We start from the raw sequence: 115,343 nt of genomic DNA on the forward strand, positions 1-115,343 counted from the left end.
CTCATCAAGCGTGAAAAATATTACCGTCGTAAATTTACTAGTCGTTCTTCTTTGATTGATATGATTCACAACTATATGGAATATTACAATAATAGACGCATTCAAAGGAAGCTGCATATCATGACTCCAATGGAGTTTCATGATCAGTATTTCGAGGCAGCCTAATGAACCCTCACGTTTTATGAGTGAAGCGTTTTGTGCTTCGCTCATAAAACGTGTGGGCCGCCAAGCGTAAGCGCGGCAGGGTTAAAAACGAAAAAAACTGCCCCCACATTACGGGGAGCAGTCTGTAAAACTGTTTAAATATTTTACTGTCCTATTGACGGGTGGCATACCATACAGAGACGGCCCCTTCTTTTTCGCTTAGCCCAGAATTTTTGGACAGAATCTCCGCCAAATCCGCTCTCTGGCGCAAATAATAAATCAGGAATGCCTCTTCTTTTGTTTTCACAAACCAATCCTCTATAATAAAAGTATCAAATACGAATCCAGGAGGCTTTAATATGGTCAAATCAGACAGCGAGTTGCATGCACGAGCGGTGGCTTTGATGAAAGAACGCGGCGTAAGCGTCGAAGATATCGCCGACCTCGTTTTGCATCTCCAAAAATCCTATGTCGACAATCTGACTATGGAGGAATGCATCGAGAACGTTACGGCTGTGTTCCTGAAACGGGAAGTCCAAAACACAATCATAACCGGCATTGAATTGGATAAGCTCGCCGAATCTGGGAATCTGTCCCAGCCACTCGCGGACATTATCCTGAACGACGAAGGCCTCTACGGCATCGATGAAATCCTTGCTCTTTCCATCGTCAACGTATACGGGTCGATCGGCTTCACGAACTACGGATACATCGATAAAGTCAAACCAGGCATTCTCCAGAAACTGAACGACAAATCCGATTCGGAGTGCCACACCTTCCTCGATGACATCGTAGGCGCCATCGCCGCAGCCGCAGCCAGCCGTATCGCCCACGACAACCCAAACAAAAGCGACATAATGAAATAGAGTGTGATGATTCGCGGGAGGGGATGAGCACTAAGAGGCTATTACGAGAACGGACGCTTTTTGTCCGTGTGTGTTAGTCAGCTTAGGCGGAGATTTCTGGGATTCAGAACACGTTTTAGAGATTTTGTTAGGATGCACTGTGGTCGCAAGCGCCCAAGTGTATCATGTCTCTAAGCGATTAAAAATCGCAAGAGCCATGACAAAATCGAGCACCCAGTCAAAACAAAAACCAGCTTGAGCTGCCATCAAACAAGATGGCAGCTCAAGCTGGTTTATTTTATGTTGTTTTCACTTTCCTGCGTACCCAAAAGTACAACAGCACAAGCGCTAGTTCAAGCAGCACGAAGACCAGCACAAAGCAGTGCATGAAGAAATCCTGCGGCAACGCCAAAATGATCGGATCTGTCCGTGCATCAAAGATCCAGGCATCATTATTGAAGAAGACACCGTGGAACGCGACAAACAAACGGTCGAAGTTCATGAATATCACAGTCAAAGCCACCAATGGAGCAGCGATCATCAGCCGCAACGGATTCAACATGCGCCAGTAGCCCTGCTCTTTTTTCACCATCCGCAAAAACAATACGGTTGCGGCGGCCGACACACCCAAGACGGCGTAATCCAACAGGAACAATCTTTTCACCTCATGAAAATGGAACAGGCCGCTTTCGGATGCCGGGAAATCAGGCATTTTCAATTCCGCAATCCATGGCAAATTCAGATACTGCATCAGGATGCGGTAATTATCCAGTATGACGTCTTTCGAAAATCCGGTCATCTGTTCAATGTTCAGGTAATCGATATCGAAGCTGTAGAGCGGGGTGAAGTTGATCGTAAAAGCGATGCTTGCACTCAGCACCAGAAAAAAAATTGCTGTGTATCCGAAAAAATATTTCAGCTTTTGCACCATCACTACACTTCCCACTCGGACAGATCATTGATGATGTAGGTTGGTTGCTCATCCTTGCCTTCGATGTCCACCAACTGGGAGAATCCTGTCAAGACCATCAACGTGTCCACACCATAATGGACACCGGCCAGGATATCTGTATTATAGTTATCCCCGACCATGATGACATCTTCTTTCTCCAACTGCATCCTTTTGATGGCGCCTGCCATTATAGTTGGATACGGCTTTCCGATGATCAACGGTTCTTTCTGGGTGCAAGCCTTCAGAAAGGCAGTCAAAGCACCGGCTCCTGGAATAAAGCCTCGTTCGGTCGGCAAATTGGTATCCGGGTTCGTCGCAACAAACTTAGCTCCTTTTTGGATGGCCAAACAAGCAGTCTCCAATTGCTGATACGTAACCCCGCGATCCAACGCCTGCAGGACAAAATCAGGATCTTCATCCACCATCTCAAAACCGGCTGACTGCACCTCCTCCTTCAAAGAGGCTTCACCGACGACAAGAACCTTTTTGCCGATGTTCAATTCATTCAGGTGATCCAATGCCGCCATGGCGCTGGTGTAGATATGATCTTCCGTCACATCGATCTGGAAGTTTTGCAAAAGGTTCTCTTTTACCTCTGCGGCAGTCTTGGTTGCATTGTTTGTGACGAACAGGAACGGTATGTTTTTATCCTGAAGTTCTTTGACGAAGATTTCCGCTGTCGGGATGCGCTCAGCACCTTTATACACGGTTCCGTCAAGATCGATTAAATAACCTTTGTACTTTTTGATGATATTCTCCTCCTGATCACTGCTCTATCTTTTTGATTTGGAAACTTTTCTTCTCGCCCTTAGCAGGTCGGGTTGTTGTCGTTTTAGGTTTATCCTTTGGCTGGGAGTCCTTCGCGTTCACATCTTTGATCACAAACCCTTTTTTCTTCGCTTGGCTTTTTGGTCTTTCGGCATTTTTTGTTTCTTTATTTTTGTTTGGTTGAATCGGAGCAGGGATTGGCTGGGCAACCGTTCGGGCAGCTGTATCGGCTGGCAATTCTTCTCTGTTTGCTTCACGATTTTTCCGCTTGCGATTGCGCTTGGTTTTTGTGATTTTTTCTTTCTCCGCTCGCGTTTTTTCGATCACGAAATAGGCACAACCAAAATTACAGTATTCATAGAGATAATCCTCCAGGAAGCTGATTTTCTTATCTTGGGATACCTTGCTGTTGTTGTTTCTGTAAAAGCCCTTGAGACGTAACTGATCATAGCCCCAATCCCCGACGATGTAATCGTACTTACTCAAAATGGACGTATATCTCCCGGCTAACGCTTCAGCATCAAAGCCTTCACGGTGATTGATACTCAATTCGTATTCTTGAGTACCCACCAAAAGACGGTTATCGTCCAATAACTTAACCATTTCTTCCTCTTCTTTACGGTCTATTGTTTCCGACCCACTATCATCCGCAATAGTTTCCAGTAAGGAGTCAACTTGTGTTTTCAATGACTCATCCACAAATTCCTTTTTATCCACGATAGCACCTCACTTTTCTCTCATTATAGGAAATTTATCTTCTAAATGCAGACCGAACACGTCCCTAAGGAAATACGGGAACAGCAGACGGCTGCGGCCTTCGTTTTCAATTGTCGGGAAATAGCTGATGTAGCGGAAATGGTCCACCGTCACAAAGGTGATGTCTTCCTCATCGGAAAGCTCCCGGCCTTCCAACATCACGCGGTTCGTAATCGGTTCGACTTCGAACCCCCGGTAGCAGAGCTCCCCGAATACCCTTCCCCGGAAACCCATGCCGGTTATTTCCTTCGCCATCAGTTCTTCGCGCTGCGATTCCATTTCATCAATCATGACTTTAAAATCCCGCCCCGTCAGCGTGCATTCCAGCAGGCGCATCGGATGCGGCAGGATTTGGTGGAGATGATTCTTGGTGATGATACCTTGAGGCAAATCTTCCAGGAACAGTCCGGAGTTCAGTATGCCGAATGGCGTACCGGCATATTCGGTCACAGCGTCCAATCCCAACAGCAACAAATCACTGATGTGGCCTTCGTCCGCATTGAGCCGGTTCGGGTTGTCCGCGATCGGAATCGCAGACAGCAGTTCCTCTCCGCGCTGTTGCAGTTCCTCGACTTCCGCTCGATCGCCAGGTTCTTCCGGCAGATCCGCCGCTTCAATCAATTCGGCCTTGCGATCCAGAATCCTGTCGGAATCATAGCTGACCGTTACATGACCGATGTATTTTCCGAACTTGCCCGCTCCCAGCAACAAGGAATCATCCACATGCTTGCCTTCCGGCAGTACATGGTGAGTATGCGCTCCGATGATGATCGGAATAGAACGGTACATTTCGCCGATATGGATGTCCTCGATGATGCCGACGTGCGACAAAAGGATGATCAAATCGACGGACGGCGCTACTTTCAACAAAATTTTCGGCAGAACTTCATCCGATTCCTTAGGGTCCCAACCGTTCGGGACATAACTGAGGTAGAGCGGTGCCGTCAGACCGATGATGCCGACCTTCAATCCGCTGGACAAGGTCTTGATCAGATAAGGCTGCGCCCAAGTCGGCAGAGCATCCGTCTCCGGATCGTAGAGATTCGCCAACACAACCGGAAATTCGGCATTATCATAAAGTTCGTCCAGTTGGCGTTTGTCGTTGCCTATTCCTTCATTGTTCCCAATCGTCACCGCATCAAACGGAATTTGGTTCAACAACTCGATGTTCGCTTTACCGTTGGTGGCCTCCGTCAAAGGGTGCACCCGATCGCACGCGTCGCCGATGTCGAAAAGAAGCACCTCTTCTCCATTTTTTTCATGGAAGGTTTTCTTTTCCAACAAAAAGCGCCTGATCTTCGGCCAATTATCAAAATGTGAATGCAGATCATTGATATGATAAATGTGCAATTTTTTCATGATACGTTCTCCTTTTCCGTTGACAAAGAGGAACGTGCTTCATTCATCTTTCTCTTGTGTTATCTTTTCAACTTTAGCGTGCGCAACGGCAATCAGATCGGCCGGGCTGATTTCGATCTGCGTTCCGCGTTTGCCTCCGGATACGAGCACGCTCTTTTCATCAAGGATGTGATGCGAAAAATAGGTAGGGAAAGCTTTCTTCATCCCGACCGGCGAGCAGCCGCCCCGGATGTAGCCGGTCGTCGCTTCCAGATCCTTCAACGGCAGCATTTCGATCCGTTTATTGCCGCTGACTTTCGCAAAAGCCTTCAGGTCCAGCTCGTTCTGCGCCGGGATGACCCCAACAACGACACCGGTCTTATCGCCGACCGCTACGATGGTTTTGTATACCGCTCCGGCATCCTGACTCATTTTCTCAAGGACGGATAGCGCATCAAGGTGGTCCTCCGACCAAGCGTATTCGTGGATTGTATAAGCGCGCTTCTGCTTATCCAGCATGCGCATCGCATTTGTTTTGGTGATTTTCTTATTTTTCACTGTCATCTTTCCTTTTTATCTGATACTGCTTATTTTACCATATGTATAGGGATTGCATCCGGAAAAAGTGATTTATCGGGCATAAAAAAGCGCAAAAAAAGTGACTCCCCAGCCAGATGCTGTGGCAGTCACTTTTTTGTTATGCTGAATTGTGGTCAATGCTCCAAATTTTCGGCATGGACCCCGACTCTTTTGGCCAAGTCGATGAACGTTTCAACTTCTTTATCTGAAAGGACAGAAAAAATTTCTGCGATATACGCAGCATGCAATGGGAAAATGCGGTCCATCAATTTGCGTCCTTCTTCAGTAATGGCTGTGAATATAACGCGGCGATCAGTTGCACATGGGATGCGTTGCACCAGCCCTTTGCTCTCTAATTTATCGACAACGTACGTCAAACTGCTGCTGGCAAGCAAGACTTTCTTTCCGATGTTTTGGATCGGTTGTTCCCCTTTATGGTACAACAATTCCATCACGGCGAATTCGGAGAAATTCAAACCTTGTTTCATCATATCTTTCTTCAGTTTGTCCTGTACATGTTGGGATGATTTAAATAACACAGTAAGGGCCTTTAAAGTATCGCGATCTGTTGCAGACATCGTAACACCACCTCCCTTTAATATTTCGATTTCGAAAGAATAATATCACGAATAATAAGGTTTGTCAAAATATACAAACGCTTGCACGATGGGAATAATAGCAATCGCTGCAAAAAAAAAAGCGTACGGCTGGACATCGAAAAGCCCAACGTACGGTTTTTATAAAGAATCATGAGAGCTGATCATTCCACCTGAAATACAAAACAATCAGGTAAAGGATCAACGTCAACAACATGGCTACGGCAACATAATACCCGTAGAGCACGACGTCGAGGAATATCAGACCGTCGGATATCAGCGGCGACAGGATGATTCCTGCCAAAAAAATCAGTTCCGCTGCGAGCAAGAGCAATACTTTAGATTGCCTGAACCTGAACAGCAGAAAATACGTAAGCAAAATCAGGATACATAAAAATAGCACGGAGTAGTTTTGTGAATAAAACCGATAGCCTGAAGTCGGGTCCAACGCGAACGTCGCATAGTTCGGAAGCAGGATCCAAGGCATAAACAGACTGATTCCAAAAACGGCAAACAGTAAACCCAAAATTACAAGAGATGTATTTTTCATAATAGCTCCTTCTCGGTAATGAATCAGGACTTCCCTAATACACGCGCTCCGCCAAATGTACTATACTATCCGAATAGTATATCACAAACAATCTTCATTACGACGATATTGTTAACTATAAGCAACAAAAATCATCTGGTTTTCGCCAGACTTGAAGGAGACTATCCATTTGAAAAAGTATCTATATATCGCATTAGGGTCATTAACATTCGGACTCGGGACTGTCGGGATATTCCTGCCATTCCTGCCTACAACTGTCTTCTATCTGCTGACCGGCTTCTTCTGGGTCCACAGTTCGGACCGTCTGCATCAGCAATTCGTCGAATCGGAAAAATACAAACAATACATCGAGGAGCCGTTAGTAAAGAAAAACATCACGAACCCAGGAATGGTCCGGATGTTCGCGATGTTGCTCTTCGTCTTTGCAATCCCTTTTGCGCTGACCGACAGCGCGTTGTTGCGCATCCTACTGATAATCGTATACTTGGCCCACCTGATCGGTTTGACCTGGCATCTGCGGTTCAGGAAATAGCAACGATTACGTCAATCTCCAACGTCAGATCACAGTTTCCCCAAACTTCCGGATAATCGCTTGCCATTTTCCGCATGGTCCTCCTCGCGGGATAGATTCGAAATGACTTCCCGGATCAGTTGGGGCAGGACTTCATAGGAATAGGGCTTGTGGATCCTTTCCTTCCAAGTGTGCGCCCCTTTTCCGAACACACCCAGATTAACCGCAGGGATCGAAAGTTCCTGAATATCATCGGTCGGCAGCGGGTAAATGCTTTCCATGCCCGGAAAATTTTGGATCAATGTCAGGATTTCCGCTTTTGTTTCGCTCATGGACAGGTAGCTGCTGTCGGAAAGGAACGGAAAGAAGCGCCGTTTTTTGAATGTCTGGCCGTGCTCTTCACCGATTTTTCCCATCGCGGCTGAAATGGCACGGTCGACCGAAGAATCCGGTTCGATGCCATTATGCGGACAAAACGGCGGTGCCAGGAACAGGATGACTTTGGCGCTGTCGTCCCCTGTCGCATGCTCCAATGCCTCGACCAGCCGGAAGCCGAATGCGCGTTTGTCCTCGCTGCCGTATTTATTTAACGCGTCCGCAATTATCGCAGCCGTATCGACGCCCTTTTGCGAACACTCCCGCAAATACTCTTCGAAAAGCAGCACCTTCACCTCGTGCTCGACCGTACCGATCGGAACGCCGACTCTGGCACGGTATTCGGCAAGTCGGGCGTCCAATTTATCCGTCACTTCCCGTACGGCTTCCTCGGCTGCACCGCGCAATACCGTCAGCACCTCCGTAACGGAGCATTCGTAGAGGAAAGTATTGAAATACAGATGAGCCACTTTCGCTGTTTGGACATTGTAGAAGTCTTTGCAGTCCCGCTGCTGGAGAGCGGATGACGGCAGGACCTCTTCGTCGTCGATCAGCTCGCACAAATCAGGGTTCGTGTTGATCGCCAAATTGATGGCACTGGAAAGCAGTGTCGGATCGATGCCCTGCAAGGTGCTGCCCACATGCGTTTCGCGACCTTTGATGTAAAAACAAGGGAGGATTTTCCCGGCAGCGCCCGTATACAGATAGCGCGTGCTGTCCCCCTCATACAACGGCGAGACAAAATCGGTGTTGACCGCAATGACGAATTCATAGCCCTTCCGCTTGAATGCCAGCAGCTCCGGCAAAGAAGCGATGACGCCGGTATGATCGTTCTCCTCCACGGGGTTCCCCATCAACAACAGGTTGAAAGGCAGTTGTTCCGGATGTAACGAATAATGCAGCAGGTTCGCCAGATGCACAGCCATCCCGCTTTTCATGTCCAACATGCCGCGCCCGAATGCCCACGCCCCGGACAAGGCATCCCTTTGAAGCTCGGCATCCGCTTCGTAATTCTCAAAAAAGCGCAACAGACGCTCCGGCGAAAAAGCATCTGCTTTCTGCTTTCCGAAGTCCTCGACACCGACCGTATCGATATGGGCATGCATCAGGACGATCTTCTTCGAATCAGCTTTGGGGAGAAAAGCGAACACATTTCTCCGCTGCAAAGGGTCATTTTCCAACGGCGTCTCCCAGACCAGCTCGGTGTGCTCCTGAAAATAAGGGAAACTCGACAGGATTTCAAAAACCCGTCTGCTGAGCTCCGCTTCGCCATGAGCGGAACTGTTCACGCTCGGGATTTGGACGAGTTCTTTTGCCAATGCTTCAATTTGCTGCGGTTGCGGCAGATTTTTGATTCTCTCGTACATATCGTTACCCCCTATGCGTTCATTCTTCTAAGAGGAAAGGTCATACAATGGATGCCTCCCCCTAATTTCAGCAGCTCAGTCAACTCGATTTCATGGACGGTGAGTCCTTTCTTGCGCATCTTTTCATTGATGCGCCGATTCTGGGCCAGGGAAATCACTTCGTCACAACCGATCGCCTGGACATTGTAGCCATGCCGGAAAATCGCGGGTTCGTCATCGGTGATCAATTCGATCTCCATTCGCTTCAACAACGCGACGAAAGCTTCAGGCAAATCTGCATAGCCGATCGCCACTTTTGGAGCAACCAGGTTAAAGCACATATCCAAATGGAGATACCTGGGATCCATCTCAACGGAATGCACTTCATAACCCAAAGGCTTCAGGATATCCGTAATCTGGCCGAATCCCTCCGCATTCGTCCGATCCAGCATACCGATCGCCACCGTGCGTCCGTCAAGGAAGGCAAAATCCCCGCCCTCAAAGACGCCCGTCCCTGAGACTTCCCCCAATAACGGAACCCCCAGCTCGGCCATTTTCTCTTCGTAGGCTGCCGTTTCCGGCAAGCGGATCCCATTTTTGAATTTCCCGAGTATGTAGCCTTCGTTTACGCAGCCCCCGAAGTCCCGGGCGAACACGGCATGCGGTAGGATTTCATCCTTATCCATCAGTTCGACGGAAATGCCCAAACTTTCATATAATGTACGGAGATCTTGGAATTCCTTTAGAACACGACCTTCATCTATATGTTGCATGTTCCAATTTTTTGAAATTTCATTGATTTGTTCTGCCTGATGGACATGATTGGGTTTTGAAAGCAAAACCTTCTCCAACCTGCCTGTTCCGTTTGCGACATACATAAGCTCCCTCCGTTCACTTGATGCTTTTGCAGATCCGGATGAACGGCCACCTATTGCTGCCATTCAGAACGGATCCTTGCTTTTTTCTTATCTGATTCAAAGTATAAGCAACATTTTCAAGGCCGGCTACTCGGTGTAAATTGCTGAAAACGGTGCCTTCCCGTTCCCACAAGCATTGGAAAGGACATTGGAATAGTTGCGGCTTTTCCTATTTGTGTGATATTTCCTAACAGGATTCACGACTTTCTTACATACCCAACCTTTTTTCATAACTACTGGTTATACTGGGTGGTAAATAAGCTGACACGGAGGGATTGCAATGGGTTTAACACAGCTACGGACTTTCCATTATTGCGCTACTTTTTTAAGTTTCTCAAAAACCGCCCAACATTTCGAACTGAGCCAACCGGCAATCACCAAACAAATCAAAAAGTTGGAATCGGACCTTGAGCAGGAGTTGTTCATCCGTGCCGGCAGGAAACTGTTCCTGACAGCGGCCGGGGAAGCCTTGTTCGAGTATTCCTCACAAATATTCAGTCTTTATGAAGAGGCACTGGATAAGATGCGTAATCTGTCCGAAAAAAAGCGGCGGCTACGGATTGTAGGGGATCTTAATTATATGAAGATGAACCTGTCGGCATTTTTCGCGAAAGCATACGAGCAGTTTCCTGACATCGAAATCGAGATCGATACCGCTGAGAACGCCAAATTGATATTTTCAGGCGTACGCGACAAACTATACGACATCGGCATCCTCAGTGCCAATTACACAACGATCGGCGTGCGCGACCGGTTGCTCCGGGAAGACAACATCTGCTTGGTCGCTTCAACCGTTTTGGCCAGCCGCATGAGACGCGAACCCAATCTGCAGCCGCCCTTGCTATTCTACAAATCGGAATCCTCCTACAGCAGCTTCCTTCAGGAATTCATGCACAGAAACAGCCTGTCAGACCAGAATCGGATGACCTTCAACAGTCTCGAGATGATCCGCCAAGCCTTGTTGATGGACGCGGGTGTCGCCATCCTGTCGGAAGATGTCATCAAGGAAGACCTCCTGGCCGGGCGCGTCACCATTTTATCGACTCCGACTGAGTCATTGAAGATCAAGACAAGAGTAATCTATCGGACGGACAACCCGATGCTGCGCAGCATCGAGGAATGCCTGAAATTGATCATTGATGAAACGAGCAAATCCTGAAAATACAACGCTTTTATAATACAAAATGGATCAGCAAATCCTCCTTCCGGGGAATTGCTGGTCCATTAATTTCTTTCACTTTGATAAATATTCAATCGCCTTGCGGTATTTCTCTGCCCGCTCCCTGTCCTTTTGGGTGATCTTCTCCAGACGGCTCAAATCCGAATTGTGCTTCAGATCCGCCAGCTTTACGGCAGTGGCCAACCGGTTCTTTTTAACGCCAGCCAAATATGCGGCATAGTTTTGGTTATGCTTTTTGGTCAATGCTTCAACAGCTTCGACAACATTGTCCGGCAAACCCTTCGCCAGCAACTCATTTGCCGTCACATCCGTATCCTCGATGATATCATGCAGCAGCGCGACAGCCTTCTCTTCATCCGTCGTCATCTCTGCAGCCACTTGCAACGGATGCAGGATATAATCAAGACCGGCTTTATCCGTCTGTCCGGCATGCGCTGCTTTCGCAATTTCAAACGCCAACTCTTCCAACATGATTGCACCACCCTTCTCATCCATTATAATTGACTTTATAACAAAATGAAAAAAGGATCAGCGTGAACTGATCCAAATTTTTATTTATATTTCAATTTGGCAACCAGAATGACCAAGGCCAAGCAGAAAGTGATGAGATTGGCGATCAACAGTGCCATGTCCCCCATTATATACCCATGCGTCATCCATAAGAAGATGCCTATCACTGACATGAGGTACATCCCCAACGAAATGGCCTTCGTGTCCTTTGTCTGTAAAACTTTGATAACCTGCGGTACGAATGACAATGTCGTCAATATTCCTGCGATCGTTCCAATCATATTCTTTTCCCCCTGATTTGTATTATTATTTTAGTCTGTAAAGCAAGTAGTCCAAACAGTCGATCGCCTTTTGGTCCTCATGGATCTTATCCAATAAAATGTGCCTGTGTTTCTTCAGCAAATCCATCTGTTTTACCTGTTCGTTCGTTTGGCGGTAGTGCAGGAAAGCAGCGATGGTTTCATTCGTGCAGCCTGCATCATTAAGATTTGTGATCATCATTTCTTCACTTATGTCCACTCATCTCCCTCCTTATGTGAACAGAATATATCGAATCAAGGTGAATTTCAAATACCTATATCAGATAACTTGATATACTTGAAAGGCATAGCAAGAAACGCTAAAATGGTGGCGAAGGAGTTGAGGTCATGGAAATCAGAGTGCTGCAGTATTTTTTGACGATCGCAAGGGAACAGAGCATTTCGGGTGCAGCGGAATTTTTGCATATCACGCAGCCTACCCTTTCCAGACAAATGAAGGAACTGGAGGAGGAACTCGGAAAGCAACTTTTCATCAGAGGCAACCGCAAGATCACTTTGACGGATGACGGCATGCTGCTCAGAAAAAGGGCGGAGGAAATCATCCAACTCGTTGATAAGACCGAGTCTGAAATGCGAGCGGACGATACTGAATTCAGCGGGGACATCTATATCGGCGGTGGCGAATCCGAAGGGATGCGGATCATAGCGCGCGCAATCAGCAGAGCCCAAACGGAGCACCCGCTGCTCAAATTCCATCTGTTCAGCGGCAATGCCGAGGACGTTACGGACCGATTGGACAATGGTTTGCTTGATTTCGGCGTACTGGTCGAGCCGACGAACATGACCAAATATGATTTCATCAAGTTGCCGACAAAGAACGTCTGGGGCGTGCTGATGAGGAAAGACAGTCCACTGGCTGATTTGGAAAGCATCGCACCGAAGGATCTGAGGGGTAAACCGGTCATCTGCTCGAACCAGATGCTGGTCAAAAACGAACTTGCTGGTTGGCTCGGTGGCAATGAGCGCAGCCTGAACATCGTCACAACCTATAATCTACTTTACAATGCCTCCCTGCTCGTGGAAGAAAACAGCCATTATGCGCTGTGCTTGGATGGCATCATCCATACCGGCGAAGGCAGCGACTTATGCTTCCGTCCGTTGGAACCAAGGCTTGAGGTCGGACTCCACTTTGTCTGGAAGAAATATCAAGTGTTTTCGAAAGCCTCGGATTATTTCCTGGGATTGGTGCAGGAAGAAGCACGATCCCAAAGCAAGTAATGAATGATCCGATACGAATTTCGAAATACCTTATGAACGGCTGCGCGATAGCGAAAAAGAAGCATTACACCCTCATCAGATTTGGGCGTAATGCTTCTTTTGTTTACAAACATTCATTTCTTCTCTTTCGTGTGCGAGCGGATATTGGCGATGATCTGGATAATGAACAAGCCCAACAGAATTCCGCCTTGCAGCTTCGAATGTTTCCACGTCATTACGATGAAACCGTAATTCATCGACCAATACAGCATCAGATAAGGCGTCAATAACTTCCAATTTTCACGGAAAGATACCTTCAGAACGAAGTCGTAGATGCCTTCCAGCATAAGGAAAGCCAGGAAGATTCCCAGGAATATCGTGTATTGGGTCGGCTTCTGCTGCTGTTGCGCCAGGACGATTCCGATGACAGCCGGGATCGCCAACGCCAAATAGACTTTCCCCGTGACCGCTACCTGCGCGGTTTTGGTATACCGCACAAGAAAAAATATCGTAATCAAAAGTAAACTGTTCACTATCCCGAGCAAAAAATAAAAAGTCTCGAACATGCGTATCCCGCCTCCCTGATTGCAACACACTGCTTATCTGCGTACTTTCTTGGTTTCCGGCTGCGCCTTTGCTTTATAAAAATAATACTTGGCGATTTCCGTGACGATGACGTACAGGCCGAGGATGAGGAACAGAGACAGCAACAGCATTGGCTTGATTGGTTCCATGCCAAGGTATTGACGAAACGGCAAGTATGGGATCAGCATAGTGATAATGCCCACCAAGATGGATGAATATAGCAAGATTGGGGCGGGTTTGCTTCTGTAGAAACGCTTCTGCGTACGCATGACCAATAATACCAGCAATTCCGTGAGCACTGAAAAAGTGAACCAGCTGCTCTGAAATAATCCGTGTTTGGCATCAAAACCGATGAACAGGAGGGCAAAAGTCAGATAGTCAAAAACCGAACTGACAAGCCCAAAAACAAACATAAAATCACGGATGAAATGGATATCCCATCTGAGCGGCTTTTCCACTGTTTCCTTATCCACACTGTCATTGGCGATGGTGATCGCAGGGAAATCGCTCAAAAAATTGATCAAGAGTATTTGTTTGGGGAGCAGCGGCAGGAACGGCAGGAATAATGATGCCCCCGCCATACTGAACATATTGCCGAAATTGGCGCTGGTAGTGACTTGGATGTATTTGAGCGTGTTGGCAAAGGTTGTCCTTCCCATCACAATACCGCGGCTCAGTACTTCCAGATTTTTTTCCATCAATACGAAATCAGCCGATTCCTTGGCCACATCAACGGCATTGTCCACTGATAGGCTGACGTCTGCCGCATGCAGCGCTGGCACATCGTTGATGCCATCGCCCATGTAGCCCACCACATGATTTTTCTTTTTCAGGGCGAGAATAATCCGCTCCTTCTGGTTGGGATCCACTTCTGCAAAGACCGTATTGGCTTCGATTTTAGCCCACAAAGCTTCATCACTCAGCTTCATCAGTTCCGATCCGGTAAGAACCCCAGTGACTTTCAGACCTACCGCCTCGGCAGTGTGCAAAGCGATCAACTTATTGTCCCCAGTGATTATCCGCAGACTGACCCCTTTACGCGCCAAGTCTAAAATGGTCTGCGAAACATCCGCTTTCGGATGGTCAAACAGGAGCAGAAAGCCCATCAGGACCATTTCCTTTTCGTCTTCAACTGCATATTTCCCCTGCATGGGCACCATTTTTTGGGCGACTGCAATGATGCGGATTCCTTGACTGCTCCACTCCTCGTAGTGCTGTTGGATGCCGGACCGGATTTCTTCATCCATTGCGCTTTCGGCGCCAGCGATTTCAACCCGCGTGCAGATGGCGAGGATGCTGTTCAAGGCCCCTTTCACGATCATCATGCACTTTCCATCCTCCTGAACAATGACACTCAGTCGTTCCCGGTTGAAATCAAAAGGGATTTCCCCTTGTTTTTTGACGGCACTGATGTCCACATCTTTGGATGCACTGATTGCCTCGTCCAGCGTATTCACCATCCCTGTCTGAAGGCGCGCATTCAAGTACGCAAGCCGAAACACTTCATCTGAGGGCTGCCCGGAAACATCAGCCGCACCATCAAGACGGATGGCGCCCTCCGTCAAGGTTCCGGTTTTATCGGTGCAGAGGATATCCATGCTGCCGAAATTTTCGATTGCGGTCAACCGGCGGACGATGACCCCTTCCTTCGCCATAATGCGGGATCCTTTCGAGAGGGTGATGCTGATGATTGCCGGCAGAAGCTGCGGCGTGATCCCAACAGCAAGAGCAACCGAGAAAAGCAAGGCTTCGATGGCTGGCCGGTTCATGATGACGTTGATCGCGAAAACGACCAAGGTGAGAACCAGCATGATTTCAGTCAATAAATAGCCGAATCGCCGCACGCCGCGTTCAAATTCCGTTTCCGGCGGGCGTAAAGAAAGCTTATCGGCGATTTGCCCGAATTCAGTGTTTGCTCCCGTTTCCACCACCAACACCGTGGCGTTTCCACTTTGCACACTTGTACCCGTGTAAACACAGTTGGTACGTTCTTCCAAGCTGGCATCCTCACCGACTTTGCCCGGTTTCTTTTCGGACGGTTGGGATTCTCCCGTGAGGATGGACTGGTTGACGAATAAATTCGAGCTATCCAGAATCAACCCGTCCGCAACAATGAGGCTGCCGGTAGAAAGTTTGATGATATCGCCCGGAACTACCTCTTTTGATGCAATCTCGATCGGCTTACCATCGCGAAGGACGACGGACTTTGCTTGCACTTTCGCCCGGAGTTCCGCTATGACATTGCCCGCGGTATATTCCTGATAAAAGCTGAGCGTCGCGCTCGCCAAGACGATGGCCAGGATGATCATCGCATCAATCCACTCCCCTGTTGCAGCCGATATTCCGGTTGCAACAATCAGTATGAGGATGATTGGATTTTTGAACTGGCTGAGGAAGGCCCTGAGTTGCGTATCTTTTTTCTGTTTTCTTAGCGTGTTTTGACCGTGCTGCTTCAACCTTACTGCCGCTTCCTCAGCAGCCAGACCGTTTACGTTGGAATGAACAGCTTCCAACATCTCTTCCGGAGTCACACTCCAATAGTTGATTCTCACTTTTTCTTGCATAAAACGACCTTCTTTCACAAACCGTCACACCGCATTCGCTGTCTGAAATGTTGCCCAACTGCACTCTTCATCAAGCAGCTTCCGTTGACCCTATTATAACGCAATCGCGGCTGCATACAGAAAATTTAACCGCGCGGAATAGCGGATTCCATCTTGAAAATGTCATCAGCTGCTTTTCCTCCAACACTTTTCCCGCAAATTTTCGTCTTTTTTTCGGGGAATCGCAATTCTTAGAGGCATACAATGAATGCATGAGAAAGAAAATACAAAAGAATAGGTGATTCCATGCAGATTTCGTTTCAAGCTTTCGGTACCTACAACCAGATCATGGCGGAGGTGGATTGCCTGCCGCTGTTGGAAGAATGCCGGTCATTGTGCGAAGCTATCGAAGCCAAATTTTCCGCCTTCCAGCCCACAAGCGCGATTGCCGAAATTTCAGCGCAAGCAGGCATCCGCCCCATCGCAATCGATGAAGAAACGTTTTTTATGTTAAAAAAAGCACAAGATTTTTCGAATCTTTCCAAAGGAGCGTTTGACATCACCATACGCCCTGCTACCGCGCTTTGGGGGATCGGCAAGAAGGGAAATTACGTACCTGTCAGCCAGGATCTCGAGCAGCTCAATGAACTTGTCGATTACACAGGACTCGTCCTGGACCAGAAAAACGGCACAGCCATGCTGCAGAAAGCCGGCCAGCAGATCGACCTGGGCGGCATCGCGAAAGGCTATGCCGCCGACCGGGCCAGGGGCCACCTCGCTGAGAACGGTTGCAGCTCAGCCCTGATCAATTTCGGAGGCAACATCGCAACGATTGGGAAAAAACAAAACGGAGAACGTTGGCAGATCGGCGTCCAGAATCCCTTGGCGAAGCGCGGCGCGTTCATCGGGACAATTGCTCTGACTGATCAGACGATGGTCACGTCAGGAGTGAACGAGTGCTTTTTCATCCGCGATGGGAAAAGATACCATCATATTTTGGATCCGCGGACTTGCCGCCCGGCCGATTCTTCCTTGTTAAGCGTAACGGTCGTCGGCAACCGATCCATCGATATGGACGCCCTGTCGACCGCTCTGTTCGTGCTCGGACCCGATGAAGGCGCCAAATTGGCTAATCAAACGGGCTGCCACGCCCTGTTCATCTTGACTAACCGGGAAATTTTTGCCACGGACGGTTTCACTAAAATGCTGAAAAGGAAGGTATGATACCATGGATCAGAAAACAAAAAATAAACTGAAACGAAAAATGCGCCAGTTCAAAAAAATCAACTTCGTCAGGAGGATTGTTCAGCTCATCTGCTTCCTCTTGTTGCCCGGATTCTTTACCCAGATCTATTCGAGCACAAAAGCCCTTGTGGTGGCAATCCTCGCCGGCAACTTTTCCTTGCAGGCGAACAGCGTCGACCTCGTTGTCGTACTGTCCGTCTATCCCCTCACACTGTTGTTCGGTCGCTTCTTTTGCGGTTGGATCTGTGCGATGGGCAGCCTAGGAGACCTGCTGACCTCCATCCGCAACGGACTGAAAATCAAGGAACATCAAATCGGGGAGTCCACAGACAGCAACCTGAAGCTGGTCAAATACATTCTCCTACTTTTCTCCATCATTTTCATTTGGGTTCTCCAAATTGTCGCGATTCCGCAAGGACTCAATCCGTTGGATGCTTTCGGGGTTTTGGTTTCCCTGGAAAACCTGGATCTGTTGTTCACCACTTTCCTGATTGCGACAATCCTGTTGATCGGCATTTTGATTGCTTCCTTCTTCGTGCCGCGGTTCTTCTGCCGCTACTTGTGCCCGACCGGCGCCATCCTCAGCCTGGTATCCCTGCCGCGCATGCTGACAATCAAGAAACCAAGAGAGAATTGCCGCAACTGCAACCTTTGCACGCAAAACTGCCCCATGTCCATCCCGCTTTACAAAACGGATAAATCCCGCTCCGGCGAATGCATCGAGTGCGGTCAATGCGTGATAGGCTGCCCAAAGAAAAACTGCAACATGCAATTCTTGGGGAGGGATTTGAACAGCAAGACTCTGGGAGCCGTTACAGCGACAAGCATCGTCGGGCTGAATTATCTTGGGACGATTACGGTCAGCGCGATGGACTTCGAATCCGCTCAAACGATAACGACGATTGCCGAAGCTGCCACACAGCCCTCCACTGGAACAAGCACCGGCCAGTATCAGGATGGCACTTACGAAGGCAGCGCGCGCGGGTTCAAAGGTCTGATCACGGTTTCGGTCACTGTCGAAAATGGCCTGATAACCGACATCGAGGACGTTTCCAACAACGATACCCCTTCATTCTTCGAGAGATGTTGGAGCGTGGTCACGGGCGACATCATCGAAGCGCAAAGTACCGATGTGGATGCCGTTACGGGCGCAACCTACAGCAGCGTAGGGATCATGGATGCGGTCGCCGATGCCCTTTCCGGACAAACAGCCACCGCATCCACAGCAAGCGACTCAACTAAAATTGAATCTGATACCAACGAGGAAGCAGCTTCATCCAGTTCAGAGGAGAGCGCATCAAGCAGTGTTTCTGCAGGGCAATATGCAGATGGCGTATATACAGGCAGCGGAACCGGCTTTCGCGGTGAAACGATTGTGGAAGTGACCGTCCAGAACGGACTGATAACCGACATCACAGAAACATCAAAACAAGACGATGACCAATTTTTCTACCGCGCTTGGACCACCGTCATCGAAGAAATCATCACCGCCCAAGCAGTCGAAGTCGATGCCGTATCGGGCGCGACCTTCAGCAGCAACAGCATCATGGAAGCCGTCTCCGATGCATTGGGTTTAGCTTTCGAAAATCCGAACAGCTCGCTCCCAAGCGGACACGGCGGACATTAAGTTTCTGCATTATCGCTTGAGAGATCAAAAAAAACAAGTGCCCCGATCGATGCAAATTGCGCATCGGTCGGGGCACTTTTCCGTTTAATTTGTCTAAATGATAGTGGTATCAAAGCTGATGCTGGCAGGATTGATCAAGGTATCGCCGACTGGGCAATGCGATTCCACAAACTCCACGAAATGGCTGATTTCCGCTTCGGTATTATCAGCTTTGATGTGGTAGACCGCATGAATGTCAGTAAAACCGATTTTGACATTCTCATCGCCCAAAAATCCGTCTGTGTTCAGGTTTCCGCTCACTTCAATCTCAAGTTCATGGAGTTTGATGCCGAGCTTCGCGGCAAACATCCGCCCGGCGATGGCTTTACAGCTGCCCAATCCGGCAAGCAATGCCTCCACCGGGCTCAAGCCGATGTCCGTACCTCCGAATGCTTCCGGTTCATCCAGCACGATGGATTTGCCTCTGGCTTTGTTAATCACCTGGTAATTTTCGTGCAAACTGGTCGATGTCACTTTGAATAATTGATTTGGCATATCTGTTCCCCCTTAGTTGAAATTTGGTAAGCAAAGAATACCATCTTATCAACCGTTTGGATAACATGCGAAATCGAACACGTTTGATAGCTATAACAGAACAGACTTCGGGAAGGTGAGTCATCTGAACGCGCAAGGTTTTTGTTTCTTTTTGACCCAGAATCGGATATGATAACAACGGCAGGAACAAACGTTCTCGCTTATTTCAATTTCGAAAGGATTCAACATGACTGGAAAAACACACGTAGCGGTAGGGACTGCGGCCAGCCTGCTGGTTACGCAACCCTCCACGCTGAAAGAATTATTCATCTGTCTAGGCGTAGCGATCGTCGGGTCTGTCATCAGCGACATCGATGTCACTACATCTGAATCCCATCAGACACTGGACTGGATTCTCGGTTTGATTCTGGCGGTATCGGTCCTGCTGGCATTCGCAGAGTCCAGGTGGTCGCTCGGCATCTTCTCCGCCATCCTGAACCACAGCTCCTACTCCCGGATTTTTTTCGGGACCGTCATCTTCTTGGGTATCTGCATCTTCGGAAAGGAACAACCGCATAGGTCGTTTCTTCATTCCATACTCGGACTGGCCTTATTGAGCATGGCGGTCTATATTCTGTCGCCGCTTCTGGTTCCTTATTTCGCAGTTGCGATGGCATCACATATCGCGATTGACATGCTGAACCACAAGCGCGTGAAGCTTTTTTACCCGCTGCCCGGCGGCATCCGCCTCGGATTGTGCAGCGCTAACGGCATCGTGAACGGCTGGTTGTTCAAAATCGGCAGCCTGGTGGTCATCATCAAAATGATGCAGCTGATCGGCAGAATGGGATTGGCCTTCTTTTCATAGACGGTAAAACAAAAACACAAGTTTTCTGGCAATAATACTTTGCCAGGATGCTTGTGTTTTTTGTTCATGATTGGCTGAGTTACCCTATTCTCCGGCGAGAGCAGCCTTGGCCGGAGGTGAGATATCGAGTATATCGTTCTTCTCCGGCCAAGCACTCTTCGCAGGAGTTGCGCCCGCGTATTTCAACTGTCCTCCGGTGACAGACCCTTCACCGGAGATCCGGACTCGTTCGCGTTCCCCGCTATCCTCCGCTCAGCCACCCATCACCAACTAACATCAGCCAAACTGATTCGAGCTATCTTTCGTATACAGCATCATCAGCTTATTGTTCAGCATCGGATCGGTGTTGAAGCGTCCGCGCAGCGTGGTCGTAATGGTTTTCGCGCCTGGCTTCTGGATGCCACGGGTGGTCATGCAGCCGTGCTCGCCTTGGATGATGACGGCTACGTCCTCCGATTCGGTGATCTTCTCCAGAATCTCCGCGATGTCGCTGCCGATCCTTTCCTGCAACTGCAGCCTGCGACCCGCCATATCGGCAATCCGGGCTATTTTGCTCAAGCCGATGACCTTTTGTTTGGGGATATACGCCACCGCAACCTTCATGTTGTACATCAACGCCAGATGATGCTCGCAGTGGCTGAATATCTCAATGTCCTTCATGAAGACAAGATCATTTTCGGCATTGCCAAAGGCCAGGTCATCCTCGAAAGTGGTGTTCAGCATTTCCGCGATTTCATCGTTCGTGTAGCACATCCCTTTGTAGATGTCCTCATACATTTTGGCCACCCGTTTCGGAGTATCCTTGAGTCCCTCTCTTTCGGGATCGTCGCCCAAGGCAATCAGGATACCCCTTATATGCTCTTCGATTGCTTGTACATCAATTGCCATAGTTACACTCCTCTCTCGTTCGGATCCCAGATGATTTTGTGGAGCTGCACCTGCATGTTGACCCCATTCATCTGGTTGTCCTTCATGAAATCGACGATGCTTTCCAGCTCGATATCCCCGAACACCGGACTGATGAAGACACTGGCTTTTTCAGTAAGTTTGTATGCATTAATCAATTCCCGGGCTTTCTCCAAATCCGCCATGCTTCCCGATACAAATTTTACCGCATCTTTTTCAGTCAGATGATCGAAATTTTCCAACGCCATCATCCGCTCCATCCCGCTGGAAGGAAGCTTGTAGTCCATCGTGAAGCTCGGCGGGTTTTCCAGATCCGAGAATTTGCTCAACAACACGCTGCCGTTCGTCTCGATTTCGACATAGAGTTCCGAATCCTGCGAAAGCAACTCCAGAAGTTCTCCCATATCTTGCTGCAGCAACGGTTCGCCCCCAGTCAGGGTGACATTGGTGACCTGAGTGTCCTTGATGTAGGCATAGACCTCCTCGGCAGTCATCGGATCAAACGCGACTTTCCTGTCGTTGGCCCAAGCGGTATCGCAATAGCCGCAGTTCAGATTGCATCCCGCGAACCGGATGAAGGTCGCCAATTGCCCGCACCTGCGGCCTTCCCCATTGATGCTGACGAATTTTTCAACTACCTGCAATACCATTTATCTTACCCCACTTTCTTCATAAACTGCGCTGTTTGTTGGTGTTTCATAAACGGTCGCCCGCTTCACCTCATAGCCCAAGCCAGCCATCGTTCTGTAGAAATGTGCGGCGAAATTTTCGGCTGTCGGACGGAACGGGAATTCGATGACGGCAAAGCCGTCTTCCTTGATGCATTGCAGCGTTTGTTCCCGCATGGTCCCCTGCTCGATAATCAGCGCGTGATCCAAGTGATCCACGGCGGTCTTGAGGTCCCTTTTCAGATCCCCGAAATCCACTACCATTCCGTCCAGTTGGCCGGATGCGACCAATGCTTCCGCTTGCACCTCGATTTCGACCCGCCATCTGTGGCCGTGGATGTTTGCGCATTTGCCTGCATAGCCAGCCAGAAAGTGAGCGCTGTCGAAGCTGTGTTCTGTTTTTAAAATATACATTTTTTTATTTCTCCCCCTAAAGTTGTTCGCAGCACCGAAATTTTCCAGGCGCTGCTGCCGTTCTGCCGATCCGTCTTCCCAGAACTTTCCTTGTCTTTGATGGCTTCGAAATATGCAGATCACTACTATTTTTTTGCACAAAAAAAGGGCACACTATGCCCATCAACAATCGACCGCTTCAAATAAGCAGCAGTCAGGTCCTAGTTTTGATTTGAGACAGGATGGTTTCGAACTGTCTTATTCTGTTTTTTGACACTAATACAGACTACTACAGGAAAAATAGATAGTCAAGTTGCCCCCGCAACAAAATAAGGCGAAGGCAGCTCAAATTCGTTCAAATTGTCTGAACCATTTTCTTTTGTACGTCAGCCTGCCGTAATCGCCAATCACATACTTGCGGTACACCCCTCTGCCGACACGGAAGGTGATGCGTTCGCCACCGTCGACTTCGAAGGTCATCACGTAGCTAGTTGTCGTCATCAAAGAGTCCCCGTTCATGTGACTCGCACTCTCCGTATCTTTCCCGATCAATTTGGCGTTTTCGGTAACCTCCACAGCAGTCAGATTCAAAACCCAATTAAAAACCAGATACCCAAATACACTGATGATTCCGATGCTCGCCAGAATCATAATCAACTCAAAATCCTCACTCATACCCATGCCCCATCACACTCCTTGTTAAAATAATAACACTTTTTGATGGAATATTATAATGAATCACCGTCTAATATAAGAGGCGAATTGCCGAATATCGGACTATCATTCGATTATTTTATTCCAGTTTTGGGCGAAATTGCCGAATGCTGACTTGCATTCAACAATTTGACTCCTGTGCAGGCCAAATTTGTCGAATACAGCACGCCTATTCGACAATTCGCTCCACAAAATCAACCACACCCACGAAAAAGCTCTCCCACCAATTGATGGAAGAGCTCCTTTATGTTCAGTAATTATAGTTCACTGCCGTTTGAAGCAATCACCGATTTGTACCAGTAGAATGAATCTTTCTTGATCCGGTTGAATGTCCCTTTGCCGGCATCGTCAAGATCGACATAGACAAAGCCGTAACGCTTCTTCATTTCGCCTGTGCCTGCCGAAACGAGGTCGATGCAGCCCCATGGCATGTATCCGATCAGATCGACGCCATCGTTCGTCACTGCATCCCGCATCGCTGCTATGTGGTCGCGCAAGTATGCGATTCGGTAGTCGTCATGGATTTTCCCGTCTTCGATTGTGTCGATGTTGCCCATCCCGTTTTCGACGCACATCAATGGTTTTTGGTAGCGGTCATACAGTTCGTTCAGGACAAAACGGAAACCTTTGGCATCGATCGGCCAGCCCCACGGCGTTTTTTCCAGGTACGGATTCGCTTGTCCTTGCTGGCCGCCGGTTGTCGTGGTGATGTCGGAATTTCTGTCGTATACCGTTGTGCGGTAGTAACTGAAGGCAAGGTAGTCGGACGGGTGATTTTTCAATATTTCTTCGTCACCATCCTCCATTTTCAGTTCAAAATCGTATTCATCAAAAATACTCTTCGCATAGGCCGGGTAATAGCCGCGCATCATCACATCCGAGAACAACAACGCTCTCCGTCTGAACAGATAGGCTCCGAAAACATCGTCCGGATGGCATGTATTCGGGTAAATGCCGGACAGGGCCAGCATGGTGCCGATTTTGACATCAGGAATCATTTCATGGGCCAGCTTGTTCGCATAGCTGCAGGCTACCATCAGATGATGCAACGCCTGGTATTTGCCCGCTGCTTCTTCCGGCAAATATTTGGTCGGAAGGATCGGACCCTTGTTCTCCGTTTTAGCGTCATCTTTTTTATAGGTTCCCAAGGTCCAGAAACCGCCCAGAACATTGATTTCGTTGACTGTAATCCAATATTTCACCTTGGATTTGTATCGGGTGAATAGCACTTCACTGTAGCGAAGATAGAAATCGATCATTTTCCGGTTTGCCCAGCCGCCGTATTTCTTGGCTAACCCCACTGGCATATCGAAGTGAAGAATGGTGACGATCGGCTCGATGCCATGCTTCAGGCATTCGTCGAACACATCATCATAGAATTGCAGCCCTTCTTCGTTCGGCTCCTCCTCGTCCCCGTTCGGAAATATTCTCGTCCAGGAAATCGCTAACCGATAACTATTGAACCCCATCTCCGCCATCAGTCCGATGTCTTCTTTGTAATGATGGTAGAAATCGGTGGCGTTGTGGCTTGGATAATACTCGCCCTCTTTCAGGATCGGCTCCGCGCCAAGCGGCAAAGATTCGCCTAAAGTAATATGATCCATTTTCCCATTGGCATCGGTAAAGTATATTTTTCTGGAAGAAGTATAGCTTCCAGCTGTGATCATATCCGAAGCGGCCAATCCTCTGCCGCCTTCAGCATAACCGCCTTCGTATTGGTTCGCGGCGGTTGCGCCACCCCATAAAAATGTTTCCGGAAATGCTTTGTTCACTGTCATTACCACCTTTGTCATTTGTGTCTGAACACTTATATCTGCTTCCATTATTGATTTTCCGACAAAAAAAGTAAATGTTTTCGACAGCTATTGGCACGCCGTTGCAGGATTTCTTTTTGGGCGCTCATTTGTTGAAACATAATTTCATCATTTGGCTCTGTTTTTGTTTAACTTTTGATTTAGGGTATAATATAAGCATATATAGTTGCGGAGGTTTGATACGTGAGGAAAAATATGGAATTTAATAGTAACGATTTAAAATGGATAAGAGAACCTAAAAACTATAGTATTACTGACAGTAAAATAGAAATTATTACAGAACCTCATACTGATTTATGGCAAAGAACATATTATAATTTTAGGAATGATAATGCTCCTGTTTTGCAAATTAATACTGATGAAAAATACTTTTCTTTTATAGTAAAAACTGAATTTGAAAGCAATCATCGTTTTGACCAATGTGGAGTAGTTATGTATTTAGATAGTGACAATTGGTTTAAATGTTCTATTGAATATGAAAATGAAGATTTTCAACATTTAGGAAGCGTTGTTACGAATAATGGCTATTCTGATTGGGCTACTACAGTTATTGATGCATCTATTAAATCTATGTGGTATAGATTTAGTCGAAGAGAGGATGATTATTGTATAGAATCATCGATTGATGGAATTAATTATAGTCAGATGCGTATATTTCATATGTGGAAAGGTAATAGCACTATTCAATTTGGTATCTATGCTTGTAGTCCAGAAAATTCATCGTTTAAAGCAAGATTTACAAATATGGAGATAACAGATTGTAAATGGCTAGCTCATGATGGGCAAGCTTCAGATGGAAATGTATAGGGAGAAATTTCAATTTGATTGTTAGATTATTATGAACAGTTTTAATATATTATGAACTAAAGACCAGCGAAATTTCACTGGTCTTTTAAATTTATCATATGTCATCAACATTATTTTAAAACTGAGCCCATCATTTAAATCGACAAATGGTATAATTGGGGCAAAACGGGGGTGCTATTTCTGAACATAATCAGCAGGATGAACCAAAGCCACTTTTTTTCGAACGCGGAGAACAGCATCATCCATTTTTTGCTTGAAAACCCGGATGATTTAAAAAATGCCACAACCAAAGACCTAGCCACGAAAACCTTCACGAGCCCATCCACCATCGTGCGGCTTGCCCAAAAACTGGGCTTCCAAGGCTACAATGATTTCAAAATCGAATTCCTGGCCGCTGTCCAACAGATCGACAGTCCACTGGTTTCGATCGATGCCAATTTCCCGTTCAAAAAAGCAGATGGCATCACCGAAATATCCTCAAATCTATCTCAGCTTTTCGTGGATGCAGTCAAGGAAACCAATTCCCTAGTGGATGAAGACACATACAATCAAGCCATCAATCTGCTTGACCAAGCGACCTTCATCGACATTTATGGCGTCGGCTCAAACCAGCACTTGGCCTATAATTTCACGCTTGATATGCGGCGCATCAACAAAGAAGTCACGACATCCACCAGCCAGCAGGAGCAACTCATCAAGGCTGCCACATCGAACAAAGACCGTGTCGCTTTGATCATTTCCTACACTGGCGAAACAAAAGACATCCTTGAAATCTGTCAACTGCTGAAGGCTTCGGAAACGCCGATGATCTGCATCTCCAGTGTCGGAAACAACAGCATCAGCGATTTGTGCGACATCACCTTGAACATCGTCACATGGGAAAAAATGTTCTCGAAAATCAGCACCTTCTCTTCCAGTGTGTCCACTCTTTTGGTGCTGGATATTCTGTATGCCGGCCTGTTCGCGCGGAACTATGATCAGAATAAGGAACGCTTGCTTCAGGTGAAGGCGAACACCACCGGTTTCCGCTCCAGAATCCAGCCTCTGATAGAGGATGTTTGAGGCGCAACAATCTTTCAAAAAGAGAGGCTCTCCCATCAAATTGATGGGAGAGCCTCTCTATGAGTAAATATCTACCTGGCTGTTTTTTGGAACTGCGCAAATGTCAAAAACGGTTCCACTTTTTTCTTGAAATAGTTGATCAAGGGACCGGTGAAAAAAGCCGTGATGATTGTTCCGATACCGATTTGGGCACCCAAGATGAAGCCGACCGCGACACAACTGAGGTCCGTCATGATCCTGATTTCCCGGTAAGTTAATCGGAGAGGCAACTTTTCCAGCAGAATGATTCCCAATGCGTCATACGGAGCAAGACCCATATCGGCAGTCATATAGACGGCTACTCCGAAGCAACATGCGATAAGCCCGAGGAGCAATCCCAGCATGCGCATCGTCAGCGTGTCAGGCAGATTCTGCAACATTCCCAAAAGAAAGTCCGAAAAATAGCCAACGAAAAAAATTCCCAATAGCGTCCCTAAATGGATCAGCTTCGGCCGGAACCAAAGCATCACCAACAGAACCGTAATATTTGCCAGCATCTGTATCGTTCCGAAGTCCATTCCTATAGATTCACTGATCCCGATATTCATCGTCACAAACGGATCGGTTCCCATTCCGCTGAAACGCATCCAAGCTATGCCACAACTGATGAGACTTGTTCCGAGAAACGTGGTGACACCCCGGAACAGTATGTTACCCTTTTTTTCTGTAGATGGTACTTTCAATGTGATAACCCCTCTCGTTGTCGGTTCGCGCTTAATCCGTTCTTATTATAGGTTGCTGGAAACACATTCTATAGATTATAATGTTTTCAAATACAGTCAAAATGTTAGGAGGTAATGATGGAAACTTCTTATTTCAAATCTTACTTTTTCAATAATCAAAAAGACCTCAAGATTCTTTTCTCCGGAAAAGCGGTCTGCGATTCGCTTTACAGTTTCGGGCCGGCAGTCCGGCCCAATTACATCATCCATATCGTGACGAAAGGCAAAGGCCGCTATCAGCTGGATAATGAGTCCTATGAAGTGACGGCAGGCCAAGGTTTCATTATTCCGCCGGATACCAGGACTTTTTATCAAGCCGACAAAGAAGACCCATGGAGTTACTATTGGATCGGGTTCGAGGGTGATCTCGCCGGGTTCTACCTGGATGCACTGGGGTGTTCGGGCCACCATCCGGTTTTCCAAACCGAAAATACGGAACGCATCATCCAAATCATAGAAGAATCCTTTTCCGAGGATCAAGTTTCTCTTTTTTCCGAATTGATGCTTTCGGCCCGACTGTATGAATTTTTGGCCTTGTTTAAACAGGCAACGGAACACTCCATCACCAGAGGTCAGCTACGGAACCCGCACATCCGGGAAGCGATCGCCTACATCAGGAGCTATTATGCCACACCGATGACCATTCAGAGTCTTGCGGAAGCATTGTGTTTGAACCGTAGCTATCTTTCCAGCATTTTCAAGCAGGAGATGGGCGTGACGCTACAGCAATATTTGACGGATCATCGTCTGACTCGGGCGGCGGAACTCTTAGGTTTGAAGAACTTTTCGATCGATGAAATCGCAGAATACAGCGGCTATCGCGATACCTTGGTCTTTTCCAAAGCTTTCAAAAGAAAGTACTCAGTCACGCCGACCGCCTACAGAAAGGCGGAATACGAAAAGCGGGAGCAATACAACGAGAAAACGGTGCATCGCTTTTGACGATGCACCATTTTTTTTATTTTGCCTCGAATATGTAAATTTTTGAATCGAAGTCACAAGAAGGTTTTCTTCCATCGAGAACCTGACCGCAGGAAGTGTCACTTGTCACCAAGCCGATATGCATCAGTTCATCTCCGTAATAGCCCTTCCCATCGGAAATGTCGACGTACTCGATCGAAGGATCCAATCCGATCAAATGCAGTCTTCTGAAAGGGGCATTGACCTCATTCAGAATTTTATATTGGCCCACCAGCACCGTCCGTTTATCTTCGGAAACGACCATCCATGCACAATAATTCCCGTCGAATGGGCTCATGAGACGGTAGAAAGTGCCGCTGTGGATGATTTTGCGGTACTTCTTGATGAACATGATCTGTTCCTTGACGATTGCCCTCTCCTGTTCCGTCAGCTTGTTCAGATCCAATTCATACCCGAATGAGCCGAATGCCGAAACATTCCCGCGTGTCTCCAACGGTGTGTAACGGTGAAGCTGTTCGTTAGGAGCTGCGGAAACATGCGCTCCCATTGAGCTCAAGGGGTAAACAAAAGACGTGCCGTATTGGATTTTCAATCGTTCAACTGCATCCGTATCGTCACTGGTCCATCCCTGCGGAGAGTAGTAGATCATCCCAGGATCAAAGCGACCTCCCCCGGAAGCGCAAAATTCAAAAAGAATTTCCGGAAACTCGGATGTCAGACGTTCATACAGGTCATAGACGCCCAGCATGTAGCGATGGAATACCTCACCCTGTCTCTCGGCGGGAAGGCTAGGCGAATATGCCTCAGTGATGCAGCGGTTCATATCCCATTTCACATAAGAAATTTTGGCTTCGCGCAATATCTTGGAAATCATGGTGTAAATATGATCGACTACTTCAGAGCGGGCGAAATCAAGGACATATTGGTGGCGCCCATGAGAAACCGGTCGTTCCGGTGTATGGATAATCCAATCCGGATGGGCCCGGAAAAGATCACTATCCGCATTCACCATTTCCGGCTCGAACCATAGCCCGAACCGCAATCCGATCGCTTCAATTTTTTCAGCCAATCCGTCAATCCCCTCCGGCAACAGTTCCCTGTTGACGAACCAATCTCCCAGCCCAGCTTGCTCATTGCGTCGACCACCGAACCAGCCATCATCAAGAACGAAGAGTTCAACCCCGTCTTGATAAGCCGTTTCGGCAAAATCCAACAATTGCTGTTCGGTGAAATCCATCCCGGTCGCTTCCCAGTTATTGATCAAAATCGGACGCTCCTTATCGCGCCACGTCCCTCTGGACAACCGTTGGCGGTAGAGACTATGGAAAGTTTGGCTCATGCCGTTCAAACCATTTCCGCTGTGCACCATCACAACTTCCGGTGCCTGGAAGGTTTGTCCTGGTTCAAGCAACCAGCCGAAACCGAACGGATTGATCCCCATACTGACGCGCGCAACATTGTAGGTATCCACCTCCACTTGCGCCAAGAAATTACCGGAATAAACGAAACTGAATCCCAAGACCTCTCCGGTTTGTTCGGTGGCATCCGGCCTTTTCAAAGCAATGAACGGATTTTGGTAGTGGCTGGATGATCCTCTTGCGCTTTCGACACTTTGGATACCCGGAATCAATCGGCGGAAGTACGGATGGCGTTCCCGTCCCCAAGCGCCCGACAACTGCAACAGTTCGTATTCTGCATCGGGCAGATCCAGGTTCATGCTCAGCAAACGTTCCAGCTTCACATTTTTCTGGCCATCATTCCGCACACGCACGGATCTCGTCACGACAGGACGGTCCTCATAGAGCGTATAGTTCAGCATGACGACCACCCCTGCCAGAGAATCTTCCAAAGTGATTTCCAAAGTGGTCGCCTCTTCCGGAGATTCGACATAAGTGGACGGCAATCCAGCGAGTTTTCTCTTACCCGAATGGACAGCGTGTTCTTTCACTTGGAAGGCGGACACCCGGCTGCCGTTCTCATACAGCACACTGATGGCCGGGTGGCGGAAATCAGTCGTCCCGTAGACCGGAAATTCCTGGCGCATATGCTCCCTCGAAAAAGAGTAGTCCTCCTGGCTGGCGTAAGCTGTGTTCGGACGATACGCCGATTCGATCAGATGGCTGAAATCCGTCCTGTCGGCTACCTTTTTTCCGAAATAAAGATTCCCCAGACTGCCATCCTCCAATACTTGCATGATGTAGCTGATTTTCTGATTGGTCAGATGAAAGAATTTCCCTTGTTGATGAATATGAATTGGCATGGAATCGCCTCCTTTATAATGTAACTGGATTGTAACCCCTTTTCCGGAAGATCCGGAGGGGTCGGCGTCTGTTAAATCAGTCAAAATGTTAGGAACCGGACCAAATTATTGCAAACGCTACCTTATGCCATGCGTTTTCTGTACCAAGCATGTTAGAATAGAGATGAAGTAGCGTTTGGAATGGATCATGCTGAAAAAAGGAGTGTTCAAAACTATGATGCAAGCAAACAAAAATGCTTTTCCGAAGGATTTCCTGTGGGGCAGCGCATCAGCAGCCTATCAGGTGGAAGGCGCGTGGGACGAGGACGGCAAAGGCCCTTCGATCTGGGATGAATTCGTGAAAGTGCCCGGCACCACCTACAAAAACACAAACGGTGATGTTGCGGTCGACCATTACCATCGCGTGGAGGAAGATGTCCGTTTGATGGCGGAAATGGGGTTGAAAACCTATCGTTTCTCGATCGCTTGGGCACGGATTTTCCCAACTTCCATGGATGAAGTGAACCAGAAAGGCTTGGATTTCTACCACAAGCTGATCGACCTGTGCCTGGAAAACAACGTCGAGCCGATGGTGACGATCTATCACTGGGATCTGCCGCTGTTCCTTCAGGAAAAATACCGCGGTTGGGAAAGCCGGGAAATCATCGCCGACTTCAAGAAATACGCGGTCACCTTGTTCGAGGCTTACGGCAGCAAAGTGAAATACTGGATCACGATCAACGAGCAGAACATTTTCACACGGATGGGCTGGATGACGGCGCAGCATCCGCCGAAAATGAGCGGCGAAGAAAAACTCTACTACCAAGTCAACCATAACGTCTTCCTGGCGCATGCCGAGGCCGTGCTTGCCTTCCAGGATCTGGTTCCGGACGGCATGATCGGTGCGAGCTTCGCCCTGCATCCGAGCTACGCGATCGACTGCAAGCCGGAAAATGTCGTCGCCAAGATGGATTACGACGACCTGAAAAACTATTGGTGGATGGATGTTTACGCGTATGGGCGCTATCCGAAAGCGGCCATGAAATACTTGCAGACTAAAGGCGTAGCGCCTGAATTTGAATCGGGTGATGCGGAATTGTTGGCGGAAGCGGCCAAGCACGTTGACTTCATGGGCGTCAATTATTACCGCAGTGACACGGTCGAATACAATCCGATGGACGGCATCGACAGCAGCGGTGTGTTCAACACGACCGGTGAAAAAGGTTCGATGACCATTCCGGGCGTTCCGGGCTTGTACAAGAATCCGCTGAATCCGAATCTGCCGACGACTGATTGGGATTGGACCATCGATCCGATCGGCATCCGCGTTGGTTGCCGCGACATCACTAGCCGCTATGACCTGCCGATCATCATTTCCGAAAACGGACTCGGCGCTTTCGACACGCTTGAAGAGGACGGAAGCATCCATGACCCTTATCGGATCGCCTATCTGTCGGAACACCTTAAGGAGATCAAACTGGCGATCGAAGAAGGCTCGGAAGTGCTCGCATACTGCACATGGTCGTTCACCGATCTGCTCAGCTGGCTGAACGGCTACCAAAAACGCTACGGCTTCGTCTATGTCGATCAGTACGAAGAAGCCGTCGAACCTTCCCTGAAGCGCTACAAGAAAGACAGTTTCTATTGGTACAAGGACGTCATAGCCAGCGACGGAAAAACGCTGTTCGACGAAGCATAAGAAAAGCTGAACGGGTTCGTTCAGCCCTGAAAGAAATTTAGGAAATCTGGCCCTGAATGAGCATCGTAGAGCGCAATGGGTCAGATTTATCTAATTTCCGAAGGGCTAACCCGTGCAGCTGGACATCATTTTAGGTGCATGAAACATTTTGCAAACTTGTGAAACACCTCCGGTGATGCACTTTTCACTCTGGAAAATTTTATAAATTCCTATAAGTTAACAAAGAATCCCCGACCAAGCTCATAATGCAGCTCGGTCGGGGATTTTTTCGGTATATGAATCACTGGTATTCTGTCTTTTTTAGCATTCCCGTCTTTTTCGAATCTTTCAAACTATTCAGACTGATGCCTATCAAAATTAATATAACACCCGTCCACTTTACAGGTGGGACTGGCTCTGATAATACGACTGAGGACATCAGTATCGCTACGGGAAGTTCGGACGATGTCAAAATCGTTCCTAGGCTGGGTCCGACATGCGGCATTCCGATCGAATAAAGCAACGGAGGCAGCACTACACCGAAAAGACCAAGAAGCAGGCCGTATGGAGCAAGGCTAAAGAACGTCGTGCCCTCAAGGATGAAGACCGGCGGATAACAAATGGACACGAGTATGCTCGCGCCTGTAGCCAGCAAGGCACTTTTTTGAACGGGCGGGAGATGACTCCCGACAGCACTGCTCAAAAAAAGGAAAGTCGCAAAACTGACTGCTGCCATAATCCCCCACATCAAGCCGCTCAATGTGAACGATGAGGTACTTTTCGAAAAAACGTCAGCCACCAATAAAGAGCCGAACAAAAGCACGGCGATCGACACTAGCTTCGTTTTATCCGGAACACGTCTGTAAGCAAGCCACTCGATCACTGATCCGATCCAAACAAATTGAAAAAGGAATACAATCGCTAATGAGGCACTCAATGATTGCAGCGCTTGATAATAAAAGATTCCGGTCAAACCGAAAGGGATGCCTGATGACAAAAGTTTCACCGACTCCTTTACGGAAAGCTTTTCCTTTTTTGTAAACTGTAAAACAAGCCACAACATCATCGTACCGAACAAGTACTGCGCACCCGTCACGGCAGCAGAACTAAATCCGTTCGCATATGCTATTTTCACAAAAGTCGAAAGGATGCCGTAACAGCATCCCCCTAAAAAAACAAGTCCTGCATAGTACATATTTTTCATAATTATACACTCCGATCCATTTGCCGGAGTCAATCCCCCTTTGGATGCTAAAATGATTTCAACCATGTTTGCATAGAATTTCCCAGCGTTCCCGCTATCCCCATGCTTGTGTTGAAAATTAATGGATTTCATCTATACTAAAGATAGAAACTTCAGGAGGTGCAGCATGATTCTCGATAAGGTCAACGACATACTGAATACAAGAAATCAGAATGATTCCATTTATGCCATCGCTGGCTACATCAAATCCCATATTGACGAAATCCCCTTCTTGACGATAGATGCTGTTGCTGCCGGATGCTTTGTTTCGAAAGGTCAAATCTCCAAAACTATCCGAACTCTAGGATACGAAAACTACGCAAGCTTCAAGGATGCTTGCCGGAATTATGTAGATTCCCTGGAGAGAAAATCCTTTCTGTTCAATAAAGCGTACGGTTTTCCTGAGAATGTCGCCCTTTTCAACCAGAAATTAAGCGAGACATTCCAGTACGTTACAAACCATCTCGATTATGCCACTCTGGAAAAACTAGTGAACGTCATAGGCAGGCAAAAACGTGTCTATTTATTTGCCCAAGGTGATATCCGCTCCGTTTGCCACACCATCCAGATTGAGTTGAGTCGTCTTTCCATTTCGACTGTCATTTGCGATGCTGATTTTGACGTCGATTTCCCGCTCAATCAAGATGGTTTTCTTCTCGTTCTCAGCGTTAACGACAACACTTTCAGATACAGCAAGCGGATCACTCGAAGGATCAAGAGCCTGCAGAGCACAACTTGGCTCATCACCTGCAATGACCAACTCGAATTTCCCAACAAATGCGTCGTTCCTTCAAACGAAACTACCCTGAACGATTTTGCTTTAAAATATGTCGTGGATGTTTTGCTTGCTGGCATCATCATGCAAAAAAGTTGATAGATCCTCCTTCGAATATCCTGAAGTCCGTTAAATCACAAACATTCCCCATTCGAAGCGATCACCTTTTTGTACCATTCAAACGAATCTTTTTTGAGCCTTTTCCTAGTCCCGGCCCCTTCATTGTCGAGATCAACGTAAACGAAACCATAACGCTTCTCCATTTCCCCGGAAGTATTCGACACAAGGTCAATGCATCCCCAGGTCGTATAGCCGATCAGATCGATGCCGTCTTCACTTACTGCGTCACGCATAGCCAGGATATGTTCCTGCAAATAATTGATACGATAATCATCTTGGATTTTGCCATTGTCCTCAACCCTGTCCTTAGCACCCAGGCCGTTTTCCACGATGAACAACGGTTTTCGATACCGATCACTCAGTAAATTCAAAGTGATCCTAAGCCCGAGCGGATCGATTTGCCATCCCCACTCACTCGATTTCAAATGTGGGTTCACTATCGATTGGAATACATTCCCGGGTGTAACGTCGGTTCTGTTCTCCTCTGAAGTGCTGACATGTGAGGAATAGTAGGAAAAGCTGACAAAATCAACCGGATGATTGCGCAACAATTCTCGGTCCCCATCGATAAAAGGTATCTCAGCATTTCTTTTCGCTACCCAATTCAGCGCGTATTGCGGATAATACCCCCAACTTTGGACGTCAATAAACATATAATTTTCTCTATCATCTTCCATAGCCTTCCAATAATCCCGGGGTTTGCAGGTTTCTGGATAGTGCGGCCCCGCAGCCATCATGCATCCGATCTGATTATCCGGATCGATTTCATGCGCTAGTTTGGTGGCCAACGCGCTCGCCACCAATTGGTGATGGACAGCGGTAATCATGACCTGATTCCTATTCTCCCCTTCATCGAAGCGAATTCCTGCCGCCACAAAAGGCAAATGAAGAACCATATTTATTTCATTGAAGGTAATCCAATATTTCACTGATCCTTGGAATTCTTCAAAGAGCGTTTTTGCGTATTTGGCATATTCTTCAACCATCCGCCGGTCCCGCCAGCCTCCAAATTTTTCAACCAAACCCATCGGACATTCAAAGTGGCTGATTGTGACAAGAGGCTCGATGCCATATTTCCCGCATTCCTTGATGATATTCTTGTAAAATTGAAGGCCTTCCTGATTGGGTTCTTTTTCATCGCCATTCGGGAAAATCCTTGTCCATGATATGGAAAATCTGTAGACCTTAAAGCCCATTTCTCCTAGAAGGGCGATATCCTCCTCGTAGTTATGATACAGATCAATTGCCGACTTTGTTGGGTAGAATGCCTGTGGATCAAAATCATTTGCATGCAAATCCCCGCTGCCTACAGCGTATCTGTCTTGACCCACGGGTACCAGATCCACATTAGCCAATCCTCTTCCTCCTTTATCGTAACCTCCTTCACATTGTACAGCCGATGTGGCCCCACCCCATAAAAAATTTTCTGGAAACTTCATACGCTTCTCCCTCTCTGAATAAGACTTTAATCTAAAATAAAGTATTTGCTTGCAGGACACAATGAAGTTTCCATTTTCGAAACAACTTGACTTTTCACGTATCGACTTATCTATATAGTTTTTCTTGAAATCACCCCTTACAAAAACAGTCAAAATTTGGTATAATATTTATACAACGTGTTGTTTTGACGAACGTAAGTCCTGTTGTCAAAATTCTGCACGCTTTTTTGTTGCTTTTGGAAGAGATATGGAGGATTACATGTACAAAGTTAATGATTTGATAGTGTATGGAAACGAAGGGGTCTGCCGAGTTGAAGCGATCGAAGTTATGAATGTCACTGCTGTCGCAAATGATCGTCTCTATTATGTTCTGAAGCCCCTGTATCGGAACGGAACAGTATTCACACCCGTTGATACGAAAGTATTTATGCGTCCCGTTATTTCGGCCGATGACGCACAAGAAATAATCGAACAGATTCCGACAATAGAAACGGATATCCTATACAGCAGCGCGAATCTGCTTTCCGAACATTATGATAAAGCCATGGAACGCCATGATTGCAAATACCTGATCCAAGTGATCAAAACAGTCTACCTCAAGAACCAGATTGCCGCCACAAAAAATAAAAAGGTTTCCGAAACCGACAGACGCTATATGAAGAAAGCCGAAGAAATGCTTTACGGCGAATTCGCTGTCGTGCTGGAGATGCCCAAAAATGAAGTAAAGACTTACGTCGAAGAAAAAGTTTCAGCAATTGAATTGAGAAAATAAAATTCTGCAAATAAAAACAGAAATCCCTTATCCGGATTTCTGTTTTTTTGTGCTCTCGCATTTACCTCTTTGTACATGCACGCGCCCTATTCCATTTGTTTTTCCCAAAAACGGACCGCCTCATCGATCCAGCCTTCCGCCTTCGTGCCGGTGCCGAGCCCGAAACCATGCCCCAAACTTGCAACCACATTGAAAGTGACCGGGATCCCCAACCCTTTCATTTTCTGCGCTCTTCTGCGCATGACTTCCGGGTCGGCAATGTAGTCGTTCGCACCGACGATGCTGAAAGTCGGCGCATCATTATCCGAATAGCCCGAATGCCCGGTGTAGGCCATAACGACTGCACAAGGCCTTACGCCCGATTTCCCTCCATATGCTTTCACTCCATTCGCACTGATATTGGCAACTACGCGGGCTCCGGCTGAACCGCCCCAGAGCGAATAGTTCTGTCTATTGATGCCCAATTCGGCCGCATGCTCTTCGATGAAATCGATGGCTGCAGCCATGTCTTCGGTTGCCTTCCGGTTCCCCAGACGGTAGCGGAGCACAAACGCATGATAACCATGCTCGGCGATTTTCGCGGCAAACGGGAAACCTTCATGGACGGACCCGACATAAGCAAAGCCGCCTCCGGGAGCGATCACTGCAAAAGGCGATCCGGCTTTGCCGCGAAACCGGAACAAGCAGGTCTGCCTTTTTTCAGGATCTTTTGCTTTCTCTTCTTCCGAATAAATATCAAAGAAAATAGGTTCGCCCGCATCCGCGGCACCAATCATCCGATTGAGCGCGTGAACGACTGTATCTACATCCACCTGGCTGTGATACGGCAAAAGCCTGGCGATACTCGATAACGGCAGATCAAAATCCGCCCTGTCGTTCCACGGCAGCAGCAAGTGGCCGAATCCACGGAAAGCCGGGTTAGCAACCATTGTTCCGAGCGTATCGTTTCTGGTGAGGTATGAAGTTCCTTTTGTCATCGCTGGTCTTCCTTTCTGCCTTGAAATGTGCTCCCTATTGAACAAGAAAAGCGGCTAAATTGAATCAGCCGCTTCCACATGTGTATGCTTTTATGTTTACAAATGGCGTTGCCTTCTGATTTCCTTTTAAACGCCCATTTTTCTTTCCGCCAACCATTTGATGATCTTAGGATCGGCATGCGAGAAGAATTGGCTTTCGCCCTCATCAAGAGTCGCGATCTGCGCTTTGTCTTCATCCGTCAAAGCGAAGTCGAACACATCCAGGTTTTCAGCCATTCGTTCCGGTTTGGTCGATTTTGCCAAGACAACGATGTCCTGCTCCACCAACCAGCGGGTGATGACTTGCGCCACTGATTTGTTGTATTTTTTCCCGATAGCGACCAGTACTTCGTTGTTGAAGATGTCATTTTTGCCTTCCGCAAAAGGCGCCCAAGCTTCCGGCATGATGCCTTCCTCTTTCAACGCTGCAATGACCTCGATGCGTTGGTGGAACGGATTGATTTCAATCTGGTTCATCTGCGGTACGACTTTATTGAAGGTCGCCAAATCCACCGCACGGTCAACGGCGAAGTTGGAAACACCGATTGCGCGCACAATGCCTTGTTCCTGCAATTCCTCCATGGCTCTCCAAGCTCCATGGACATCGCTGTATGGCTGGTGGATCAACAGCATATCGAGGTAATCCAAGCCCAGACGGTTGAGCGAGCGCTCGATCGAAGCTTTCACACCTTCATAGGAAACATTTTCCACCCAAACTTTGGTCGTCACAAAAAGCTCTTCGCGCGGCACGCCGGAATTTGCGATGCCGCGTCCGACCGCTTCTTCGTTCATGTACGACTGGGCTGTATCGATATGGCGGTAGCCCGCTTTGATTGCTGCAATGACGGATTGTTCTGCCTCAACAGGATCGGTAATCTGAAAAGTACCGAAGCCCAAAACTGGAATCTCAACACCGTTGTTTAATTTTACTGTTTGCATATCATAACCTCCAATTGGAATATTTACTACAATGCTTACTCTATACTATGGAGTTTACTCCACAGCAAGCGGTATTTCCTGTTTTTTGAAATGTTTCATTGTCCAGAGCTCTTCAACCTCGTCATCACTCAGTTCACCGGCATTGATTTTAGCGACATGATCATCAAACGTCACGATCTTGTACTCCAGCAGATCCCTTGCATGCATCATCTCCTCCAGCTTGGAATTGATTTCCGTCAACTGATCCTGCAGAATCTGTTTTTGGGCTGCCCGAACATTACCCTCTTTCGATTGCGCCAAGGTTGCGAACTCGATCAGCGACTCGATCGACAAGCCCGCTTTGCGCAAACTCTTTGCCAGAAAAATCCAATTGAGGTCCCGTTTGGCATAGATGCGGTAGCCATTTTTGTCGCGCGTTATCGGCGGAATCACACCCACCCGTTCATAATATCTGATCGTATCGATCGGCAGGTCGAACATCAGCGCTACTTCTTTACTGTTCATCATCTTCACTTCTCTCTTGTGCTTTGTCTATGCATCCATTATAAACCATGGAGTGCACTTCAGGTCAAATCAGGTGCGTTTCGAAGCTGTATTTTGATTTCTTTGGTGTCCGATGCCCTCTACCTCAAACACACATAAACCGCTCATGACCCCTGCGTCTCTGCACGGATCATGAGCGGTTTGTATTTTTGGATTTGATTGCAGGATGAATGAATACATTACCTGCTTACGATGCGTGTTTTTCAGACGTTCACTGCCATCTCCTCATCCGCATTCAGCAACAACTGGTACAGCGCCCCCAACAGATTCGCATCATTCAGGAAGCGGCAGCTGTCGATCTCAACTTCAGTCAAGGTGTTCGCCAGGAAAGGCAATTCTGCGCGGATGGCGCGGTATTGTTTCCGGATTTCTTCGGTAACGATCGGCTGGGCGCTGATCCCGCCGCCGATGACGATCTTTTCGAGATCAAGGATTGCCTGGACGTTGCAGATCATATAAGCGATTTCCCTGGCAAAGGCTTCGAAAATCGGATAGACGCTCGGGTCTTTTTGATTGATCGCTTCGAAGGCAGCAGCGCCGTCCTTCGTGTCCTCGGTCCCCAATTCCAGGTTCACCTTCTTGACGAGTCCAACAGCCGAACCGGTCATGCCGTACATATCTTCAAAGTTTGGCTTACCTGACTGCTTCATCATGAAGCTCAATTCGCCAGCCTGGAAATTCTTGCCTTGATAGAGTTTGCCGTCAAGGATCAGTCCGCCGCCGATGCCGGTTCCGAGCACAAGCGCCAAGCCGTTCTCGATGCCATTGAGATTGCCGAGCCAAAGCTCCGACAACGCTGCAGCCTTCCCGTCATTGATGACGGAAACCGGCACATCAAATTTCGGCTGGAATTCATCGATGAAGGAAATACCGTCCAAGAAAGGCAACGCTCCGCCGAAGGAAATCATGCCTGTTTCCGTGTCGATTTTCCCCGGACAACTGAAGGCGATCCCGCGAATCTCATCCAGAACAAGTTCGATTTCATTTTCCAATGTGGCGATGAATGCGCCGTATTCGTGCGGCGTGCGCACTTGTTTCTTGGACTGGATCTGACCGGAATGGTCGATCAGAGCCAATTTGATGTTCGTGCCGCCGATGTCGATGCTTAAGTAGTTTGATTTCAATACTCATTCTGTCCCTTCTTTATGCCATTTTTCAGACGAAATTTATTGGGAGTTATTTGATATTTCCTTTTGAATACATTTCCGAAATGGCTTTGGCTGGAGAAAGCCAAAAAGTTAGCGATTTCATCAATTGTGTAAGTCGAGTAAAGCAATAAATTCTCAGCCATCTTCAATTTTTCTTCGACAACAAATTCATGGATAGTCATTCCTGTTTCCTTTTTAAAAATTGTCGATAGATATGCTGGGTCGTATTTAATTCTCTGGCCATTTCTTCAGCCACAATTTTCTCATGCATTTTTTTCAGGATGAGATTTTTTGTCCGGAAAATGAGAGGATTTTCTACTTTTATTTCTTTTGTCTCAGATACCAATTTCGTAAAGTAAATTTCGGCTCCACGTACAATATTATATACTTCATTTTGTGTTTTCGCTTCATCTACTTTCAAAATATAGCTGTCGCTCAAAAGAAAAGCTTGCTCAGAATGGACGCCGCCTTCAATAGCCGATCTTGTGGAAATCGCCAATACGACGATACCTAAATTTTTTATTGAGCGCAATTCATCTTTCGATAAAGAAGCCACTCTGCCTGCATAACTCTCCTGAAAACTGAGCATCAATTTATCATGATTTCCTTCTCGGATACTGGCTTGTTCGCGTTGTTCCTGATCGTATGGATTATGCAGTTCACCCATTTCTTGATATTGAAAAGCCGTTTCACCAAGTTTCTTAGAAATTTCTGCTTGAATGGAAGATTCATCCATGGATGAAGAAAGAATATCAAATATAGAAATTTTTTGGTCATAAAGATAGTCATAAAAAAGGGATACGGCTTCACAAATCGTTTCCAGATCAGCATATGAATGCCTTTGGATAATCTGATCGGCATGAGGAACCTTCACTCTTCCAAAAATAAAATAGCAGGATAGCTCCTCAACATAGAGGACTGCCGTATATAATAAGTTTTTGTCAGAAAAAGCTACAGGCAAAGTCATTTTATTCAGTTCATCATACATTTCCAGAGCATTACTGTCTTCTTCCAAGGAACTAGGGATCGCGTTAAAATCTCCAAACACATGTCTCAGCCTGTGATTACTATCGTACTCGCGAATCGGTACTTTAATTATTTTTGCCAAATGTTCGCACATGCTTTGATAATCCACGAATCCCGCCCCCCTTTAGAAGTGAAGTCTATTTTTGGTTTTCTAAAACAACTGAAGTATTTTTCTTAAATCCTCGAAGGAGAAAAACAAACGCCATCATCACGAATACGATTCCACCAAGTGCAAACGAAAAAGCTGTACTTGTATTTCCGACTAAATTGCCAAGCCATTGTACCATAAAAGGTGAGAAGAAGGAGCCGAGATTGCAGGAAACCATCGCCAATGAAATAGCTAAGTTAGTGGAATTTTCCGGAGCTCCTGGCAACAATATATCGTACATGTAAGGGATAAAGATGGAAACAACCAGCATTCCACCAGACAAGATAATCGTAAGTATCAGCATACTGTTTACTGAAGGAATCAAAAGGTACACGATGCCGATAAGAATCAAAGCGACTACTGGAGTGAATTGCTTAAGAGCGCTTCGCACATGGCCATAGACAAAACCTCCGATTGCCCCAATCAGGCTGCTCATTGTGAAAGCAGTTCCCAAAAACCCTTGATTCGTATAGTTCAATTCTACAATCAATGTGCTTGTTTTGGTGAAAATATTCATTATTAGTATGAAGAATACAAACATCATGATGCATGAGAATATGACCAAAAAGTTGACTCTTTGCTTTTGCTTGCTTGATTCCGCATCATGATTGCTGACTTCTTTTTTATCAGCAGGCAAGAATAAAGCGACTAAAATTACGATCGGTAAAGTGAGGAAATAAATGAGATAAAATATTGCCAAGCAACGTTAACCAGAATACCCGCTAAGAAAGTGGCCAGGCTGGAGCCTAACGTCGAAAAAGCTGTTTGATAACCCAACATTTTTTGTTGCGTTTCCCCATCAAAGTAATCGCCGATCAAACTAACAGCTAGTGAATTATAGATACCTGTTCCTGCCCCGAGTATAAATCTGGAAATATAAATGACAGAAAAATTTGTTGCAAAAACCGGAATAACGCCTCCAACAAAAGCCAATGTCAAGCCAAGCATGACCGTTTTCTTCTTACCGATTCCCTTGACAATAAAACTGCTGAGCAAGATAAATATCAGCATTGTGAAAGAAGGTATTGTTACCAAAGATTCTACTGTTGCGGGAGCGATATCGGGGAATTGATTTTTTATCATCGGCAAGGTTACTGAAATTGCGCTCGCCGCACTGAGCATTAAAGAAATGGATAGAATGGTTAACTTCAAAATACCAGCTTTATCTCTACTTTTAGTCATTTTGCTTTTCCTCCCGATTTTCATCCAGTTTGAATTGAAGAACAGTAACCGAAGCTTTTGCAACTTCGAAGTCAATATTTGTTCCGTCAATTTCCGGCGCGACAGCATCCTTGATCTTGACTTGTTCTTCAACTCCGAACTCGTTGTAATCATTCATTTTTTCAGAGCTTAAGACACTACCGGAAATATATTCGACTTTTTGGCCAAAGTTGATCGTCATTTTTTCGGAATCATCAGCGGAAACATTCACAATATTCACTGTCACAACATCATCTTTAACAGATGCAAAACTGTATATTTTTTTCAAATCTTCTTTACAAACATTGCCTAAAGTATTTGTCTCTAAAGCCAGATCGATTTTATGTCCGCTTTTATGCGCTTCATACATCTTGAACACATAATAATTCGGCGTTAAAACGATCTCATTTCCATTCGTCAAAAACAGTGAATTTAGGACATTCACGGATTGCGCTACACAGGCCATCTGCACCTTGTCGCAATTTCTATGGAAAATATCCAACGTCAATGCTGTAGTGATGGCATCCCTCATCGTGCATTGCTGCCAAAGGATGGATGGTGTGGTCAAATCAATGTTATGCCAATTGCCCCATTCTCCGACAATCAAATCGACATTAATCGGAGTAGCAAATGCCCCCTCTTCAACCGGCATCGCTTTCAACCCTTGCTGGATGAGAGTATATTGCTCTTCGATGACATCCTCCAATTCAAAGGAGCCCTTTATGACACGATACCAAGCTTCTTTACTGAATTCCGTTACTTTATCGGTTTCATCCGACATATTCCAGTTATAGAAATGCAGATCATAACCATTGATCTTAGGTTTGCGATACTTCGCAAGTTCTTTGAAGAAGTCCTTCGTCCATTCAACACGCTCTTTCGGTTTGTTTCCATCGGGACCGACTGCGATCATCTTCAGCTCTTGAGTTGGCGTTGTCCATGGCAGTCCTGCTCCAAAAAGAGGCATGGCACTTGTATGTTTGCGGTATTCATTTGCATATCCTTCAGCAGTGTAATTTCCGCCACCTGCCCAGCTCTCATTGCCGATTCCCCAGTATTCAACATTGAATGGTTCCGGATGGCCATTGGTGGCTCTTTCTTCCGCCAATGTAGTTGCAGTCTCACGATTTACATATTCCACCCATTCTCTTGTTTCCCGAACAGTTCCGGACAACATATTGATATTGAACCACGGTTTTGCTCCCACCAATTCGCACAGACGCATGAATTCGTGTGTCCCAAAATGATTGTTCTCCAACTGTTGGGTGCCAAAGTTCTCATTATAATATTTAGGACGTTGCTCTCTTGGGCCAACTCCATCTCTCCAGTGATACGTATCAGCGAAACAGCCGCCGGGCCAACGTAATAATGGTGGATTGATATCTTTTAAAGCATCTACGATATCTTTTCTTAATCCTTCATAATTCGGTATGGCAGAATCCTCGCCAACCCAAATCCCATCATAGATACCGCTTCTAAGAAACTCCACGAATTGACCATGCAGATTCGGATTGTTTCTTTCTCCTCTGTTGCTTGCGTTAATAGTAATCTTACTCATTCTCATCCCTCTTCCTTTTTGTAATCTCAATCAATTTCACTTGATGAATTTATTCTAAATTTTTTGGAAGCCTTTTTATATCAAGTTCTTACTCGAAATATCATAATCTTACTAAAGGATTTAAAAAAATCACTGCAACACAAAAATGGCTAGAGTTCTCCTGGCTACACATTTATCCTTTTATTCATTTTGTCGGAGATGAGATACCGGGCGCATATTTCTTCTCATCGGGGCTGATGGTTTCCTCCGGTTAGCTGTCCTTCTGCCGGAGGAGAACATCCCACAAGATGATTACCTCCGACCCCGGCGGCTTCGCCGGAGTACAGTCGCCTCAAATACAACCACCTCCGGCCAACATTCCCTCATCGGAGCTGACGGTTTCTTTCGGTGGCCGCCCCTTCGAAAACCCAACACAAAAAGGCCAGGATTTCTCCTGGCCCCACATTCATGCTCTTATGCGTTTTCTGCGATGTATTTAACCAATTCTTCTGTTTCTTCCCAGCCTAGGCATGGGTCGGTGATGGATTGTCCGAAGACTGTGCCATCGTCATCTTGACGGCCGCCCACCAAGAAGCTTTCGATCATGAAGCCGCGCGCCAATTTCTTGATGTCGGCATTCCATGTACGGTTGAACATCGTTTCTTTGACGATGCGGATCTGTTCCATGTGTTTTTTGCCTGAGTTGTCATGGTTGGTATCGATAACGATGAACGGGTTTTTGTAATCGCCACTTTCATATGCTTTCACGACTTTGACTAGGTCTTCGTAGTGGTAGTTCGGAACGTTTTCGCCGTAATCGTTCGTGCCGCCGCGTAAGACAACGTGCGCCAATGGGTTCGAGCTTGACTGCACTTCAACACCATTATGGATGAATTTTTGTTTTTGTTGGGCAGCGTAAACAGAGTTGAACAACACTTTCAGGTTGCCGCTGGTCGGGTTCTTCATCCCGGCCGGGTGATCGATTCCGCTGGCAACGAAACGGTGCTGTTGGTCTTCCACGGAACGCGCGCCGATTGCATGGTAGCTGACAAGATCATCAACAAAATCCAGGTTTTCCGGGTACAACATTTCGTCAGCCGTCGTCAAGCCTGTTTCCGTGATGACGCGGTTGTGCAGACTGCGCACAGCAGCGATTCCTTGGATCAGGTTACTCTTGCCGGTAGGATCTTGTTTATGCAACAAGCCTTTGTAGCCGTCACCGGTCGTACGCGGTTTATTTGTGTAGATGCGGGGAACCATGAACACTTTGTCTTTGACTTGTTCTTGCAGTTTCGCCAAACGACGCACATATTCCATTACCGCTTCCTCATCATGGGCGGAACAAGGTCCGATGATCAACAGGATGCGATCGTCTTTGCCTTCGACGATGTCGTGCAACTGTTTGTCGCGGGCTGCCTTCATCGCTGCTTGCTCAGGTGTCAGTTTGGATAATTCTTTGACTAATTCGAAATCGATTTTTTCACTCAATGCTTTGAAACTCATAGTAATCCCTCCATTTTCTCTTCAACAAAAAAAAGCTTCGTCCATTCCAAATTTTCATTGGAAAGGACGAAGCCGTATAGACTCGTGTTACCACCTTTGTTCATAGACCACTCGCGCAAGTCTACCTCGATAGGTACATTATAATACCCTAGCGAAATAACGAACGCTATCACCCGTCGCAGCCTACTTGATTTCAGTGCGAAGTTCAAAGATGAATTCGGCTATCTCGCATGTGTGCCTCGCATCGACCGGCACCTTTCTGGTCAGCTCAATAACTTACTACTTCTTATCATCACTTTTTATGTTGTTTCTCAGAATATACTCATTTTTCAAGGAAATGTCAAATGGTTTTTTGAAAAAAAGTGAATGATAGGGTTTTCTTGTCGTAATTAGTCCAAGTCTCTAGCGATTTCATCTTTAACAGTCACGCCTTCAGCTTCCAAGCGTGCGATTGTTTCAGCGAATTGCGGCAAGTGTTTTTTGTGTGCGATGAACAATTCGTTCATGATTTTGATTGCAGTTTCGCCTGAGCGGATTAATGGGTTGATCGTGAATGCTTGTAATGCAGTACCATAGTCGCCTGTTACAGCAGCTTCGATAGTCAGCAATTCCATAGCTTTCATCACTTGCAACCAGCCTTTTTCAGCGGTCGGCAATTCACCGAAAGCAACGTTACGAGCGCCTTGTGCACCAACGTAAGCCGTAACTTCGACTACGCAGTCAGCTGGCAGATCAGGAACAGCGCCATTGTTTTTAGTCGATACAACGATTTGCGTGTCTTTGTTGGCGTAGATGGCAGCGATTGTTTCACAAGCAGCGTCAGAGTAGTACGCTCCCCCACGTTTTTGCAATTGCTCCGGTTTGTGATCCAGGTTTGGATCTTTGTATAATTCGAACAATTCAGCTTCTGTCTCTTTCACTTGTTGCGCACGCGTGCCTACGCCATTGAATTCTTCCAGACCGTGTTCCAGCATTTCTTCTTCACGGTAGTAATAACGGTGGTAGCCGCAAGGGATCATGCCCATTTGTTCCAATTGTTCTCTGTAGAACGGAATGTCATGGATGTTTTTCGGAAGGCCTGCATCTTTGTCGAACATGGCATCGATCACTTTGTAAGTGACGTCGTTGCCTTTGTCGTCAGCGACTTTATGCCAGTGGAAGTGGTTCAAACCAGCAAATTTGTAGATCAGGTCCTCTTTTTCGACGCCTAATGCTTTCGGCTCAGTCATGGTAGCCATAACCGGAACGTTACACAAGCCCATTACTCTGTCCCATTTGCCGTAGCGTACGACTGCTTCTGTTACCATGCCGCTTGGATTTGTGAAGTTGACCAACCAAGCATTCGGGCATAATTCTTTCATGTCTTCAACGATCTGCAAAATGATCGGGATTGTACGGAATGCTTTGAACATACCGCCGGCACCATTTGTTTCTTGACCTAGCATGCCATATGAGAAAGGAATACGCTCATCTTTGACACGCGCATTCAGTAAACCGACACGGAATTGCGTCGTTACGAAGTCAGCATCCTTTAATGCTTCTCTGCGGTCCAGAGTCATATGGATTTTCACGTCGTAAGGGGATGCATCCCACATACGTTGCGCCATTGTGCCCACGATTTCCAGTTTTTCTTTCCCTGCTTCGATGTCCACTAACCAAATTTCGCGGATAGGCAGTTCATCGTAACGTTTGATGAAACCTTCCATTAATTCAGGTGTGTAGCTGCTTCCTCCGCCGATTGTTACAATTTTAACGCCTTTTGTCATTTGTATATTCCTCCTCGTTTCGTTTACAAGGTTATTATCCATCATGTAAATATCGATAACAAGGGTTCTGGGTACACTTCAAAACCTTTTTACAAAATTCGTGCAAAATCTGCCCAATAATTCAAATTTTTTTCGCTTTTTGGGCTTATTTGAGCGAAATATCGTTTACATAACATTTACATTAATTTATAATTTTTGTAAATAGAATGAAAGGCTGAATGGGTTCGTTCAGCCCTGATTAAGGAAACACTGTGACCTAATCGGTCAAGTGTATCATGCCTCTAAGCGATTGAAATCGCAAGAGTCATGACAATTTAGGAAATCTGTCCGCAACGTTCCCTACGGTCACCTTGTACTGGGACTCTAAGGGATGAATCCCTAAAAGTCCCATGCAACTGAGCATCGAAGAGCGCAATATGCTAAGAGACTTCCTGCGTCAGCAGGTTAGTCGAATAGTATCCTTGGCTCGCAGAGACAAGGGGTTCCTTATTCTTCTTTCCGAAGGGCTAACCCGTGAAGCTGGACAACTTGTTAGTACAAATATTCAGAAAAGGAGGCACCCCGCCTATGCTGATACGCGAAAAAATGGAAACCATCAAGTTTTCTCCGGCTGAAAAGGAAGTCGTGGACTACCTGCTGCGTTATCCGGAAGTGCTGGATGAGAAGACGATGCAGGAAATCGCAGCCGAAACCTATACGCAACCATCCACCCTGATCCGCATCGCCAAAAAATTGGGTTTTGCCGGATGGGTGGAATGCAAAAAGGCTTACCAAGAAGAGCACGACTATCTGACCCGCAATTTCGTCGACATCGATGCCAATATGCCGTTCAAAGCAAACGACTCGATCATGACGATCAGCAAAAAGATGGCCTCGCTCGGACAATCGACGATCGAGGATACGCTCTCGCTCATCCACCACGATACCTTGCAGCAAGCGAAACAGATGCTGCTGAAGGCGAAGCATATCCAAATCTTCGCCAACAATGCCAATATGCTCATCCCGCAGGACTTTGCGCTGAAGATGAACCGAATCAAACACCACACTGCCGTCTCCACCATCAAAGGCGAAGACGTCTACACAGCCTACACCTGTCCAGAAGGCACCTGCGCAATCCTGATTTCTTACACCGGCGAAAGCAATGCGATGAAGCAGATAGCGAACATATTGAAAGCTGAAGGCATCCCGACGATCGGAATCACGAGCATCGGCGACAACTATCTTTCGCGGGTGGTCGACTGCTATCTGCCGATCACCACGCGCGAGAAACTGTATTCAAAGATCGGCAACTTCACGATCAACCTTTCCATCATCTACCTTCTCGATGTCCTGTACTCGGTCGTCTTTGCCGAAAATTACGAGGAAAATCTTGCCCATGTCATCCGTTTGGGCAAAATTGCAGACAAACGGAAAACCAGTTCAGATATCATGCAGGAGAATACTGGTGCGGAAAAGACGTAGCACCAACTAGAGTTTCTGGATATTTGATAACTAGTCCGTCCGTGGTATAATGGCTTTGCGACATGAAATTAAATCAAGACAAACAACATAGAGCCGCTCCCACTGCGACGAATGGGAGCGGCTTTTTTTTCGTCTACTGCGACAAATGATTTCAAACTATGCCATTTGTTTTGGTAACCCATTGACATGAAGTCCACTCCACGGTTTACAATAGTATGAACTTAATCTGGAGGGATTCTATGGAAAAAATATTATATCTGATGCGTCACGGTGAAACGGAATTCAATGTGCGGAAAAAGATCCAAGGTTGGTGCGATTCCCCGCTGACCGAAATCGGAATCCAACAGGCGCAAATAGCCGGGACCTACTTTTCGAATAATCGAATAGAAATCGATCATGCCTATTCATCCACATCAGAGCGCGCCTCGGATACGTTGGAAATCGTGACCGGCAATCAAATGCCTTACCAACGTCTCAAGGGGCTGAAGGAATGGCATTTCGGTGCCTTCGAAGGCGAAAGCGAACACCTGAACCCGCCTATCCCCTATGGCGATTTTTTTGAAAAATTCGGCGGCGAAAGCGAAGAACAAATGAGGGAACGGCTCGCGACCACTCTTAAAATGATCATGGACTCTGCTGATCATCAAAATGTTTTGGCAGTCTCGCACGGCGCAGCCTGCAGAGGTTTTATGCGCAAGTGGGCTCAAAATCAACAGGTTGATCAAAAATCAAGATTGAAAAACTGCTGCATCCTGAAATTCATCTACAAAGCGGATGAATTTAATTTGGTCGAAATCATCAACCATGATTTCAGTCAAATCCAATAAGAACTTGGCTCCGTAAAATCTATGCCAAGCCCCAACACGAAAAAACAGCCGGAAAACGTCAGTTGACGTATCCGGCTGTTTCCTTTTTCAGTATTCTTCTACCTAAGTGCTCCACTGCAGGAAATCACTCAGTTTCTTTCTGCATCTCATCAGTATCAATTGGTCGCTTTTGGCTACTCGCAAATCGGCCACTGTTTGATCAGCTGCAGAACATTTCACTGATCGATAACTATTGATTCGATTCACAGCCACAGATAGCATCCATTTTTTCGGTCATTTCATCGGTCAGCACGTTGCTGACAAATGCTCCGTAATAGTTTTTCTTCATTTCCATTTCAACTTTGAAATGTTCGCATTCCTGTAAAGTCATATCGTTCATATTAAAGTAATTTTTCATATAGGTTCCTCCTTGTTAACAAAACTTATGTAATGGGCCGATAGCCGCTGGGCAACCACAAGGCAGTTGACTGATGAGATGTACTTACTTTATACAATGAAGTGGACGCCAAGTCAATAATACTGCTCAGGCAATATTGTTCCAAATATCACATTTTAGTCTATATACTGCAAAAAAGCAGGAAAACAACCCTATTCTGATAGGATTGTCTTCCTGCTGTGCTTGCTGTTTTTCTGATGTATTTAGAGGCAGTCACCGTCAATTCAGGATGCGTTTCACCCTTTAAGTGTTCAGTCGATTACTTCAAGAATTTCATCCAAGGACTGTCTCTTTTTCGGCGTGATTGGTTCATTCCGGTATCCGAGACCCAACATATAGGATACGCCGAATTCATTCAGGTCGACCAGGCCTTTTTCCGATAGATATTTCTCAACATTGGATTTGTTGAAGCCTTCGATCGGGCAACTGTCGATTCCCAAAAGGGCTGCAGTGGTCATCATGTTGGCCATCGCGATATACGTCTGTTTGGACGCCCAGTCGTACAAAGTGCGTTCGTCCGTCAATTGCTGATTGTTCTTTTGGAAGTTGTCGAAGTATTGGCTGCGCGGTGAGTCAATCGCAAAGTCCACGCCAAGCACGTCCTCGACGATGTGTCTGACATGGTCGCTTTCGATGGTCACATTTTTTCTGGCCAGCGCGATGACGAAATGGCTGGCGCCGTTGAGGCTGTTGACTGCTCCCGCAGCGATCCCCTTCAAATCATCCTTGATTACCTGGTTGTTCACCAACAGGAATTTCCAAGGTTCATAACCGAAGGAACTCGGCGATAAGCGTGCTGATTCGATGATTGTTTCCCAATCTTCCTCGGCAATCTTTTTCGTCGGATCGAAGGATTTAGTGGCATAGCGGCTTTGGTGCGCTTCGATGATTTGTGCTCTTAACTCAGGTGTCGACATAAATGGATCTCCTCACTTTTCATGATAACATTCTCAAATAAACTATATATTCAATATACTACTTTTTTATGGAACATACGGCAAGGGAGATGCGTTCCGAAAATTTTAAAGCGATGAAGTTAATTGGACGCCTCTCCCATCGTATACAACAATCGTAACATTGTCCATTCTTCAGGCATCTCCGATGAAGGGCCCCTCGACGGAGATTAAGATCATTATTCATTACTATTCTCCTGTGATGATACGCTCATCGGAGCTGCCGATGTTTGAATGACAATTTTCTCCGGTGAAGCGCATCAGACCGGAGTTCAGTCCTTTTACCTGAAGCTGAACTATTACTGATTACCCAGCGGCGAACGCGCAACGCCCATATCGATATTCATTTGCTTCGTGATTTCGTTTTTTATGTAACTGATCGGATTTTCCGCAAAAACGCTCCGAATCTTCTCTTCGATTCGGGCGTTTTTTGTTTCGTCCGCGCGCCCGCGCAACAAACCCGTGAAATATGCTTCTACCTCGGTAGGATATAGATTACCCGCCATGGAGGACAAGCGGTTTGCGCCCAATACGATCTTTTTATCCAAGTCGATTTCCCCGCCAGCATAGATGTAGATTTTTTTGTCGGCAACAGAAACCAATTCGGGGACGCGCGCGCTGTCGCCCGCATCTTTGATACCGATGATGTTCGCCAGCTTGATCAGTTCAGCAAAAGTATCCAACTCCAGATTGAACCCCGTGCGCCGCGGATTATTATATAGAATGATGGGCTTATTGATGACTTTTGCGATGGCTTCAACATAGAGCTTCGCTTCTTTTTGCGAAGGCAAAATATAAGGCGGAAAACCCAGAAGTACGCCGCTGATTTTTGGGTTCGCATTGACCTTTTCAGCCAGCTGCAGGGCTTCCTTTTGCCTGATGCTGGCCACTCCGAAAAGGATCTCCAGGTCATCCGGCAGGAAACTGGCCGCGTCCAGGCTTTCCAGCAATTGCAATTTCTCCGCCAACGACAGGCTGTGCTGCTCCCCTGTCGTGCCGCACACCAGGACGGATTTCACACCTTGGTCATAAAGATTCCGGATATGCTGCAGCGTCGCCTCTGTATTCAAATCCTCGTTTTCGTAAAACGCGGTCGGGACCGCAATATGGAAATCATTCACCAAATCAAACATGTGCTTCTCCCCTTAAACAGTGATATGCAAGCTATTATATCACTCTCTTTCCAAATACTTCATCTATTACTGCCACCTAAGTGAATTAAAAAAAGAGACAAAGTAACTGCAACTTTGTCCCTAAAGAATTTATCTGTCATGAAATTCATTTCTTATTTGATGATTTACTGGAGTTCTGAAGTGTTTTGAACAACGTGTTGAACTGCCCTTTGAAGGACATGGCTTGATCGAAAATATCTTCGCCGTCATTCAACATTTTGACGGTTACCCAGCCTAAAGATTCTGTGATGGTGCTGGCAACGGCCCCATTGATTGCGGCACCTGCAACAGTGCCTACCGCTGGTACCAATTTCAGGATATTGCCTACTGCCCCTCTGCCTAAACCGACAACAATCAATTCCCTGGATAGGCTTTTCCCAAGACTTTCGGACCATGATTGACCAAATATCTTGTGCAGACGAGACATCATTGTTAATTGGACTGGAACCAGCAAGAAAGCATCTGAAAAAGGGATTGGCGAACAGCCGATTATGGCTGCTGTCAAAGACGCGGCATGAACAGTCTTGTGACATTTTTTGCGTTTTTCTTCATCGACACCTTCCAAAAACTCGTCGAAGATACCGTCAAATTGAATTTTACTTTTAGCCAGTATTTTTTCAGCCTGCTCTTTTGATTTGTCATATGCGTTCAGTACACTTGCAGATGTTTTTTGCGGTAATTTTTTTACAACATCAGAGAAGAATGATTCAAATTCTTTTTCTTCTTGCTTCAAATCACTATCTGTAAGTGTTGTTTCAACTTGTGCTTCCGCTATCTTCTCTTCTTCCAGATTTCCGGCTTCCCCGGTAATCGTCTTTTTTCTGAACACTTTTTTCATGATAATCCCACCTTTGTAGTTAGTTAATCAGTATAGGGCATGCAAATCTTGCGGATAGATGAGTACTTTTTCTCTATCCTAATCATACACCAGAGAGCGAGAATCCCAAAGGAAAGGAAAATCCCACCTGAAATTGGCTCGCATTATTTAGCGGGTCATTTTCGGATGGGGTTTTACATAATACGGTAGACTCTACTCAGAAATGCGTCTCATCGATATCCAGCGCATCCAAGGCTGCGTTGATGTCCTTCAATTCCTCTGGGCTCAATTCTATATCGGCTCCGCCCAAATTTTCTTCCAAACGGTGCATTTTCGTTGTGCCGGGAATCGGGACGATCCATGGTTTTTGGGCTAGTTCCCAAGCCAAAACGATTTGCGCGCTCGTGGCGTTCTTGCTATCGGCGATTTCCTTCAATAAGTCCAACAGCGCTTGATTTTTTTGCATCACTTCAGGGCTGAATCTGCCCATCTTGCTGCGGAAGTCGCCTTCAGGATATACCGTGTTCGCATCATATTTCCCGCTCAAGAAACCATTTCCGAGTGGGGAATACGCGACAAAGCCGATGCCCAACTCTTCGCATACCTGAAAGATTTCCTTTTCCGGTTCTCTGAAAACCATCGAATATTGATTTTCGATGCAGGTCACTGGGCAGACAGCGTGGGCTCTTCTCAAGTAATTCAGAGGTGCGTTGGATAAGCCCCAATGTCTGATTTTGCCTTCAGCCATCAATTCCTTCATGACCCCGGCAACCGCTTCCGGTTCAACTTCCGGGTCCACACGGTGCTGATAATACAAGTCGATATAATCAACGCCCAAGCGTTTCAATGAGCCTTCCACCTGTTCCCTGATGGAATCCGGTTTGCTGTTCAGTTGATTTTCAAGCTTGCCGTCAACCATTTTCTGGCCGTAGATGCCGAATTTTGTGGCGATGATCACGTCTTCACGGTTGTATATTTCCAGGGCTTTTCCCAACAGCACTTCATTCGCTTCGCCGTAGATGACCGCGGTATCAAAAAAATTGCAGCCTAATTCGACAGCGCGCCGGATCAGCTTGATCATTTCTTCCCTGTCCGCGGGTGCACCGTAGGCATGATCCATCCCCATGCAGCCAAGCCCGATTGCGGATACTTCCAAGCCTCTTCCCAATACTCTTGTGTTCATTTCCATTTCCCCCTTCGAATCATTACAACTTAAGTATAGTAAAAAAGAGACTATTAAGAAGTCTCTCTTGGCTCACAAGTTGCAACCCAAAGATTAGGACTGGACCTCGTATATCCGACTGATGATTTGCAGGAATTTTTTGACATCCTTGGATGGCGTGTTTGAATGCAGGATCCCCATCGGAATCGTATGCTTCCAGCTGATCGGAATGATTTTCAGCAAAGGATGGACATTTCCCCATTCCTTCACACCGATCAGAACCGCATTGTCATTTTCACATTTGTTGAAGACATTCACATCGAAAAATGAAAAATCTTCAATCTGGATCCTCGGATAGTTTTCTGCCAGATTATCCCTGACTTCATCAAAGGCACTCATGTAGCCGCGTTTGATGAGCATGACCTTTTCATCGAACAGGTCCTCGATCGCTATTTCATCATTTGATGCCAAGCGATGATGGAGCGGGACCGCCGCACAAAGAGGTGTATCATACAATTTCAATGCCGAACAACGCCGCTCGCTCAATATATTATCGCTATAGATGCCGGCGACCACATCGATGTTCCTGCCGAAATGATTCATGATTTCCCGCGCATTCTCCGGGGTGTTCTCGAATGAGACCAGTTCAAATTTCAGATCCGGATTATGTTGGCGGATCTGGGGCCACAGACTGACCAAAAATTGGACCGGCGTCGTCAATGAGGTCCCGATCCTTAGTACGTGCTTGGGCTCTGCCACCATCTTTTCGGCTCTCGCGACGGAATCTTTGGCATATTGGATGAGATACTTCGCATCCCGGTACAAGGATTCGCCTGCTGGTGTCAAGCGGACGCCCCGATGCGTCCGGACAAACAAGTCAAATCCCAGACTGTTTTCCAGAAGATTGATTTGTTTCATGACAGCATTCGGTGATACATACAGTTCTTCGGACGCCTTATTGAAACTGCCCGCATCGGCGACTTTTATGAATGTATCCAATTGATGATTGTACATTTTATTTCACCTCCAAAACATTTCCGTTCAGTATAACCAGAGCGCAGTCTTCCTGTTACTATCTTACCAAACTATCCTGCGAATCAGGAATTTAATTGTTCCAAATAAAATAGAGCCAAATACCTCTGATGGGAGGCTTTCAGCTCTGAATTTCGTTATCGTCTTCCTATTTCAATATTTGATTCTCAGTTTTGCCAATACAGCCTCGGCTTCAGCGAAAAGCTCTTCGATGATTTGTTTGGCAGGACGGATGTTTCCGATCATCCCGGCGATTTCGCCTGCCATGCATGAACCCGTTTCAATATCCCCATCATGGACGGCGCGAGCCAACGACCCGACCGTCAGTTTCTCCAACTCTTCATGGGGTGCGTTCGCTTCTTCCAAGGCAGCGTATTGCTCCAGCATCGAATTGCGGAGTGACCGCACTGGCTCTTTGGCTTTGCGGCCGGTCACGATCGTCGCTGTGTCGTTTGCGTCCAACAGAAATTGTCTGTATCTGTCCGAAATCGGGCATTCTTCCGCGGACAGGAATAAGGTACCGACTTGTATGCCTTGCGCTCCTAATGCATACATCGCGACAACCGAACGGCCGTCCCCGACTCCGCCTGCCCCCAAAACGGGAATGGCAACGGCATCGACAACCTGGGGCAACAAAGATAATGATGAAGTCTGGCCGATGTGCCCGCCGGCTTCCTGTCCTTCAGCAATGACTGCGTCTGCCCCTGCCGCCTCCATTTTTATGGCATGTTTGACCGAGGCGATGACGGGAATCACCTTGATGCCCGCTTCTTTGAAAATCGGCATATATTTCTTTGGCGACCCGGCTCCTGTCGTTACGACTCCGATCCCTTCTTCGAGGATGACTTGCACAAGTTCATCACAATTTGGCATCTGCAGCATCAGATTTACTCCGAACGGCTTGTTTGTGATAGCGCGCGTCAAGCGTATTTCTTCGCGGAGCTGTTCTGCGGACATGCCGCACGCACCGATGATGCCTAACCCTCCCGCTTCCGAAACGGGGCCTACAAGTTTATGTGTTGAGATGTTCGCCATTGCCCCTTGCAGAATGGGATATTCGATACCCAATAGTTGTTCCACAGTTGTCATTATTCATTGCCTCCGTTTTTTATCATTTCGTAACCCATTGCTGTCCTTGCAAAGAGAACCGGAAAATGCTCCCTCTCCGGTTCCACCTGCTTCAAATACAATATTCGGACCTTTCCGGCCGATGATAGTTCCAAACTTGCTCGCCGTTGATCCCGAATACTGTTCCCGTGGGTGTCTTCGGCGAATCGATCAATTGGATTATCCGGGTCGCAACCTGCTCGCTCGAACCAATCCGCCAATAATCCGGGAAAGGTTCGCCTTTCCTGGCGCATTCTTCCTCTGCGCGCTTGATGGCCGGAATCGTCATGTCAGTTTTTGCGGCTGGCGAAACAGCATTAACCTGAATGTTAAAGCGTTTGACTTCGTCCGCCAAAGCATACGTAAATCCGATCACAGCAGCTTTGCTGGCGCTGTAATTCGCTTGACCAAAGACGCCGTACATGCCGGCGGTTGAAGTCATGGAATAAATATAACTGGGTTCCGGCTGTTTCATCATCTGCTTCACCACCGGCTGGGTGACGTTGTATAAGCTGTTGATGTTGGTATCCGTGACGTGATCCCAATTTTCTCCGCTCATCTTGTAAAATTGCCCGTCTGCGCAAATGCCTGCATTGTTGATCAAAATATCGATCCTGTCGAATTCCTGAACAATGTCCTGGATCAACTGTCGGCAGTCCTTGCGGTCGCGGACATCACAGCGCTTCGCCCAAAGCTGATCTTTGAATTGGACCAAATCCCCCTCTGCCTGTTCGATGCTTTCCGCAGTCTTCGAAGTGATGACTACCCGGTCTCCCACGCTCAAAAAAGTTTTTGCCAAGGCAAATCCTATGCCTCTTGTCCCGCCAGTAATCAATACGATTCTATTTGCCAATACAAACACCCTTCCCGATGCATTCATTCTCCCGCCAAACCTCAAATTCACCTTCATGAAGAAATTTCACCTGGGCGCGTTCGCCCACAAACAATGGCTTCAGGAACTTGTACTCATATTTGGTGATGACTTGGTAATCCCAATGGGCTGATAAAAACGCCTCGACTTTGGCCATAATCAAAATGCCGAACACCAATCCTGTGTCATGAATCGGATTGGTGTCTCTTGAAATTGTTTTGTAAGCCCGCAATTCCGCTGGAGAGAAAAGCAAGCTGTTCGCTTCTGATGTCATATGTGGCCCTCCACCAGCAAAGTGGTCGCGCATGTCGCAATCACTGCATTTTCTTGCTTGATGAGCAACGTATACGTCCAACAAGGTTTTCCGGGTTTAAAAGGAGCCTTATCGGTAAGGCTTAATGAAATGGCATACGGTTGATGGAAGCCAAGCTCGTGGCAACAGTTGAAGGCTTGCTTCATCAGTATCGGCATTTGATCGGCTAATTCCGGCAAGTCGAATTCCTGCCATAACGTCGCCAGATAGCTGAGGCTTATTTTGCTACCCAATGTTGGATCGACGAGCTGATTGTACGCGCGGATGTCCGCTTCCGAAAACTGCATGATTTTACTGTTCGCCATCAATTGGTCCTGCCTTCCTGATGAGCATGGCAGCACCTTGGCCCCCGCCTACGCACATCGTGATAATGCCGCATCGATTACTTTCATTCCTGTTCAATTCGGTCAGCAGCCTAGTAACCAGGATAGCCCCTGTAGCGCCGTACGGATGTCCGAATGCAGTCGCACCGCCGGAAGGGTTGATTTTTTCGATCGGAAAATTGCCCAATTTGATGCAAGCCAATGCCTGCACGGCAAAAGCCTCATTCAGCTCAATCACATCGATGTCCTCAAACGTTAACCTTTGGCGTGCCAACAGCTTTTGAACGGCAGGAACGGGACCTAACCCAAAGTCATTGGGATCAACCCCTACCGCAACAGCATCGACAACTTGCGCAATCGGCGTCAAATGATAAAGCCGACATGCTTGTTCCGATGCCAAAATCGTGAAGCTCGCCCCATCATTGACGGGACAACAATTCCCGGCCGTTATCGTGCCGTTTGCCTTAAAGACCGGCTTCAATCGATTCAAGCTTTCCATGCTGCTTCGGCTTCTCGGGCATTCATCGTCACGCAGCAGGAGCTCGTCATTTACTCGAAAAGGTGTGATTTCTGATTGGAATACCCCAGCTTGTTTGGCACTTTGGCATTTCAGTTGACTCTGAAGCGCAAACGCGTCTTGCTGCTGGCGGGTAATGCCATACTTTTCAGCGAGTTCCTCAGCAGCTGCGCCCATATCCGGATCGCCATATTCGTTAGTGGACAGTGGCTGGCGTGTCAATATTTGAGGGGCTTGCATGCCATACAGGGATTTAGGCCGTTCAATTTGCCACGGTGCGCGGCTGCTGCTTTCCACACCGCCGCAAATCATGATTTCGCCGAAACCGGACATTATTTTCATGTGTCCGATGGCAATGGCTTCAAGCCCGGATGCGCATTGACGGTCTACAGTGACCGCCGGCGTTTCCACAGGCAGACCTGCTTTTAAGGCAACGCGTCTGGCAACATTGCCACCGCCACCGATTACATTTCCAATAATGACCTCATCAGTGTGCTCGTTTAGGCCCGGATGCTTGTCCAGCATGGTTTTCATCAGGAATCCGCCTAGTTCTTCCGGACCAACGTCGCTGTACATCCCGCCGTACTTTCCGATGGGCAGACGTGCAGCCTCAACAATATAAACCTTAGATGACACTGGGCACTCGCTCCTTTACTAACTCATGCAGTAATTGTTTCCTGGATATTTTTCCGTTGTTTTGTTTCGGTATCTCTTCGACGGCGAAAACGTGATCGATTTTGGCAGGACGGGCCATCCGGGCCGATAAATAAGTATTGATTTCGGCCAAGCTCATCACTTGATTTTGGTCGGACCAAACAATGACGGCTCCAATTTTTTCATTGTAATGTTCATCCGGAATGCCAAGCACGACGATTTCAGCAACAGCCGCCAACTTTAACAAATGACGCTCAAATTCCTGCGGATAGAATTTCTCGCCGCCTCGATTGATGCAATCATCTTTTCGGCCATAGTATTCAAGTGTGTTCCCTGCCAATTTGCCCAGATCACCGGTTGAAACGCATGCGACTGTGGCTACGTGGTCCTCGCTTTTGCGGTGGTACCCCGCAAAGTTCAAAGGGCTGCTGACCTGTATTTCACCAACGCCTTCAGCATTGGGCTGATCAATGGTGACCTCCACTCCGGGAAACATCTGGCCGACGCTATTATCGGAAGGTATGCCCTGCACGGTTTCCATCGAAATGTAGCTTGTTTCCGATGAACCATAGAATTCATATAACTGCACATTCGGGCAATAGTGGTACAGCTTCCTGCGGATGTCCACATTCAGCTTAGCGCCAGATGAAATGATTGTGTAGTTTTCCGTCAACACTTCATTTTGAGCCTCCAGTTTGGAAATGAGCGCGTGGATCATGGTCGGTACAAGATAACAAGTCAACGCCTCCGTCTGCTTGATGAGGGCAATCAGACGATTTGTGGAAAAATGCTGATTCAGGATGAAGGTCTGCCCAAAATAGAGCGTCTGCATCAGCGTGTACAGACTCAAAGAATAGTGCATCGAGCCAAAGACCGTGGCGCTTTGGCTGCCGGATTGGGGAATCAACGCATTCGTCCCCTCAAAACTCTTGACCCAGGATTGATGGGTTCTACGGTAACCCTTCGGCTGCCCGGTCGTCCCCGAGGTAAAGCCGATAAACGCCAAATCGCTTGGTGACGCATATTCAGCAGAATCAACGGGGACGGCAACTTTTTGGGAAATGGTATGGATATCCATCAACACCAGCGGATCCTCAAACTGATTCAATATATCCTGCAGTCCCTGATCAGAAATGCCAGCATTAACGGGCACTGCCACTTTGTCCGCCCGGATCAACGCCAAAAAATTAATCAGTTGCTCAATGGCATTCGACATAGGTGCAAGGATCACTTTTTGAGGAATTCCCGCTAATATCTTAGCCCGATCCTGAACGCGCTCCTCCAATTGCTTGTAGGTCACCAATTCTTTCCCATCAATTATCGCTGTCTGCATAGCATTTTTTGCATGCCAATCATCAATACGCTTCATCATCGCACCTGCCTAAATCAATTTATGCTAACTTAAAGGAAATCAGACTGTAGCGTTTCTTGAGGCGCAAGGTAATCCAAGCTGCTAAAATCGCTTTAACCGTATCCAGAGGAACAAAGGCCAACGTCATCTTCAATCCGTTTAACCAAGAGTTGCCCATGTAATACGCCATGGAAAAACTGCCGCAAAAATCAATCAGCAAAGTCCCTCCAAGGATAAAAATGAGAACGGCTTTAGGAAAAGTAAGTTTTTCCCAATTCTTCTCAAGCAAGTAGCCGATCACAAGTGGGGCCAACACGTATCCAAGCAAAAACCCGCCGCTTGCGCTGGCGAATATGGCAATACCGCCCCGTCCGCCGGATAAAACCGGAAAACCTACCGCTACCATCAGCAGAAAAACACTCACAGCAAGAGGGCCGTATTTCTTGCCGAGCAGCCCGCCCGCGAGCATCATCATCATATTTTGCAGCACGATCGGAACCGGCAGGCCGGGAAGCGGAATCGTCAATACCCCCGACACAATCATCAAAGCCACCATCATTGTTACCCTAGTCAAAACTTTTGTCTTCATAACTTAACTCCTCCTGTATCTACCATCTTGATTGTTACCCTATAAATTATTGCGGTTTACAAACAACATGATAACCCATTTCTTTTTATCCCGCAACGCCCTTTTTGACGAATCTTGCATGCATCCAAAAAAGAACACACCAAAAACAGCAGCAAAGGAACCATCGTTGTGGTTCCCTTGCTGCTGTTTTTGGTGTAGCTATGCGGGAAGTAACGAACAACCCTCCGTTGTTCTGGAGTCCCCATTTAAATATTCATGCATCCAGAAAATGATTGCCTCTAGAGGTCAAATCTCTTCTCGGTTGTGCTCAAGAAATTATCCAGCGCTTTCTCGCAGTCGATGCCCATCCGATCTGCCAACACCATCAGCCACCAGATGCTTTCACCGATTTTGTGCTCTAAACCGGATTCGTTCGAGTTACCGACCGGCCAACGTCCTTGCTGTGCCATGGTCAAGCGCCCCACAAGCCCCGCATCCGTCAAAAACGCCAACGCGTCTTCTTCCACGGACCATACACTGCCGTGATGCTTCATTTCAAGTGAGTGGTAATGCTCCCGGATTTTTTTCGATCTTTCGGCTGCTTGTTTGATTGTTAAGCTGTCCATAGCGTGCCTCCTGATTTGGGATAAGTACAGATTCTTTTGAAACATCAATGGGAATTTACAAGAAAATTAAAAGATTGTGCACACACACTTTACGAGTTTATTCGACTCTGTCATACTGGTTAATTATCAATCTTTCCTTTAACTCTTTTTGGATCGCCGCTAATCGCTTGTTGAAGAAAATGTCATATTCGTCTGTCCAGATTCCCCACGTATCCAAATCATTTATTAAATGTGACTTCATCGTCTTAACAATATTTTCGTTACCGGCGACATAATCTTTCATATATACCGATGGTGCTTTATCTCTTATTTTCTGTTTGTTCAAAAAGTCATCAACCAAAGTAATGTTGGCGATATGGTTGATTTTGTCCTCATCAATCTTCTTTTTGCTAAGATAAGCTCTTGGAAAGAAATGATGATAATTTTTGCTTGTGGACATTTTAAGATAATCATTGTCTAGAATTACTTTTGAGCCGTCATCAAATGATTTGGGGTCATGATAGGATAGAATGCAAATCAATGCTTTTATGTAAGCTCGTCCTACCGTAAATTTGCCGTTTTGTTCTAATGCCGAAAGGGATACATCAATGCCCCCTAATTGTTCTGGTTCTTCTTTCGAAAGTATGCTTTCGATTTTTTTTATATCTTGAGCCATTTTACTTTCCACGCCACTTGAGAATCTCGAAGTAAGGCAGCACCTCCAAAAATAATCCTGTAGCCATTTTCTCTGAAAATCATCTGGCTTTTTGCTATTGTTGAAGCAGAAAAAGTAAGCAAAGGGTACCAATAGAGAGTCGTACGGAAGGAGGCCGGAAACAGGAATCCTATAAAAGGTTCGGAAATAATCTATTGCATCTCTCGTAGCATCGACTGCTTTATCCCAAATGGCTATGAATTCAGTCCTGTTTGTGGAGAGAATTGATTTCTTAATACAATCCTTGTTTAAAATTAATGAAATCAGTTGTAGCATTACTGTATTGCTGATTGCCCCGAACCGCTTAGTTTCTAGTTCCTCCAAAAATGCATCATGTTTTTCAGCAAGATCGAACCCAAGCTTCTCGTTATACATTTTTGCTGACATGATTTCAAAAACCGTTAATGTTTTACCACCTGTATTTAATCTGGTGAAAACCTCCGTAGCCACCTCGATTGGCGCATCTGTCAGTTCAACGATGGAAAATTGATAGTTCTGAATTTTTGTTCGGTACAAACCTATCTGGTTAATTATTTCATTATCATTATATTTAGTTACTATTTTCAACAAATCCATATCAAGCAGTTCTTTTAGAGAAATATACTGAGTTTCGTTCAAGTTCTCAACATCAGTGACAACAATTTGTTCATCATTTTCTTCAGCAGTCAGATCGATATAAATTCGAGAAAAATCCTCGATTATATTCACCTTCTTATTTTTGAAATTTTCCCGTTTAACAACCACACCTTTGATTCCAGCATACAGGCTAGTGATTCTCTGCTGACCGTCCAAAACATAATAGACTGAATCACCTTCAGGAGCATCTTTCAATTTCAAACCACCAATATCTCTTACGGAGCGTAATGTATCTCGTGTTTTCCATAATATGAAAGTCCCTATGGGGTATCCTCTTAGCACACTATCAATCAACTTTGCGGCATCTTCTTTACTCCAAACATACTCGCGTTGGAATTGAGGGATTTTCACTCTTCCGGAATCAATATCACTCAATAAATTTACATACTTTATATTATCTGGTTTTGCCTCAGCCATCGCAGGATACACCCCTTTGTATTTTAAAAATACGGTGTTTACAGTTAGAACTCCGTATATTTCTCTTTGTTCCCTTTGCTCTTGTCCACCGGATACTTGATGTTGTTCTTCTCCAGCTTCGCCTCGATGATCTCATCGATGTCCAGATCGAGGTTGCTCGCCAGCATGTGGGAATAGATCAGCACATCGGCGAGCTCTTCCTTGATCCGTTCGATGCTGGTCTCTTTGACTTCCTCAGGAGATTTCCATTGGAAAAGCTCCAGCAGTTCAGCGGCCTCCAACGAAATCGAGATGGCAAGATCCTTCTCGTTGTGGAATTGGCGCCAGTCGCGGTCATCGCGTAATTTATTGATTTTATCCATTGAGTTCATTTGTGTCATCCCTTTCTGGCATCCATTAGTGCTTGTTGCAGTTCTTCATCCACCGCAAAGAGGTACAAGCCGTTCACTCCTCTGGTCAGCAACACGTTCAGTTCGTTCTTCAGCAATGTGTCGGAGAAATATTCCTTGCTGCCGTCCTTAAGGCTCCTCTTTTGAGTGGCTTTTTTATTTTTGCTCTCTTGGCGGTCAAAAATGATTTTGCCGTTCCGGTATTTCACGGATGGCCCGATGATGACGCCCGCATAGTTCAGGTCAAAACCTTGGACCGTGAAAGTGGAGCCGACTTCGTCGACCGTCTGCTCCTGTTCGGCCCACGAAAGGTGCTTGTTTTTGATTGATTGTTTCTTCGAAGCAACAGGCAGCTGCAGATTCCACGGCAATTTCCAGTCGCCCACCCGGACGTACCAATAGTCCTCCCCTTCAGGTTTGCGCTTATCTACATAATCCCAATCGAAGGTGGCCGTCAGCCTGGAAATGCCCGAATCCTGACTCTCCGCCTTCGCTTTGATGGCTGCGTGCAGTTCTTCCGGGCTGGTAAACACCTGGATATCGTAATTTTTTGAATCGACAGGGATTTTCCCGACTTCCTGCTCATCAATCAGGGAACGGATCCAATTCACCGTCGCTTTGTCGGAATTGATGCGCATCTGGTTCGAAAGATACATCAAGTTGCCATTTAATTGGGCTTCATGCTGAAGGCTCATCAATTCCTCGTATTCCCAGTACTGTTGTGTCGAAAGCACCTGGTTTTGGTCGAACACCGCCACAACTACCTTGGCGCGTTCCAACAGATCGTGCAGTTGATTCTTTCCGCGATAGGACTGTTTTCCCTGCGTCCACAGCAAATGCGCCTCATCGACGATCACCACATCCACTTTGTCCTCCGGCCCATGATTATTGATGAACGGGGTCGGTTTAGAAACGAGGTCTGGCTGCTTTTTGCTGTAGATGCCCAATTTGGTCGCAATCTGCTGATAGACCTTCAGCTGCTGCTCGTGGTTCACCAAGAGGAAATTCTTTGTATCCTTGAAGATCAGATTTTCCGGATCATCCTTGGATAATTGGTTCAGTTCATAAAACAGACTGCTCATCAATACCGTCTTTCCGGATCCCGCTTCACCGGTCACAAGAATCAGCTGACCCGTTTCCCCTTTCGTCAGAGCTTGCATGATGCGCAAAGTGATGAAGTCCTTCGTGCGGATCTGCTCCTCCGTCAGTTTATGGAACGGAGAAGCCTTAAAAATGGCGGAATCCCTGATGATCTGCTCTACCGGAAAAAGCTCCTTATTTTTCTTCTGCAGTCCTCTCCAGATCTTCGAGAAGATCTTGTCCACCTCATGGGATGTAAAATAGTCGTTCTGCTGATTGGTCCGGCGGTTATAGACTGCGTCGACATTTTCAATGCTGGACATATACAGCATCAGTTTGTTTTCGATATCCAATGTAAGTGACTTATTGAAATGATCATGACCGATCACGTACATTTTGGATGATTCTGAAATGGCCAGGTTCTCCCAATCGCTCCTTGTTTTCGGATCGACCGTCAGATGCTGTATGGTCCTCTTCTTGATATCGGAAGTTTCCCCGATGTAAACCGAGAACTGCTTCTCTTTATTCTTGTCATTGACGATATACACTGTCGGATAATGCAAAAGGTACTTCGCATCCTTACCGACAATTTCTTGGACTCTTGAATCAAAATCCTGTATGCCTTCGCTGCTGTAGTCCAGTTCATAGATTATCGGGGCGGAAATGTGTTCCATATCAGCACCTCCTCTTACAATTGTATCAACATACTGTTTCTATATTGTATCTTGAATTCTCAAGGCTCTTAAATTCACTACTTGATTAAGATCCCAGGTCTGAATGATTTGATAATTCATGAAAAACTCTTTTCGAGACTAAAAGACCGCTTTCTCTGGTTCAAACTCTTGGTACAGATCAATTGGCATTTTATTTTCCAATAGATATTGAATTTCAATTGGTTTCTCGTTTTGATAAGAAATTGCCTTTGCAGGACCGATATACGTGTAACGTTGTGTCACGTTATTCACCGTTTTATATTTGCGCACAAACAAATGAATGGTTTTTCCATATGCTTCATTTTGAGTTAAGTCTCTGCCACGGTCAGAATCCACTTTAGTATTGTTAGGACTCTCCCATTGGAATTGTTTTTGCGAAATAAATTTATCCTTGTAGTTGATATTTTCATCGATGTCGGCTTCTTTATGCAAATCGATAAATAGGAAATAATGAGCGCCGCCTATTTCATTTTGCAAAGTACTTCCCCTAAAGGACGAATGGGTATTACGAAAGTTCGCCATCATCCCGACTTCTCGTTGCGAATACTCACTATAGAGTTGCAGGAATGGATAGCCCAAGTTCTCATGACCGAACTCATTTTTGTAACGCATCAAACCGTAATGGATAGCATCGCTAAGAAACGGACCTGCTTCTTCATCTTCTAAACAGGTAAGTAATTCCTTGTTAAAAGCATAAAGGTTACCTTCAATTTCTTCAACAATCTTGATGCCGTGAATTTCATTCTTATCCGCGTATTTAAGGTTAAATGTCTCTAATGCATGCGCCGTTGTATCTGTTTGATCGCCATCAACGTAGCGATTTACTTGTTGGATAGCTTCTTCCTTAGTAAACCGTTCTTGGTCAAAACACAGCTCTAAAATAGCAAACTCATGTGGACGTTTTAAAGGTAAATAACTCTGTAGTTTGGTATAAATCCCCATGAAGCTCTTATTAGAAGCTAATTTTTGAACCAATTCATTATCCTTTTCTACCTTTTGTAAAAACGCAATGTAGTTATCTGATCTGTTACTCGTAACGGATTTACTAAAGAACAACACCGGATCCGGCGCACCTTCTAGCGTCAAATAATCTTGAAGACGGTAAGGAATCTTCCCCGCCAAAGCACCTTTAAATGCTTGGTAATCTTCTATTAAATATTTAAGAGCATAGAAGTTTTCATTTTCTAACTGTTCTAGAATTTGATCCTTAGCAATTGCGTCCATTCGAATATTGGTTGGACCGGGGATGTTTCGGAAGCCTTTACGAACTGCATGGGTGATTTCTTTCTTTGTCACCGAACGTGATCCATAAAGCGCAATGGCAATCAAAAAGGACTTACTGTAGTTCCCAATAAAATCTAGGACGGTTAGAAATTCTTTTTGCTCCGCTTTACGCAAGCCACGACCCAGTTGTTGGGTAAATACAATCGCTGATTCGGTTGGACGTAACATCAAAACTGTATTAACACTCGGTATATCAATACCTTCATTAAAGATATCAACTGTAAAGATGACATTTAACTTATCCGTGTCACTCTCAAGTAGCTGAATTTGACGCATCCGCTCTTCTTCTGAGTCTTCTCCAGTCAAGTATGCACTTGGAATGCCGCGTTTGTTAAACTCAGCAGCCATAAATTCAGCATGTTTTTTTGTGATACAGAAACCGAGTGCTTTTCTTTTCGGGCCATCATGACCATAGAAGTTCATTCTCTCTATGATGAAATCAACGCGACTAGTAACATTTAATTTTTCAGCAATTTGGTCTGGTGTCAAACGCTCATCGCTTAAATCGACTCCAGTTTGATCAGTAATACCATAGTAATGGAAAGGAACGAGTAAATTCTCTTCCAAAGCTTGGCGCAGACGAATATCAACAGCTAAGTTGTTATCAAAAAGATCAAATACATTCCCATTGTCCGAACGTTCCGGAGTAGCGGTCATTCCTAAAAGGAACTTCGGGTTGAAATGATCTAATACTTTTTGATAGGAAGGACTTGTGGCATGATGTGCCTCATCCACAACAATGTATTCAAACTCATCCGGACGATAACTATGAAATTCATTTTTCATTGTTTGAATCGTTGCAAACAAATAATCAGCATCATAACTCTTCTTATTTCCGGTCAAAAGTCCCATTTTATTCTTAGGAACATTTACAACTCTCGCAAACGATTCCATCGCCTTTTCCAAAATAATGCCCCGATGAACTAAAAAGAGCATCTTCTTAGGCTGCACCTGCTGCACATCAAAAGCTGCCATCAATGTTTTACCGGTTCCGGTTGCTGCCACGGCCAAAGCACGTTCGCTGCCTGTTTCGCGCAACAAAGCGAGTTCCCGCATTGCACTTTTTTGCATACTGTTCGGTGTTAAACGCGGACCTAAGGGATAAGTAAAGATTTGTCGCGTATCAACACCTGGAGAATGGACAAGATCTTGATAACGGACCCCACGATAGTGCTTCTCATATTGAAGCAAGAAATCTTCAGTTGTTTCTAAACTACTATCCCAAATCTGGTCAAAACTATCTTTTAAGTAGTTTAAAAACTCTTCATTAGTGGCATCATTCTTAGCAATGACTTGTAGATTCCACTCAATATTGCTTTTCAATGCATAATTCGTTAAATTTGAAGATCCGATAATCACCTTGTAGAAGTCATCATATTCAAAAATGTACGCCTTTGGATGAAATCCTTGTGTTTCAGTAGCCAAAAATACGCGCACATCAAAATCATTAAAAGTTTTTAGCTTTCGAATTGCTTTTGGATCCGTAAAATTTAAATAAGTTCCCGTAATAAATTTACCTAAGATACCTTTGCTCTCAGCAAGTTTAAAACTATCCAGTAATAACTGGACACCAGAATAACTTACAAAGGCAACATTAAAATAAAAGCGACTACAGTCTGTCAAAGATTGTGTCAGCTCATCCAGCAAATTTTTCTGGCTCGTATTATTGACTAACGTATACACATAACTACCTTCTCTCTGCTAACCCATTGTTTGTCCCATCAAAATTTCTATTGCTGGAATATCAGCTGGTGCCCATTCTAACGTTGTTAGCTCCTCAACCGCCAACCATTTCACCGCAACATGTTCTGTCAGAACTGGCTGCCCTTCTAGCAAATCACATTCAAATGTAGTTAAATTTACAAAGCCAAAATCATACTCATGACGGGTAGTTGTGACTTTATTTTTTACTTCTATTTTGCAGAGTAACTCTTCCCGAATTTCCCGTTCAAGAGCCTCTTTTTCCGTTTCACCTGCTTCAATCTTGCCGCCAGGAAACTCCCATAAGTAAGGCAAAGATTTCCCCGGCCCTCGCTGTGCACAAAGGATTTTATTGTTTGATTTTATAACTGCCCCAACTACGTGGATTTCTTTTTTCATCACTATTCCTCTTTCATTTCACTAATAGTTATATAGTATCATATTGATAAATTATTTAACCGTATATATTTGAAACTGAATCATTCATAGTCATTTTAAATACTATGAATGATTCAGGTTAATGTAACTTTAATTATAAATAAGTTTACTAGACAATTCAATGTTCGAAAAATCAAGGGATTGCAGGCGCTCGTCAAATTGATTAAAAAAACCAACACAACCGCTGTTCATTGAACAAGTAGTTGTGCTGGTTTGACATTAAATATTTCGGTTGTATTTCGCATACTGTGACTTGATCTCCCCACCATTTTTCAGGTGATAGGTTCGTTTCGTCAAGGCGATTTCGAAAGCTAAATCCTCATTTATCCAAAACTCTTTGCCAAAGCCTTATAAAAACCATTCTCATCATTCGTATCCGTTACACAATCAGCTGCTTGTTTTACTTCGTCGGGAGCGTTGCCCATTGCGATTCCTTTGCCAGCGTGTATGATCATCGGCATATCATTGAAATTGTCTCCGATTGCTAAGGTATTATTTAATTCCACGCCATATTTTTCGCACAAAAAGTGAAGTGCCCCCAGCTTTGATACCTGATTATTGACGATTTCCATATAGGTGTCTTTTGATCGGTAGTAGGAAATGTTTGATAAATTTGCCTCTGCCAACTCATCCTCAAGTTTCTGGATATCATCCGGATTTCCCATGCACAGTATCTTGTGGACAGGTAGATGCTCTTTCAGGAAATATTCCATTGAGATGGACTCTGGATCCATTTTGGTGATGGCCGCTTCCTGCTTGACCCACTCATTTTCTCGTTCAACGTACCACCGCTCGCCGGAATAGATATTGAAGCTTATATCCGGAAAATTTGTGGATATTGTTTGATAGAGTTGTAACGCGTCCAGTCGCTCTAAAGTCAGACTATACAGATCAACAAATGATCCTTCTTTATATTGTGTGATCAGAGCTCCGTTGAAGCATACCAGTGGTGAAGACAACTGAACTTCATCGGCAATCGAGACCATTGCTCCTGGCGGTCTGGCGGATGCCAAAATGATTTTCGTGCCTTGTTTCACCAAGTCTTGAATGATTTGGCTTGCTTCGGCTGTAACTTCATGATTTGAATTTAATAACGTGCCATCTATATCGCTGAATACCAACTCAACCTTTGTCATACCGTTTCCTCCTCAAAGATGATCTCTGTTTGATCTCCGAAATAGGCTTGATGTTTTGGAACCAAAACTTCATCTGTAATGAAGCAATCAATGTCCTGGTAATTTGCGCCTTTATACTGCGCTTCTTTGCTGAATTTCTGATTTTCAGCAACCAGCACCACTTGGCGACTTTGTTTCACCACTTTCTGCTTGATCAAGGCATTGTTCGCTTCTTTAAAAAAGACGCCTTCTTTCTCCAAACTTGCCGCTCCGATGAAACAAATATCAAATTTTATCGAATCGATTTCTTCCAAACTCCGGACCGAAAAGAAAAACCTGTCCTCATGATTGTACTCCCCGCCCAAAAGGTGAACCTTTATTTTAGGATTCATTCCCAATGCAAAAGCATTGTCCAGCGAATGCGTATAGACCGTACACTTTTTGTTTAATTTCTGCGCTGCCAACAATAACGTAGTCGATACATCCAAAAACAGCGTACTGTCTTCTGTTATTTCTTCCAAAACTCTCTCAGCCATTTTTTCTTTTTCAGGTTTATGCATGCCTGTCCGCTCCCCAAAACTGAGTATCTTCGTTCTGTCCTCAGCTAACATAATGCCTCCGTGCGTACGGACAGCCGTTCCGGTTTTTAGGAATTCCAGGATATCACGACGCGCAGTGTCAGAAGAGATTTGGAATACTTCCATTATTTCTTTTTTGGAAAGTCTTTTTCTCTCCTCCAACAGCTGTTGCATCTGCTGAATGCGCTCTTCTTGGTACATCATCCCACCACCTTTAATTGAATTATATAAGCATTTATAAGTATTTGCAAGTTTATTCAAGCGTTTGGGGAATCAGGTTAAAAAAATAAGCACAAACGTTTTTAGGCGTTTGTGCTGGTTTCGTTATCTTTAGATATTCAGATTAGGAATTTTGTTTTTGAACGAAGAGTTATTCTTCAAAATGACTTTATCTTCCAGTCCGCGGATCAGGCGGCCGTCTTTGTCATAGACATGGCTTCGGGCTTTTTGGATGTCAGCCATCGCAAGGATGAGTCTGTCGCGTATTGGTTCAGGCAATTCATCGAACAGGAAAGATTCTTTGTTCAGATTGTATTTCCCTCGCAGCGATTCCACTTCTCCGGCTTTCTTCAGTCGGTACGTTCGTTTGGGCAAGGCGCCTTCGATTGTGCGTTTTTCGATCCGATAGACATAGTTTTTGTCGTCGTAGACGATTTCGAGAGCACCGCTGTTGGTGCGGTTGTACTGCACATGCTTGTGATTTTCCTTATGCAGTTCCCACCAGGCTTTGATCCCCGCAATCGCCTCTTCCTCAGTTTTATAGCTGCCGTGTTCCTTCCGAATGTTGCCGATGCGATTCTGCCAATAGTTGGTATACACTGTTTGACTCATACAATCCGCCCTTTCGTTGATGGTGTAATCGCTATCATTGTATGACTAATCCGGAATTTTTGCAAGGGAATATACTTGAAAGAACTTGAAGCCTCCCCTCATCAACAGTCTCATTAAAAAAATCCTCCCAAGTATTTGAAGTTTGGTGGGAGAACCAAATTTCAAACTCTTGATGAGAATTTTTACATTTTTACTTATCCAATCCAACAAGCTTACGTTGTTTCCTGTTTGCTTCCTCTGCGACATATTTTAAGACTGTCTTGAATTCTTTCCTCGTTGCATTCTTAGTGAAAGTTCCAAAATTACGATTGTATTTTGCCATGATTTCTTCTGCTTTTTCTTTTTCAACCATCCAAATTCTCCTCCAATTCTTCAACAGTATATTGTTTTGGTAAAATAAGATCGATGTTTTCAACATCTTCCAGCACTTCTGAAATTTTATTTTCATAGTCTTTGAAGATAACAATTAGTTCAACCGCATCTCCAAAAATTTCTTTTACTTTTGCTATATTTTCACGAGATTTAAAGTAGGCATTAATGAACCGCTCTTTCGGTACAAATCTGCCTTCTGCTTTTTCACGTTCCTTTGTAAATTGCCAAGCAATAAATGGATCTTGATAAACATAGTAGAGTGACACTTCGTAATTCCGTTTTATCGCGCGTTGAATATTCTGAGTAGATTTGCCTATTGCAAAAGTTCCATCGAGAATAAAAGAATATCCTTCTTTCAAAAGATGGGTAAATGCGTGATCTACAAGCCAAGATGCACCTTTTTGAAAGTCACTGGAATTCAATCCGTTGTAATCAGGAAATTGACTGCGAAATTCATCAGCATCTATAATACAAAGATTGTCCGATAGTTCTGCTAAGGCGGTTGCTACTTCAGTTTTACCAGCACCTGGGCTACCAGCCATAAAAATAGCAACTTTATCAGGAACCATTATCTTATCTGCAACAACTCTTTTAACAAAATTTTGCTTATGAGCTTTTGCATACAGCAAAGATGCATCATCCACTTAATCAACTCCCATCATCGATAATTATTCATAAACTTAGGATTTCTATTTCTCCCTAAAGGATATCATATAATTCACCAAAAACAATAAAGTAAATCTAGAAGCGCTACCCTTCTTTGTTGTTAAAAGAAAAAAATAAAAGAAATAGAACTTTACATTTGACTTGGAGTGAACTCCAAGGTTTAAAGTAGACTTATCAAATAAAATGATGGAGGAAAATACTATGGAACAAACGTATATCACATTGAACGATGGAAACAAAATCCCACAATTCGGACTGGGTGTCTTCCAGATTCCAGGGGACGAAATGACCAAGGAAGCTTGTTTGGAAGCCTTTAAATTAGGTTATCGTCACATCGATACTGCGCATGCCTATCAAAACGAACGCGGTGTAGGACAGGCAGTTAAAGAAAGCGGCATTCCGAGAGAAGAAATCTGGATCACGACGAAACTGTGGCCAAGCGAATACGGCGAAGGCAAGACAGCAAAAGCCATCGACAAAATGCTGGAGCGTCTTCAGACGGATTACATCGACCTTCTTCTGTTGCATCAACAATTCGGCGATTACCTGGGTGCTTGGAAAGATATGGAAAAAGCTGTCGCTGAAGGCAAAGTGAAGAGCATCGGCTTGAGCAACTTCGAATCCGAACGTTTGGAAGAAGTACTCGCTGCCGCAACGATCAAGCCCTCCGTCCTGCAGGTTGAATGCCATCCATATTATCAACAAAACGATCTGAAGAAACGGATCGCCCCTTATAACACAGTCATCGAAAGCTGGTATCCGCTGGGACATGGCGATGCGGCCTTGATCGAAGAGCCTGTTTTCACCAAGTTGGCAGAAAAATATGGAAAAACGAATGCCCAGATCATCCTGCGTTGGCACATTCAGGAAGGCATCATTGTGTTCCCAAAATCATCAAATCCGGTGCACATTAAAGAGAACATCGACATCTTCGATTTCGAATTGACTGAGGAAGAAATGAACGAAATCCGCCAACTGGACAAAGGTTTCCGCTATTACACACGGACACTTGCGGAACAAGAAGAAGCGCTGAGCCAATTTGTACCGGCTGATTAACAAAATAAGAACAATTTGAAAATCCTCCAGAAATGCTTACACAAAGCATTTCTGGAGGATTTTCGTTTTGTGATATAAACCGACTGCTTGGAAAGCTTTGTACTTTGAAACCTGACTTCTTATCTGATTATGATATTCTCCCATCAGCCATAACAAGCCTTTTTGATCAGGGATGAAACATAGAAACCTTTTCGAATTATATTGCGTATTTATAATTTGATGACCATTCTATTTTTGGATATCGGGAACCAGTCTGTGCATTTGTTGTATTTTTTGAACATCACAATATCTAGCCTCAAGAATCAATGAATCGATACTGTTCGAAGTTGACAAATACGCATTTTATGCGCATAATACGAATTGAGAGGACCAAAAACAATGCCAATGACACCAAGACAGATGGTAAAACTATTGCAAAGGAATGGGTTTGTGCGAATCACTCAAAATGGCAGCCACCTCAAACTATTCAATAAAATAAATCAAAAAACCGTAATTGTTCCACTGCACAACAAGGATTTGGGAATTGGCTTAGAACAGAGTATCCTGAAACAAGCAGGTCTTAAATGATATATATGCGGTTAATGAATCAAAATAGAAAATACTCCAAAGACAAGGAGAGGATGAAAATGAAGTTAGTCTATCCAGCTACATTCGAAAAGGATGGCAAGTATATCCTTGTTCAGTTCCCTGATATACCGGAAGCAATCACGCAAGGCGCTACAATCGAGGAAGCTTATGAGATGTCAGAAGAAGTGCTAGGGCTCGCATTAGAGGATAAAAAAAATTTCCCTGTTGCTACAACCGTGGACATCCTGCAAAAACAATTTCCCAACAAAACTGTTGCCTTGATCGGAATCGATCTGGCTGCATACAGACGGAAGTATCATTCCAAAACAATCAGAAAGAATGTAACCATCCCCGAATGGTTGGCTGATTTAGCATCCGAGGAGAACATCAATTTTTCTCAAACTCTGACCGATGCCTTGAAGGAAAAATTGCGGGTATAATTCCGCCCTGATCTTCTCCGGTTAGGCTGTTTTCCTCGAAGTTGGGGTTCGTTTTCCTTGCCCACCTCCGATTAGCCAGCCCTAACCGGAGGTGAACAACATTCTGATCGCCCGATCTCCGACGAAACGCCCCTCGCCGGAGATCGGAGATAGCAAACGGTAAAACACAAAAACCTATCATCCTCTTGTTTGTGGGGTGATAGGTTTATTTTTACTGATTTCGATAAATAACTGATACCTACTAAAGAACCTCAGCGAAAGTTTCCTTCAACAGCTTGATTTCTTTAGCTGATGTGCAGCAACAGCCGCCGATCCATTTGCATCCTGACTCATGCCATTTCAATGCTTCGTTTGAAAACACTTCGTCCACTGCATGACTGTGGGTCCATACTTTTGTGCTGGGATCGTAGGTCGCTCCCGAGTTGGGATAAGCGACCAATGGCTTTGTCGCATTCTCCTTCAGATATTCCAAAGTTGGCAAGACTAAATCAGGCTGCACGCAATTGACGCCGTAGGCAATGATTTGCTCGGACGACTCTGCCAATAGCTGGAAAACGCGCAGATCGGTCCCGTCACATAAGTGGTGGGCGTCTTTCAAGGTTACCGTCAACCAGGCTGTCGCCTTCGGATGTTGGGCCAGCAATTCAATCAGAGCCTGGATTTCCGTTATGTCCGGAATGGTTTCGATAGCTAGCAGATCAGCCCCCGCTTCCAGCAGCAACTCTAACCTTTCGCGATGGAAATCGACCAACTCGGTTTGCGACAAACCGTAATTGCCACGGTATTCAGAGCCGTCCGCCAAATACGCACCGTATGGCCCGACAGAAGCTGCCACCCATTTTTCTTGCGTGCCTTGGCTTTTCGCCTGGGCCTGTATCGCAAGTTGGACCGTTCTTTTGATTAAAGCACGGCTTTCTTCGGTTGTATGGCCTAACCGCTCAAACCCGGTTACCGTCGCTTGATAACTGCTGGTGATGGCGATGTTTGCACCAGCAGCGTAATAGTTCTGATGCACTTTTTCGATTTTCTCCGGTTCGTTCACCAATGCTTTTGCGGTCCATAACTCGTCGTTCAAGTCCAATCCTTGTTCCTCCAACCCTAAGGACATGGAGCCATCGATGAGGATCACTTTTTGTTTCTTTTGCCACTCTTTAAAATTCATCGGAAAGCTCACCTACTTCTTGATTCTCGAGTGCTACAGAAGCCTTTTTGCTGAAGAATAATTGGTAATAAAAGAAGCACAAAATCGTGAATGGGATGCCGATGATCAAGGCAATCCGCTGGTTCGGATCAAAAGCGATGCCGATGATCGACACGCTGCACAGGATAATCACGAGCCAGGGAACGATTGGATAGAATGGCGTTTGGTAATCCAGCTCCTCCAGTTTATGCCCCGATTTCAGATAGTGCTTGCGGAAATTCAGTTGGGCCCACGCGATGCTCAACCAAACAGCCACGACCGCGAATGCCGAGATGGATACCAAAGCCAGGTAAACAGTGTCCGCGGAATAAATGCTGGAAAAGAGCGAAAGCAGTCCGCCCAGAATGGTCAGCAGCAGCCCGTAGATCGGCAACCCGCGCTTGGATAGTTTCGCGAAACGTTTCGGCAGCGTTCCTGCATTGGCCAATGACCACAGCATTCTCGATGCGGCATAGACCCCGGAGTTTGCGCCGGAAAGAACTACAGTGATCAGGACAAGGTTCATGATGTCGGCGGCGTATGGGATACCCATCAAATTCAGGATAACGGTCACCGGACTTTCATCCAAATTAGCCGCAGAATCCGGAAGCAGCGCACCGATCACAACAATCGTCCCGATGAAAAGGACCACCAGAATGACGATTGTCCGCAGAATAGCTTTCGGGATATTCTTTTTGGGATCCGACGTTTCGCCAGCGGCTACGCCGATCAATTCCGCACCGGAAAAAGCGAAGTTAGCCGACAGTATCGCCAAGAAAACGGAGCCTGCGCCTTTCGGGAACCAACCGTTTTCCGTCAGATGACTGAAAAGTGGTGCTGATTCATTTCCCTGGATCGGTATAAATCCGAATATGCCACCCAGACCCAGGATAAGGAAAATTGCCAGTGCCAGCACTTTGATCAGCGACATCCAAAATTCGCTGACGGAAAACCAACGCACATCAATAATGTTTGAAAGTACAATAATGCCGATAAAAAAGATGCACCAAAGCCATGCGGGAATGCCGGGGAACCAGCGTTGTGACAAAATCGCCAAGGTGATGAACTGCGAACCCAATGCAACTGTCCACGTCAGCCAGTAAAGCCACGCCACCACGAAACCTGCTCCGGGATGGATATATTTTGAAGCGTAGTTGTGGAACGAACTCGTACTAGGCTCGTGGACCGACAGTTCGCCCAAGCACATCATGACCAGCGTCACCAAAAATGCCCCGATCAAATACGCGATGATGGTTCCGATCGACCCCGTCGTTTGGATCAAATACCCCGAACTCAAAAAGATTCCGGTTCCGATTACCCCACCCAATGAAAGCATAACTAGATGCTTTGATGTCATTTCCCTTACAAATGATTGCTCCATAAATTTTTCCCTCCAAAAATGTATTAAAATATATAAAAAAAGCACTCCCCCTATTGAAAGGGCGAATGCTCGCGTTACCACCTTTGTTCATAATCATAAAGATTATCTCAGCAAGGGACTGTCATCCCTTCACGCGCTATCGGGCGTACCCGTCACCTGCTAAGTTTCCCTCACATGTAATAACTCAAAGACCATTTTCGCTGATTCCGAAACATCTGCTTTCACCATCCGCAGACTCTCTGTGGTTTCTTTCCCAACTACTTATCTCATCAAAGTTTCATATATTTTTAATAAATATACAAGAATGATGGATGGTTGTCAATTAATTTGTGAAATATTTTGTACTTACTTTCATTCTTGTGATTTGGGGTGGTGTGGGTTTTGGGGGTGGCTGTCTGTTCTTGCGCTGTCCTCCGGCCGAGCGGTTGTGCCCGGAGATACGGTACCGGTCACGTCGCTCTGCTCCGGCGGGGAAACTCTGGACGGAGAACAGATTCGTTTTCGACGCCCTCCTCCGGTTAAGCATTCCTTCACCGGAGGAGAGCTACCCGTTAACGTTCAAAATAAAAATCCGCTGCACCGAAATTGCACGGTGCAGCGGACTTACTATTCCTAATATTTATTACCAAGGTTGGATAGTCGGTCCGATCGTAAACTCGTTGACGTTGGTGTCCTCGGGCTGATCAATCGCGAAGGCGACCACATTGGCTACGCGATCTGGGCTGATGCCGTATTGTTTGTAGATGATTCCCATGTCTTTGGCGATCTTGTCGTCGCTGATGGTTTCCAGCAATTCCGTGTTGATTGCTGCCGGATAGATAGTGGCCGTTCTGATGTTGGTGCCTTCCATCGCCGATTCCATACGCAGCACTTCCATCAGGTCGCGGACCGCCCATTTAGTGGCGCCGTAAACGGCTCCGCCCGGATAGGCTTTAAGGCCCGCAACGGATGAGGTGGTGATCACATGCCCGGATTTCTGTTTCGTGAATTCCGGAAGGACCGCTTCGATTCCATTCAGAACGCCCTTGATGTTGACGTCCACCATCTGATGCCAGTCTTTCGATTTCAGCTTCGATAGCGGCGAATTCGGCATCACGCCGGCATTCAGGAAAATCACATCCACTTTGCCAAATTTTTCTTTTGCCAGATCAACCAGTTTTTTGTTGTCTTCGATTTTGGTGACATCCGTAACGTGGTAAACAGCCTCCCCGCCAGCCTGTATGATCTCGTCAGCCAATTTTCGCAATTTGTCTTCTCTGCGCGCTCCCAAAACCAACTTGGCTCCTTTGCTCGCCAACAGTCGGGCTGTCGCCTCGCCGATCCCTGAAGAAGCTCCCGTGATGATTACTACTTTGTCTTTGATTGCCATTATCTTCATCCTTTCCATTCTGACCCGGAGTATCAATAAAGAATCGAAAAACGGTTTATAGCATCTGACAACTGCTTGTCCTTTTTTATTATACCACCGGGTACCCGTTATAGGCTTACCAGAACCTTACTCCTTAACCTAGAGGTGAAGTCAAGGTTGAGCAATCGGAAATCCAGAAAATTTGACTAACTTCAGAATGTTTTTTCTCCGGTGAAGCGGCTTTGATCGGAGCTGGGATCTTGTTCGCTGGCTGTTCTCCTGTTAACCGACCTACACCGGAGAACAGCCCCGGTATTTCAGCTCTCCTCCGGCCAGCAGTCCTTCACCGGAGGAGAGCCCTCCAAACTCTCTATGCAAAACCTCACCACATGCTACTTCCCCAAAAATTCTATCACTTCTTTTGTGAATTCTTCATGGTATTGGAAGATTGCGCCATGACCGGCATCTTCATAAATCACAAGTTTACTGTTTGGGAGGCGTTGAACCAGATCATAGGAGTTCTCGGTCGGTACCATCCGGTCAGCTTCACCATTAACGACAAGAGTCGGATGGGTTATTTTTGACAGATCCGCCGGCTTTGACTTCCCCCAGTCATGGATTGCTCTCAGTTGTGCATGATAGCCTTTTAGACTTATCATTTTGTCTCGATCATGTTTCCGTTCCTTAATTCTTGCCAGGAATTCTTTTGCTTTTCTTTTGCCGGTTGCGGTATTAGTAAAGAATAAATATGTTTTTACATCTTTTAATGTGAAAATGGCCCGCACTAAATCCTGATTGGAAATTTTTGCTACATCCTCAATCCCTTTTCCACCACGAGGACCGGTTCCGGTTAATATTACTTTTCTTATTAGAGTTGGTTCCAGTTCCAAGAGTTCTTGAGCGATCATCCCGCCCATCGAAAGGGACAGAATATCGATCTGACTAAACCCCAGTGCTTTAATAAAAGCTATCGCATCTTCGGCCATTTCTTTTATCGTACCCGGCACTTGTCCACTGGATAAGCCTACACCTTTGTTATCGAACGTAATCACCCAATGCTGTTTTGCGATGCCGTCAATTATTCTTGGATCCCAGTTATCGAGATTCGCTGATAGATGCGTGAAGAAAACAATGGGAATCCCTGTTTTTCCCCCTAACTCACGGTACGCATACGTTATTCCGTTAGCCGATCGGATACTTTTGTTTGGTGCATGAATATACGTCTCGCTTTCGTGCATACTTGTACGCCCTCCTCTTTGTTTTAATCAATCTGAAACCTTGATGACAACTTTCCCTTTTGGATGTCCACTCGCTACCAGACGCAAGGCTTCATTTACTTGATTTAGCGTAAATTCAGTCGAATCGATAGCCGGGATAATATTATTTTCTTCAATGATTTTTGATATTTCTTCCAGCTGTGAACCATCGGAACGAACAAATATAAAGCGATACTCAACGCCATGCTTTTTAGCTTTTCGATCAAATTTAGCTCCCGCCAGAGCGAACAGCAGTTGTTTCCACTTTGGAAATCCATGGTCTTTTGCAAACTGTTTATTTGTACCTGTCCGCAGGCTCAACAGTCTTCCTCCGGGTTTGATTATCGACAATTCCCGATCAAATTCAGCAGCCCCGAGTGTATCAATGACAAAATCCACTCCCTTTAAAATTTCCCAATAATTTTCTTTCGTGTAATCAATGTATTGAGTGGCACCGGCAGCGAGAATCTGTTCACGAGACGAGGGATTCCCCGACACAATGACCTTCAGTCCCATGGCTTTAGCTATGGGAACAGCCATTTGTCCAAAACTCCCTGATCCACCTGGAATGAAAACCGTTTGCCCGGCTTTAGCATTCAGTTCTTCATGCAATCCTTGATAAGCTGTCAGCCCAGTTAAAGGAGCAGCAGCCCCTGTAACAAAGTCGAGATTCTTGGGCAAATGCCATATCGCTTTAGCATCCACCGCGACGTATTCAGCAAAAGCTCCTATTTTGTCCAACGGAAGTCGCGTATAAATCGCATCGCCTTTCTTGAATTGTGAAACAAGTTTACCCACCTCAGAAACGACCCCAGTCAACTCATTGCCAATCGTTAGAGGCATTTCGTAATCTTGAATTAGTTTAACGCTTCCCGTGATGTTCAGTATTTCCAAATGATTGACAGCGGCTACCTTTACTTTCACTAAAACTTCGTGATCACTAATCTCTGGAATAGGAATTTCTACAATTTGAGCTTCAATTTTTTTCGAGTATTTCTTAATTTGAACTGCTTTCATATTCACATCTCCTTTATTTTACATACTAATGATGACTCCATTCGAGAACGATCATTCTCAAAAGAGCCAAAAAAAATGGATGTTCGGTGATTACAAATTTTCTGGAATCGGATAAATTTGACCCCTTCATCCAAATTCATAATCACCATCAACATTAATCATTTTTCAATATCGATAGCGTCATATCGATCGTTGAATCGAACTCTTTAGGATTGGCTGTCATTTTCACTAATACTCTGACGCCAATAAGCGCATTATGGATATAGCGTGCGAGTTCATTGATGTCGAATGAACTTGCAACTTCCCCTCTTGCTTGTCCTCTAATCAATAAATCCGCTATCAAATTTTCAGTCTGCTTGAAAGCTGTTTTGATTCTTTGAGACACTTCATCATCAAGCAAAGACAACTCTACTGCCGTGTTGACCATTAAACATCCCTTCGGATAGGTACTATCAGAGTAGACGGCCAGTTCAAATATTTTTCTGATGGATTCGACAGTGGTCATCTCTTCTGTTATTTGTTTCCTGATTTGAGCAGCGACAAGCGATTCATAGCGTTCCAAAGTTTGTACAAAAAGAGAATGCTTATCTCCAAACGTATCGTATAAACTCCTGCGATGGATCCCCATCTGATCCACCAAATCCTGGATTGAAGTTTTTTCATAACCTTGTTTCCAAAATATTTCCATCGCTTTATCCAAAGCTTCTTCCTCATTAAATTCTTTACTTCTAGCCAAATTATTTCATCCTTTCAAAATCCTAATCCATTTTTAGAATGAACGTTCTCAATACACAATACCACTTCACAATTGATCAGTAAAGAAAATCAGCTTACCGAAAACCACAAAAAGGAGTGCTCAACTGGTTGGTGAGCACTCCTCTGATATTTGGTGAAACTCTTTTGCTTCGCTGTTCTCCGATGAAGCGGCTTTGGTCGGAGTTGGGATTCCGTTCGTTATGCTGTTCTCCGGTTGACCGGTCCACACCGGAGAACCGCCCCGTTATCTTCACTCTTCGCCTGCCAGCAGCCCCTCCCCGGAGGAAAGTCCGCCCCAGTCACAGTACGCAAGAATGCAAAACCGGATCTACCCCTCCAGCAAACCGCGCTCGCGGTACCATTCATCCGGTCTCCAGGCCCAAGCATGGTTTTCTTTTTTCAACAGATCAAATGCTGCTTTTGGTCCCATTGTCCGTGCTGCATACTTCGGAATTTCTTCATTGTCGCGATCCCACGTTTCGCGGATCGCATCGACGATTCTCCAGGATTGCGCGACTTCTTCCCAACGCGCAAAGTTGGTTGCATCGCCCAAAATCACATCATAGGTCAGACGTTCATACGCTTCTGGCGTATTCTCCATCATTTCGCTGTCATGGCGGTACTCCAATTTGATCGGCTGCGTATTGAATCCTTGGCCGATTTCTTTCCGGTTCATGGTCAAAGCAAAGCCTTCCGTTGGCTGGATATAGATGGTCAGATCGTTTGCCGGGACACCTTTCTCAGCATCAAACGGGTTGACCGGAACTTTTTTGAAAACGATATTGACGCGCGTCCCTTTTTCCGTCAGGCGTTTTCCGGTGCGCACATAAAATGGCACTCCGTTCCAACGCGGATTGTCCACCATGAATTTGCCGGCTACAAACGTTTCTGTCCTCGAATCGCTTGCTACATTCGGCTCTTCTTGATACCCAACAAATCCCTCATCACCCAAACGACCTGCCGCATACTGCCCTCTGACGAAGTTTTCGCGGACTTCTTCCGGCGAATAGACACGCACATCATTCAGTGCTTTGATTTTGGCTGTCTGGATATTCGCATCGGATACAGCGGCTAACGGCTCCATCGCCAGCAAGGACAACACCTGCAGAATGTGATTTTGGACCATATCTTTTAAAGCACCGCTGTGATCATAGTAGCCACCGCGCTCTTCCACACCCAATTCCTCGGCAAACGTAATCTGAACATTTTCGATGTACTCACGATTCCACGAGGGTTCAAGGAACGGATTCGTCAAACGAACGGCCAAAATATTCTGGATCATCTCTTTGCCCAAATAGTGGTCGATCCTGAAAATATCCTCTTCCGGGAACACTTTTGTGATTTGATCATTCAATTGCTCAGCTGATGCATAATCCATCCCGAAAGGCTTTTCGATGACGACACGGTTGAAGCCTTTGTCCGTCACAATCTGCTGCCCTTTCAGATGCGTCACGATCGGTCCGAAAAATTGCGGAGCCATCGCCAGATAGTACATCCGGTTCTGATCCAAATCATATTGGGCATCCAATCTGTCAGCCAAATCTTTGAGATGAACGTAATGTTCCACATCGGAAACATCATGCGCACGATAATAAAAGTGGCTTAAAAAAGCAGCTTTTTCCGCTTCTGTCGGTTGGAATGATTGAATCGATTCTGAAACCACATCCCGAAAATGCTCGTCGCTCCACTCCCTTCTGGCAGTCCCGATCACTGCGAAACGTTCTGCCAACGCACCGCTTCGGAACAATCGGAAAAATGAAGGATATAACTTTCTTTGGGCTAAATCACCTGTCGCGCCGAATAATACAATCAATACTGGATTTGTTTTTACCACTTTATCGCCTCCTACGTTACTTAATAACTCCATAATACCATGATTAGCGCAAAGTTCCTTCACTCTTAGAGAATTTGAGCACCGGAAAAACCAAAAACTTTAATATTTCGTTCGGATTTTCGGGTTTGGTCATTTTTCTCCGGCGAGGCAGTCCTTGCCGGAGAACAGCACAGCTTTTCGTTGCGTTCTCCGGTATAGCGATCCTCGCCGGAGATCAACTTCCGCTTTCCCGTCCTAACTCCGGCGAGGCGCCTCCCGCCGAAGTTACTGCTTCGTATCTACTTTCAGTAAAACGATGGTTTCGGAAAATCTGTGTTGGGTTCGCTGACGCCCAGACTTTCGTTTGAATAGACAGCCGGATTTTCGATGATGTCCATGATCAACCGCGCGACTGCTTGGCGGGACACTTGCGCGCCTATGAATGATTCCCCTTTTTGACTGAGTGTGTATCTTTCGTTGCCTTCCTGGTTATAAAGCCACGTCAAGCGCAGCAATGTAAAATCAATCCCGGATTCCTCAATGATTTTCGCCGACTCTTTGTGGCGGTTTGTTCCCGTGCGGCCGACCATTCTGGCATTCCATTTCCCGAACTCGCCGATCACTTCGTCATAAATCCCAAGAATCGTGGCCGCGATTATTTTGGCAACGCCGGATTTTTTGGCGGCATCCACAATCGTTTGGGTAGCTTCCGGAGAATTCATGTCATTCAGATAAACAATCTCTACTCCTTCCATGACTTCCAACAACTTAGCGGAATCGTTGAAATCCCCGTCGATGATTGTGATTCGGCTTGGGTCACTGTTGGCGATTCGTCTGTTCGCATTGCGGGCATACAGTACCAATTCTGCATCGGTTTCCTGCAACAATCTGTTAGTTAACATTTTTGAGATTTGTCCTGCGGCTCCTAAAATCAATATTTTCATGTCAAAAACCCCTTTTCTTCTATTCGATATCCTTAGTGTAGACCCTGAAGTTCACTCCAAGTCAATTGCAAACTTTTTTGATATGGTTGTTCGTTTTATACGTATGCCGTAAAATCCAGCTGATTTTTGCATTGTATAAAGAAAAAAACACCTCCTGAAATAATAATCAGGAAGTGCTGTTCTTAGTCATGTTCTACTTCTTTCATATGGGCAGGCAGGGCAAGAAATACTACAACCAATAAAACGCTGATCATCATCGCAGGCGGATAGATATTAAAATTGTACAAAGTGCAACAAGCTCTAATACGTGCTCGCCTCTTGCCGAACAATAATCCATTCCCCGTTCCGCTTTTCAAAATAATTTTTGACCTGTAGTCTCCAAGTGTGCCGTGAACCATAGATGCGCGCATCCACTCTGCTTTGACCAATGAAACTGGCTTTATTGCCCTCGATCTTGAGGTCCTTGATGTTCTCTTCTTTGGTTGAATAATAGCGCATCTGTTCGCTGCTGATTTGTGCGAACCATTCGTCTTTTGTCTGGTCATATCCCGTCATATGGACAAGATGCATGCCATCTGCAAGAATCCGATCCAGCTTGTCTATATCTTTGGCAACCATCGCTTGATTCACTGCGCGGTACAATTCAATAATTTGTTGTTCATCCATTTTCATGTCCTCTTCTCCTGTTTCTATAGTCGTCAAATCTTTATGATTAGTGCAAGTATAGGACTTGGAGTTGGCTCCAAGTCAAGAGTAAATAATCAGGTCCATTTTTGATATAACGAGGCTGCTGGTATTGGCTAAACTCCCCACTTCCTGTTTAAAGAAACATGCGAATTAGCTTAAGGGAAGTCGGATTAATTACAAAAAACAAACAGAAACGTTAGCTTTTCAACGTTTCTGCTTGTTTTTTGTATTCGGATTTTGGGGTTTCCTCATTTTTCACCGGTGAGGCGGTTCTTGCCGGAGAACAGGACTGTCTGACGGAGTCTCTTCCGGTCAAACAGTCCTCGCCGGAGATCAGCTTCCGCTTTCCCGTCCATCTCCGGCGAGGAGGCCTTCATCGGAGATGAGGACACATACTCCTTTATAAAAAAATTTTTTCGCTACACCTTTATAAATCATCAGTAGTATATTCTGCATATCCCTCGTAATAATAACTGACATCGATACCTTTCAAATAAACTTCCCTATCATCAATTGACGTAGTCAAGGCATTATTGATCAAGTATCTGATTTCCAAGTCATTGACAGGGCTTCGTTCCATGGCTGAAAGATAATTATCTTTGTCGATCAGGTTCCAATCTACAACTTTCCCCAGTTCTTTCTTTAGAATCAAATCCAACCAGATGCGTGTACTGCGTCCATTTCCTTCACGAAAAGGGTGCACAATATTCATTTCAACATATTTCGCTACAATTTCCTCGATAGTGGCTTGTGGCATACTATCAATGTGATTCAAAGAAACTTCCAAGTACATGACGGGTGCAAATCTGATGTTTCCCTTCGAAACATTCACGGTGCGGGTCTTTCCCGCAAAGTCATAAATATCATCAAACAAATAGTTATGAATATCTGCCAAACCTTTGTATGTACCGATTTCCAGATCATTGATATCGCCAGAATCATAGAAACGTTTAGCGTTAGCTTTACTGATTCGTTCTTCCGCTTTCGCCAACTCAATTTGATTCGTGATTCCCAACTTGTTATCTAACATGGCAAAGCTCCTTTACATAAACATATGCTGTTTCATTTGATAACACTATTGTAGCTTATCGTCGTCAGTTTGTAGTCTCTATTCAAAAAACTGATCCTTTATTTGAAGCAAAATCTCATTTATGTTATATAATGAAATTAATATAAAAAAACAACACTACCAATGACATAGAAAATGAAAGGAGTCGAACAATATGCCCAACTCATCCCAACAGTTGATCAGTGATTACGTGGACTGGTTCAAAAACAAATATTCAATCAAACAACTGGAAAATGCTGATGAGATTGTCACTTCTTTTATTAACCATTTAAATGATCAAATCAGATTATACATTGAATTAAAAGCAAACAACACGATCCGAATTTCTGATGATGGAAATACCTTCAATGAACTTGCAATGTATGGCTTGGAAATCAAGACTGATACGCGTCAAAAATTAATTCATAATACCTTATCCAACTTCGAAATCCAGTTGGACGATGACATTTTATACGTTGAAGCAACCATAAAAGATTTTCCATTGAAAAAACATAATCTTATCCAAGGAATTTTGCGCATCTATGATATGATTCTCCTCTCGAAGCCAAACAGTATTTATTCGATAATGAGTTAGGCGGTAATTTTGATATCAAAATGACTGGAGATTCTGGGCTAGAGCATCAAATAGATTACAGTCTCGGCCCTACAAAATCCCGGCCTGAAATATTGATACAGTTAGTTCATCAACAATCTATCGTTCAGGGACGTTACAACAGTAAGCTTCATATATGATGATCTGAACAAAAAAAGAAAACCAATAAGAACCAAGTTCGCTATATTTTGGTCGCAAATGATATTGATAACAAGATTCCGGATAAAGCCATCAAAGCAGCTCAAGCGTTAGAGCTTGATATTCAGCCTTGGTAAAAAAAAGAAGAGCTATTGAAATTGAAACAGCTCCATAAAACATCAGTTACTCTGAAGAAAAAAATCCCTAAACGTTATTAATTCAACGTTTGGGGATTTTTTAGAATTTTCCAAATGGACATTTCAGGCTGCATCACATTGAGTCAAAGCCGACAAGCTTTCGTTGTTTGCAGACGGCTTCATCCGCGACATATTTCAATACCGTTTTGAACTCCTAGTGAGTCTCATTTTTAGTAAAAGTACTAAAGTTGCGATTATATTTTCCCATTATTCGCTCTGACTTTTCTTTATCATTCATGCAAATTCTCCTCCAATATTTCATGAGAATGCTGTTTCGGTAAAACTAGATTCAGGTTATCCATATTTTCCAATACGTCTCAAATCCTATTTGATAGTAACTATTATTTCAATCGATTCACCAAAATGTTATTTGATTATTGCGAAAGTTCCTTTGAATTTGAAACAAGCGCTGTCGCATTCTCGTGACTTCAATCGTTAGTTAGGCACCAAAGGTTTTCCCTTACTTCACATTTTACGAACACAAGTTCGGTGTTGTATAATGAAGACAAGGAGGTGAGTATCATGCTGAAAGCCTATGAGTTTCGTTTGTACCCCAATCAGAAACAGAAAATCTATTTCGCAAATTGTTTTGGCTCCGCAAGATTTGTCTACAATCAGATGTTGGCTGACCGAAAAGAAATTTATGAAACCTACAAAGGAGATAAAGAACTGCTGAAAAGCATCAAGCCGAGGACCTACACGTCCTTCAAAGAAGAATTTCCGTTCCTGAAAGAAGTGGACAACCTGGCCTTAGCAAATGCCAGCCAAAACCTAAATAAGGCCTACCAGAACTTCTTCCGCAACAAAGCCGTCGGTCATCCCAAATTCAAAGCCAAACATAAATCGAAAGCGTCCTACACCACTAACAATCAGGGCGGCAATATCCGTATCGAAGACGGAAAGATTAAACTCCCAAAAATCGGCTTCGTATCAATCAAACAGCACCGGAATTTTGATGGGCTAATCAAATCCTGTACCATTTCCATGAACAAGGCCGGCAATTATTTCATTTCCATTTTGGTGGAACAGGAAACGCCCGAATGGTTGCCAGCAGAACACAAAATTGGCATCGATCTCGGCATTTCGGATTTCGCCATCACCACAAATGATTCTGGGGAATCCGTGAAATATGCGAACCCGAAATGTCTGTCCCTGTCTGAAAAGAAAGTCAAGAAAGCCCAACGCGCTTTGTCCCGCAAGCAAAAAGGCAGCAAGAACCGGGAAAAGGCACGCATAGCACTGGCAAAAAAACACGAAAAGATTGCGAACCAACGCAAGGACTTCCTGCACAAACTCTCCAACCAAATCACGGACGAAAACCAAGTCATCGTGATCGAGACGCTGCGGAGTTCGAATATGATGAAGAACCACAAACTTGCGAAAGCGATCGGGGACGTCAGTTGGTCCGAATTTTGCAGGCAGTTGGGATACAAAGCCGAATGGAAAGGCCGGACGCTCATCAAGGCGGACAGATTCTACCCATCCACCCAACTCTGTTCCGCCTGCGGACACCGAGACAGTAAGAAAGCTCCGCATATCCGCTACTGGACCTGTCCAACTTGCGGCACATTCCATGACCGGGACATCAATGCCAGCAAGAACCTCTTGGCTTTGGCCAAGTAAAAGAAAACACATGAGGCAGGTACTGCCTTTTGAGCCTACCCATATCCATTCCCTCTGCCTGCAAAGACATACGCAGGTAAGGAAGGAGTTCGTAGGAAGCGCGCGACTTTAGTCGTGAGTAGTTCACCAAAAACTGTCTAAAGTTGAATACTCTTTGTATGCTAATTCAGATGAGAATGCAAATAAATAATTGTAATAGAGCCTATTTTTATAAGACTGGCTTAGGGAAGAACAGCCTGTTTTTTTGTTTTGGTTCCTCCGGCCAGCCGGCCGCTCCCCGGAGGTACGGAACCCCCACGCCACAGACAAAAAATAAGCAAAAACGCCGAAATATAAATCTCGGCGTTTTTGCTTATTCGTTTATTTGGATCTGAAGGCCACGCGGACCGACATTTGTTGAAAAGACTATGTGCGTTTTGGTATCGCCAAAGCGTTGCAGGTCAGTGATGAATTCATCAAGTTCGATTGTGTTGGAAAAGTAGACCTTCAATAACATCGAGTAATCACCCGTGATGCAATCGCATTCCACGACATTGGGGATTTCTTCGATGTAGCGGTAAAAATCTTTTTTGTCCTTTGCAGGGACCGCACAATTCACATAGGCTTTAATCAAAAAGCCCAATTTCTGATGGTCAAGAACAGCTTGATACGTGCGAATATACCCAAGACCTTCCAAATTCTGCAAACGCACGGATACGGAAGGAGACGAAATGAAACACTCTTCAGCAATTTGTTTGACAGTGATCCTGCTGTTTTTTTGCATAATATTCAAAATTTTCCGATCTAATACATCCATAATGGCCCCTCCATCCTAACAATTCTCATCATTTTCTTAATTTTAGTAAGAAATGAAAAGAGTTGCAAGGTTGGGCTCACAGGATGTGTTACCTTTCATGACATTTGTTTCTTCTTCCTGCCATCAAACAGAAGGTAAACAAACAGAGCGGTTATCCCGAATCCTCCACAAAAGAGGTACATGACTTGAAACCCGAACACACTGGCAATGACGCCCCAAAGCATTGCACCGCCGCCGTACGCCACATCCAGAGCAGCCGAGAAAATCGCGATCGCGCGTCCGCGTTCCTGATCGGAAATACTTTGCAAAACAATCGTATTCATGACCGGCAACAAACTGGCAAACCCGATTCCATACATCACTGCCGCTAAAAGAAGATGGACAAGATCATCGGCAAAAGCAAGCAGTCCGAACGCTGCACTGATGCTCAATATGCTGCCGCAAATCAAGAACGTTTGATTGACGCGCTTCAACATTTGGGGGAAGAGAAACCGGATCAGAACCGTGACGACCGTCATCACTGTAAAGTAGTAGCCGGCTCCGCTTATTTTCTTTTCGATTGCAAACTGGGCGATAAATGCGATCACACCGGAATTCGCAAAGCAAATCAAAAACATGATCAAACTCGGAAAAGTCACGCCTCGATTCTTCATGACGGTCAACGCTTCAGCCGCTCCGCCCTTCGTCTTTGGCTTTTCTCCGAAAAAAAGCGTTCTTGGCGATTCTGTACTTAGAAAAAAGCTTAATACAAAAGCGACACTTGTCAACAAAAGCGCCACCCGAAACAAGGCCGCAAATCCGGATGTTTCCACCACCGCCACTCCCAGCAAAGGTCCGATTGCGCCAGGGACTGCTTGGGCGATGCTGAAGTAGCCCAGGCCGACAGATAACTGTTCCTTTGGAATCAAATCCGCCGCCATCGTCGCTGCGCTTGTCGCTTGGATACTGTTGCCGATGCCTTGGATCAAACGCAAACAAAACAGCATCAAGAGCGTCTGCAGCACATTCAACAAGGCGAAATCAATGAACAGAATCGCCAAACCGATCGTGAGCAACAGCCTGCGACCATATCGGTCCAATAATATTCCGATCGGCAAGCGGAAAAATAAAGCCGAAATGCCTAAAATTCCTATGATGCTTCCGGCAACCGCTTTAGACCCACCCAAGGCAGTCACATAGAGGGGCAACGTTCCCATTTGGGTCGTGATTGCCGTCATCGCCAAAAACGTGATGCTGTTCACCAAGAGGAAATCCTTGGTCCAAAGCTTACTTTTAACTTCCGTATATTCCACGCGACATCCCTCTCAGACTGCTGTTTTGAAACGGACTTGCATCAAAAATTGTTTTGTCCGCTCTTGTTTGGGATCATCAAAAACCTCCGCTGGCGTTCCTGCTTCAACGACCACGCCATCAGCCATGAAGACAACTTTATCCGCCACTTCTTGTGCGAACTGCATCTCATGGGTCACGATGATCATCGTTTGACCCGTGTCAGCCAATTGCCTCATCACATTCAGCACATCTCCGACAAGTTCCGGATCAAGGGCCGATGTGGGTTCATCGAACAACAGAAGTTCTGGAGACAGCGCCATCGCACGGGCAATTCCGACCCGTTGCTGCTGCCCACCGGATAGTTGGATCGGATACATCCCTGCTTTGTCCGCCATCCCAACCTTTTCCAGGACAGAAGTGGCAATCGTTTCTGCCAGCTTTTTGGGGACTTTGCGGGGTGTGACCAATCCTTCCATCACATTTTGCAGCACAGTCATATGGCTGAACAGTTCATAGGATTGAAAAACCATCGCTGTTTTTCTGGCAATTTCCCGGCTCTGATGCGAACCGATACGGCTGAGATCATAGCGAAGGTCGCCAAGTTCATACATGCCTGCATCCGGCCGTTCCAAGAGATTCAAACAACGCAAGAAGGTGGTTTTGCCGGAGCCGCTCGGGCCGATAATGCAGACAACTTCGCCTTTATTGATGGTCAAACCTACGTTTTTCAATATTTCATTCTTACCGAAACTTTTTTTCAGTCCACTTATTTGCGCCTGGATCATCTTCATCTCCTCCTTCTTTTTTGGTTCTCAAAGTGAGATCGTATTCCGGCAACTTCCTGCTATTATGATATCCCGCGCATTGGTCAACGAGGTCTCAACAATTTCTTGTACCGCCAATTCGGTATGGTAAGCGATATGCGGTGTGATCATGACATTCGGGATGGCCATCAAGCGGGAATAATAAGGGTTCTTTTCCCAACCGACGGAAAAATATTTTTCCTCGTCTTCCAACGCATCCAAGGCTGCACCAGCCAGTTTTCCGGTTGCCAAAGCTTGGATCAGCGCTTCGGTATCGACAATTTTTCCGCGCGCCGTATTCACAAGGCAACTTCCGGGTTTCATTTTAGCAAAAGTTTCCTCTGAAAATAGATAAGTGGATTCTTCAGATAAAGGGATATGTATGGACAGAACATCTGATTCTTTCAGCAGTTCCTCAAAAGAAACATAGCTGACTTTCCCTTTCAAGTCAGGATTTTCATTCGAACTTGAGGCGATCACGCGTCCGCCCAAAGTATGGATGCCCTCAGCGACCACAGAACCGATCCGTCCCGTCCCCAGGATTCCGACCGTCACATCCTGCAATTCCCGCCCGATTGCTGCTTTTCGGGATGAGTTTGTTTGCAGCACGGTTGGAATATTCCGCAGCACCATCAAAATCGACATGATCGCAAAATGACCGACTGAAGTGGGACTGTAGGAAGGAACGTTCGTCACTGTCAATCCATATTTTTCCGCCCATTCGAAGTTGACGCCATCCACGCCGGTCGATTTGACCGACAATTGGTGAATGCCTTGCTCCCGCAACTTGCGGTAGAGCAACTCACTTTGGCGCATTTCCGGACTCGGATACAGGCAGACCCCATCATGCGGGCCGGCGAAATGGACATTTTCGCTGGATATGCCTTCATTAATGATGGTCACGGGTATTTTGTTGCTGAAACTCCAACGCTTGATGAATTTTTCTTCGTCAGCACTGACCCCATAATAAATCAATCTCATAGTATCCTCCTCAAATCACTTGTTTATACGATGCTGGTGTCGCTTGTTTCAAAGCTTCACCGATTACTTTTACGCCGTCCACGATTTCCGAAAGTGTAGGTTTGGTGAAATTCAAACGGAAATAATGTTCGTACCCCTCTTGCGCCACGCTCATCACATTCCCAGGGATAACGGCGACCTTGGCTTCGTCCAATGCCGTATAGAATGTTTCCGGATCCAATTCATCCGCCATTTTGCAGCAGATGAAATAGCCGCCAGTCGGTTTGATGAACTGGATTTTGTCTTCAGGCAATGCTTCAAGACCCGCAATCATTGCTTCAAATTTTCCTTTATAATACAGCTTCAACTCCGAGACATGTTCTTCAAATTGATGATTCTGCATGAATTCCGCCAGCATCACTTGCCAGTAAAAATTGGTGTGGGAATCAGATACTTGCTTGGCCAAAGCCAGTTTTTCCATGATTTCATCAGGCGCCATAATGAAGCCTAACCGTGCGCTGGGTGCCAAAATTTTGGAGAACGAACCCGCGTACATGACGCGCCCATCCGTATCCATCTCCTTCAGCTTCATGATCGGCTCCCCGTAGTACAGGAGATCGCCATAAGGGTCATCTTCGAAAATCAGCACATCATATTTTTGGGCCAAACTGTAAATCGCTTGGCGTTTTTCCAGAGGAATCGATGTCCCCAATGGATTTTGGAACGTGGGAATGAGGTAGATGAACTTGATGCGTTGGTCGAAACGCAGCAGTTCTTCCAGTGCTTCCAAATCGACGGATTCTTCTGCGACGTTCATCGGGATTGGTATGGGAATGGCTCCGTAGCCTTTGATTGCATTCACCGCCCCTGAAAAGGTTTGTTCTTCGCAGAGCACGACGTCTCCCTCGTTACACAAAACTTTCACGGCGATATCCATTGCTTGGGTGGAACCCGATGTAATCAGCACCTGTTCCTCATTCTGCAGATTGGCGGTTGTCGCCAGCCTTTCCTTGACCAGCTTGCGCAGCAAGGGATAGCCTTCTGAGGCACCATATTGCAAAAATGTTTCCGGATCGACTTCCGTGTACAATTTTTGGGAAATTTTTTGGAGGGTCTCCATTGGAAAAGCTTCAACCGGCGGAAAGCCGTAAGCAAATGAGATCACATCTTTGAGTTCCATGTTTTTACTTGCATTTTCCCTTAAAGGAGATGTTTTCAATTCCTTGATACGATTTGCGAAACGATATGCCATCTGATTTCCTCCTCTATCTAGCCATTTGAGATGTGAAACGGGCCAAAAAGGCTTTGGTCCGCTCTTCTTTCGTTTGTTCAAACACTTCCTTAGGACTTCCTTGTTCGACCACCAGGCCGTTTTCCATAAAGACGATTTTGTCCGAGACTTCATAAGCGAATTTCATCTCATGCGTCACCAGCACCATCGTTGCGCCGGTTTCTGCGATGTCCCGCAGAAGCGTCAGCGTTTGCCCGACCAATTCCGGGTCCAACGCTGAAGTTGGTTCATCGAACAGTATCACTTTGGGATTCAGCGCCAACGCCCGCGCAATCCCGATCCTTTGCTGTTGGCCGCCGGATAATTGGCTGGGATAAAAATCTTTGCGTTCAGTCAGGCCCACCTGTTCCAACAAAGCATCCGCCATTTCATACGCTTCCTGCTTCGTCCTTTTTTTCGTCAGCATCAGCGGCATGACAATATTTTCGCGCGCTGTCTTGTTCTGGAACAACGCATAATTCTGAAAGACCATCGCGGTTTGGCGTTGGTGCGCCAAAATCTCTTTCGGATTGGCTTTATTTACGATCGTTTCGGTTTCTCCCAGGAGAATGCTGCCTTCATCCGCCCGTTCCAAAAAGTTCAGGCAGCGGAGAAAGGTTGTTTTGCCGGAACCGCTTGGCCCCAGAAGCGTGACCACTTCTCCTTTGGCGACATCCATATCGATGCCTTTGAGGACTTCCTGTTTACCGAAGCGCTTGTGGATATTGCGTACTTCCATCATACAATCGCCCTCCTCAATTTACGGGTCATGCGCTCTTCGAGAAGTTGCGCACCTTTTTCGATTACTAAACTGATTCCCCAATAGATGACCGCAACCGCCACATAGGCTTCCAGGAAGCGGTAGTTTTGCTGGGCTGTGATTTTTGCAGCTGCGAACACATCGACGACACTGACCATCGAGGCTAAGGACGAAGCCTTAACCAAGCTGATCAACAGATTGCTGAACATCGGTAATGAAATTGGGATTGCTTGCGGCAACAGAACCCGGCGGATCGTTTGAAGGTTGGTCATGCCCATCGATTTGGCGGCATCGAACTGCCCTTTTTTGATTGCCGCAAAGGCTCCGCGGAAAATCTCGCTGCTGTTGATCGTGGCCAACAGACTCAATGCGGAAATGGCGATCCATACCATGTTGAAATCTCTGAACCGCAGCGACCAATTCATGGATTCCGACCAAACATCAAACTGTTTGGAAGCGACCAGGTACAGAGCGAGAATGATCAATACCATCGGAATGCCTTTCAGCAAAGTGACCACCACTTGGAAAAATTGGCTCAGCCCTTTGATGCGATAAAGCCGGATCAGCGCTATCCCTAACCCTAAAATAACGCCGATGGCTATCGCTGTGATGGCCATGAATAATGTTGTGCCAATGTATTGGCTTGCTACTTTCAATGATTGGATCATCACCTCAAATTTAAAACTCATGGCCCTCATCCTTTCTTATTCTGGCACATAATCACCGTCTAAGTATTCTTCGGAAAGTTCCTTGATGGTTCCATCCGCTTTCAGTTCCTCTAATGCTGTATTCACGGCATCGATCAAAGCCTGATCGGTTTGTTTATTGAAGAGCAAGTAAGCATCCGAATTGTGGACTGGTTCGCTTCCGATCGCTAAGTTTTCGTCAAAGGATTTATTCCAGTTATCCACTTGATATTTTGGTGCCAAAGATGCATCCACTGCGCCTGAGGTAATCGCTTGAACGATCTGTTCGTTGTTGTATTCGCCATAAATCAATTCAAAAGCACCGGGGTTTTCTTCTAAATACGTTTCAGCCATTGCAGCCTGGTTCGTCGCAGTTGTGGCGTAAACTTTTTTCCCGGCAAGATCATCGAAGGTCTCATAAACCGTTCCTGCATCCGGATCCGAAACAATATATGTATCCCAAACCACGTAACCGACATCCCCGTATACAAATTTCTCTTGGCGCTCTGCGTTCACTTCAAGTTCAAAAGCTGCCATCTGAACCTTATCGCTCTCTAAATTTGACAAGGTTGTCGGGAAGTCCGCTCCTTCAAAAGTGAACGTGTAATCCGTCAGTTTTTCATCAATGGCTTTCACTACGGCGACATCATAGCCATCATATTCGCCATTCTCATCCAAATACGCATACGGAAGTGCTGAATTCCCTGTCCCCACTTTAACCTCTGTCGCTCCGCTGTCTGCCGCTGCGCTCTCGGTTTCAGCTGAGCCGCTGCCACATCCAGCCAAGATAACCCCTGCCATCAATAAACTTGTTCCGAATCCCAATGTTGTCTTTTTCATAATAATTCCTCCTTCAAATTTGTCTCGATTTTTTGAACCTTTTTCAGTTGGACCTTTTTATTTTTAAACAGTAATAATCTTGGCAGTTGGAACGCCGATTTTTTTACTTCTGTGAAATCCATCCGTTTCTCCAACACGTCAAAGACTCTTTCAAGAACAATGCTCAAGGTTATGAACAGAATTGCCGCGCCTACGTAGCCTTCCAACGTATGGAAGGTCACAGCCCCAATGGCCCGCGCTTTCCCTACCACATCCACTATCCCGATCGTAAATGCTAACGAGGTATCCTGCAGTAACGCGACCGTGGTTGTACCGAATGATGGTAACGCCACGACAACAACTTGCGGAAGAATGACCCGCAGGTACATTTGCGACTTCGTCAATCCACAAGCGATGCTGGCTTCTTTCTGCGTGGTAGGTACACTCAAGATTGCGGCCCTAATGGTTTCTGATTGAAACGCTGCGGTATTCAATCCGTACGTAATGTAGATGAAAATAAGTTTGTCCCATGATGACACATCAATCTGAATCGCCTGTAAGAGGCTGGGTACACCGTAATAAACGATGTATAACTGGACAAGAATCGGTGTCCCGCGAATGAAGGAAACAAATATTGCGGCTAGTTGATTCAATATCGGTATTTTTTCCACCCGTATGAACGCAATAAAACTTCCCAACACCAAGCCTACAAGAGTCGCAATGCCTACGATCAACAAGGTCACGGGCAACGCACTGAGAATTTTAGGTAAATATTCCCATACTAAATCCCAACTAAAGAAACTTGACATTTTATTCCCTCCTCCCACATTTCGTTAAATTCATTACTGTCAGAACTTTCTGAACTTCTTGAATTTCCAATAGAATACCTTACGACCAGCTGCTTCCACAATATGTAGCGACTTCTTGATACTTTAATTCGTAAATATCGTGCTTTTGATTATGAAAATAAAAAATGAAGCGCAACCATGGTTATTTTATTTTGTGGGGAAATCTGAGACAGATTGCTTCCGTCGTGGGGCAACCGGAGGAGAGCGGGCTCGTTTTTTAGCTCTTCTCCGGTTGCCAGGTCCTCGCTGGAAATCAGATACCGCCTGAGCCGCCCTCCTCCGGTTGGGCGGTCCTCATCGGAGGTGACGGCCTATTTTCGGTGTTGACCTCCGGACGGATGGTGCTTGGCCGGAAGTCCGTTCCCACTCATTGTTATGCGGGTTAGAGAGAACAGCATTTATGCGCTTTGCATTATCACGGAAAAGATCCCTGTCCGGATACTTGGAAAGGCTATTGAAGTCGTATTTGATTTGTAATGAATCGAATTATATATTTACTACAAATAAAATATTTTATTTTGTCCGCAATATTTATCGTTTATTAGAGTATAATGATAATAACGGCAAGTGGTCTGCCGTTGGACGTTGCTTTTCTCTATACGGAACCGAAAAATATGAGGGGGTAAAAAGAAATGAAAACGATTGGTAAATGGATTGGCGGCCTGACGATTTTCAGTATTTTAATTGCTTTATTTTCAATGATTTCACCTATTATTTTAGTTATTGGAGGACTTGGCATTTGGTACTATACAAAGAAAGAACCGAATCCTCAAAAAATGAAAATCTCTGTAGTAGCTACGGTTATCGGCCTATTCGGCTGCATTATCTTGCTCGGTTCCGGCGGATCTGATTCCGAATCCAGCGCTGATAATAATGCCAATACTTCAACGGCTAAACAAACAGAGAAAGCTGAAGTTGCTGAACCAGAAACCGCTTCTTCCGAGAGCGTTATTGCTGAAGTTGCTGCACCAGAGGCCGCTTCTTCTGAGAGCGTTGTTGTTGAAGAACCTAGTATCGTTGAAGAGCCAGTAGCGACTGTACCAAGCGAACCTGTTGTAGCGTCAGCTCCAGCTCCTGCTGCTCCTGAAGTTTCAAGAGAATTTAGAAATGCACTAGGTAGCGCAAATGACTACCTTAATTTTACGAGTTTTTCTAAATCTGGGCTTTATGACCAACTGATATATGAAGGATTTCCTGAAGATGCAGTACAATACGCTGTCGATAATGTGGTAACGGATTGGAATGCGAATGCTCTTCAAACAGCTATTGATTATTTAGACTTCTCTTCGTTCTCCGATCAAGGTTTGTATGATCAATTGATTTACGAAGGTTACTCGGCAGAACAAGCGCAATATGCAATTGATAATTTACCTGGGTAAATAAAAGAACCCCACGCTTCGAAAAATTCAAAAAAAAAAAAAAAAGAGGTTCAAAAACGTTGATATACAAACGTTTTTGAACCTCTTTTTACATTAACCCACTGACCCTTCCATTTCATACGCAATCAGTCTGTTCAACTCGACTGCATACTCCATCGGAAGTTCTTTGGTGAATGGCTCGACGAAGCCCATGACGATCATTTCGGTCGCTTGCGACTCGCTGAGGCCACGGCTCATCAGGTAGTACAGTTGCTCTTCGGAGATTTTGGAAACTTTCGCTTCGTGCTCCAGGGAGACATTACCGTTGTGGATTTCGTTGAACGGAATCGTGTCGGAAGTGGAGATGTCATCCATGATGATCGTATCGCATTCGATATGCGAGATCGATCCTTCCGATTTCTTGCCGAACTTCACTTGTCCACGGTAGTTTACTGCCCCGCCGTCTTTGGCGATCGACTTAGAGACGATCGAACTGGATGTGTACGGTGCGTTGTGGATCATTTTCGCGCCGGTATCCTGCTGTTGGCCTTTGCCGGCGAAAGCTACGGAAAGCATCGTTCCTTTGGCGCCGCGTCCGTTCAGGATGACACTCGGGTATTTCATGGTCACTTTTGATCCCAAGTTGCCGTCGATCCATTCCATCGTCGCGTTTTCCAAGGCTACAGCACGTTTCGTCACCAGGTTATAGACATTGCCTGACCAGTTTTGGATGGTCGTGTAGCGGCAGTAGGCGTCCTTCTTCACGATGATCTCAACGACTGCGCAATGCAGGCTGTCGGCCGAATAAGTCGGTGCGGTACAGCCTTCGACATAGTGTACGCTGGCGCCTTCGTCGACGACGATCAGCGTGCGTTCGAATTGGCCGGAACCTTCGTTGTTGATACGGAAGTAAGTCTGCAATGGCACATCGCATATGACGCCTTTCGGCACATAGATGAACGTGCCACCGGACCAAACAGCCGAATTCAAGGCCGCTTCGAAGTTGTCAGTCGGCGGTACAATGCTGGCGAAGTATTCCTTGAAGATTTCCGGATATTCCTTCAGGGCAGTGTCCGTATCGGTAAAGATAATGCCCAATTTCTCGAACTCATCCTTCATGTTGTGGTAGACGGCTTCCGACTCATACTGGACCGTTACGCCGGCCAGATATGCGCGCTCAGCTTCTGGGATCCCGATTTTTTCGAAAGTTTCCTTGATTTCGTCAGGCACATCTTCCCAGGTTCTGGCTACTTTATCGGTTGCCTTCTGGAAATAAGTGATTTCGTCGAATTTCAGATGGGATAAATCCGGTCCCCAATTCGGCAAGGTTGATTTATGGTAGGCTTCCAATGATTTCAGACGGAAATCCAACATCCATTCCGGCTCTTCTTTTGATTCGGATATTTCCCTGACGATTTCTTCAGTCAGTCCTTTTCCGGTGGAATAGATGATTTTTGCGTCGTCATGAAAGCCAAATTTATAATCGTCAACTACTGGTACTTCGCTCATAAGATCTCTCCTTCATGCGGGGATTCCGCTTGTTCTTCCCCTTTTTCTTTTTTGTCTTGGATGATCGCTCTTTCCAAAGCCTTCCAAGCCAAAGTGGCGCATTTGATGCGGGCCGGGAATTTCGCGACGCCGTTCAGGACGATTGCTTCGCCGAGGTGTTTTTCGTTCGGCTCGATTTTGTCCTGCACCAGTAGGAAAAATTCTTCCGCCAAGGCCAATGCTTCTGCTTTCGTCTTGCCGATGACCACGTCCGTCATCATGCTGGCGCTGGCTGTGCTGATGCTGCAGCCGTGGCCTGAGAATTTGGCCTGCTTGATGATGTCGCCGTCCATCGCCAACTGCAAAGTGATGACATCGCCGCAGGTCGGGTTGTTCAGCTCGATCTGTTCGTCGGCGTTTTCCAAGGTGCCGTAATTGTGCGGATGACTGGAGTGGTCAAGAATGACATGGCGGTATAGGTTTTCTAGTTTAGATAAAGCCATCTTTGAAAAACTCCTTTATTTTATGCAAGGAGGCGATGAATTGATCGGCCTCTTCGAATGTGTTGTAGAAATAGAAACTTGCCCTGGCTGTCGAAGATACATCCAAGTAACGCATCAATGGCTGTGCGCAGTGGTGGCCGGCGCGGACAGCGATGCCTTCCATGTCGAAAGCCGTAGCCAAGTCATGCGGATGGATCCCTTCCAGGTTGAAGGTGATGACGCCTGTATGCTTTTCCGGATCGGCAGGACCGTAGACAGTGATGCCTTCGATTGCCTGCAGTTTCGGCAGCACATAGCGCACCATTTCCTTCTCGTAGGCTTCGATGGCATCCATGCCGATCGCTTCCAGATAGTCGACGGCAGCGCCAAGGCCGATTCCACCGGCGATGTTCGGTGTGCCCGCTTCGAATTTCCAAGGCAGGACACTCCAGGTGCTTTCCTGGTCATAGACGAAATCGATCATTTCGCCGCCGAATTCGACTGGCTCCATTTTTTCAAGCAAGGCTTCCTTGCCGTAAAGCACACCGGATCCGGTAGGCCCCAGCATCTTATGGCCGCTGAAAGCGTAGAAGTCGGCATCCAATGCCTGCACATCGACTTTCATGTGCGGCGTTGATTGGGCGCCGTCCACGACCATGTAGCCGTTGTGCTGGTGGATCAATGCAGCCAGTTCCTTGATCGGGTTGGTGATTCCCAAGACGTTCGAGGAGTGGCAGACCGACATGATTTTGCCTTTTGCAGTGACGACTTCAGCCGATTTTTCGACATCGACGAAGCCGTCTGCAGTCAACGGCAGGTAGACCAATTTGGCCTTCTTGCGTTTCGCCAACTGTTGCCAAGGAACCACGTTGGAGTGGTGCTCCATCGGCGTGATGTAGATTTCGTCGCCCTCTTCGATGATCAGATCGCCGAAGCCGACAGCGACCCAGTTCAGGCCGGTCGTCGTGCCGCGGGTGAAGAGAACTTCCTTCGTTGAAGCGGCATTGATGAAGCGGCGCAGTTTTTCGCGGGCAGCTTCATAGGCTGAAGTCGCGCGTTCCGCCAAAGTATGCACGCCGCGGTGGATATTGGCGTTGTCAAATTCGTAGTAATGTTGGATGGCTTCCAGCACCTGTTTCGGTTTTTGTGAAGTGGCCGCGTTGTCCAGATAGATCAGCGGCTCGTCGTTCACGGTCTGGAAAAGGATCGGGAAGTCTTGTTTGATTTTTTTTGCATCGATCAAAGCTTCATCAACTTCCTTTCGATCATCTCTACCAAGCCTTCACGGATTTCTTTTACCGGGATGGCCGCGATGACCGTACCCAGGAATCCGCGGATAACCAGACGTTCAGCTTCTGCCTTAGGGATACCGCGGGAAAGGAGATAGAACATTTCTTCCGGGTCGACGCGTCCGACGCTGGCAGCATGGCCGGCTGTGACGTCGTTCTCGTCGATCAACAGGATCGGGTTCGCATCCCCTCTGGCGTTGTCCGAAAGCATCAGGACGCGGCTTTCTTGTTGGGCGTCGGCGCCCTTCGCGCCTTTGATGATGTGGCCGATGCCGTTGAAGGTCAATGTCGAACGGTCCATGATGACCCCGTGCTGCAGAATATGGCCGATCGAGTGCTTGCCGTAGTTCGTGACGCGGGTATCGATGCCCTGCACTTGTCTGCCTGTGGAAACAGCCACGACTTTGATCTCGCTGTGGGAACCGTCGCCGATCAGATCGGAATCGAAATCGGAGATGACATTGCCGTCGTTCATGACGCCGATCGCCCAATCGATGGAGGAATCCTTCAACAGGTGGCCGCGGCGGTTGATGTAGACGGAAGTGTTTTCGCCCAAAGTGTCGACTGCAGAGAATTTGACTTGCGCGCCAGTTTTCGTGATGACTTCGACGATGATGTTGGCGCTGTTCTTTTCGTTGCCGTCGGTTTCGTAACGCTCCACGTATTTGACTGAGCTGTTCACGTCAGCGACCAGAAGCACGTGTTTGACAAAACTTTCCTTCACGTGGGAATTCTGGATGAACAGAGCTTCCAACGGCTCTTCGATGACGACGTTCTTCGGCACGTAAAGGAAGACGCCGCTGTTCATGAAGGCTGTGTGGAAAGCGGTGAAACGGTCTTCTTCCGGTTTCACGGCTGTCGTCATGTAGTATTCCTGGACCAGTTCAGGATAATCCTGAGCGGCTGTATACAGATCAGTGAAAATGACGCCTTGATCGATCAGATGCTGCGGCAATTGCTCCATCAGCGTCACGTTTCCGTATTGCACGATTTTCGGTGTATCGCCCAAGTCGTATTGGAGACCTTGGCTGTTCACCAATTCCTCGCCGTACCCACCAGCAGAGATGGTTGTGTCAAGCAGCGGCCAGCGGTGGTAGCTGATGCGTTCCATCAATGGGAAAGCCTGCTCTTCATATTTTTCAAGCCATTCCAATCGTTTGCTGCGCATCCATTCCGGTTCTTCCTTTTCAATGGAAAACAGGCGAACCGCATCCAACAAGGACGTTTTTTCTTCGTTCAGCATGTGACGTCCTCCTATTCTTCATCCAAATGGATATCTAGACCTAATTCGTCGCGGATGCCGCGGTAGCCTTCCGCTTCCAGACGTTTCGCCAGGCTGGCGTCGCCGGATTTCACGATGCGGCCGTCCATCATGACATGGACGAATGTAGGGTGTACATAATTCAAGAGACGTTGGTAGTGGGTGATGATCAGGACGCCGAAGTCGGGACCGGACATCAGGTTCACGCCTTTGGAAACGACTTTCAAAGCATCGATATCCAAACCGGAGTCGATTTCGTCAAGGATGGCGAATTTCGGTTCGATCATCATCAACTGCAGGATTTCGTTGCGTTTCTTTTCTCCGCCTGAGAAGCCTTCGTTCAAATAGCGTTCAGCCATTTCTTCCGGCATGTTCAGGATTTCCATTTTTTCGTCCAATTTTTTGATGAAGTTCATGACCGAAATTTTGTCGTCTTCCGGGCGGCGGGCATTGATGGCTGCGCGCATGAATTCAGCGTTTGTGATGCCGGCGATTTCGCTCGGATATTGCATCGCCAGGAACAGACCTGCGCGTGCGCGTTCGTCGACTTCCATTTCCGTCACATCTTCACCGTCCAAAAGAATCTGGCCTTGCGTGATCGTGTAGCTCGGATGACCCATGATTGCTTGTGACAGAGTCGATTTACCCGTACCGTTCGGCCCCATGATGGCGTGGATCTCACCGGTGTTCATCACCAGGTTGACACCCTTCAAAATTTGTTTATCCTCAATGGAGACATGCAGATCTATTATTTCTAAAGTAGACATAAATTAACTCCTCACAATCTATATATTTTAATCGAACCTTCATTATTGACACTACGACTATTTTAACCCAATTGAAAACCTTTCGCAATGGAATCATTATGAAAACCCATTTAATCAACGATAATTTTTTTCAATTTATAATCATTATAAACTATCAACCCGGTTTGTCCACTCATAAGAACGATTCTTTCCCATATTCTCAATTATGATGTAAAATGGTGAAAATCAGTCATCAGCGAAAGGAAGACAACATATATGAGACCATTGATCGGCATCACCGGCAACCAATTACTGGAAGCTGTCCCGGCTTTTTCAGGGATATCCGTCGCCTACACCCCCATCGGATTCGTGAAAGGGGTCCAGGCCGCAGGAGGCAATCCGCTGATCCTTCCGATCGGCGCGCCCGAAACGGCAGCGGACTACGTCGCCAAAATCGATGGGCTGTTGTTGACCGGGGGACAGGATGTATCACCGAACTTTTACGGCGAGGAACCGAGCCTGCACATCGGTGCGACATTCCCATTGCGCGACGACTTCGAAATGGCGCTTGTGGCGGAAGCCTTGAAACAGAAGAAACCGATCCTGGCTGTCTGCCGCGGCTTGCAGATTTTGAACGTCCAGATGGGTGGCAGCCTGTATCAGGACCTTGCGCATGAATATCCGGATATGCGCATCCAGCATCAGCAGAAGACCGACTTCAAGTATGCGACCCACTCCGTCATCGTGACCGAAGGCAGCCACCTCCATGAACTCGTTGGCGAAAAGCTGTCGGTGAATTCTTTCCACCACCAAGCGCTGAAGGTCGTTGCCAAGGGCTTGCAGCCGGTCGGATACAGCCCCGACGGTCTTGTCGAAGCCGTCGAAGCGACCGATCCGGAACAAAGCATCCTCGCTATCCAATGGCACCCGGAGACGATGATACCGGAAGCCAAAAACATGCGACTGTTCTTTGAGGATCTGGTCGCGCGGGCGACGCGCTAGGAGCATTTCGGGTTTCGGGGCTCAGCTCCGGCGAGGATTCCTTCGCCGGAGTTGGGGTCGGAAAGGTTTCGCGTCCTCCGGTGAGAAAAACCTCGCCGGAGGACGAACAGGATAATCAATCTGTCCTCCTGCCAAGATTCTCTCGCCGGAGGACAGACCTATCCGCGGCCGGCTCCTCCGGCCAACCCGGCCTTCGCCGGAACAAATTAAAAAATCAAAAAGGCAAGCACTCGGACCCGATGTCCGGCTGCTTGCCTCTTTATATTTTCACATTCGTTTACAGTCCGGATTCGTTCTGCAATGCTTCGAAAGCTTCCTCCGAGACGTCCGTAAGTTCGACGATCCAGTTCACTGCTGCATCGGTGCTGTTCAGGTTCTCCGGATTGTTTTCCAATGCTTCGTTGACGGCCGTGATCGTGCCCGCCAATGGCGAAGCCAAGTCGGTCATCGCTTTGGCGGCTTCGACCCCGATCAGGGTGTCGGTCGTTTTGATCACACCCGTTTCCGGAAGGTCGATGAAGCTGACTTCTCCCAGATCGTCCTGGCCTTTTTCGGACAGCCCGATGATGTACTTGTCCGCCTCCTTCTTGATCCAGAAGCCGCTCTCGCTGTATTTCACTGTGTTTTCAGACATGTTGTTTTCCTCCTTCGCTTATTTCCAGGTAGTCGTTAATTTTTCTTCGTCGTGGCCGACCGTGATCTGCTTGCCGTCCGTGACGAATGGCCGGCGGATCAGCATGCCGTCCGATTCCAGCAGGTCCAGTGCTTCCTCCAGGTCCATGCTGTCGAGCTTGTCCTTCAGCTGCATTTCCTTGTACAGGTTGCCGCTCGTGTTGAAGATGCGGCGCAGCGTCAGATTTCCGGTTGCGATCGCTTGGCGGATGCTTTCCCGTTCTGGACGTTCTTCGCGGATGTCCTTCAATTCGTAGGCGATGCCCTCTTCGTCGAACCAGGCCCGCGTCTTTTTGCAGGTCGAGCATTGGGGATGTTGGTAGATGGTGATCATGCAATTGCCTCCTTGGGTTAGGGTTAGGGTCAGATACCGAAATGTTCGTCCTCTTCCGAGAACATGTAGCTGCGGTAATGGTAGCGCATCGACATGACCAGTCCGATTCCCAGCATATTGCCGAGGAGCGCCGAACCCCCTTGCGAGATGAACGGCAACGGGATACCGGTGATCGGCAACAGCCCGATCGTCATGCCGATATTTTCCAATACGTGGAACAGGATCATCATGATGACGCCCGTCGCCATGTAGGCATAAAATTCATTTTTCGTATCGAAGCAGATGCGGATCATCTGATAGATCAGCAGGAAATAGATGAAAATGAGAAAACACCCGCCGATGAAGCCGAAATTCTCGCCGATCGTGGAGAAGATCATATCGGAAACGCGCACCGGCACGTAGACTTCGGAAACGCCGAGGCCTTTGCCGAACAGTTTGCCTGATCCGATCGCTTTCATGCTTTGCGCCAGTTGATAGGCATCGCCGGTGCTGTCCCCGAATGGGTCGAGCCAGGAATCGATCCGGGCGAATTGGTAATTCTGGAAGCCGAAATTCAGGAGCACATCGCGGTTGTAGACAACCAGGTAGATGAGCAGCGATCCGATGGCACCGATCGTACCGAACACGGGCAGCAGGATTTTCCAGGATACGCCGGAAAGGAATGTCATGCCGATGATGATCGCCAGGAACACGAGTGTCGTCCCGAGGTCATTCTGCAGGATGACCAGCAGTAGCGGCGCCGCCGACCACATGGCGATCTTGAGAAGCAGGTTCATGTCGGTCTTTTCGGTCCGGTCATCGATCTGCATGTTGTGCTCGGTGATGACCCGCGCCAACATGATGATGAGGGCGACTTTCACGACTTCTGAAGGCTGGAAGGTGACGCCGCCGAAGCGGAACCAACTTTTCGCCCCTTGCAGCGCATAGGTGTTGCGGTCATAGAAAATGAGGACCAGGAACAGTAACAGGATGCCGGCCCCGTATGCAATCGGCGCGACTTTCCAGAGTTGTTCGGAATCGAAATGCATCACGATGGCGGCGGCTATGATGCCGATGCCGTACCAGACAAGCTGCATGATGGTCGTACCGATGCCGCCGTCCGTCTGCAGGACAGTAGTTGAATAAATCGTCAGGACGCTGATGATGGCCAGAAGGAACACGGACAGGATAATGCCGTAATCGATCTTCGAAACATCCGCATTCTGCGTAGTTTGTTGATTTCGCATGATTAAATCCTTTCTTTCAAAAACAATGGGCGTGCTATCTTTTCATTATATAGAAACTTCGCCCAAAAAAAAAGGCGCCGAGGTTTAAAAAAACCTAAACCTCTTTGCCCCGTCTTTCCGGATTCAATCATTTGTCTGCTTGTTTGTTCGCTTGGATGCGCAGCTTTTTGCGGATCAGACGCCGTTTCAGCGATTGTTCATTGACGGTCAGCGCCAATGCGTTCTTCGAATAACGGATCGCATAGCGGCTCTCTTCCTTCAGAACGACCGGCAACGGCCGGAAATAGTGGTACAGCATCACATTGAGAAAGCCCCCAAGGATCAGCACCGTCCCCATCAGATATAACCACAACAGCAGCGTGATCACGACGCCGATCGCACTGTTCCCGATTGTCTGGCTGCCGGCGACTCCGACATACAAGGAGAACAGCTGCGAAATCAACAGGAAACCTATCGTTGCGAATGCCGCACCCGGTACAGCAAATTTGAATGACCAACGCACATTCGGCACCACGAAATAAATGACCGTCATGATGATGGAGATGATCAGGAAGGCCCCGATCCAACGGACATTTTCGAAAGCGGTGATGAAATCCAACCGGATGGACAAGAACTCTTCGAAGAAATCACGGATATATCTCCCGAACATGAACAGGAAGGCGACAAGCGCAATCATGGCGACCAACAGAAAAGCGATCACGAACGAAAAGACCCTGTGGACGATGAAATTTTTGCGCATCTTCGTATTGTACACTTGATTCAAAACATTCTGAAAGACATTGAAGGCTTTCGAAGCTGTCCAGATCGACAGCACCAGCCCGAATGAAACCACCCCGCCACTGCCGCTGTTCAAGTACTGTTCCAGTATCGGCGTGAGCGTATTGCTGATTTCAAGCGGCAAGGCCATCTCCACGTAAGCCAGCACCTGCTCCCGCGGCAACGGCAGCAACGGGATGATGTTCCCCAGCAACAACAGGGTCGGAAGCAGCGCCAACAGCACATAGTAAGCCATCTCAGCTGATTGCCGTCCGATCTCCATCCGGCCCCAATGCTGTTGGAACAGGACGATGATTTGGCGAATTTTTGGATTTTTGATGTATTTCCTTAGTGCGTTCATTGCTTTTTCCTCCCGCCAAGCTCTATAGCTTAATCATAGCCAAAAGCGGCTCTGATTGCCACAGATAAGCATTGAGAATGCTAGTGCTAGCGATCTGCCCTGCTCCGGGGAAGGCGGTCCTCGCCGGAGATGAGCATCCCGGAAAACTGTCACCTCCGGCCACGTCGGCTTCGCCGGAGTTCGCCTGCCGGATTGCGCCCTCTCCTCCGACCAACATTCGCTCGCCGAAGTTGATCGCCGGCACGCACGCTGTTCTCCGGCCAGCGTTCCGCTCCGGCAGCCGGCAACGACAAAAAACAGCCCTCTTCCAGCACAAAGGCCTTAGAGAGCTGCATTTCTATCTATCTAGCTTAGTCTACTTTCACGATCCAACCTTCCGGCGCTTCTAAGTCGCCGAATTGGATGCCGGTCAGTTCTTCATACAATTTGCGCGTCACAGGTCCGACTTCCGTTTCCGAATAGAAGACGTGGAAATTGTCGCCGTACTGGATGCCGCCGATCGGAGAGATGACTGCGGCTGTACCGCAGGCGCCGGCTTCGCTGAACTCGTCAAGCTTGTCGATGAAGACATCGCCTTCCTCGACTTCCATGCCCAAGTGTTTCTCGGCCAAATACAACAGGGAGTACTTGGTGATGCTCGGCAAGATTGATGGTGATTTCGGTGTCACGAAACGGTTGTCCTTCGTGATGCCGAAGAAGTTTGCGGATCCGACTTCCTCGATCTTCGTGTGCGTAGCCGGATCCAAGTAGATGCAGTCGCTGAAGTTGCGGTCATGCGCTTCTTTACCAGGCAGCAAGCTGCTTGCGTAGTTTCCGCCGACTTTCGCTGCCCCTGTACCGTGCGGAGCGGCACGGTCGTAGTCGGAAACGATGAAGTTCGTCGGTGCCAAGCCACCCTTGAAGTAAGGGCCAACCGGCATCGCGAAGATGGAGAAGATATATTCGGTCGCCGGGCTGACGCCGATGTTGTCGCCGACACCGATCAGATAAGGGCGCAGATAAAGCGTGCTGCCGGTATTGTATGGCGGCACCCATTTTTCATTGGCTTTGACTACTGCTTTAGCGGCTTCGACGAATTTTTCCACGGGAAACTCAGGCATCAACAGGCGGTGGCAGCTGTTGATCATCCGCTTGGCGTTTTCTTCCGGACGGAACAGGTTGATGCTGCCGTCTTTTGTGCGGTATGCCTTCATCCCCTCGAAGCAGGATTGGCCGTAGTGCAGAACCGGAGAGCCTTCGCTGATGTGGACTTTGTTGTCGGTCGTCAGTTCGCCGTCGTCCCATTTTCCGTCTTTCCAATAAGAAATGAAGCGGTAATCAGTCTTGATGTAACTGAACCCTAGATTTTCCCAATCGATGTTCAATGCTTTCTGTTCCTCTGTCTGTGTCATTTCTGTCATCCAAACCACTCCATATCTATATTATTTATCAGAATTAACGATGAAAAAAAAGAATGAGCCTATGTGATTAGGCTCATTCTTTAATGAGAGCCCAATGAAACGGAAATAGGACTCTACTTGTAGTAAGTAAGAATCCTGGGCTAAATCACTTTTAGAATGACTAGGGCATCGAAAGAGAACGATGCTTTCTTTTTGTTCTGTAGTGTGCACATTCCGCAAGTCGCATCCATTCTCATTCTCCCCCTTCTGTTTGTTAGATTATGATGTAATTCTATGCCTGTATCTAATGAATGTCAAATGCTTTTTTCATCATTTTGTAATGCTGGGGTTTTTTCGACGATCAGAAAATCATTTCGGCAAGCGGTACGATGCCGGGAAAGTTTGCTGGATCAAAGCGATGTCCTCCTCATCCAAACGGACTTCGGCGGCCTCGAGGTTCTCAAGCACCTGCTGTCTGTTGCGTGCGCCCGGAATGACTGCGTCGACGATGTCCTTGGACAGATAATAGGCCAACACGACATTCTGCAACCCGGTCTGGTGCTTCACTGCGAGCGGCCGGATCTCGTCCACGCGGTTCAGGATATCTTTGTAGGTATCACCCTTGAACTGCGGACGCTGCTGTTGTTTCTCAGACAGGACCGAATCTTCCCTGTACTTGCCGGCCAGCAGACCGGATGCGAACGGGAAGTATGGGATGAAGGAGATGCCCTGTTCGCGGCAATAGGGGAACAGCTTCTCTTCAGCCGACTGGTTCAGGAGATTGTATTCATCTTGGACAATATCGATGTAGCCGTTGGCGTTGCCTTCCTTCAGCTGCTCCAGGTTGAAGTTGGAGACGCCGATGGCACGGATCTTCCCTTGCTCCTTCAGTCGATGGAGCGCACCGACCGCTTCGGCTTTGGGTGTCGCTTCATCCGGAAAATGGATGTAATAGAGATCGATATGGTCGGTCTGCAGACGTCTCAGGCTGTTTTCAACCTGCTCCGTCAGGAAAGCCGGATTGTTGTTCAGGACGATGCCCGTTTCCGTCACTTGGTGCGCGCCTTTTGTTGCGATGACGACCTTGTTGCGCAGGTTGTGTTCCTTCAGCGTCTTGCCGATGATCGTCTCGGAAGTGCCCATTCCATACATAAACGCCGTGTCGATGAAGTTAAGTCCTTTGGTGATTGCGCTCAAGAGCACGTCTCCGCCGTATTCGGTGTTTGTTTCCGGATCGGCTGCGGCGATTTTATTCGCCCCTAGCCCGATCGGATGGACCAGTAGGTCGGTTCTTCCCAATTTCACAAGTTCTGTCATATCGTTTCCCCTTTCCTTGTCCGTTCATTTGTTCATTCATTTATTTGCCGAGATGGACCCGTTTGGACCAAAAGCCTCCGTGGATATATTTCGGATCGTATGAAACGATGAAAGCTTTCGGATCGATTTCCAATACTTTGTTCTGAAGATGGCGTTCGGCTTTGCGTGTCAGCAGGATTTCGAGCACAAGCCGCTCGCCGTCCCTACCGTGGGCTCTGTAGCACGAGACCCCGTAGCCGAAATCGCGCAGTTGGTTGGGCATCGGGCTGTCGACATCCTGTGTCATGACGGTGATCATGGTGTATCCGAGCGCGAGCCAATCCTCGATTTTGATGCCGATAGCGATGCCGGCGCCGTACCCGAGGGCGTAGGCCGCCAGATTGAGCGGATTGTCGAGACTGTTCATGACCATCGAGAGACCCAAAACATAGATGACGATTTCCACCATGCTCAATAGTGGCGCCAAAACGCGGTAGCCTTTTATCGTCAACATGAACCGGATCGTGTTCATCGTCACGTAGCTCAGACTGATCGCAAATATTTTCGCCAATAATCCCAAATCGAAAATCATCATCACACTCTTCCTTTTAAATCAAGCCTGCCCTTTTAGTATTGTGCAGGGTGGCGGGTGTATTCCCCTGTTACGACATCCATTTCCAGCAGTTCCCCGGTCGTTCCGTTGTAGCGGTAAAATCCGACGGAACTGGCTACATCTGCGCCGTTTTCGCGGACGTTGATGGTGACTTCACTGCCCTCGACCGATTCCACGATGAACAAGTACACATCGCTTTCGACATAACCAGTCAGTTGCGTGATTGTTTGTTTCGCCTCGTTGATCAGCGTTGACTCATCGGCGGTCTCATCCGTATTGGCTGCTGCATCGGGATCCGCGGTGCTGTTTGCGGCGGATTGTGCCTGCACACTCTCGGCTGCTTCCAGACTGCTCGCTCTTGAAGCAGCTTGGTTGCTGGCTTCGCTGGTCGCCTCTGTATCTGATTGTACTTGCGATGTGCTTGTCGCCTCAGTGGCTGTCGTGTCTGTTGCCGGACTTTGGCACGCGACAAGCAGCCATGCTGTGGAACCTAAAAGAAATGCGGATAATCTTTTCTTATGCATAATTTCCCCTCTTTCATCCAATATGTGATTCTATTGTACCTTTTTTGCCGGGAAAATGCTTTTCCGATCCATCAACTTAAGCGAACCTTTACAATTTTATTGGATGTGGTGCAACATTGCGGCAACTCATCCGGTCTGCCCGCTTCGATCAAATTTGGCAAAAAGCGGCTGCCGGAAAAGAGCAATGCAAACTGGCCCTCAGCTCCGGCGAGGGTTCGTTCGCCGGAGGAGATCGGTAATAAAAGGACTCTCCTCCGAGGAGGCTTCTGCTGGTCGGAGGAGGCCTTCCAAATGCGGTCCTGTCCTCCGGTGAAGCACCCCTCATCGGAGGACGGCAATCACCATTCGCATCCCAAAACCAAAAAGCACCCCGGTGAGGGTGCTTTTTGCTTGTATGTTGTGTGTTCGGTGACTTGCTGTTGGCTTTTAGCCCTTCAGTCCTTCATTTTTCAGTATCAGGTCGTAGCAGGCGATTCCCTGCAGCAGCACCTTCTCGTCGAAGTTGAAGCGGCTGCTGTGGAGCGGGTGCGTCCAGCCCATGTCGGGACGGCCGGTCCCCAGCAGGATGAAGGCGCCGCGGATGCTTTCTTGGTAGAAAGCGAAGTCCTCGGCCAGCATCAATGGTTTGACGACTTCGTAGGCATCGGCCGGCAGCGCGTCCATCAACGCGCCGATCATTTCTGCATCGTTCGTGACTTCCGGATAGAAATCGCGGATATCCAACGTGCAGATGACACCGCTCATGCGCTCGATGCCTGCGCAGATGTCGGCAAGGCGTTCCTTGATGGAAGCATAAACTGCTTTGTCGTAGCTCCGGATCGTTCCGGTCATCTCGGCTTTTCCGGCCACGATGTTGCGGGCCTCCCCGGCATGCAGCGTGCCGATGTTCACGACGGCTGGTTGCAACGGATCGAGGTCGCGGGCCAGAATGTTCTGGACCGAAAGAAGGATCTGCGCGGCGGCGATCAAGGCATCCTTGCCGAAGTGCGGCTGCCCGGCGTGCGAGCTGACGCCTTCAAGCGTGATGTCGAATTCGCCGTTGCGTGCCATCAACGGACCCTTGGCCAAGCCGAGGATGCCTTCAGGCAGACTCGGGTACAGGTGGTAGCCGTAGATCTTTTCGACCTGCAGCTCCTGCAGGATGCCGGAATCCATGATCCATTTCGCGCCGCCCGGTCCTTCTTCAGCCGGCTGGAAGACCAAAACGACGGACTTTTCCAAAACCGGCAGGGACTTCAGGTATTTCGCGAATCCCAACAACAGGGCCATATGCCCGTCGTGGCCGCACGCATGCATTTTGCCCGGGTGAAGGGAAGCGAAATCCGCTCCTGTTTCCTCGGTTACCTCCAAGGCATCCATGTCCGCACGGAAAGCAACTGCTTCCGGGGACTTGCCCTTCAGGACGGCCACCCATCCCGTTTCGGCGGTGCTGATCGGTTCATAACCGAACGACACCAGCTTTTGGCGGACATATTCCGAAGTCAACGGCAGATCGAAGCCGATCTCCGGAATCTGGTGGAGCTCCCTTCGGATCGTCTTCACCGTATCGTATAATTCTGCAATCTGCATGCTTTTCACCTGGTCCCTCCGCGTGTAGTTATTAGTCTCTTAAATCAGCCAACAATTGGGTTTTTTCGCTTGTTTGTTCGTCCTTCATCTTCACGATTTTTGCAGGAGATCCCGCAACTACCGCATTAGCCGGTACGTCTTCCAATACGATTGCGCCAGCTGCGACAACAGCGCCTTCGCCGATGTGCACGCCTTCGATGATGACAGCGTTCGCGCCGACCAAAACACCGTCTTCGATGATGACTGGTGATTTCGATGGTGGCTCAAGAACGCCCGCAACCACTGCGCCTGCTCCGATGTGGCAGTTTTTGCCGATCGTGCCGCGTGCGCCGACTACCGCGCCCATGTCGATCATAGTGCCTTCGCCGATGACGGCACCGATGTTGATGACCGCCCCCATCATGATGACGGCGCTCTTGCCGATCGTTACGTGATCACGGATGAATGAGCCAGGCTCGATGCGTGCATCGATTTTGGTAGTGTCCAACAATGGGATTGCGGAATTGCGTCTGTCGTATTCCATGACGTGGTCTTTGATCTTGTCTTTATTTGCTTCCAAGAAAGAATAGATCGCTGCTGCGTCGCCGAAGACTGTGTAGCTGTCTCCGCTTCCGAAGAATTTCAAGCCTTCGTAGGCAGGATTTTCGAAATCCCCTTTGATGTAAAGTTTTATGGGTGTTTGCTTTTCGGCAGCTTTGATGTAAGCTGCGATTTCATAAGCATCTGTCAACAATAGTTCGCTCATTTGATGTTTCCTCCCGATCATTTTTTCTGTTCCAACATGCCCATTATAGCATGCCAGCCTGCGTTTGCCCTATGCGGCGGACGACCGTTTGTTCCGGAAATGCAAAAAAAATAGCGGTAAGCGAGTGCTTACGGCTACGGAGACCTGCATTCGCCCAACCAAGCTAAAGCGCAATCCACTGTCATCGGGCAACGACAATGGAACAGCCCCACATTTGTTCAACCTGGGTCCAGCATTCGCATGCTTCGGCGACCGTCCCTTTCCCTTGCGGTACTCTTGACCAGCCGCGACCTCTTTTTGCTTGGCGATTCATTCATTTTTCTAATCGTACACTTATCCGGCAGACCTGTCAACTGCTCCGGTGCAGAAGCTTTTTTCCGCTTGGTTTTTCAGTGTTTTGGGGTTGCACAGGACGGTACTGGCTGTTCTCCTGATCGGAAAGCACCGGGAAACCACTGCCACTCAGATGTGAAAACGCTCATCAAATTCGCGGATTTCTAATTTTCATTCAGAAGGAGGCAACTTTGCATAGAAATACGCCTACAATCGTGTTATGTTATTTTCATGAGATTTGAAGCCGACTGTCGGTTGGCGCACGTTCGACTATACATTAGATTAAGGATATTTCATCCGGAGGAGAAAATAAATTATGAGCAGAGAAACGAACCGCTTTGTGAAGCAACTGAAAGGATCGCCCATCCGTAACTTCGACGCAGCCATCAGCGATGTGAAGGACCTTATCCGCTTCACGATGGGCGAGCCTGATTTCGATACGCCGGATTTCATCAAGGCGGCGGCCATGGAGGCCCTGAACCAAAACCAAACGCACTACGCCCCTTCTGCCGGCGTTCTTGAAACCCGGAAGGAGATCGCGAAGTTCATGGAGCGGAAATACGGGCTGCATTACAACGCGGACACCGACATCATCCTGACGGTCGGCGCCACTGAAGCGATCACCGCAACTATGTTTGCTTTGATGAACCCGGGCGACAAGGTGATCATCCAATCGCCGGCTTTCCCGCAGTATGAATACGTCACTCTTTTGGCTGGCGGCGAAAGCGTCAAGATCGACACATCCGAAACGGGCTTCCTGATCACACCGGAGGACCTGAAGGCGGCGCTGGATGCGAACCCGGAAACGAAAATGATCGTGCTCACCTATCCGAACAATCCGACCGGCGCTACTTACACAAAAGAAGAAGTCGAAGCTTTGGCCGAGGTAATCAAGAAGTATGACGTATTCGTCCTCAGCGATGAAATCTACAGCGAACTGACCTACGACGGCAGTCATACTTCCATCGCCAAGTACATCCCTGAGCAGTCCATCGTCATCAACGGCACTTCGAAAAGCTATGCGATGACCGGCTGGCGCGTCGGCTTTGTCGCTGCCCAATCGGACCTGATCCGCGAAATTTTGAAATATCACCAAAGCCTGGTCACTTGCGGTTCCACACCTG

General features: G+C 46.6%; 116 protein-coding genes, 1 pseudogene, 1 riboswitch and 2 other annotated features (1 of these 120 running past the window's edge). Of the genes and pseudogenes, 24 read left to right on the forward strand and 93 right to left on the reverse strand.

All coding sequences use genetic code 11. From position 1 onward, the window contains the following. The first annotated feature begins 3 nt into the window (after positions 1-3). Positions 4-165, forward strand: coding sequence for an IS3 family transposase (locus tag BM184_RS15700; protein ID WP_409373509.1), 162 nt, complete (start codon positions 4-6; stop codon positions 163-165). A 151-nt stretch (positions 166-316) separates the two neighbouring features. Here the strand turns inward: BM184_RS15700 and BM184_RS15520 are convergent, their stop codons facing one another. After that, positions 317-451, reverse strand: a complete 135-nt coding sequence (locus BM184_RS15520; RefSeq protein WP_256213062.1) for a hypothetical protein — start codon at positions 449-451, stop codon at positions 317-319. Positions 452-503: 52 nt separating this feature from the next. On the opposite strand from BM184_RS15520, the gene BM184_RS06785 reads away from it, so the two are divergent. After that, positions 504-1,010, forward strand: a complete 507-nt coding sequence (locus tag BM184_RS06785; RefSeq protein ID WP_086942712.1) for a phosphatidylglycerophosphatase A family protein — start codon at positions 504-506, stop codon at positions 1,008-1,010. Positions 1,011-1,287: 277 nt separating this feature from the next. Here the strand turns inward: BM184_RS06785 and BM184_RS06790 are convergent, their stop codons facing one another. The 7 genes from BM184_RS06790 to BM184_RS06820 form a co-directional block, all read right to left on the reverse strand. After that, on the reverse strand, positions 1,288-1,920 hold the full coding sequence (locus tag BM184_RS06790) for a TIGR01906 family membrane protein (RefSeq protein ID WP_086942711.1): 633 nt from the start codon (positions 1,918-1,920) through the stop codon (positions 1,288-1,290). A 2-nt stretch (positions 1,921-1,922) separates the two neighbouring features. Continuing rightward, positions 1,923-2,690: a TIGR01457 family HAD-type hydrolase gene (locus tag BM184_RS06795; protein ID WP_086942710.1), complete on the reverse strand. Its 768-nt coding sequence runs from the start codon at positions 2,688-2,690 to the stop codon at positions 1,923-1,925. Positions 2,691-2,706: 16 nt separating this feature from the next. Next, positions 2,707-3,426 (reverse strand): YutD family protein, encoded by a 720-nt coding sequence (locus BM184_RS06800; RefSeq protein WP_086942709.1) that lies wholly within the window; start codon positions 3,424-3,426, stop codon positions 2,707-2,709. A 9-nt stretch (positions 3,427-3,435) separates the two neighbouring features. Next, positions 3,436-4,824 carry a bifunctional metallophosphatase/5'-nucleotidase gene (locus BM184_RS06805; RefSeq protein ID WP_086942708.1) on the reverse strand — a complete coding sequence of 463 codons (1,389 nt, stop codon included), beginning with the start codon at positions 4,822-4,824 and terminating at the stop codon, positions 3,436-3,438. 39 nt (positions 4,825-4,863) lie between these two features. After that, a complete protein-coding gene (ybaK, locus tag BM184_RS06810) occupies positions 4,864-5,367 on the reverse strand; it encodes a Cys-tRNA(Pro) deacylase (RefSeq protein ID WP_086942707.1) in 504 nt (167 codons plus the stop codon). 149 nt (positions 5,368-5,516) lie between these two features. Continuing rightward, a complete protein-coding gene (locus tag BM184_RS06815; protein WP_086942706.1) occupies positions 5,517-5,960 on the reverse strand; it encodes a MarR family winged helix-turn-helix transcriptional regulator in 444 nt (147 codons plus the stop codon). Positions 5,961-6,129: 169 nt separating this feature from the next. After that, complete coding sequence (locus tag BM184_RS06820; RefSeq protein WP_086942705.1) at positions 6,130-6,528, reverse strand: hypothetical protein; 399 nt, start codon at positions 6,526-6,528, stop codon at positions 6,130-6,132. A 169-nt stretch (positions 6,529-6,697) separates the two neighbouring features. Between BM184_RS06820 and BM184_RS06825 the strand changes: the two genes are divergently transcribed. After that, complete coding sequence (locus BM184_RS06825) at positions 6,698-7,060, forward strand: YbaN family protein (protein ID WP_086942704.1); 363 nt, start codon at positions 6,698-6,700, stop codon at positions 7,058-7,060. 29 nt (positions 7,061-7,089) lie between these two features. Here BM184_RS06825 and BM184_RS06830 read toward each other — a convergent pair whose 3' ends face one another. Then, complete coding sequence (locus BM184_RS06830; RefSeq protein ID WP_086942703.1) at positions 7,090-8,781, reverse strand: peptidase M20; 1,692 nt, start codon at positions 8,779-8,781, stop codon at positions 7,090-7,092. An 11-nt stretch (positions 8,782-8,792) separates the two neighbouring features. Beyond that, on the reverse strand, positions 8,793-9,701 hold the full coding sequence (locus tag BM184_RS06835) for a dimethylarginine dimethylaminohydrolase family protein (RefSeq protein WP_310793414.1): 909 nt from the start codon (positions 9,699-9,701) through the stop codon (positions 8,793-8,795). Between the two features lie 256 nt (positions 9,702-9,957). Here BM184_RS06835 and BM184_RS06840 point away from each other — a divergent pair, with 256 nt between their 5' ends. Then, positions 9,958-10,836, forward strand: coding sequence for a LysR family transcriptional regulator (locus tag BM184_RS06840; protein ID WP_086942701.1), 879 nt, complete (start codon positions 9,958-9,960; stop codon positions 10,834-10,836). Between the two features lie 75 nt (positions 10,837-10,911). On the opposite strand, the gene BM184_RS06845 is transcribed toward BM184_RS06840, so the two are convergent. The 3 genes from BM184_RS06845 to BM184_RS06855 form a co-directional block, all read right to left on the reverse strand. Further along, positions 10,912-11,328 carry an HD domain-containing protein gene (locus tag BM184_RS06845; protein ID WP_086942700.1) on the reverse strand — a complete coding sequence of 139 codons (417 nt, stop codon included), beginning with the start codon at positions 11,326-11,328 and terminating at the stop codon, positions 10,912-10,914. Between the two features lie 80 nt (positions 11,329-11,408). Further along, a complete protein-coding gene (locus tag BM184_RS06850) occupies positions 11,409-11,648 on the reverse strand; it encodes a SemiSWEET family sugar transporter (protein ID WP_086942699.1) in 240 nt (79 codons plus the stop codon). A gap of 25 nt (positions 11,649-11,673) precedes the next feature. Beyond that, positions 11,674-11,886 carry a hypothetical protein gene (locus BM184_RS06855; protein WP_218150999.1) on the reverse strand — a complete coding sequence of 71 codons (213 nt, stop codon included), beginning with the start codon at positions 11,884-11,886 and terminating at the stop codon, positions 11,674-11,676. Between the two features lie 128 nt (positions 11,887-12,014). On the opposite strand from BM184_RS06855, the gene BM184_RS06860 reads away from it, so the two are divergent. After that, complete coding sequence (locus tag BM184_RS06860; protein WP_086942698.1) at positions 12,015-12,905, forward strand: LysR family transcriptional regulator; 891 nt, start codon at positions 12,015-12,017, stop codon at positions 12,903-12,905. A gap of 113 nt (positions 12,906-13,018) precedes the next feature. Here BM184_RS06860 and BM184_RS06865 read toward each other — a convergent pair whose 3' ends face one another. Both BM184_RS06865 and mgtA read right to left on the reverse strand, forming a co-directional pair. Continuing rightward, entirely contained in the window at positions 13,019-13,450 is a 432-nt protein-coding gene (locus tag BM184_RS06865) for a hypothetical protein (RefSeq protein WP_086942697.1), read from the reverse strand. Positions 13,451-13,483: 33 nt separating this feature from the next. Then, positions 13,484-16,033, reverse strand: coding sequence for a magnesium-translocating P-type ATPase (gene mgtA / locus BM184_RS06870; protein ID WP_086942696.1), 2,550 nt, complete (start codon positions 16,031-16,033; stop codon positions 13,484-13,486). Between the two features lie 285 nt (positions 16,034-16,318). Here mgtA and BM184_RS06875 point away from each other — a divergent pair, with 285 nt between their 5' ends. After that, positions 16,319-17,236: an FAD:protein FMN transferase gene (locus tag BM184_RS06875; RefSeq protein WP_086942695.1), complete on the forward strand. Its 918-nt coding sequence runs from the start codon at positions 16,319-16,321 to the stop codon at positions 17,234-17,236. A 4-nt stretch (positions 17,237-17,240) separates the two neighbouring features. Next, positions 17,241-18,884: an FMN-binding protein gene (locus tag BM184_RS06880; protein WP_086942694.1), complete on the forward strand. Its 1,644-nt coding sequence runs from the start codon at positions 17,241-17,243 to the stop codon at positions 18,882-18,884. A 93-nt stretch (positions 18,885-18,977) separates the two neighbouring features. Here BM184_RS06880 and BM184_RS06885 read toward each other — a convergent pair whose 3' ends face one another. Beyond that, on the reverse strand, positions 18,978-19,418 hold the full coding sequence (locus BM184_RS06885) for an OsmC family protein (RefSeq protein WP_086942693.1): 441 nt from the start codon (positions 19,416-19,418) through the stop codon (positions 18,978-18,980). A 226-nt stretch (positions 19,419-19,644) separates the two neighbouring features. Here BM184_RS06885 and BM184_RS06890 point away from each other — a divergent pair, with 226 nt between their 5' ends. Further along, positions 19,645-20,265, forward strand: coding sequence for a metal-dependent hydrolase (locus tag BM184_RS06890; protein ID WP_086942692.1), 621 nt, complete (start codon positions 19,645-19,647; stop codon positions 20,263-20,265). 276 nt (positions 20,266-20,541) lie between these two features. On the opposite strand, the gene folE is transcribed toward BM184_RS06890, so the two are convergent. The 5 genes from folE to BM184_RS06915 form a co-directional block, all read right to left on the reverse strand. Continuing rightward, on the reverse strand, positions 20,542-21,153 hold the full coding sequence (gene folE, locus BM184_RS06895) for a GTP cyclohydrolase I FolE (protein WP_086942691.1): 612 nt from the start codon (positions 21,151-21,153) through the stop codon (positions 20,542-20,544). Between the two features lie 2 nt (positions 21,154-21,155). Then, positions 21,156-21,821: a putative 7-carboxy-7-deazaguanine synthase QueE gene (gene queE / locus BM184_RS06900; RefSeq protein ID WP_086942690.1), complete on the reverse strand. Its 666-nt coding sequence runs from the start codon at positions 21,819-21,821 to the stop codon at positions 21,156-21,158. Further along, on the reverse strand, positions 21,822-22,253 hold the full coding sequence (gene queD / locus BM184_RS06905) for a 6-carboxytetrahydropterin synthase QueD (RefSeq protein WP_086942689.1): 432 nt from the start codon (positions 22,251-22,253) through the stop codon (positions 21,822-21,824). Positions 22,254-22,577: 324 nt separating this feature from the next. Beyond that, positions 22,578-22,907 carry a DUF2500 domain-containing protein gene (locus tag BM184_RS06910; protein WP_177208575.1) on the reverse strand — a complete coding sequence of 110 codons (330 nt, stop codon included), beginning with the start codon at positions 22,905-22,907 and terminating at the stop codon, positions 22,578-22,580. Between the two features lie 296 nt (positions 22,908-23,203). Further along, positions 23,204-24,724, reverse strand: a complete 1,521-nt coding sequence (locus BM184_RS06915; RefSeq protein ID WP_086942737.1) for a glycoside hydrolase family 1 protein — start codon at positions 24,722-24,724, stop codon at positions 23,204-23,206. A 231-nt stretch (positions 24,725-24,955) separates the two neighbouring features. On the opposite strand from BM184_RS06915, the gene BM184_RS06920 reads away from it, so the two are divergent. Together BM184_RS06920 and BM184_RS06925 are read left to right on the forward strand one after the other, a co-directional pair. Then, complete coding sequence (locus BM184_RS06920; protein WP_086942736.1) at positions 24,956-25,567, forward strand: DUF1349 domain-containing protein; 612 nt, start codon at positions 24,956-24,958, stop codon at positions 25,565-25,567. Between the two features lie 171 nt (positions 25,568-25,738). Continuing rightward, positions 25,739-26,629, forward strand: coding sequence for a MurR/RpiR family transcriptional regulator (locus BM184_RS06925; RefSeq protein WP_143091120.1), 891 nt, complete (start codon positions 25,739-25,741; stop codon positions 26,627-26,629). A gap of 71 nt (positions 26,630-26,700) precedes the next feature. Here BM184_RS06925 and BM184_RS06930 read toward each other — a convergent pair whose 3' ends face one another. Continuing rightward, a complete protein-coding gene (locus BM184_RS06930) occupies positions 26,701-27,351 on the reverse strand; it encodes a YczE/YyaS/YitT family protein (protein ID WP_143091121.1) in 651 nt (216 codons plus the stop codon). A 114-nt stretch (positions 27,352-27,465) separates the two neighbouring features. On the opposite strand from BM184_RS06930, the gene BM184_RS06935 reads away from it, so the two are divergent. Next, positions 27,466-28,332: an AraC family transcriptional regulator gene (locus tag BM184_RS06935; RefSeq protein WP_086942685.1), complete on the forward strand. Its 867-nt coding sequence runs from the start codon at positions 27,466-27,468 to the stop codon at positions 28,330-28,332. A gap of 16 nt (positions 28,333-28,348) precedes the next feature. Here the strand turns inward: BM184_RS06935 and BM184_RS06940 are convergent, their stop codons facing one another. Further along, positions 28,349-30,571: an alpha-galactosidase gene (locus BM184_RS06940; protein ID WP_086942684.1), complete on the reverse strand. Its 2,223-nt coding sequence runs from the start codon at positions 30,569-30,571 to the stop codon at positions 28,349-28,351. 214 nt (positions 30,572-30,785) lie between these two features. On the opposite strand from BM184_RS06940, the gene BM184_RS06945 reads away from it, so the two are divergent. Next, the gene (locus BM184_RS06945) at positions 30,786-32,249 is read left to right on the forward strand and encodes a glycoside hydrolase family 1 protein (RefSeq protein WP_086942735.1); all 1,464 of its coding nucleotides are present in this window, start codon (positions 30,786-30,788) and stop codon (positions 32,247-32,249) included. A 280-nt stretch (positions 32,250-32,529) separates the two neighbouring features. Here the strand turns inward: BM184_RS06945 and BM184_RS06950 are convergent, their stop codons facing one another. After that, on the reverse strand, positions 32,530-33,432 hold the full coding sequence (locus BM184_RS06950) for an EamA family transporter (RefSeq protein ID WP_086942683.1): 903 nt from the start codon (positions 33,430-33,432) through the stop codon (positions 32,530-32,532). Positions 33,433-33,598: 166 nt separating this feature from the next. Here BM184_RS06950 and BM184_RS06955 point away from each other — a divergent pair, with 166 nt between their 5' ends. Next, entirely contained in the window at positions 33,599-34,345 is a 747-nt protein-coding gene (locus BM184_RS06955; protein WP_177208576.1) for a MurR/RpiR family transcriptional regulator, read from the forward strand. 35 nt (positions 34,346-34,380) lie between these two features. On the opposite strand, the gene BM184_RS06960 is transcribed toward BM184_RS06955, so the two are convergent. Continuing rightward, positions 34,381-35,805: a 6-phospho-beta-glucosidase gene (locus BM184_RS06960; RefSeq protein WP_086942681.1), complete on the reverse strand. Its 1,425-nt coding sequence runs from the start codon at positions 35,803-35,805 to the stop codon at positions 34,381-34,383. A gap of 259 nt (positions 35,806-36,064) precedes the next feature. Here BM184_RS06960 and BM184_RS06965 point away from each other — a divergent pair, with 259 nt between their 5' ends. Then, positions 36,065-36,577 (forward strand): CarD family transcriptional regulator, encoded by a 513-nt coding sequence (locus tag BM184_RS06965; RefSeq protein WP_177208577.1) that lies wholly within the window; start codon positions 36,065-36,067, stop codon positions 36,575-36,577. A gap of 86 nt (positions 36,578-36,663) precedes the next feature. Here BM184_RS06965 and BM184_RS06970 read toward each other — a convergent pair whose 3' ends face one another. The 10 genes and pseudogenes from BM184_RS06970 to BM184_RS07020 form a co-directional block, all read right to left on the reverse strand. Beyond that, positions 36,664-37,554, reverse strand: coding sequence for an alpha/beta hydrolase (locus BM184_RS06970; protein ID WP_086942679.1), 891 nt, complete (start codon positions 37,552-37,554; stop codon positions 36,664-36,666). Between the two features lie 126 nt (positions 37,555-37,680). Continuing rightward, positions 37,681-38,532: an aldo/keto reductase gene (locus BM184_RS06975; protein ID WP_086942678.1), complete on the reverse strand. Its 852-nt coding sequence runs from the start codon at positions 38,530-38,532 to the stop codon at positions 37,681-37,683. A gap of 54 nt (positions 38,533-38,586) precedes the next feature. After that, a complete protein-coding gene (locus BM184_RS06980) occupies positions 38,587-39,036 on the reverse strand; it encodes a MerR family transcriptional regulator (protein ID WP_086942734.1) in 450 nt (149 codons plus the stop codon). A gap of 242 nt (positions 39,037-39,278) precedes the next feature. Continuing rightward, the gene (locus BM184_RS06985; protein WP_086942677.1) at positions 39,279-40,199 is read right to left on the reverse strand and encodes an ROK family protein; all 921 of its coding nucleotides are present in this window, start codon (positions 40,197-40,199) and stop codon (positions 39,279-39,281) included. Further along, positions 40,196-40,405: a helix-turn-helix domain-containing protein gene (locus tag BM184_RS06990; protein WP_245830673.1), complete on the reverse strand. Its 210-nt coding sequence runs from the start codon at positions 40,403-40,405 to the stop codon at positions 40,196-40,198. The genes BM184_RS06985 and BM184_RS06990 overlap by 4 nt, the downstream gene beginning before the upstream one ends. Further along, positions 40,402-41,358, reverse strand: a complete 957-nt coding sequence (locus BM184_RS06995) for a hypothetical protein (RefSeq protein WP_143091122.1) — start codon at positions 41,356-41,358, stop codon at positions 40,402-40,404. The genes BM184_RS06990 and BM184_RS06995 overlap by 4 nt, the downstream gene beginning before the upstream one ends. Before the next feature lie 28 nt (positions 41,359-41,386). Then, positions 41,387-42,687 (reverse strand): annotated as a pseudogene (locus BM184_RS15705) (MFS transporter). Next, positions 42,572-44,155 carry an alpha-N-arabinofuranosidase gene (locus BM184_RS07010; protein WP_177208579.1) on the reverse strand — a complete coding sequence of 528 codons (1,584 nt, stop codon included), beginning with the start codon at positions 44,153-44,155 and terminating at the stop codon, positions 42,572-42,574. Before BM184_RS07010 ends, BM184_RS15705 begins: the two are co-directional and overlap by 116 nt. 453 nt (positions 44,156-44,608) lie before the next feature. After that, entirely contained in the window at positions 44,609-45,637 is a 1,029-nt protein-coding gene (locus BM184_RS07015) for a 3-deoxy-7-phosphoheptulonate synthase (RefSeq protein ID WP_086942671.1), read from the reverse strand. Between the two features lie 59 nt (positions 45,638-45,696). Beyond that, positions 45,697-45,939 (reverse strand) — a binding site (T-box leader). Between the two features lie 87 nt (positions 45,940-46,026). Beyond that, positions 46,027-47,403 (reverse strand): 6-phospho-beta-glucosidase, encoded by a 1,377-nt coding sequence (locus tag BM184_RS07020; RefSeq protein ID WP_086942670.1) that lies wholly within the window; start codon positions 47,401-47,403, stop codon positions 46,027-46,029. A gap of 567 nt (positions 47,404-47,970) precedes the next feature. Here BM184_RS07020 and BM184_RS07025 point away from each other — a divergent pair. Together BM184_RS07025 and BM184_RS07030 are read left to right on the forward strand one after the other, a co-directional pair. Further along, on the forward strand, positions 47,971-48,864 hold the full coding sequence (locus BM184_RS07025) for a MurR/RpiR family transcriptional regulator (protein ID WP_086942669.1): 894 nt from the start codon (positions 47,971-47,973) through the stop codon (positions 48,862-48,864). Between the two features lie 239 nt (positions 48,865-49,103). Then, positions 49,104-49,691, forward strand: coding sequence for a histidine phosphatase family protein (locus BM184_RS07030; RefSeq protein ID WP_086942668.1), 588 nt, complete (start codon positions 49,104-49,106; stop codon positions 49,689-49,691). 229 nt (positions 49,692-49,920) lie between these two features. On the opposite strand, the gene BM184_RS15270 is transcribed toward BM184_RS07030, so the two are convergent. The 24 genes from BM184_RS15270 to BM184_RS07145 all read right to left on the reverse strand — a co-directional run bounded on the left by BM184_RS15270 (position 49,921) and on the right by BM184_RS07145 (position 72,485). Beyond that, positions 49,921-50,088, reverse strand: a complete 168-nt coding sequence (locus tag BM184_RS15270; protein WP_177208580.1) for a hypothetical protein — start codon at positions 50,086-50,088, stop codon at positions 49,921-49,923. A 290-nt stretch (positions 50,089-50,378) separates the two neighbouring features. Beyond that, positions 50,379-51,044, reverse strand: a complete 666-nt coding sequence (locus BM184_RS07035) for an NAD(P)H-dependent oxidoreductase (RefSeq protein ID WP_086942667.1) — start codon at positions 51,042-51,044, stop codon at positions 50,379-50,381. A gap of 335 nt (positions 51,045-51,379) precedes the next feature. Further along, the gene (locus BM184_RS07040; RefSeq protein WP_086942666.1) at positions 51,380-52,213 is read right to left on the reverse strand and encodes a dihydrodipicolinate synthase family protein; all 834 of its coding nucleotides are present in this window, start codon (positions 52,211-52,213) and stop codon (positions 51,380-51,382) included. Between the two features lie 145 nt (positions 52,214-52,358). After that, positions 52,359-53,090 carry a YcjF family protein gene (locus BM184_RS07045; RefSeq protein ID WP_086942665.1) on the reverse strand — a complete coding sequence of 244 codons (732 nt, stop codon included), beginning with the start codon at positions 53,088-53,090 and terminating at the stop codon, positions 52,359-52,361. A 196-nt stretch (positions 53,091-53,286) separates the two neighbouring features. Next, on the reverse strand, positions 53,287-54,252 hold the full coding sequence (locus tag BM184_RS07050) for an aldo/keto reductase (RefSeq protein WP_086942664.1): 966 nt from the start codon (positions 54,250-54,252) through the stop codon (positions 53,287-53,289). Between the two features lie 93 nt (positions 54,253-54,345). Then, complete coding sequence (locus tag BM184_RS07055) at positions 54,346-55,245, reverse strand: LysR family transcriptional regulator (RefSeq protein ID WP_086942663.1); 900 nt, start codon at positions 55,243-55,245, stop codon at positions 54,346-54,348. Positions 55,246-55,416: 171 nt separating this feature from the next. Next, positions 55,417-56,352, reverse strand: coding sequence for a nitronate monooxygenase (locus tag BM184_RS07060; protein WP_086942662.1), 936 nt, complete (start codon positions 56,350-56,352; stop codon positions 55,417-55,419). A 91-nt stretch (positions 56,353-56,443) separates the two neighbouring features. Then, positions 56,444-57,223 (reverse strand): SDR family NAD(P)-dependent oxidoreductase, encoded by a 780-nt coding sequence (locus BM184_RS07065; protein ID WP_177208581.1) that lies wholly within the window; start codon positions 57,221-57,223, stop codon positions 56,444-56,446. Then, positions 57,213-57,515, reverse strand: a complete 303-nt coding sequence (locus tag BM184_RS07070; protein ID WP_086942660.1) for a hotdog family protein — start codon at positions 57,513-57,515, stop codon at positions 57,213-57,215. The genes BM184_RS07065 and BM184_RS07070 overlap by 11 nt, the downstream gene beginning before the upstream one ends. Continuing rightward, a complete protein-coding gene (locus BM184_RS07075; protein WP_086942659.1) occupies positions 57,512-57,859 on the reverse strand; it encodes a hypothetical protein in 348 nt (115 codons plus the stop codon). Before BM184_RS07075 ends, BM184_RS07070 begins: the two co-directional genes overlap by 4 nt. Then, positions 57,846-59,030: a thiolase family protein gene (locus tag BM184_RS07080; protein ID WP_218151000.1), complete on the reverse strand. Its 1,185-nt coding sequence runs from the start codon at positions 59,028-59,030 to the stop codon at positions 57,846-57,848. The genes BM184_RS07075 and BM184_RS07080 overlap by 14 nt, the downstream gene beginning before the upstream one ends. Then, positions 59,020-60,420, reverse strand: coding sequence for a class I adenylate-forming enzyme family protein (locus BM184_RS07085; protein ID WP_086942658.1), 1,401 nt, complete (start codon positions 60,418-60,420; stop codon positions 59,020-59,022). Before BM184_RS07085 ends, BM184_RS07080 begins: the two co-directional genes overlap by 11 nt. 19 nt (positions 60,421-60,439) lie before the next feature. Further along, a complete protein-coding gene (locus tag BM184_RS07090) occupies positions 60,440-60,988 on the reverse strand; it encodes a biotin transporter BioY (RefSeq protein WP_086942657.1) in 549 nt (182 codons plus the stop codon). A 278-nt stretch (positions 60,989-61,266) separates the two neighbouring features. Next, positions 61,267-61,593: a nucleoside triphosphate pyrophosphohydrolase family protein gene (locus tag BM184_RS07095; RefSeq protein WP_086942656.1), complete on the reverse strand. Its 327-nt coding sequence runs from the start codon at positions 61,591-61,593 to the stop codon at positions 61,267-61,269. A gap of 97 nt (positions 61,594-61,690) precedes the next feature. Further along, positions 61,691-63,340 (reverse strand): DUF262 domain-containing protein, encoded by a 1,650-nt coding sequence (locus BM184_RS07100; protein WP_086942655.1) that lies wholly within the window; start codon positions 63,338-63,340, stop codon positions 61,691-61,693. A gap of 44 nt (positions 63,341-63,384) precedes the next feature. Continuing rightward, positions 63,385-63,711 carry a nucleotide pyrophosphohydrolase gene (locus BM184_RS07105; RefSeq protein ID WP_086942732.1) on the reverse strand — a complete coding sequence of 109 codons (327 nt, stop codon included), beginning with the start codon at positions 63,709-63,711 and terminating at the stop codon, positions 63,385-63,387. Between the two features lie 5 nt (positions 63,712-63,716). After that, positions 63,717-65,483, reverse strand: coding sequence for a DUF2075 domain-containing protein (locus tag BM184_RS07110; protein ID WP_086942654.1), 1,767 nt, complete (start codon positions 65,481-65,483; stop codon positions 63,717-63,719). Positions 65,484-65,621: 138 nt separating this feature from the next. Beyond that, on the reverse strand, positions 65,622-68,489 hold the full coding sequence (locus tag BM184_RS07115; protein ID WP_086942653.1) for a DEAD/DEAH box helicase: 2,868 nt from the start codon (positions 68,487-68,489) through the stop codon (positions 65,622-65,624). An 18-nt stretch (positions 68,490-68,507) separates the two neighbouring features. Next, positions 68,508-68,906: a (deoxy)nucleoside triphosphate pyrophosphohydrolase gene (locus BM184_RS07120; RefSeq protein ID WP_086942652.1), complete on the reverse strand. Its 399-nt coding sequence runs from the start codon at positions 68,904-68,906 to the stop codon at positions 68,508-68,510. Between the two features lie 362 nt (positions 68,907-69,268). Then, the gene (locus BM184_RS07125) at positions 69,269-70,081 is read right to left on the reverse strand and encodes a Cof-type HAD-IIB family hydrolase (RefSeq protein WP_086942651.1); all 813 of its coding nucleotides are present in this window, start codon (positions 70,079-70,081) and stop codon (positions 69,269-69,271) included. Then, on the reverse strand, positions 70,078-70,842 hold the full coding sequence (locus BM184_RS07130; protein ID WP_256213066.1) for a DeoR/GlpR family DNA-binding transcription regulator: 765 nt from the start codon (positions 70,840-70,842) through the stop codon (positions 70,078-70,080). The genes BM184_RS07125 and BM184_RS07130 overlap by 4 nt, the downstream gene beginning before the upstream one ends. 126 nt (positions 70,843-70,968) lie before the next feature. Next, positions 70,969-71,469 carry a hypothetical protein gene (locus BM184_RS07135; RefSeq protein ID WP_086942649.1) on the reverse strand — a complete coding sequence of 167 codons (501 nt, stop codon included), beginning with the start codon at positions 71,467-71,469 and terminating at the stop codon, positions 70,969-70,971. A 190-nt stretch (positions 71,470-71,659) separates the two neighbouring features. Continuing rightward, positions 71,660-71,821 carry a hypothetical protein gene (locus BM184_RS15275; protein ID WP_086942648.1) on the reverse strand — a complete coding sequence of 54 codons (162 nt, stop codon included), beginning with the start codon at positions 71,819-71,821 and terminating at the stop codon, positions 71,660-71,662. Then, positions 71,814-72,485 (reverse strand): zeta toxin family protein, encoded by a 672-nt coding sequence (locus BM184_RS07145; RefSeq protein ID WP_245830671.1) that lies wholly within the window; start codon positions 72,483-72,485, stop codon positions 71,814-71,816. Before BM184_RS07145 ends, BM184_RS15275 begins: the two co-directional genes overlap by 8 nt. 223 nt (positions 72,486-72,708) lie before the next feature. On the opposite strand from BM184_RS07145, the gene BM184_RS07150 reads away from it, so the two are divergent. From BM184_RS07150 to BM184_RS07160, 3 genes are all read left to right on the forward strand, one after another. Further along, on the forward strand, positions 72,709-73,563 hold the full coding sequence (locus BM184_RS07150) for an aldo/keto reductase (RefSeq protein ID WP_086942647.1): 855 nt from the start codon (positions 72,709-72,711) through the stop codon (positions 73,561-73,563). 378 nt (positions 73,564-73,941) lie between these two features. Beyond that, positions 73,942-74,130 (forward strand): type II toxin-antitoxin system HicA family toxin, encoded by a 189-nt coding sequence (locus BM184_RS07155; protein ID WP_086942646.1) that lies wholly within the window; start codon positions 73,942-73,944, stop codon positions 74,128-74,130. A gap of 53 nt (positions 74,131-74,183) precedes the next feature. Continuing rightward, positions 74,184-74,570, forward strand: coding sequence for a type II toxin-antitoxin system HicB family antitoxin (locus BM184_RS07160; RefSeq protein ID WP_086942645.1), 387 nt, complete (start codon positions 74,184-74,186; stop codon positions 74,568-74,570). Positions 74,571-74,811: 241 nt separating this feature from the next. On the opposite strand, the gene mmuM is transcribed toward BM184_RS07160, so the two are convergent. From mmuM to fic, 10 genes are all read right to left on the reverse strand, one after another. Next, positions 74,812-75,732, reverse strand: a complete 921-nt coding sequence (mmuM, locus tag BM184_RS07165) for a homocysteine S-methyltransferase (RefSeq protein WP_086942644.1) — start codon at positions 75,730-75,732, stop codon at positions 74,812-74,814. Further along, positions 75,722-77,131, reverse strand: a complete 1,410-nt coding sequence (locus BM184_RS07170) for an amino acid permease (RefSeq protein WP_086942643.1) — start codon at positions 77,129-77,131, stop codon at positions 75,722-75,724. The genes mmuM and BM184_RS07170 overlap by 11 nt, the downstream gene beginning before the upstream one ends. A 54-nt stretch (positions 77,132-77,185) precedes the next feature. Then, positions 77,186-77,413, reverse strand: a binding site (T-box leader). A gap of 340 nt (positions 77,414-77,753) precedes the next feature. Further along, positions 77,754-78,500 carry an SDR family oxidoreductase gene (locus BM184_RS07175; RefSeq protein WP_086942642.1) on the reverse strand — a complete coding sequence of 249 codons (747 nt, stop codon included), beginning with the start codon at positions 78,498-78,500 and terminating at the stop codon, positions 77,754-77,756. Between the two features lie 371 nt (positions 78,501-78,871). Next, complete coding sequence (locus BM184_RS07180) at positions 78,872-79,717, reverse strand: alpha/beta fold hydrolase (protein WP_086942641.1); 846 nt, start codon at positions 79,715-79,717, stop codon at positions 78,872-78,874. 27 nt (positions 79,718-79,744) lie between these two features. After that, entirely contained in the window at positions 79,745-80,752 is a 1,008-nt protein-coding gene (locus BM184_RS07185) for an NADP-dependent oxidoreductase (RefSeq protein WP_086942640.1), read from the reverse strand. Between the two features lie 154 nt (positions 80,753-80,906). Then, positions 80,907-81,488: a TetR/AcrR family transcriptional regulator gene (locus tag BM184_RS07190; RefSeq protein ID WP_086942639.1), complete on the reverse strand. Its 582-nt coding sequence runs from the start codon at positions 81,486-81,488 to the stop codon at positions 80,907-80,909. A 348-nt stretch (positions 81,489-81,836) separates the two neighbouring features. Next, a complete protein-coding gene (zwf, locus tag BM184_RS07195; protein WP_245830669.1) occupies positions 81,837-83,342 on the reverse strand; it encodes a glucose-6-phosphate dehydrogenase in 1,506 nt (501 codons plus the stop codon). 284 nt (positions 83,343-83,626) lie between these two features. Next, on the reverse strand, positions 83,627-84,265 hold the full coding sequence (locus BM184_RS07200; RefSeq protein ID WP_086942637.1) for an NAD(P)H-binding protein: 639 nt from the start codon (positions 84,263-84,265) through the stop codon (positions 83,627-83,629). Positions 84,266-84,565: 300 nt separating this feature from the next. Next, positions 84,566-84,937, reverse strand: coding sequence for a nuclear transport factor 2 family protein (locus BM184_RS07205; RefSeq protein ID WP_086942636.1), 372 nt, complete (start codon positions 84,935-84,937; stop codon positions 84,566-84,568). A gap of 442 nt (positions 84,938-85,379) precedes the next feature. Then, positions 85,380-85,982 (reverse strand): protein adenylyltransferase Fic, encoded by a 603-nt coding sequence (gene fic / locus BM184_RS07210; RefSeq protein ID WP_086942635.1) that lies wholly within the window; start codon positions 85,980-85,982, stop codon positions 85,380-85,382. Positions 85,983-86,175: 193 nt separating this feature from the next. Here fic and BM184_RS15525 point away from each other — a divergent pair, with 193 nt between their 5' ends. Both BM184_RS15525 and tnpB read left to right on the forward strand, forming a co-directional pair. Further along, a complete protein-coding gene (locus BM184_RS15525) occupies positions 86,176-86,595 on the forward strand; it encodes a DUF1828 domain-containing protein (protein ID WP_245830667.1) in 420 nt (139 codons plus the stop codon). A gap of 875 nt (positions 86,596-87,470) precedes the next feature. Beyond that, on the forward strand, positions 87,471-88,571 hold the full coding sequence (gene tnpB / locus BM184_RS07225; protein WP_086942634.1) for an IS200/IS605 family element RNA-guided endonuclease TnpB: 1,101 nt from the start codon (positions 87,471-87,473) through the stop codon (positions 88,569-88,571). Positions 88,572-88,923: 352 nt separating this feature from the next. Here the strand turns inward: tnpB and BM184_RS07230 are convergent, their stop codons facing one another. From BM184_RS07230 to BM184_RS07270, 9 genes are all read right to left on the reverse strand, one after another. Further along, positions 88,924-89,367 (reverse strand): Lrp/AsnC family transcriptional regulator, encoded by a 444-nt coding sequence (locus BM184_RS07230; protein WP_086942633.1) that lies wholly within the window; start codon positions 89,365-89,367, stop codon positions 88,924-88,926. 95 nt (positions 89,368-89,462) lie between these two features. Then, the gene (locus BM184_RS07235) at positions 89,463-90,659 is read right to left on the reverse strand and encodes an MFS transporter (RefSeq protein ID WP_086942632.1); all 1,197 of its coding nucleotides are present in this window, start codon (positions 90,657-90,659) and stop codon (positions 89,463-89,465) included. A 12-nt stretch (positions 90,660-90,671) separates the two neighbouring features. Next, positions 90,672-91,424: an amino acid ABC transporter ATP-binding protein gene (locus BM184_RS07240; RefSeq protein WP_086942631.1), complete on the reverse strand. Its 753-nt coding sequence runs from the start codon at positions 91,422-91,424 to the stop codon at positions 90,672-90,674. A 27-nt stretch (positions 91,425-91,451) separates the two neighbouring features. Next, complete coding sequence (locus tag BM184_RS07245) at positions 91,452-92,423, reverse strand: NAD(P)-dependent oxidoreductase (protein WP_086942630.1); 972 nt, start codon at positions 92,421-92,423, stop codon at positions 91,452-91,454. Between the two features lie 10 nt (positions 92,424-92,433). After that, entirely contained in the window at positions 92,434-93,654 is a 1,221-nt protein-coding gene (locus BM184_RS07250) for an aminotransferase-like domain-containing protein (RefSeq protein ID WP_086942629.1), read from the reverse strand. A 13-nt stretch (positions 93,655-93,667) separates the two neighbouring features. Further along, complete coding sequence (locus BM184_RS07255) at positions 93,668-94,414, reverse strand: amino acid ABC transporter ATP-binding protein (protein ID WP_086942628.1); 747 nt, start codon at positions 94,412-94,414, stop codon at positions 93,668-93,670. Continuing rightward, a complete protein-coding gene (locus tag BM184_RS07260; RefSeq protein WP_086942627.1) occupies positions 94,411-95,121 on the reverse strand; it encodes an amino acid ABC transporter permease in 711 nt (236 codons plus the stop codon). Before BM184_RS07260 ends, BM184_RS07255 begins: the two co-directional genes overlap by 4 nt. A 15-nt stretch (positions 95,122-95,136) precedes the next feature. Continuing rightward, positions 95,137-95,958 (reverse strand): transporter substrate-binding domain-containing protein, encoded by an 822-nt coding sequence (locus BM184_RS07265; RefSeq protein WP_086942626.1) that lies wholly within the window; start codon positions 95,956-95,958, stop codon positions 95,137-95,139. After that, a complete protein-coding gene (locus BM184_RS07270; RefSeq protein ID WP_086942625.1) occupies positions 95,955-96,746 on the reverse strand; it encodes an amino acid ABC transporter permease in 792 nt (263 codons plus the stop codon). The genes BM184_RS07265 and BM184_RS07270 overlap by 4 nt, the downstream gene beginning before the upstream one ends. A gap of 671 nt (positions 96,747-97,417) precedes the next feature. Between BM184_RS07270 and BM184_RS07275 the strand changes: the two genes are divergently transcribed. Next, positions 97,418-98,164, forward strand: coding sequence for an Ltp family lipoprotein (locus BM184_RS07275; RefSeq protein ID WP_086942624.1), 747 nt, complete (start codon positions 97,418-97,420; stop codon positions 98,162-98,164). Positions 98,165-98,257: 93 nt separating this feature from the next. Here BM184_RS07275 and sufB read toward each other — a convergent pair whose 3' ends face one another. From sufB to sufC, 5 genes are read right to left on the reverse strand one after another with little or no spacing between them, the layout of a single operon-like run. Next, positions 98,258-99,652, reverse strand: coding sequence for a Fe-S cluster assembly protein SufB (sufB, locus tag BM184_RS07280; protein WP_086942623.1), 1,395 nt, complete (start codon positions 99,650-99,652; stop codon positions 98,258-98,260). Next, entirely contained in the window at positions 99,649-100,134 is a 486-nt protein-coding gene (gene sufU, locus BM184_RS07285; protein WP_086942622.1) for a Fe-S cluster assembly sulfur transfer protein SufU, read from the reverse strand. The genes sufB and sufU overlap by 4 nt, the downstream gene beginning before the upstream one ends. Then, entirely contained in the window at positions 100,121-101,356 is a 1,236-nt protein-coding gene (locus BM184_RS07290; protein WP_086942621.1) for a cysteine desulfurase, read from the reverse strand. Before BM184_RS07290 ends, sufU begins: the two co-directional genes overlap by 14 nt. Further along, the gene (gene sufD / locus BM184_RS07295; RefSeq protein ID WP_086942620.1) at positions 101,353-102,645 is read right to left on the reverse strand and encodes a Fe-S cluster assembly protein SufD; all 1,293 of its coding nucleotides are present in this window, start codon (positions 102,643-102,645) and stop codon (positions 101,353-101,355) included. The genes BM184_RS07290 and sufD overlap by 4 nt, the downstream gene beginning before the upstream one ends. 11 nt (positions 102,646-102,656) lie before the next feature. Next, positions 102,657-103,430 carry a Fe-S cluster assembly ATPase SufC gene (gene sufC / locus BM184_RS07300; RefSeq protein ID WP_086942619.1) on the reverse strand — a complete coding sequence of 258 codons (774 nt, stop codon included), beginning with the start codon at positions 103,428-103,430 and terminating at the stop codon, positions 102,657-102,659. 255 nt (positions 103,431-103,685) lie between these two features. Between sufC and BM184_RS07305 the strand changes: the two genes are divergently transcribed. Next, a complete protein-coding gene (locus BM184_RS07305; RefSeq protein WP_086942618.1) occupies positions 103,686-104,411 on the forward strand; it encodes a gamma-glutamyl-gamma-aminobutyrate hydrolase family protein in 726 nt (241 codons plus the stop codon). Positions 104,412-104,688: 277 nt separating this feature from the next. Here the strand turns inward: BM184_RS07305 and BM184_RS07310 are convergent, their stop codons facing one another. The 10 genes from BM184_RS07310 to dapD form a co-directional block, all read right to left on the reverse strand. After that, entirely contained in the window at positions 104,689-105,045 is a 357-nt protein-coding gene (locus tag BM184_RS07310) for a glycine cleavage system protein H (protein WP_086942617.1), read from the reverse strand. A gap of 18 nt (positions 105,046-105,063) precedes the next feature. After that, entirely contained in the window at positions 105,064-105,417 is a 354-nt protein-coding gene (locus BM184_RS07315; protein WP_086942616.1) for an arsenate reductase family protein, read from the reverse strand. A 29-nt stretch (positions 105,418-105,446) separates the two neighbouring features. After that, the gene (locus BM184_RS07320; RefSeq protein ID WP_086942615.1) at positions 105,447-106,643 is read right to left on the reverse strand and encodes an FtsW/RodA/SpoVE family cell cycle protein; all 1,197 of its coding nucleotides are present in this window, start codon (positions 106,641-106,643) and stop codon (positions 105,447-105,449) included. A gap of 127 nt (positions 106,644-106,770) precedes the next feature. Beyond that, positions 106,771-107,760, reverse strand: a complete 990-nt coding sequence (locus BM184_RS07325; RefSeq protein ID WP_086942614.1) for a YihY/virulence factor BrkB family protein — start codon at positions 107,758-107,760, stop codon at positions 106,771-106,773. A 350-nt stretch (positions 107,761-108,110) separates the two neighbouring features. Then, positions 108,111-109,151, reverse strand: a complete 1,041-nt coding sequence (locus BM184_RS07335) for a branched-chain amino acid aminotransferase (RefSeq protein WP_086942730.1) — start codon at positions 109,149-109,151, stop codon at positions 108,111-108,113. Positions 109,152-109,508: 357 nt separating this feature from the next. Then, positions 109,509-110,456 (reverse strand): aldo/keto reductase, encoded by a 948-nt coding sequence (locus BM184_RS07340; RefSeq protein WP_086942612.1) that lies wholly within the window; start codon positions 110,454-110,456, stop codon positions 109,509-109,511. A gap of 40 nt (positions 110,457-110,496) precedes the next feature. Then, a complete protein-coding gene (locus BM184_RS07345) occupies positions 110,497-111,027 on the reverse strand; it encodes a DUF2179 domain-containing protein (protein WP_086942729.1) in 531 nt (176 codons plus the stop codon). Between the two features lie 35 nt (positions 111,028-111,062). Then, complete coding sequence (locus BM184_RS07350; RefSeq protein WP_086942611.1) at positions 111,063-111,572, reverse strand: hypothetical protein; 510 nt, start codon at positions 111,570-111,572, stop codon at positions 111,063-111,065. Between the two features lie 426 nt (positions 111,573-111,998). Continuing rightward, entirely contained in the window at positions 111,999-113,141 is a 1,143-nt protein-coding gene (locus tag BM184_RS07355; protein WP_086942728.1) for a M20 metallopeptidase family protein, read from the reverse strand. Between the two features lie 31 nt (positions 113,142-113,172). Continuing rightward, entirely contained in the window at positions 113,173-113,886 is a 714-nt protein-coding gene (dapD, locus tag BM184_RS07360; RefSeq protein ID WP_086942610.1) for a 2,3,4,5-tetrahydropyridine-2,6-dicarboxylate N-acetyltransferase, read from the reverse strand. A 158-nt stretch (positions 113,887-114,044) separates the two neighbouring features. Then, positions 114,045-114,190, reverse strand: a riboswitch (Lysine riboswitch). Positions 114,191-114,535: 345 nt separating this feature from the next. On the opposite strand from dapD, the gene BM184_RS07365 reads away from it, so the two are divergent. Then, positions 114,536-115,343 carry the 5' portion of an aminotransferase class I/II-fold pyridoxal phosphate-dependent enzyme gene (locus BM184_RS07365; protein ID WP_086942609.1) on the forward strand. It continues 359 nt past the right edge of the window, so only the first 808 of its 1,167 coding nucleotides appear in the window; its start codon is at positions 114,536-114,538; the stop codon falls past the right edge of the window.

It is taken from the genome of Trichococcus pasteurii, assembly GCF_900112935.1.
In the GTDB taxonomy this organism is placed as follows: Bacteria; Bacillota; Bacilli; order Lactobacillales; family Aerococcaceae; genus Trichococcus; species Trichococcus pasteurii.

Excerpts from the sequence above, each read along its gene's own strand:
- BM184_RS06785 (WP_086942712.1), top strand. The coding sequence starts at position 504 with ATGGTCAAATCAGACAGCGAGTTGCATGCACGAGCGGTGGCTTTGATG.
- BM184_RS06910 (WP_177208575.1), bottom strand. The coding sequence starts at position 22,907 with ATGAGTGAGGATTTTGAGTTGATTATGATTCTGGCGAGCATCGGAATC.
- BM184_RS07255 (WP_086942628.1), bottom strand. The coding sequence starts at position 94,414 with ATGATGGAAGTACGCAATATCCACAAGCGCTTCGGTAAACAGGAAGTC.
- BM184_RS07110 (WP_086942654.1), bottom strand. The coding sequence starts at position 65,483 with ATGGAACACATTTCCGCCCCGATAATCTATGAACTGGACTACAGCAGC.
- BM184_RS07345 (WP_086942729.1), bottom strand. The coding sequence starts at position 111,027 with ATGATTTTCGATTTGGGATTATTGGCGAAAATATTTGCGATCAGTCTG.
- BM184_RS07245 (WP_086942630.1), bottom strand. The coding sequence starts at position 92,423 with ATGAGATTGATTTATTATGGGGTCAGTGCTGACGAAGAAAAATTCATC.
- BM184_RS07170 (WP_086942643.1), bottom strand. The coding sequence starts at position 77,131 with ATGGAGCAATCATTTGTAAGGGAAATGACATCAAAGCATCTAGTTATG.
- BM184_RS06815 (WP_086942706.1), bottom strand. The coding sequence starts at position 5,960 with ATGTCTGCAACAGATCGCGATACTTTAAAGGCCCTTACTGTGTTATTT.
- BM184_RS06820 (WP_086942705.1), bottom strand. The coding sequence starts at position 6,528 with ATGAAAAATACATCTCTTGTAATTTTGGGTTTACTGTTTGCCGTTTTT.
- BM184_RS07250 (WP_086942629.1), bottom strand. The coding sequence starts at position 93,654 with ATGGCATATCGTTTCGCAAATCGTATCAAGGAATTGAAAACATCTCCT.
- BM184_RS06890 (WP_086942692.1), top strand. The coding sequence starts at position 19,645 with ATGACTGGAAAAACACACGTAGCGGTAGGGACTGCGGCCAGCCTGCTG.
- BM184_RS06885 (WP_086942693.1), bottom strand. The coding sequence starts at position 19,418 with ATGCCAAATCAATTATTCAAAGTGACATCGACCAGTTTGCACGAAAAT.
- BM184_RS06850 (WP_086942699.1), bottom strand. The coding sequence starts at position 11,648 with ATGATTGGAACGATCGCAGGAATATTGACGACATTGTCATTCGTACCG.
- BM184_RS07240 (WP_086942631.1), bottom strand. The coding sequence starts at position 91,424 with ATGATCCAGGCGCAAATAAGTGGACTGAAAAAAAGTTTCGGTAAGAAT.
- BM184_RS07045 (WP_086942665.1), bottom strand. The coding sequence starts at position 53,090 with ATGAAAAAAGTGTTCAGAAAAAAGACGATTACCGGGGAAGCCGGAAAT.
- BM184_RS07260 (WP_086942627.1), bottom strand. The coding sequence starts at position 95,121 with ATGAGTTTTAAATTTGAGGTGATGATCCAATCATTGAAAGTAGCAAGC.
- BM184_RS15275 (WP_086942648.1), bottom strand. The coding sequence starts at position 71,821 with ATGGTTGAAAAAGAAAAAGCAGAAGAAATCATGGCAAAATACAATCGT.
- BM184_RS06940 (WP_086942684.1), bottom strand. The coding sequence starts at position 30,571 with ATGCCAATTCATATTCATCAACAAGGGAAATTCTTTCATCTGACCAAT.
- BM184_RS06915 (WP_086942737.1), bottom strand. The coding sequence starts at position 24,724 with ATGACAGTGAACAAAGCATTTCCGGAAACATTTTTATGGGGTGGCGCA.
- BM184_RS07085 (WP_086942658.1), bottom strand. The coding sequence starts at position 60,420 with ATGATGAAGCGTATTGATGATTGGCATGCAAAAAATGCTATGCAGACA.
- BM184_RS07055 (WP_086942663.1), bottom strand. The coding sequence starts at position 55,245 with ATGTACAATCATCAATTGGATACATTCATAAAAGTCGCCGATGCGGGC.
- ybaK (WP_086942707.1), bottom strand. The coding sequence starts at position 5,367 with ATGACAGTGAAAAATAAGAAAATCACCAAAACAAATGCGATGCGCATG.
- BM184_RS06920 (WP_086942736.1), top strand. The coding sequence starts at position 24,956 with ATGGAATTTAATAGTAACGATTTAAAATGGATAAGAGAACCTAAAAAC.
- BM184_RS06840 (WP_086942701.1), top strand. The coding sequence starts at position 9,958 with ATGGGTTTAACACAGCTACGGACTTTCCATTATTGCGCTACTTTTTTA.
- BM184_RS06835 (WP_310793414.1), bottom strand. The coding sequence starts at position 9,701 with ATGGCAGCAATAGGTGGCCGTTCATCCGGATCTGCAAAAGCATCAAGT.
- BM184_RS07350 (WP_086942611.1), bottom strand. The coding sequence starts at position 111,572 with ATGCATAAGAAAAGATTATCCGCATTTCTTTTAGGTTCCACAGCATGG.
- sufB (WP_086942623.1), bottom strand. The coding sequence starts at position 99,652 with ATGAGCGAAGTACCAGTAGTTGACGATTATAAATTTGGCTTTCATGAC.
- BM184_RS07030 (WP_086942668.1), top strand. The coding sequence starts at position 49,104 with ATGGAAAAAATATTATATCTGATGCGTCACGGTGAAACGGAATTCAAT.
- BM184_RS06830 (WP_086942703.1), bottom strand. The coding sequence starts at position 8,781 with ATGTACGAGAGAATCAAAAATCTGCCGCAACCGCAGCAAATTGAAGCA.
- folE (WP_086942691.1), bottom strand. The coding sequence starts at position 21,153 with ATGGCAATTGATGTACAAGCAATCGAAGAGCATATAAGGGGTATCCTG.
- BM184_RS07180 (WP_086942641.1), bottom strand. The coding sequence starts at position 79,717 with ATGCACGAAAGCGAGACGTATATTCATGCACCAAACAAAAGTATCCGA.
- BM184_RS07335 (WP_086942730.1), bottom strand. The coding sequence starts at position 109,151 with ATGACACAGACAGAGGAACAGAAAGCATTGAACATCGATTGGGAAAAT.
- BM184_RS15270 (WP_177208580.1), bottom strand. The coding sequence starts at position 50,088 with ATGAAAAATTACTTTAATATGAACGATATGACTTTACAGGAATGCGAA.
- BM184_RS06980 (WP_086942734.1), bottom strand. The coding sequence starts at position 39,036 with ATGAACAGTAAAGAAGTAGCGCTGATGTTCGACCTGCCGATCGATACG.
- BM184_RS07105 (WP_086942732.1), bottom strand. The coding sequence starts at position 63,711 with ATGAACTCAATGGATAAAATCAATAAATTACGCGATGACCGCGACTGG.
- BM184_RS06845 (WP_086942700.1), bottom strand. The coding sequence starts at position 11,328 with ATGTTGGAAGAGTTGGCGTTTGAAATTGCGAAAGCAGCGCATGCCGGA.
- BM184_RS06945 (WP_086942735.1), top strand. The coding sequence starts at position 30,786 with ATGATGCAAGCAAACAAAAATGCTTTTCCGAAGGATTTCCTGTGGGGC.
- sufU (WP_086942622.1), bottom strand. The coding sequence starts at position 100,134 with ATGGCTTTATCTAAACTAGAAAACCTATACCGCCATGTCATTCTTGAC.
- BM184_RS06970 (WP_086942679.1), bottom strand. The coding sequence starts at position 37,554 with ATGACAAAAGGAACTTCATACCTCACCAGAAACGATACGCTCGGAACA.
- BM184_RS15525 (WP_245830667.1), top strand. The coding sequence starts at position 86,176 with ATGCCCAACTCATCCCAACAGTTGATCAGTGATTACGTGGACTGGTTC.
- BM184_RS06965 (WP_177208577.1), top strand. The coding sequence starts at position 36,065 with ATGTACAAAGTTAATGATTTGATAGTGTATGGAAACGAAGGGGTCTGC.
- BM184_RS06880 (WP_086942694.1), top strand. The coding sequence starts at position 17,241 with ATGGATCAGAAAACAAAAAATAAACTGAAACGAAAAATGCGCCAGTTC.
- queE (WP_086942690.1), bottom strand. The coding sequence starts at position 21,821 with ATGGTATTGCAGGTAGTTGAAAAATTCGTCAGCATCAATGGGGAAGGC.
- BM184_RS07275 (WP_086942624.1), top strand. The coding sequence starts at position 97,418 with ATGAAAACGATTGGTAAATGGATTGGCGGCCTGACGATTTTCAGTATT.
- fic (WP_086942635.1), bottom strand. The coding sequence starts at position 85,982 with ATGTTAGATAACAAGTTGGGAATCACGAATCAAATTGAGTTGGCGAAA.
- sufD (WP_086942620.1), bottom strand. The coding sequence starts at position 102,645 with ATGCTGAACGAAGAAAAAACGTCCTTGTTGGATGCGGTTCGCCTGTTT.
- BM184_RS07205 (WP_086942636.1), bottom strand. The coding sequence starts at position 84,937 with ATGAAAATGGATGAACAACAAATTATTGAATTGTACCGCGCAGTGAAT.
- sufC (WP_086942619.1), bottom strand. The coding sequence starts at position 103,430 with ATGTCTACTTTAGAAATAATAGATCTGCATGTCTCCATTGAGGATAAA.
- BM184_RS07305 (WP_086942618.1), top strand. The coding sequence starts at position 103,686 with ATGAGACCATTGATCGGCATCACCGGCAACCAATTACTGGAAGCTGTC.
- BM184_RS07075 (WP_086942659.1), bottom strand. The coding sequence starts at position 57,859 with ATGGCGAACAGTAAAATCATGCAGTTTTCGGAAGCGGACATCCGCGCG.
- BM184_RS06950 (WP_086942683.1), bottom strand. The coding sequence starts at position 33,432 with ATGAAAAATATGTACTATGCAGGACTTGTTTTTTTAGGGGGATGCTGT.
- BM184_RS07175 (WP_086942642.1), bottom strand. The coding sequence starts at position 78,500 with ATGGCAATCAAAGACAAAGTAGTAATCATCACGGGAGCTTCTTCAGGG.
- BM184_RS07325 (WP_086942614.1), bottom strand. The coding sequence starts at position 107,760 with ATGAACGCACTAAGGAAATACATCAAAAATCCAAAAATTCGCCAAATC.
- queD (WP_086942689.1), bottom strand. The coding sequence starts at position 22,253 with ATGTATATTTTAAAAACAGAACACAGCTTCGACAGCGCTCACTTTCTG.
- BM184_RS07060 (WP_086942662.1), bottom strand. The coding sequence starts at position 56,352 with ATGACAACTGTGGAACAACTATTGGGTATCGAATATCCCATTCTGCAA.
- BM184_RS07355 (WP_086942728.1), bottom strand. The coding sequence starts at position 113,141 with ATGCAGATTGCAGAATTATACGATACGGTGAAGACGATCCGAAGGGAG.
- BM184_RS07185 (WP_086942640.1), bottom strand. The coding sequence starts at position 80,752 with ATGAAAGCAGTTCAAATTAAGAAATACTCGAAAAAAATTGAAGCTCAA.
- BM184_RS07315 (WP_086942616.1), bottom strand. The coding sequence starts at position 105,417 with ATGATCACCATCTACCAACATCCCCAATGCTCGACCTGCAAAAAGACG.
- BM184_RS07135 (WP_086942649.1), bottom strand. The coding sequence starts at position 71,469 with ATGAGTCAAACAGTGTATACCAACTATTGGCAGAATCGCATCGGCAAC.
- BM184_RS07130 (WP_256213066.1), bottom strand. The coding sequence starts at position 70,842 with ATGATGTACCAAGAAGAGCGCATTCAGCAGATGCAACAGCTGTTGGAG.
- BM184_RS06935 (WP_086942685.1), top strand. The coding sequence starts at position 27,466 with ATGATGGAAACTTCTTATTTCAAATCTTACTTTTTCAATAATCAAAAA.
- BM184_RS07100 (WP_086942655.1), bottom strand. The coding sequence starts at position 63,340 with ATGGCTGAGGCAAAACCAGATAATATAAAGTATGTAAATTTATTGAGT.
- BM184_RS07160 (WP_086942645.1), top strand. The coding sequence starts at position 74,184 with ATGAAAATGAAGTTAGTCTATCCAGCTACATTCGAAAAGGATGGCAAG.
- BM184_RS07125 (WP_086942651.1), bottom strand. The coding sequence starts at position 70,081 with ATGACAAAGGTTGAGTTGGTATTCAGCGATATAGATGGCACGTTATTA.
- BM184_RS07230 (WP_086942633.1), bottom strand. The coding sequence starts at position 89,367 with ATGGATGTATTAGATCGGAAAATTTTGAATATTATGCAAAAAAACAGC.
- BM184_RS07155 (WP_086942646.1), top strand. The coding sequence starts at position 73,942 with ATGCCAATGACACCAAGACAGATGGTAAAACTATTGCAAAGGAATGGG.
- BM184_RS06860 (WP_086942698.1), top strand. The coding sequence starts at position 12,015 with ATGGAAATCAGAGTGCTGCAGTATTTTTTGACGATCGCAAGGGAACAG.
- BM184_RS07090 (WP_086942657.1), bottom strand. The coding sequence starts at position 60,988 with ATGAAGACAAAAGTTTTGACTAGGGTAACAATGATGGTGGCTTTGATG.
- BM184_RS07120 (WP_086942652.1), bottom strand. The coding sequence starts at position 68,906 with ATGAAAAAAGAAATCCACGTAGTTGGGGCAGTTATAAAATCAAACAAT.
- BM184_RS07095 (WP_086942656.1), bottom strand. The coding sequence starts at position 61,593 with ATGGACAGCTTAACAATCAAACAAGCAGCCGAAAGATCGAAAAAAATC.
- BM184_RS07270 (WP_086942625.1), bottom strand. The coding sequence starts at position 96,746 with ATGTCAAGTTTCTTTAGTTGGGATTTAGTATGGGAATATTTACCTAAA.
- BM184_RS07025 (WP_086942669.1), top strand. The coding sequence starts at position 47,971 with ATGCTGATACGCGAAAAAATGGAAACCATCAAGTTTTCTCCGGCTGAA.
- mgtA (WP_086942696.1), bottom strand. The coding sequence starts at position 16,033 with ATGCAAGAAAAAGTGAGAATCAACTATTGGAGTGTGACTCCGGAAGAG.
- BM184_RS06875 (WP_086942695.1), top strand. The coding sequence starts at position 16,319 with ATGCAGATTTCGTTTCAAGCTTTCGGTACCTACAACCAGATCATGGCG.
- BM184_RS06790 (WP_086942711.1), bottom strand. The coding sequence starts at position 1,920 with ATGGTGCAAAAGCTGAAATATTTTTTCGGATACACAGCAATTTTTTTT.
- BM184_RS07020 (WP_086942670.1), bottom strand. The coding sequence starts at position 47,403 with ATGACAAAAGGCGTTAAAATTGTAACAATCGGCGGAGGAAGCAGCTAC.
- BM184_RS07310 (WP_086942617.1), bottom strand. The coding sequence starts at position 105,045 with ATGTCTGAAAACACAGTGAAATACAGCGAGAGCGGCTTCTGGATCAAG.
- dapD (WP_086942610.1), bottom strand. The coding sequence starts at position 113,886 with ATGAGCGAACTATTGTTGACAGATGCTTATGAAATCGCAGCTTACATC.
- BM184_RS06990 (WP_245830673.1), bottom strand. The coding sequence starts at position 40,405 with ATGACTATCCATGAATTTGTTGTCGAAGAAAAATTGAAGATGGCTGAG.
- BM184_RS07150 (WP_086942647.1), top strand. The coding sequence starts at position 72,709 with ATGGAACAAACGTATATCACATTGAACGATGGAAACAAAATCCCACAA.
- BM184_RS07070 (WP_086942660.1), bottom strand. The coding sequence starts at position 57,515 with ATGACATCAGAAGCGAACAGCTTGCTTTTCTCTCCAGCGGAATTGCGG.
- BM184_RS07320 (WP_086942615.1), bottom strand. The coding sequence starts at position 106,643 with ATGCGAAATCAACAAACTACGCAGAATGCGGATGTTTCGAAGATCGAT.
- BM184_RS07200 (WP_086942637.1), bottom strand. The coding sequence starts at position 84,265 with ATGAAAATATTGATTTTAGGAGCCGCAGGACAAATCTCAAAAATGTTA.
- BM184_RS06975 (WP_086942678.1), bottom strand. The coding sequence starts at position 38,532 with ATGCAAACAGTAAAATTAAACAACGGTGTTGAGATTCCAGTTTTGGGC.
- BM184_RS06960 (WP_086942681.1), bottom strand. The coding sequence starts at position 35,805 with ATGAAGTTTCCAGAAAATTTTTTATGGGGTGGGGCCACATCGGCTGTA.
- tnpB (WP_086942634.1), top strand. The coding sequence starts at position 87,471 with ATGCTGAAAGCCTATGAGTTTCGTTTGTACCCCAATCAGAAACAGAAA.
- BM184_RS06865 (WP_086942697.1), bottom strand. The coding sequence starts at position 13,450 with ATGTTCGAGACTTTTTATTTTTTGCTCGGGATAGTGAACAGTTTACTT.
- BM184_RS07015 (WP_086942671.1), bottom strand. The coding sequence starts at position 45,637 with ATGAGTTTCAAAGCATTGAGTGAAAAAATCGATTTCGAATTAGTCAAA.
- BM184_RS07265 (WP_086942626.1), bottom strand. The coding sequence starts at position 95,958 with ATGAAAAAGACAACATTGGGATTCGGAACAAGTTTATTGATGGCAGGG.
- BM184_RS07035 (WP_086942667.1), bottom strand. The coding sequence starts at position 51,044 with ATGTCGACACCTGAGTTAAGAGCACAAATCATCGAAGCGCACCAAAGC.
- BM184_RS07050 (WP_086942664.1), bottom strand. The coding sequence starts at position 54,252 with ATGAACACAAGAGTATTGGGAAGAGGCTTGGAAGTATCCGCAATCGGG.
- BM184_RS07340 (WP_086942612.1), bottom strand. The coding sequence starts at position 110,456 with ATGACAGAACTTGTGAAATTGGGAAGAACCGACCTACTGGTCCATCCG.
- BM184_RS07040 (WP_086942666.1), bottom strand. The coding sequence starts at position 52,213 with ATGTTTGATTTGGTGAATGATTTCCATATTGCGGTCCCGACCGCGTTT.
- BM184_RS07010 (WP_177208579.1), bottom strand. The coding sequence starts at position 44,155 with ATGAGTAAGATTACTATTAACGCAAGCAACAGAGGAGAAAGAAACAAT.
- mmuM (WP_086942644.1), bottom strand. The coding sequence starts at position 75,732 with ATGAATTTTAAAGAGTGGCAAAAGAAACAAAAAGTGATCCTCATCGAT.
- BM184_RS06955 (WP_177208576.1), top strand. The coding sequence starts at position 33,599 with ATGATTCTCGATAAGGTCAACGACATACTGAATACAAGAAATCAGAAT.
- BM184_RS06805 (WP_086942708.1), bottom strand. The coding sequence starts at position 4,824 with ATGAAAAAATTGCACATTTATCATATCAATGATCTGCATTCACATTTT.